At 71.0% G+C, this 115343-nt stretch carries 101 protein-coding genes (2 of these 101 only partly in view); 47 read left to right on the top strand and 54 right to left on the bottom strand.

What is annotated here, in order from left to right; translation table 11 throughout:
- Together BR70_RS0111290 and BR70_RS0111295 are read left to right on the top strand one after the other, a co-directional pair.
- Positions 1–800, top strand: the 3' portion of a protein-coding gene (locus tag BR70_RS0111290) for an ABC transporter substrate-binding protein (RefSeq protein ID WP_181242986.1). Its footprint begins 535 nt before the window's first position; only the last 800 of its 1335 coding nucleotides appear in the window; its start codon lies beyond the left edge, outside the window; the stop codon is at positions 798–800.
- Between the two features lie 155 nt (positions 801–955).
- Positions 956–2785: a glycoside hydrolase family 35 protein gene (locus tag BR70_RS0111295; protein ID WP_027466153.1), complete on the top strand. Its 1830-nt coding sequence runs from the start codon at positions 956–958 to the stop codon at positions 2783–2785.
- An 80-nt stretch (positions 2786–2865) separates the two neighbouring features.
- Here the strand turns inward: BR70_RS0111295 and BR70_RS23945 are convergent, their stop codons facing one another.
- Positions 2866–3615, bottom strand: coding sequence for a hypothetical protein (locus BR70_RS23945; protein WP_442854636.1), 750 nt, complete (start codon positions 3613–3615; stop codon positions 2866–2868).
- Between the two features lie 44 nt (positions 3616–3659).
- On the opposite strand from BR70_RS23945, the gene BR70_RS0111310 reads away from it, so the two are divergent.
- Positions 3660–4733 carry a spore photoproduct lyase family protein gene (locus BR70_RS0111310; protein WP_027466155.1) on the top strand — a complete coding sequence of 358 codons (1074 nt, stop codon included), beginning with the start codon at positions 3660–3662 and terminating at the stop codon, positions 4731–4733.
- A gap of 16 nt (positions 4734–4749) precedes the next feature.
- On the opposite strand, the gene BR70_RS0111315 is transcribed toward BR70_RS0111310, so the two are convergent.
- Complete coding sequence (locus BR70_RS0111315; protein ID WP_027466156.1) at positions 4750–5850, bottom strand: SDR family oxidoreductase; 1101 nt, start codon at positions 5848–5850, stop codon at positions 4750–4752.
- A gap of 122 nt (positions 5851–5972) precedes the next feature.
- Here BR70_RS0111315 and BR70_RS22390 point away from each other — a divergent pair, with 122 nt between their 5' ends.
- Together BR70_RS22390 and BR70_RS20655 are read left to right on the top strand one after the other, a co-directional pair.
- Complete coding sequence (locus BR70_RS22390) at positions 5973–6566, top strand: nucleotidyltransferase domain-containing protein (protein WP_027466157.1); 594 nt, start codon at positions 5973–5975, stop codon at positions 6564–6566.
- Between the two features lie 11 nt (positions 6567–6577).
- Positions 6578–6964, top strand: coding sequence for a hypothetical protein (locus BR70_RS20655; protein WP_155896870.1), 387 nt, complete (start codon positions 6578–6580; stop codon positions 6962–6964).
- A gap of 22 nt (positions 6965–6986) precedes the next feature.
- Here BR70_RS20655 and BR70_RS0111330 read toward each other — a convergent pair whose 3' ends face one another.
- Positions 6987–7385 (bottom strand): DUF3253 domain-containing protein, encoded by a 399-nt coding sequence (locus BR70_RS0111330; RefSeq protein WP_027466158.1) that lies wholly within the window; start codon positions 7383–7385, stop codon positions 6987–6989.
- Between the two features lie 81 nt (positions 7386–7466).
- Between BR70_RS0111330 and BR70_RS0111335 the strand changes: the two genes are divergently transcribed.
- Positions 7467–8807, top strand: a complete 1341-nt coding sequence (locus BR70_RS0111335; RefSeq protein ID WP_231495695.1) for an alpha-amylase family protein — start codon at positions 7467–7469, stop codon at positions 8805–8807.
- 59 nt (positions 8808–8866) lie between these two features.
- On the opposite strand, the gene mmsB is transcribed toward BR70_RS0111335, so the two are convergent.
- The 3 genes from mmsB to chvE all read right to left on the bottom strand — a co-directional run bounded on the left by mmsB (position 8867) and on the right by chvE (position 12818).
- A complete protein-coding gene (mmsB, locus tag BR70_RS0111340) occupies positions 8867–10048 on the bottom strand; it encodes a multiple monosaccharide ABC transporter permease (protein ID WP_027466160.1) in 1182 nt (393 codons plus the stop codon).
- Positions 10035–11588, bottom strand: a complete 1554-nt coding sequence (gene mmsA / locus BR70_RS0111345; protein WP_027466161.1) for a multiple monosaccharide ABC transporter ATP-binding protein — start codon at positions 11586–11588, stop codon at positions 10035–10037. Before mmsA ends, mmsB begins: the two co-directional genes overlap by 14 nt.
- Positions 11589–11690: 102 nt before the next feature.
- On the bottom strand, positions 11691–12818 hold the full coding sequence (gene chvE, locus BR70_RS0111350) for a multiple monosaccharide ABC transporter substrate-binding protein (RefSeq protein WP_027466162.1): 1128 nt from the start codon (positions 12816–12818) through the stop codon (positions 11691–11693).
- Between the two features lie 180 nt (positions 12819–12998).
- Between chvE and BR70_RS0111355 the strand changes: the two genes are divergently transcribed.
- Positions 12999–14048, top strand: a complete 1050-nt coding sequence (locus tag BR70_RS0111355) for a LacI family DNA-binding transcriptional regulator (protein ID WP_081827356.1) — start codon at positions 12999–13001, stop codon at positions 14046–14048.
- A gap of 198 nt (positions 14049–14246) precedes the next feature.
- Here BR70_RS0111355 and BR70_RS0111360 read toward each other — a convergent pair whose 3' ends face one another.
- The 4 genes from BR70_RS0111360 to BR70_RS0111375 all read right to left on the bottom strand — a co-directional run bounded on the left by BR70_RS0111360 (position 14247) and on the right by BR70_RS0111375 (position 19589).
- The gene (locus tag BR70_RS0111360) at positions 14247–15200 is read right to left on the bottom strand and encodes a carbohydrate ABC transporter permease (RefSeq protein WP_027466164.1); all 954 of its coding nucleotides are present in this window, start codon (positions 15198–15200) and stop codon (positions 14247–14249) included.
- Positions 15201–15204: 4 nt separating this feature from the next.
- Entirely contained in the window at positions 15205–16173 is a 969-nt protein-coding gene (locus BR70_RS0111365; protein ID WP_027466165.1) for a carbohydrate ABC transporter permease, read from the bottom strand.
- Positions 16174–16260: 87 nt separating this feature from the next.
- The gene (locus BR70_RS0111370) at positions 16261–17568 is read right to left on the bottom strand and encodes an ABC transporter substrate-binding protein (protein WP_231495696.1); all 1308 of its coding nucleotides are present in this window, start codon (positions 17566–17568) and stop codon (positions 16261–16263) included.
- 5 nt (positions 17569–17573) lie between these two features.
- Positions 17574–19589 carry a glycoside hydrolase family 127 protein gene (locus BR70_RS0111375; protein WP_027466167.1) on the bottom strand — a complete coding sequence of 672 codons (2016 nt, stop codon included), beginning with the start codon at positions 19587–19589 and terminating at the stop codon, positions 17574–17576.
- Between the two features lie 164 nt (positions 19590–19753).
- On the opposite strand from BR70_RS0111375, the gene BR70_RS0111380 reads away from it, so the two are divergent.
- From BR70_RS0111380 to BR70_RS0111425, 10 genes are all read left to right on the top strand, one after another.
- Positions 19754–20752 (top strand): LacI family DNA-binding transcriptional regulator, encoded by a 999-nt coding sequence (locus tag BR70_RS0111380; RefSeq protein WP_027466168.1) that lies wholly within the window; start codon positions 19754–19756, stop codon positions 20750–20752.
- 712 nt (positions 20753–21464) lie between these two features.
- Positions 21465–23183, top strand: a complete 1719-nt coding sequence (locus BR70_RS20660; protein ID WP_051596856.1) for a xylulokinase — start codon at positions 21465–21467, stop codon at positions 23181–23183.
- A complete protein-coding gene (locus BR70_RS0111390) occupies positions 23180–23890 on the top strand; it encodes an L-ribulose-5-phosphate 4-epimerase (protein ID WP_027466169.1) in 711 nt (236 codons plus the stop codon). The genes BR70_RS20660 and BR70_RS0111390 overlap by 4 nt, the downstream gene beginning before the upstream one ends.
- Positions 23887–25422, top strand: coding sequence for an L-arabinose isomerase (gene araA / locus BR70_RS0111395; protein WP_027466170.1), 1536 nt, complete (start codon positions 23887–23889; stop codon positions 25420–25422). The genes BR70_RS0111390 and araA overlap by 4 nt, the downstream gene beginning before the upstream one ends.
- Before the next feature lie 17 nt (positions 25423–25439).
- A complete protein-coding gene (locus BR70_RS0111400) occupies positions 25440–26714 on the top strand; it encodes a D-arabinono-1,4-lactone oxidase (protein WP_027466171.1) in 1275 nt (424 codons plus the stop codon).
- A 94-nt stretch (positions 26715–26808) separates the two neighbouring features.
- A complete protein-coding gene (locus BR70_RS0111405) occupies positions 26809–27726 on the top strand; it encodes a hypothetical protein (protein WP_027466172.1) in 918 nt (305 codons plus the stop codon).
- A 203-nt stretch (positions 27727–27929) separates the two neighbouring features.
- Complete coding sequence (locus BR70_RS0111410) at positions 27930–29597, top strand: ABC transporter substrate-binding protein (protein WP_027466173.1); 1668 nt, start codon at positions 27930–27932, stop codon at positions 29595–29597.
- Positions 29594–31348 (top strand): dipeptide ABC transporter ATP-binding protein, encoded by a 1755-nt coding sequence (locus BR70_RS20665; RefSeq protein WP_035808795.1) that lies wholly within the window; start codon positions 29594–29596, stop codon positions 31346–31348. The genes BR70_RS0111410 and BR70_RS20665 overlap by 4 nt, the downstream gene beginning before the upstream one ends.
- A complete protein-coding gene (locus tag BR70_RS0111420; RefSeq protein WP_027466174.1) occupies positions 31345–32280 on the top strand; it encodes an ABC transporter permease in 936 nt (311 codons plus the stop codon). The genes BR70_RS20665 and BR70_RS0111420 overlap by 4 nt, the downstream gene beginning before the upstream one ends.
- Positions 32277–33281 carry an ABC transporter permease gene (locus BR70_RS0111425; RefSeq protein WP_027466175.1) on the top strand — a complete coding sequence of 335 codons (1005 nt, stop codon included), beginning with the start codon at positions 32277–32279 and terminating at the stop codon, positions 33279–33281. Before BR70_RS0111420 ends, BR70_RS0111425 begins: the two co-directional genes overlap by 4 nt.
- 154 nt (positions 33282–33435) lie before the next feature.
- On the opposite strand, the gene BR70_RS0111430 is transcribed toward BR70_RS0111425, so the two are convergent.
- The 6 genes from BR70_RS0111430 to BR70_RS0111460 all read right to left on the bottom strand — a co-directional run bounded on the left by BR70_RS0111430 (position 33436) and on the right by BR70_RS0111460 (position 39339).
- Positions 33436–34425 carry a squalene cyclase gene (locus BR70_RS0111430; RefSeq protein ID WP_035808801.1) on the bottom strand — a complete coding sequence of 330 codons (990 nt, stop codon included), beginning with the start codon at positions 34423–34425 and terminating at the stop codon, positions 33436–33438.
- A gap of 177 nt (positions 34426–34602) precedes the next feature.
- Positions 34603–35922: a GNAT family N-acetyltransferase gene (locus BR70_RS20670; RefSeq protein ID WP_051596857.1), complete on the bottom strand. Its 1320-nt coding sequence runs from the start codon at positions 35920–35922 to the stop codon at positions 34603–34605.
- 533 nt (positions 35923–36455) lie between these two features.
- The gene (locus BR70_RS0111445; RefSeq protein WP_231495697.1) at positions 36456–37271 is read right to left on the bottom strand and encodes a signal peptidase I; all 816 of its coding nucleotides are present in this window, start codon (positions 37269–37271) and stop codon (positions 36456–36458) included.
- Entirely contained in the window at positions 37268–38164 is an 897-nt protein-coding gene (locus BR70_RS0111450; RefSeq protein WP_027466178.1) for a hypothetical protein, read from the bottom strand. The genes BR70_RS0111445 and BR70_RS0111450 overlap by 4 nt, the downstream gene beginning before the upstream one ends.
- Positions 38161–38739 (bottom strand): TasA family protein, encoded by a 579-nt coding sequence (locus BR70_RS0111455; protein ID WP_027466179.1) that lies wholly within the window; start codon positions 38737–38739, stop codon positions 38161–38163. Before BR70_RS0111455 ends, BR70_RS0111450 begins: the two co-directional genes overlap by 4 nt.
- Positions 38740–38784: 45 nt before the next feature.
- Positions 38785–39339, bottom strand: coding sequence for an alternate-type signal peptide domain-containing protein (locus BR70_RS0111460; RefSeq protein ID WP_027466180.1), 555 nt, complete (start codon positions 39337–39339; stop codon positions 38785–38787).
- Between the two features lie 393 nt (positions 39340–39732).
- Between BR70_RS0111460 and pnuC the strand changes: the two genes are divergently transcribed.
- Both pnuC and BR70_RS0111470 read left to right on the top strand, forming a co-directional pair.
- Entirely contained in the window at positions 39733–40398 is a 666-nt protein-coding gene (pnuC, locus tag BR70_RS20675) for a nicotinamide riboside transporter PnuC (RefSeq protein WP_035808802.1), read from the top strand.
- Between the two features lie 90 nt (positions 40399–40488).
- The gene (locus tag BR70_RS0111470) at positions 40489–41121 is read left to right on the top strand and encodes a hypothetical protein (protein ID WP_027466181.1); all 633 of its coding nucleotides are present in this window, start codon (positions 40489–40491) and stop codon (positions 41119–41121) included.
- 25 nt (positions 41122–41146) lie between these two features.
- Here the strand turns inward: BR70_RS0111470 and BR70_RS0111475 are convergent, their stop codons facing one another.
- The 6 genes from BR70_RS0111475 to BR70_RS0111500 form a co-directional block, all read right to left on the bottom strand.
- On the bottom strand, positions 41147–42367 hold the full coding sequence (locus BR70_RS0111475) for an ABC transporter permease (RefSeq protein WP_027466182.1): 1221 nt from the start codon (positions 42365–42367) through the stop codon (positions 41147–41149).
- Positions 42364–43299, bottom strand: coding sequence for an ABC transporter ATP-binding protein (locus tag BR70_RS0111480; protein WP_027466183.1), 936 nt, complete (start codon positions 43297–43299; stop codon positions 42364–42366). The genes BR70_RS0111475 and BR70_RS0111480 overlap by 4 nt, the downstream gene beginning before the upstream one ends.
- A gap of 145 nt (positions 43300–43444) precedes the next feature.
- A complete protein-coding gene (locus tag BR70_RS0111485; protein ID WP_027466184.1) occupies positions 43445–45103 on the bottom strand; it encodes a glycoside hydrolase family 13 protein in 1659 nt (552 codons plus the stop codon).
- A 116-nt stretch (positions 45104–45219) separates the two neighbouring features.
- Entirely contained in the window at positions 45220–46134 is a 915-nt protein-coding gene (locus tag BR70_RS0111490; RefSeq protein ID WP_027466185.1) for a carbohydrate ABC transporter permease, read from the bottom strand.
- Positions 46134–47090 carry a carbohydrate ABC transporter permease gene (locus BR70_RS0111495; protein WP_027466186.1) on the bottom strand — a complete coding sequence of 319 codons (957 nt, stop codon included), beginning with the start codon at positions 47088–47090 and terminating at the stop codon, positions 46134–46136. Before BR70_RS0111495 ends, BR70_RS0111490 begins: the two co-directional genes overlap by 1 nt.
- Positions 47091–47102: 12 nt before the next feature.
- On the bottom strand, positions 47103–48401 hold the full coding sequence (locus BR70_RS0111500) for an ABC transporter substrate-binding protein (protein ID WP_027466187.1): 1299 nt from the start codon (positions 48399–48401) through the stop codon (positions 47103–47105).
- A 132-nt stretch (positions 48402–48533) separates the two neighbouring features.
- Here BR70_RS0111500 and BR70_RS20680 point away from each other — a divergent pair, with 132 nt between their 5' ends.
- A complete protein-coding gene (locus BR70_RS20680; protein WP_051596858.1) occupies positions 48534–49763 on the top strand; it encodes an ROK family protein in 1230 nt (409 codons plus the stop codon).
- Here the strand turns inward: BR70_RS20680 and BR70_RS22855 are convergent.
- A complete protein-coding gene (locus BR70_RS22855; protein ID WP_081827358.1) occupies positions 49675–50367 on the bottom strand; it encodes an NUDIX hydrolase in 693 nt (230 codons plus the stop codon). The genes BR70_RS20680 and BR70_RS22855 overlap by 89 nt on opposite strands.
- 183 nt (positions 50368–50550) lie before the next feature.
- On the opposite strand from BR70_RS22855, the gene BR70_RS23300 reads away from it, so the two are divergent.
- The 3 genes from BR70_RS23300 to BR70_RS0111525 are packed head-to-tail and all read left to right on the top strand — an operon-like array spanning position 50551 to position 54958.
- A complete protein-coding gene (locus tag BR70_RS23300; RefSeq protein ID WP_051596859.1) occupies positions 50551–51882 on the top strand; it encodes an alpha/beta hydrolase in 1332 nt (443 codons plus the stop codon).
- Positions 51879–54386, top strand: coding sequence for a bifunctional lysylphosphatidylglycerol flippase/synthetase MprF (locus BR70_RS20685; RefSeq protein ID WP_155896871.1), 2508 nt, complete (start codon positions 51879–51881; stop codon positions 54384–54386). The genes BR70_RS23300 and BR70_RS20685 overlap by 4 nt, the downstream gene beginning before the upstream one ends.
- 38 nt (positions 54387–54424) lie before the next feature.
- Positions 54425–54958 carry a hypothetical protein gene (locus BR70_RS0111525; RefSeq protein WP_027466189.1) on the top strand — a complete coding sequence of 178 codons (534 nt, stop codon included), beginning with the start codon at positions 54425–54427 and terminating at the stop codon, positions 54956–54958.
- A gap of 459 nt (positions 54959–55417) precedes the next feature.
- Here the strand turns inward: BR70_RS0111525 and BR70_RS0111530 are convergent, their stop codons facing one another.
- Positions 55418–56401: an aldo/keto reductase gene (locus BR70_RS0111530; protein WP_027466190.1), complete on the bottom strand. Its 984-nt coding sequence runs from the start codon at positions 56399–56401 to the stop codon at positions 55418–55420.
- Between the two features lie 89 nt (positions 56402–56490).
- Between BR70_RS0111530 and BR70_RS0111535 the strand changes: the two genes are divergently transcribed.
- Together BR70_RS0111535 and BR70_RS0111540 are read left to right on the top strand one after the other, a co-directional pair.
- Complete coding sequence (locus BR70_RS0111535; RefSeq protein WP_051596861.1) at positions 56491–56898, top strand: MerR family transcriptional regulator; 408 nt, start codon at positions 56491–56493, stop codon at positions 56896–56898.
- Between the two features lie 166 nt (positions 56899–57064).
- The gene (locus tag BR70_RS0111540; RefSeq protein ID WP_027466192.1) at positions 57065–57526 is read left to right on the top strand and encodes a hypothetical protein; all 462 of its coding nucleotides are present in this window, start codon (positions 57065–57067) and stop codon (positions 57524–57526) included.
- Here the strand turns inward: BR70_RS0111540 and BR70_RS0111545 are convergent.
- The 3 genes from BR70_RS0111545 to BR70_RS0111555 form a co-directional block, all read right to left on the bottom strand.
- Positions 57498–58775 carry an MFS transporter gene (locus tag BR70_RS0111545; protein WP_051596862.1) on the bottom strand — a complete coding sequence of 426 codons (1278 nt, stop codon included), beginning with the start codon at positions 58773–58775 and terminating at the stop codon, positions 57498–57500. The two genes, BR70_RS0111540 and BR70_RS0111545, sit on opposite strands and share 29 nt — an antisense overlap.
- Positions 58760–59332, bottom strand: a complete 573-nt coding sequence (locus BR70_RS0111550; RefSeq protein ID WP_027466194.1) for an ArsR/SmtB family transcription factor — start codon at positions 59330–59332, stop codon at positions 58760–58762. The genes BR70_RS0111545 and BR70_RS0111550 overlap by 16 nt, the downstream gene beginning before the upstream one ends.
- A 72-nt stretch (positions 59333–59404) precedes the next feature.
- A complete protein-coding gene (locus BR70_RS0111555) occupies positions 59405–60532 on the bottom strand; it encodes an FAD-dependent monooxygenase (RefSeq protein ID WP_027466195.1) in 1128 nt (375 codons plus the stop codon).
- 104 nt (positions 60533–60636) lie between these two features.
- Between BR70_RS0111555 and BR70_RS20690 the strand changes: the two genes are divergently transcribed.
- The 4 genes from BR70_RS20690 (at position 60637) to BR70_RS22400 (ending at position 64071) form a co-directional block, all read left to right on the top strand.
- Positions 60637–61269: a TetR/AcrR family transcriptional regulator gene (locus tag BR70_RS20690; RefSeq protein WP_051596863.1), complete on the top strand. Its 633-nt coding sequence runs from the start codon at positions 60637–60639 to the stop codon at positions 61267–61269.
- A 143-nt stretch (positions 61270–61412) separates the two neighbouring features.
- Positions 61413–62519, top strand: a complete 1107-nt coding sequence (locus BR70_RS22395) for an SGNH/GDSL hydrolase family protein (protein WP_051596864.1) — start codon at positions 61413–61415, stop codon at positions 62517–62519.
- Between the two features lie 240 nt (positions 62520–62759).
- Positions 62760–63185, top strand: a complete 426-nt coding sequence (locus tag BR70_RS20700; RefSeq protein ID WP_051596865.1) for a hypothetical protein — start codon at positions 62760–62762, stop codon at positions 63183–63185.
- A gap of 76 nt (positions 63186–63261) precedes the next feature.
- Complete coding sequence (locus tag BR70_RS22400) at positions 63262–64071, top strand: hypothetical protein (protein WP_027466196.1); 810 nt, start codon at positions 63262–63264, stop codon at positions 64069–64071.
- 96 nt (positions 64072–64167) lie between these two features.
- On the opposite strand, the gene BR70_RS23305 is transcribed toward BR70_RS22400, so the two are convergent.
- From BR70_RS23305 to BR70_RS0111590, 3 genes are read right to left on the bottom strand one after another with little or no spacing between them, the layout of a single operon-like run.
- Positions 64168–64524 (bottom strand): hypothetical protein, encoded by a 357-nt coding sequence (locus BR70_RS23305; RefSeq protein WP_139179237.1) that lies wholly within the window; start codon positions 64522–64524, stop codon positions 64168–64170.
- Positions 64525–64527: 3 nt separating this feature from the next.
- A complete protein-coding gene (locus BR70_RS0111585) occupies positions 64528–66084 on the bottom strand; it encodes an FAD-dependent monooxygenase (protein WP_027466198.1) in 1557 nt (518 codons plus the stop codon).
- Positions 66085–66122: 38 nt separating this feature from the next.
- The gene (locus BR70_RS0111590; RefSeq protein ID WP_027466199.1) at positions 66123–66728 is read right to left on the bottom strand and encodes a TetR/AcrR family transcriptional regulator; all 606 of its coding nucleotides are present in this window, start codon (positions 66726–66728) and stop codon (positions 66123–66125) included.
- Between the two features lie 168 nt (positions 66729–66896).
- Between BR70_RS0111590 and BR70_RS0111595 the strand changes: the two genes are divergently transcribed.
- Both BR70_RS0111595 and BR70_RS0111600 read left to right on the top strand, forming a co-directional pair.
- Entirely contained in the window at positions 66897–67415 is a 519-nt protein-coding gene (locus BR70_RS0111595; RefSeq protein WP_027466200.1) for a hypothetical protein, read from the top strand.
- Positions 67416–67721: 306 nt separating this feature from the next.
- The gene (locus BR70_RS0111600) at positions 67722–68213 is read left to right on the top strand and encodes a hypothetical protein (protein ID WP_197019646.1); all 492 of its coding nucleotides are present in this window, start codon (positions 67722–67724) and stop codon (positions 68211–68213) included.
- A 65-nt stretch (positions 68214–68278) separates the two neighbouring features.
- On the opposite strand, the gene BR70_RS0111605 is transcribed toward BR70_RS0111600, so the two are convergent.
- Positions 68279–69259, bottom strand: a complete 981-nt coding sequence (locus BR70_RS0111605) for an alpha/beta hydrolase (RefSeq protein WP_027466202.1) — start codon at positions 69257–69259, stop codon at positions 68279–68281.
- Positions 69252–70793 (bottom strand): MFS transporter, encoded by a 1542-nt coding sequence (locus BR70_RS0111610; RefSeq protein WP_331279976.1) that lies wholly within the window; start codon positions 70791–70793, stop codon positions 69252–69254. Before BR70_RS0111610 ends, BR70_RS0111605 begins: the two co-directional genes overlap by 8 nt.
- 193 nt (positions 70794–70986) lie before the next feature.
- On the opposite strand from BR70_RS0111610, the gene BR70_RS0111615 reads away from it, so the two are divergent.
- Both BR70_RS0111615 and BR70_RS0111620 read left to right on the top strand, forming a co-directional pair.
- Positions 70987–71349, top strand: a complete 363-nt coding sequence (locus BR70_RS0111615; protein ID WP_027466204.1) for a hypothetical protein — start codon at positions 70987–70989, stop codon at positions 71347–71349.
- A 114-nt stretch (positions 71350–71463) separates the two neighbouring features.
- Complete coding sequence (locus BR70_RS0111620) at positions 71464–72270, top strand: isocitrate lyase/PEP mutase family protein (RefSeq protein ID WP_027466205.1); 807 nt, start codon at positions 71464–71466, stop codon at positions 72268–72270.
- 102 nt (positions 72271–72372) lie between these two features.
- On the opposite strand, the gene BR70_RS23745 is transcribed toward BR70_RS0111620, so the two are convergent.
- The 11 genes from BR70_RS23745 to BR70_RS0111675 form a co-directional block, all read right to left on the bottom strand.
- Positions 72373–73311: a glycoside hydrolase family 16 protein gene (locus tag BR70_RS23745; protein ID WP_231495699.1), complete on the bottom strand. Its 939-nt coding sequence runs from the start codon at positions 73309–73311 to the stop codon at positions 72373–72375.
- A 292-nt stretch (positions 73312–73603) separates the two neighbouring features.
- Entirely contained in the window at positions 73604–74929 is a 1326-nt protein-coding gene (locus BR70_RS0111630) for an alpha-hydroxy acid oxidase (RefSeq protein WP_197019647.1), read from the bottom strand.
- Positions 74926–76413 (bottom strand): rhamnulokinase, encoded by a 1488-nt coding sequence (locus tag BR70_RS20710; protein ID WP_051596866.1) that lies wholly within the window; start codon positions 76411–76413, stop codon positions 74926–74928. Before BR70_RS20710 ends, BR70_RS0111630 begins: the two co-directional genes overlap by 4 nt.
- A 33-nt stretch (positions 76414–76446) precedes the next feature.
- Positions 76447–78495, bottom strand: coding sequence for a bifunctional rhamnulose-1-phosphate aldolase/short-chain dehydrogenase (locus BR70_RS0111640; protein WP_035808806.1), 2049 nt, complete (start codon positions 78493–78495; stop codon positions 76447–76449).
- Positions 78496–78535: 40 nt separating this feature from the next.
- The gene (gene rhaI, locus BR70_RS0111645) at positions 78536–79708 is read right to left on the bottom strand and encodes an L-rhamnose isomerase (RefSeq protein ID WP_051596867.1); all 1173 of its coding nucleotides are present in this window, start codon (positions 79706–79708) and stop codon (positions 78536–78538) included.
- A 198-nt stretch (positions 79709–79906) separates the two neighbouring features.
- Positions 79907–82225 carry a family 78 glycoside hydrolase catalytic domain gene (locus BR70_RS0111650; protein WP_035808808.1) on the bottom strand — a complete coding sequence of 773 codons (2319 nt, stop codon included), beginning with the start codon at positions 82223–82225 and terminating at the stop codon, positions 79907–79909.
- A 119-nt stretch (positions 82226–82344) separates the two neighbouring features.
- Entirely contained in the window at positions 82345–83151 is an 807-nt protein-coding gene (locus BR70_RS0111655) for a carbohydrate ABC transporter permease (protein ID WP_027466211.1), read from the bottom strand.
- 86 nt (positions 83152–83237) lie between these two features.
- Positions 83238–84170 (bottom strand): carbohydrate ABC transporter permease, encoded by a 933-nt coding sequence (locus BR70_RS0111660; RefSeq protein ID WP_035809020.1) that lies wholly within the window; start codon positions 84168–84170, stop codon positions 83238–83240.
- Positions 84171–84175: 5 nt separating this feature from the next.
- Positions 84176–85495: an ABC transporter substrate-binding protein gene (locus BR70_RS0111665; RefSeq protein WP_027466213.1), complete on the bottom strand. Its 1320-nt coding sequence runs from the start codon at positions 85493–85495 to the stop codon at positions 84176–84178.
- Positions 85496–86119: 624 nt separating this feature from the next.
- Positions 86120–87226: a LacI family DNA-binding transcriptional regulator gene (locus BR70_RS20715; RefSeq protein ID WP_051596868.1), complete on the bottom strand. Its 1107-nt coding sequence runs from the start codon at positions 87224–87226 to the stop codon at positions 86120–86122.
- Positions 87227–87269: 43 nt separating this feature from the next.
- Positions 87270–88280: a LacI family DNA-binding transcriptional regulator gene (locus tag BR70_RS0111675; protein ID WP_027466214.1), complete on the bottom strand. Its 1011-nt coding sequence runs from the start codon at positions 88278–88280 to the stop codon at positions 87270–87272.
- Between the two features lie 409 nt (positions 88281–88689).
- Between BR70_RS0111675 and BR70_RS20720 the strand changes: the two genes are divergently transcribed.
- The 4 genes from BR70_RS20720 (at position 88690) to BR70_RS20725 (ending at position 92673) form a co-directional block, all read left to right on the top strand.
- The gene (locus tag BR70_RS20720; RefSeq protein WP_081827361.1) at positions 88690–90045 is read left to right on the top strand and encodes an MFS transporter; all 1356 of its coding nucleotides are present in this window, start codon (positions 88690–88692) and stop codon (positions 90043–90045) included.
- Positions 90042–90383, top strand: a complete 342-nt coding sequence (locus tag BR70_RS0111685) for an L-rhamnose mutarotase (protein WP_027466215.1) — start codon at positions 90042–90044, stop codon at positions 90381–90383. The genes BR70_RS20720 and BR70_RS0111685 overlap by 4 nt, the downstream gene beginning before the upstream one ends.
- A 118-nt stretch (positions 90384–90501) precedes the next feature.
- Positions 90502–91434 (top strand): metallophosphoesterase, encoded by a 933-nt coding sequence (locus tag BR70_RS0111690; protein WP_027466216.1) that lies wholly within the window; start codon positions 90502–90504, stop codon positions 91432–91434.
- Positions 91435–91611: 177 nt separating this feature from the next.
- Positions 91612–92673, top strand: coding sequence for an NADP-dependent oxidoreductase (locus BR70_RS20725; RefSeq protein ID WP_051596869.1), 1062 nt, complete (start codon positions 91612–91614; stop codon positions 92671–92673).
- A gap of 52 nt (positions 92674–92725) precedes the next feature.
- On the opposite strand, the gene BR70_RS0111700 is transcribed toward BR70_RS20725, so the two are convergent.
- The 3 genes from BR70_RS0111700 to BR70_RS0111710 are packed head-to-tail and all read right to left on the bottom strand — an operon-like array spanning position 92726 to position 95665.
- A complete protein-coding gene (locus BR70_RS0111700; RefSeq protein ID WP_027466217.1) occupies positions 92726–93586 on the bottom strand; it encodes an ABC transporter permease in 861 nt (286 codons plus the stop codon).
- Positions 93573–94550, bottom strand: a complete 978-nt coding sequence (locus tag BR70_RS0111705) for an ABC transporter ATP-binding protein (protein ID WP_027466218.1) — start codon at positions 94548–94550, stop codon at positions 93573–93575. The genes BR70_RS0111700 and BR70_RS0111705 overlap by 14 nt, the downstream gene beginning before the upstream one ends.
- 38 nt (positions 94551–94588) lie before the next feature.
- Entirely contained in the window at positions 94589–95665 is a 1077-nt protein-coding gene (locus tag BR70_RS0111710; protein ID WP_027466219.1) for a LolA family protein, read from the bottom strand.
- A gap of 125 nt (positions 95666–95790) precedes the next feature.
- Here BR70_RS0111710 and BR70_RS0111715 point away from each other — a divergent pair, with 125 nt between their 5' ends.
- Entirely contained in the window at positions 95791–97272 is a 1482-nt protein-coding gene (locus BR70_RS0111715; protein WP_027466220.1) for an FGGY-family carbohydrate kinase, read from the top strand.
- A 101-nt stretch (positions 97273–97373) separates the two neighbouring features.
- Here BR70_RS0111715 and BR70_RS0111720 read toward each other — a convergent pair whose 3' ends face one another.
- The 4 genes from BR70_RS0111720 to BR70_RS0111735 all read right to left on the bottom strand — a co-directional run bounded on the left by BR70_RS0111720 (position 97374) and on the right by BR70_RS0111735 (position 102180).
- Positions 97374–97856, bottom strand: coding sequence for a ribose-5-phosphate isomerase (locus BR70_RS0111720; protein WP_027466221.1), 483 nt, complete (start codon positions 97854–97856; stop codon positions 97374–97376).
- On the bottom strand, positions 97853–99592 hold the full coding sequence (locus BR70_RS0111725) for a dihydroxyacetone kinase family protein (RefSeq protein ID WP_027466222.1): 1740 nt from the start codon (positions 99590–99592) through the stop codon (positions 97853–97855). The genes BR70_RS0111720 and BR70_RS0111725 overlap by 4 nt, the downstream gene beginning before the upstream one ends.
- A 72-nt stretch (positions 99593–99664) precedes the next feature.
- Positions 99665–100981, bottom strand: a complete 1317-nt coding sequence (locus BR70_RS0111730) for an MFS transporter (RefSeq protein WP_035808809.1) — start codon at positions 100979–100981, stop codon at positions 99665–99667.
- A gap of 29 nt (positions 100982–101010) precedes the next feature.
- Positions 101011–102180, bottom strand: coding sequence for a zinc-binding dehydrogenase (locus tag BR70_RS0111735; RefSeq protein ID WP_027466224.1), 1170 nt, complete (start codon positions 102178–102180; stop codon positions 101011–101013).
- Positions 102181–102287: 107 nt separating this feature from the next.
- On the opposite strand from BR70_RS0111735, the gene BR70_RS0111740 reads away from it, so the two are divergent.
- Together BR70_RS0111740 and BR70_RS0111745 are read left to right on the top strand one after the other, a co-directional pair.
- The gene (locus BR70_RS0111740) at positions 102288–103145 is read left to right on the top strand and encodes a GolD/DthD family dehydrogenase (RefSeq protein WP_051596870.1); all 858 of its coding nucleotides are present in this window, start codon (positions 102288–102290) and stop codon (positions 103143–103145) included.
- A gap of 53 nt (positions 103146–103198) precedes the next feature.
- A complete protein-coding gene (locus BR70_RS0111745; protein ID WP_027466226.1) occupies positions 103199–104170 on the top strand; it encodes a sugar-binding transcriptional regulator in 972 nt (323 codons plus the stop codon).
- 248 nt (positions 104171–104418) lie between these two features.
- On the opposite strand, the gene BR70_RS0111750 is transcribed toward BR70_RS0111745, so the two are convergent.
- The gene (locus BR70_RS0111750; protein WP_027466227.1) at positions 104419–104943 is read right to left on the bottom strand and encodes a DinB family protein; all 525 of its coding nucleotides are present in this window, start codon (positions 104941–104943) and stop codon (positions 104419–104421) included.
- Positions 104944–105134: 191 nt separating this feature from the next.
- Here BR70_RS0111750 and BR70_RS0111755 point away from each other — a divergent pair, with 191 nt between their 5' ends.
- Positions 105135–106658 (top strand): MFS transporter, encoded by a 1524-nt coding sequence (locus BR70_RS0111755; protein WP_027466228.1) that lies wholly within the window; start codon positions 105135–105137, stop codon positions 106656–106658.
- A gap of 207 nt (positions 106659–106865) precedes the next feature.
- Here the strand turns inward: BR70_RS0111755 and BR70_RS20730 are convergent, their stop codons facing one another.
- A complete protein-coding gene (locus BR70_RS20730; RefSeq protein ID WP_051596871.1) occupies positions 106866–107894 on the bottom strand; it encodes a CobW C-terminal domain-containing protein in 1029 nt (342 codons plus the stop codon).
- Positions 107895–107939: 45 nt separating this feature from the next.
- On the opposite strand from BR70_RS20730, the gene ykgO reads away from it, so the two are divergent.
- A complete protein-coding gene (ykgO, locus tag BR70_RS0111765; RefSeq protein ID WP_017888460.1) occupies positions 107940–108062 on the top strand; it encodes a type B 50S ribosomal protein L36 in 123 nt (40 codons plus the stop codon).
- 28 nt (positions 108063–108090) lie between these two features.
- Positions 108091–108747, top strand: a complete 657-nt coding sequence (locus tag BR70_RS0111770) for a histidine phosphatase family protein (protein ID WP_027466229.1) — start codon at positions 108091–108093, stop codon at positions 108745–108747.
- Between the two features lie 112 nt (positions 108748–108859).
- Here the strand turns inward: BR70_RS0111770 and BR70_RS0111775 are convergent, their stop codons facing one another.
- Entirely contained in the window at positions 108860–110608 is a 1749-nt protein-coding gene (locus BR70_RS0111775) for a glycerol-3-phosphate dehydrogenase/oxidase (protein WP_027466230.1), read from the bottom strand.
- A gap of 213 nt (positions 110609–110821) precedes the next feature.
- Between BR70_RS0111775 and BR70_RS0111780 the strand changes: the two genes are divergently transcribed.
- The 3 genes from BR70_RS0111780 (at position 110822) to ald (ending at position 114013) form a co-directional block, all read left to right on the top strand.
- Positions 110822–111763, top strand: a complete 942-nt coding sequence (locus BR70_RS0111780; protein ID WP_110862278.1) for a sugar-binding transcriptional regulator — start codon at positions 110822–110824, stop codon at positions 111761–111763.
- Positions 111764–111811: 48 nt separating this feature from the next.
- The gene (locus BR70_RS22405; RefSeq protein ID WP_081827363.1) at positions 111812–112771 is read left to right on the top strand and encodes an AraC family transcriptional regulator; all 960 of its coding nucleotides are present in this window, start codon (positions 111812–111814) and stop codon (positions 112769–112771) included.
- Between the two features lie 141 nt (positions 112772–112912).
- Positions 112913–114013, top strand: a complete 1101-nt coding sequence (ald, locus tag BR70_RS0111790; RefSeq protein ID WP_027466233.1) for an alanine dehydrogenase — start codon at positions 112913–112915, stop codon at positions 114011–114013.
- Between the two features lie 93 nt (positions 114014–114106).
- On the opposite strand, the gene BR70_RS0111795 is transcribed toward ald, so the two are convergent.
- The gene (locus BR70_RS0111795) at positions 114107–114916 is read right to left on the bottom strand and encodes a tryptophan-rich sensory protein (protein WP_027466234.1); all 810 of its coding nucleotides are present in this window, start codon (positions 114914–114916) and stop codon (positions 114107–114109) included.
- A 153-nt stretch (positions 114917–115069) separates the two neighbouring features.
- On the opposite strand from BR70_RS0111795, the gene BR70_RS0111800 reads away from it, so the two are divergent.
- A protein-coding gene (locus tag BR70_RS0111800) for a magnesium and cobalt transport protein CorA (protein ID WP_027466235.1) crosses the window boundary here: on the top strand, positions 115070–115343 show its start. Its footprint extends 710 nt past the window's final position; only the first 274 of its 984 coding nucleotides appear in the window; the start codon lies at positions 115070–115072; the stop codon falls past the right edge of the window.

The raw sequence follows: 115343 nt of genomic DNA on the forward strand, positions 1-115343 counted from the left end.
ACGAGTACGTCACCGCGGCCAAGAAGCTGCACGAGGCGGACCCGAAGGCCTACATCGCGGCGGACTCCGGCGACGCCGGCTTCACCACGAGCATGATCGCCCAGGCCGGTGGCACCCCCTTCACCACCGACGGTGACAAGGTGACCATCAACCTGCAGGACGAGGGCACCAAGAAGTGGACGAGCACCTGGAACGAGCTCGTCGAGCAGGGCCTGCTGTCGAAGACGGTCGGCTGGACCGACGACTGGTACAAGCAGCTCGGCAACGGCGAGATCGCCACGATGATCACCGGTGCCTGGATGCCCGGCAACCTGGAGTCCGGCGTCGCCCAGGCCTCGGGTGACTGGCGCGTCGCCCCGATGCCGACCTACGACGGTGGCACCGCCCAGACCGCGAACAACGGCGGCAGCGCCCAGGTCGTCATGAAGCAGTCGAAGAACCCGGCCCTCGCCGCGGGCTTCCTCAAGTGGCTGAACTCCTCGAAGGAGTCCACGAAGGTCTTCATGGAGTCCGGCGGCTTCCCGTCGACCACCGCTGACCTCGACTCGTCGGCGTTCCTCGACGAGAAGCCGGAGTACTTCGGCGGCCAGCAGATCAACAAGGTGCTCGTCGACGCGTCGAAGTCCTCGGACAACGACTTCACCTACCTGCCCTACCAGGTGTACGCGAACAGCGTCTACGCCGACACCGTCGGTCAGGCGTACGAGAACGGCACCTCGCTCGACGCCGGCCTCGAGGCCTGGCAGAAGGCCCTCGCCAAGTACGGCAAGGACCAGGGCTTCACGGTCTCGTCGAAGTAGTTCGACAGCATCCCCGCGGGGCCGTGCGGACACGTCCGCACGGCCCCGCTCCACGCCCGGCTCGGCTCCACGCCCGGCTCGGCTCCACGCCCGGCTCGGCTCCACGCCCGGCTCGGCTCCACGCCCGGCCCGGCCGGCAACGAAAGAACCACACCATGCGCTTCGCCATCGGCGACACCGACTTCCTGCTCGACGGCGAGCCGCACCGGGTCCTCTCCGGCGCGATCCACTACTTCCGCGTGCACCCCGACCTGTGGGCCGACCGGATCCGCAAGGCGAAGCTGATGGGCCTCAACACCATCGAGACCTACGTCGCCTGGAACGCGCACGCGCCGTCGCCCGGGGTGTTCGACCTGTCGGGTGGCCTGGACCTCGGCCGCTTCCTCGACCTCGTCGCCGCCGAGGGCATGCACGCCATCGTCCGCCCCGGCCCCTACATCTGCGCCGAGTGGACGAACGGCGGGCTGCCGTACTGGTTGTTCGCGGACGGTTCCGTGGGCGTCCGGCGCAACGAGCCCGGGTTCCTCGCAGCGGTTCGGACGTACCTGCAGCACCTGGCCCCGGTGCTGGTCCCGCGGCAGATCGACCAGGGCGGGCCCATCGTCCTGGTGCAGGTCGAGAACGAGTACGGTGCCTACGGCTCCGACCCCGAGTACCTGCGCGCACTCGAGCAGATGCACCGCGACATCGGGTTGACCGTCCCCTTCACGAGCGTCGACCAGCCGATGGGCACGATGCTCGAGGACGGCTCCCTGCCCTCGCTGCACAAGACCGGTTCGTTCGGCTCACGCTCCGCCGCCCGGCTCGAGCGCCTGCGGCAGGCCCAGCCCACCGGACCCCTGATGTGCTCGGAGTTCTGGGACGGCTGGTTCGACAGCTGGGGCGAGCACCACCACACCACGCCGGCGTCCGCCAGCGCCGAGGACCTGGACGTCCTGCTCGCGGCCGGCGGCTCGGTGAACATCTACATGTTCCACGGCGGCACCAACTTCGGCTTCACCAACGGCGCGAACGACAAGGGCGTCTACCGTCCGATCGCGACGTCGTACGACTACGACGCCCCGCTCGACGAGGCCGGTCGGCCGACATCGAAGTTCCACGCCTTCCGCTCGGTGATCGCGCGCTACGCGCCCGTCCCGCCGCTGCCCGCGACGATGGAGCCGGGTGGATCGGGTCGCCTCGGTCCCGTGGCCGCGTCCGGCGACGGACTGGAGGCCCGGATCACCCCCGCCACGGACCTCGCCGTCCGTCTGGACCGCGTCGCGTCGCTCCGTTCCCTGCTGCCCACGCTCACGACGTGGTCCGCGCACGACGAGCCGCCGACCTTCGACGCTCTCGGGGCCGCGAGCGGCTTCGTCGCCTACCGCGCCGAGGTCGACCTGCCCACCGGAGGGGTGCTGACCGTCGGCACCGAGGTGCGCGACCGAGCGATCGTGTCGGCCGACGGTGTCGTCGTCGGGGTCCTGGAGCGTGAGCACCACGACCGCGCCATCGCCCTGCCGCCGGTGACCGGCACGCTCGAACTCCTCGTCGAGGACCAGGGCCGCGTCGACTACGGCATCCGCATCGGTGAGCCGAAGGGCCTGATCGGCGGCGTCTCGATCGGCGGCGTCCCGGTTGCCCGGTGGACGGCATCGTCGCTCGCCCTCGACCCCATCGCGCCTGCCGCCGTGACCGCGCTGTCCGAGGTCGCTCCGACCGGTGGCGAGGTGCTCGCCGGACCGACGTTCGCAGCTGGCTCGTTCGACCTCGACACCGTGGACGACCGGTACCTGTCGCTCGACGGGTTCCGGAAGGGTGTCGCCTGGGTCAACGGTTTCTGCCTCGGTCGGTACTGGTCGCGAGGCCCGCAGCAGACCCTGGCGATCCCGGGGCCGGTGCTCCGCCACGGTCGCAACGAGCTCGTCGTGCTCGAACTGCACGCCGCCGCTTCCCGTACCGCGTGCCTGCTCGTCGAGCCCGACCTGGGGCACACCGAGGCCTAGCCGCGCCGCCTGGTCGAATCGGGCGTACCTGGTCGGAAGTTTCGACCAGGTACGCCCGATTCTGCTTTCCATCGCGGGCGTCATGGGACGTTTCGGACCTCGCGAGCCGCCGCCCACGCTCGAACTTCGAGGAGTGCCTCGCGTCGCCACCGCCAGAGCGGAGCGAACTTCGTGCCGTCGTCCTCCCATGCTCGGGTCAGCATCCAGATCTGCCGTCGGTGTTCGGCCCCGTGATCGTCGCGCCACTCGACGAACGCGTCGTCGAGCACCGTCGTGATCTGGGCACGTGGTGCCGTCCACGACACGAAGAAGCCCGAGTACCGGAGGGTGTCGTCGGACAGGTGCACGGCGACGTACCGGGTCCTGGACGTCGCCCAGATCCCACCGGCGATGAAGGCGGCACCGAGGATGAAGACGAACACCCTTACCGATGCTCCGGGCAGGAAGGCCACGCTCACGAGTGTGACTCCGGTCCCGATGATCACCGGGCCGAAGACGACGGCGGTCAGGGCGCGGTCCAGTCGAGGTGGACGGATCGTGGTCACGGCAGGGCGTCCAGGTCGGCGAGGGCGCGCTCGGCGTCGGCGATTCGGTCGGCCTCGGGGCGGGACCACCACTCGGGGCAGTCCGTGCTTGGCCAGGCCGTTCCGGTGTCGCGCCGCCGCCAGGGCCTCGTCGTCGCCCGCGCGCTTCGCGGTCTTCACGGCGTTGCGCCCGCGCCCCAGGTGGGAGCGGAGTGCGGCGGCGAGCTCCTCGGGCAGGGCGGGGTCGGTGCGGCGCCAGCGTCGGCCGTCCACGACGAAGAAGTGGTCGTCGGGTTCGGCGGTCATGGTCCGAGTCTGCACCGTCGGTGGTGCCGGGTAGACAGGATCCGATGAGCCACGAACGCGTCCGCCCGATGCTCGACGTCCGACGCATCTACGCCGAGTCGGCCGCGCTCGAACTGCAGCGCGGGCAGGAGATCGTCGGGCGCTGGCCGGACGCCGAGATCGTCCCGGTCGAGTCGCACTGGAACATCCCCGAGGTGCACGGCGACGAACGGAACGTCCAGCGCTGGGTGCGGATCAAGACCGAGGCGCTCGTGCTCGGCGTGAAGAAGTCACTGGTGACCCGGCCGAACGGTCGCTCCGCCGACTTCATCGCACCGTCCACCGCGAACGGCTGCGCGATGGCGTGCGCCTACTGCTACGTGCCGCGGCGCAAGGGCTACAGCAACCCCGTGACGGTGTTCGCGAACATCGACCAGATCACCAAGCACGTGGCTCGGAACATCGCCAAGCAGGGGCCGAAGACCGAACCGAACCAGTGCGACCCGGAAGCCTGGGTCTACGACATCGGCGAGAACAGCGACTGCTCGGTCGACGCGATGATCAGCGACAACGTCCGCGACCTCTGCGACCTGTTCCGGATGACCCCGACGGCCAAGGCCTCGTTCGCCACGAAGTACGTCAACCGCGACCTGCTCGACTGGGACCCGATGGGCCGGACCCGGATCCGCTTCTCACTGATGCCGCACGAGACCGCGAAGGTCACCGACATCCGCACGAGTCCGATCGCCGAGCGGATCGCCGCGGTGAACGACTTCGTCGACGCCGGGTACGAGGTCCACCTGAACTTCTCGCCGGTCATCCTCACGCCGACGTGGGAGTCGGCCTGGGCCGAGCTGCTCCGGCAGGTCGACGACGTGCTGTCCCTGGCCGCCAAGGCGCAGCTCGCTGCCGAGGTGATCTTCCTGACCCACAACCAGCCCTTGCACGAGGTCAACCTCGGGTGGCATCCCAAGGCCGAGGACCTGCTGTGGCGTCCGGACCTGCAGGAGCAGAAGGTGTCCCAGAACGGTGCCGTGAACGTGCGCTACCGGTCCGGCATGAAGGGGCAGCTCGTCGAGCGCTTCCGCGAGCTCGTGGCCGAGCACCTGCCGTCGTGCCGGATCCGGTACGCCTTCTGATCGGCGACCTCCCCGATCAGGGGATGAGCCGGTCCGCCCGGTACCGGGCGAACAGGTCAGCGAAGGCCTGCTCGGTCCGGCGGAACGCCGTGAACCCGGCGTCGCGGCTCTTCCCCATGTCGGTGACGACCTCCATCGCTCGACCGAGGTCGGCGTCGGTGTGCCACCACGAGGCGAGTCGGGTGATGTCAGCCTCGGCGAGACCGTGGCGCTCGGCGATGCCGGCCCACTCGGACTCGTACGGCGCCATCTGCTCCTCGAGCGGTCGCGGAGCGTCCTCGTAGCCCACCACGCGCGCGGGGTCGACACCGAGGTGCGCGGCCAGGCGCGGCCACATCCAGCGCCACCGGAAGACGTCACCGTTGACGATGTTGAACGGCTCGTCCGCACCCTCGGGTGACGTCGAGGCCCACACCATGTGCTCGGCGAGGATGCCGGCGTCGGTCATGTCGGTCAGGCCGTTCCACTGCGCTTCACTTCCCGGGAACACGAAGTCCAGGTCGAGTTCCTTCGCCAGCGTGGCCTGCACGGCGAGTGTGAGGCCCATGTTCATGGCGTTCCCGACGGCGTGTCCGATCACGGTGTGGGAGCGGTGCACCGACCAGGTGAACCCCTGGCGCTCGGCGGCTGCGAAGAGCTCGTCCTCTTGCGCGTAGTAGAAGTTCGGGGTGTCGAGGCGCGGCTCCTCCTCGTGGAAGGGGGTGTCGGGCATCTCGCCGGCGGCGTACGCCTCGAACGGGCCCAGGTAGTGCTTCAGGCCGGTGACGAGGGCGACGTGCTCGAGCGGAGCGTGCGACAGTGCCGCGAGCAGGTCGCGGACCATGCCGCCGTTCACGCGGATGTTCTCCGCCTCGGTGTCCTGCCGCTGCCAGGCGGTGAAGAAGACGTGGGTCGGGTGCTCGTCGGCGAGTGCGGCCGTCAGGCGCTCCGGGTCGCGCAGGTCGGCCGCGACGGTCCGGACGCCCTGTTCGGCGAGCGGTCGGCGGGAGAGTGCCGTCACGTCCCAGCCGAGGTCGAGCAGGTGGCGCACCAGGGCGGAACCGGTGATGCCACTGGCTCCGACGACCAGGGCTTCGCGGCGGGCAGGGGTCGGTTCGGTCGATCCGGTTGCAGTCATCCCTCGATGCAACCCACGTTGGGCGACACGTGTTCCCTCACCGCGTTCCGGCGCCCGTCCTGTGTACACAGGAACGCACCACTTGTACCGTTGAGCGGTACACTCCCTGCGGAGGAATCGACATGCAACTCGCACAACCACTCGCGACGCTGCTGGGAGCCACACAGGCCGACGCGCTCCGCGTCCTCGCCCGGACCGATTCGGGCATGACCGGACGACAGGTTGCGCGGGTCGCGGGCGCTCCGCAGCACACCGGCATCAAACGAGCGCTCGACAAGCTCGAGGAGGCAGGGCTCGTGCAGGTCGAGCGCGGTCTGCAGCACTCTGCCTACCGGGTCAACCGGGAACACCTGCTCTGGCCGGCGGTGGAACTCGGACTCGAAGCCGGCGACGAACTCGAACGTCGGATCGGGGCGTACGTCGCGTCGGCGCAGGCCGGGGTCCTCTCGGTCTCGATCTTCGGTTCAGTTGCCCGAGGCACCGCGACGCCGACGTCCGACCTGGACCTCCTCGTCGTCTTCGAGGAGACCGTCGACACGGACGTCGTCGTCCGCCTCGGTGACCTCGTCCGGCGGTGGACCGGCAACGAGTGCCAAGTCTTCGACGTGACCCGCGCTGATCTCCGTCGGTTCGTGGCCGAGGGAGACCCGCTCGTCGGATCGTGGCGAGAAGAAGCCCGAACAGTCTTCGGCGAGGAGATCAGGACGTACATCTGATGGGTTCCCGCGTGCGCGCCGTCGACAGGGCCGCAGTCGCGATGCGCCGAGACGAAGCGGAGTCCTACGTCGAGGTCGCGCTCCTCTACGTCGAATCGACGAGTCACGCGGACTGGAAGGCCGCCGGTGCGAACGCTGTGCTCGGCGGGATCGCGGCGTCGGACGCGATCTGCGGTGCGATCCTCGGCCACCACCATCTCGGCGACGACCACGCCGCCGCTCGACGGCTGCTCGACACGGCCTGCGCACCGGACACCCGACCCGGCCTGCACTTCAAGCGCCTGACCGATGAGAAGACGAACTTCCAGTACTCGACGTCGCGTGTGACCCAGGAGAAGACACGGGCGCTGGTGACCGCGCTCGAACGGCTCATCCGTACGGTCCACGAGCGCACCTGAGGTGGGCGCACGGCGCCCGGGATCACCGCGGACGGCGGATGCGGATCGGACCCTTGGCGGTCGACGGGTCGACGACGGACCCGCCCTGGGTGATCTCGACCTCGCCGCGCGCGACCATGCGGCGGGCGGCTCGACGCGCGGGCTCCATCAGCGGTCGCCAGTCGTCCGGGTCCAGCGAGCGTGCCACCTCGGACGGGCAGATGCTCGAGGTCCGCGCCCGTGCCGCGAGCAGTTCGTCGATGCGCTGCTCCAGAGCCCGGTCGGTGTCGTCGAGACCGTGTCGGCGGCAGGCTCCGGAACACCACTTCGCCTCGGGCGCCGCCGACGACGGCATCCGTCGCCCGCACGAGGCGCAGGTGCGCTCGGCGTGTGCCGATTCCGACGCCGACGCATCGGCTTCCGTCCTGATCGACCGTCCCATGGCTCCATCCTCGTCCTGCTCGGCAGGGCGGTGCACAGCGACCACGCACGCGGTCCAGGTGCGCCTGGCAGCATCGGAGCGGTGAACCCCGACACCGTCCCCGCCCGTCCGTCCGAGCCTGCCTGGGTGCAGCACGTGATGTGGTGGCACGTCTACCCGCTCGGCTTCGTCGGCGCCGAGGTCCGCCCCGCGGCACCGGTGGGGGAGCGTCCGCTCGAACACCGCCTCGACCGCCTGACCGCATGGCTCGACCACGTCGTCGACCTCGGCCTGAACGGCCTGTTGCTCGGCCCGGTGTTCGCGAGCTCGACCCACGGCTACGACACGGTCGACCACTTCCGCATCGACCCGCGCCTGGGCGACGACGCCGACTTCGACGCCCTGGTCGCCGCGGCGCACGAGCGGGGCGTGCAGGTGCTGCTGGACGGGGTGTTCAACCACGTCGGCCGTGAGCACCCGGCCTTCCGCGCGTTGTCCGACCACGGCCCGGAGGCGCCGACCGCCGACCTGTTCGCCATCGACTGGTCCGGGTGGCAGCCGGGGGAGCCCGTGCCCGTCGGGCTGTTCGAGGGCCACGACATCCTCGTCGCGCTCGACCACGACAGCCGCGCCACCGAGGACCTCGTGGTGCAGGTCATGACCCACTGGCTGGACCGCGGGGTGGACGGCTGGCGGCTCGATGCGGCGTACGCGGTGCCACCGGCGTTCTGGGCGCGGGTGCTGCCGCGGGTGCGGGAGCGGTTCCCGGACGCCTGGTTCAGCGGCGAGGTGATCCACGGCGACGCGGCGGCGATCGCGCGCGACTCGACGATGGACTCGCTGACCCAGTACGAGCTGTGGCAGGGGATCTGGCACGGCATCGCGGACCGCAACGGCCACGAGCTCGCGCACGCGATCGAGCGGCACGACGCGCTGCTGGCCACCTTCGCCCCGACGACGTTCGTCGGCAACCACGACGTCACCCGGATCGCGAGCGCGGTGGGGGAGCGGTTCGCCGGGCACGCCGCCGCGGTGCTGTTCACGGTGGCGGGGACCCCGGTGGTCTACGCGGGCGACGAGTACGGCTGGACCGGGGTGAAGGAGGAACGCGAGGGCGGTGACGACGCGGTCCGCCCGGAGTTCCCGGCCGAGGTGCCGGAGCCGACGGACCTGACCCACGCGTACGAGGCGCTCATCGCCCTGCGTCGCCGGAACCCGTGGCTGCACCGCGCGCACACCGACCTCGTGCACCTGACCAACACCGCCGTGGTGCTACGGACCGCGACGGCGGACGCCGCCGTGGTGACCGCCCTGAACCTGTCGGACGATCCCGTCGAGGTGCCCGTGGCCGACGCGACGCAGGTCGAGGCGGGCGGGGCCGATCTCGGGGACGGGACCCTGCGCCTCCCGGCCGGGGGTTGGGCCGTCCTGTCGCGATCGTGAGCAGAAACGGTCGGGTCCCCATCGAGGACCCGACCGTTTCTGCTCACCAAGCGAAACCGCTACTTGCGCGCGGACGCCGCCCGGCGCTTGTTGAACACGTCGAACGCGACGGCGGCGAGCAGCACCAGACCCTTGATCAGGGACTGGAACTCGGTGCCGACACCGAGGATCGACATGCCGTTGTTCAGCAGGCCGATGATCAGACCACCGACGATGGCACCCGGCACGGTGCCGATGCCGCCGGTGACGGCCGCACCACCGATGAAGACGGCGGCGATGGCGTCGAGCTCGAAGCCGTTGCCGGCGCCCGGTGCCGCCAGGTTGAGCTGGCCGGTGAAGACCACGCCCGCCAGGGCCGAGATGACACCCATGTTGACGAAGAGCAGGAACGTGACGCGCTTCGTCTTCACACCCGACAGCTGCGCGGCCAGGGCGTTGCCACCGATCGCGTAGATGTGGCGGCCGAACACCGCGCTCCGCATGACGACCGAGTAGATCACCACGAGGGCACCGAGCACGACGAGCACGATCGGGGTGCCGTTGTAGCTGGCGAGCAGGAGTGCCACGTAGATCACGAGCACGGCGCCGAACGCCGTCTTCACGATGAACCAGGCGAACGGCTCGCTCTCGAGCTGGTACTTGCGACGCGTGATGCGACCGCGGAACGCGGCGATCACCATGACGGCCGCGGCGGCGAAGCCGAGGATCATCGTGAGCGGCTCGTACCCGGTGGTGCCGAAGGACGGCAGGAAGCCGGAGCCGAGCGAGCGGAAGCCGGCGGGGAACGGCGAGATCTGCTGGTTCTGCAGGACGATCTGCGCCGCGCCGCGGAACGCGAGCATGCCCGCCAGCGTCACGATGAACGCCGGGATCCCGAAGTACGCGATCCAGAAGCCCTGCCAGGCGCCGACGAGCGCACCGACCACCAGGCAGAGCACGACCGCGATCGGCCACGGGATGTTCCACTGCGTGATCATCACGCCGGCCATGGCACCGGTGAAGGCGACCACCGACCCGACCGACAGGTCGATGTGCCCGGCGATGATGACCATGACCATGCCGATGGCCAGGATGAGGATGTAGCTGTTCTGGACGATCAGGTTCGAGACGTTGATCGGGGCCAGCGTGATGCCGTTCGTGGTCACCTGGAAGAAGATGACGATGACGATCAGCGCGATGAACAGGCCGATCTGTCGGAGCTGCCCGGTGAGGTAGCCGACGGCGGACTTAAGCGCGTTCATTGACAGGGGTCTCCCGTTCCTGGGTCATGTACTGCATGAGGACCTCGGGCGTCGCCTCGGCGCGCGGGACGTCGGCCGTGATGGTGCCCTCGGAGAGGGTGTAGATGCGGTCGCAGATGCCGAGCAGTTCGGGGAGCTCGGAGGAGATCACGATGACCGCCTTCCCCTGGTCGGCGAGCTGGTTGATGATCGTGTAGATCTCGTACTTCGCGCCGACGTCGATGCCGCGGGTCGGCTCGTCGAGGATGAGCACGTCGGGGTCGGCGTACATCCACTTCGACAGGACGACCTTCTGCTGGTTCCCGCCGGAGAGCTTCCCCGTCACGACGTCGACGTTCGGCGCCTTGATGTTGAGGCTCTTGAGGAACTGGGTCGCGACCGTGGTCTCCTCCGAGGAGTTGACGAAGCCCCAGTTGGCGAGCTTGCCGAGTGCCGACCCGGAGATGTTCCGCTTGATGTCGTCGATCAGGTTGAGGCCGTACCGCTTGCGGTCCTCGGTGACGTAGGCGATGCCGTTGTCGATCGCCTGCGAGACGGTGTGCGTCTTGATCGGGGTGCCGCGCTTGTAGACGGTGCCGCTGATGCCGGTGCCGTAGGACTGGCCGAAGACGCTCATCGCGAGTTCCGTGCGGCCGGCGCCCATGAGCCCGGCGATGCCGACGACCTCGCCGGCGCGGACGTTGAGGTTGGCCTGGTGGATGATCTCGCGCGACGAGTCGAGCTGGTGGTGGACGGTCCAGTCCTCGATCCGCAGCAGTTCCTCGCCGATGACGGGGTTCTCGCGCTCGGGGTAGCGGTTCGACAGGTCACGGCCGACCATCCCGCGGATGATCCGGTCCTCGGACACGTCGTCGGCCCGCATGTCGAGCGTCTCGATGGTCTTGCCGTCGCGGATGATCGTGACCTTGTCCGCGATCGCCTTGATCTCGTTGAGCTTGTGGCTGATGATGATCGCCGTCATGCCCTCGGCCTGCAGCGAGCGGATGAGCTCGAGCAGGTGCGCGGAGTCGTCGTCGTTCAACGCGGCGGTGGGCTCGTCGAGGATGAGGAGCTTCACCTCCTTCGAGAGCGCCTTCGCGATCTCGACGAGCTGCTGCTTGCCGACACCGAGGTCGACGACCTTGGTGACGGGGTTGTCCTTCAGCCCGACGCGCTTGAGCAGCTCGGCGGCCGTCAGGTTCGTCTTGTTCCAGTCGATGAAGCCGCCCTTGGACTGCTCGTTGCCGAGGAAGATGTTCTCGGCGATCGACAGGAAGGGGCTGAGCGCCAGCTCCTGGTGGATGATGACGACGCCCGCAGCCTCGGAGTCGTTGATGTTCGCGAACCGCACGGGTTCGCCGTCGAGCAGGATCTCGCCGTCGAAGGAGCCGGCCGGGTAGACACCCGACAGCACCTTCATGAGCGTGGACTTGCCCGCGCCGTTCTCGCCGCAGATCGCGTGGACCTGGCCGCGCTCGACCTCGATCGAGACGCCCTGCAGGGCCTTGACGCCGGGGAACGTCTTGGTGATGTCCCGCATCTCGAGGATGGTGTCCGCCATGTGGACGCCTTTCCGTCGTGCGCGCGTGGGCGCGCTGGTGGAGACGGACTGGAGGCGCGGTGCGGTCTGGCACCGCGCCTCCGGTCCGTGAGATGGGCCTGACTACTTCAGGTCGGCTTCGGTGTAGTACCCCGAGTCCACGAGGACTTCCTTGTAGTTGTCCTTCGTGACGACCGTCGGCTGGAACAGGAAGGTCGGGACGACCTTGACCTTGTTGTCGTAGCTCTTCGTGTCGTTGACCTCGGGCTTCTTGCCGGTGAGCAGGTCCTCGGCCATGGTGACCGACTGCTTGGCGAGCTTGCGCGTGTCCTTGTAGATCGTCGAGTACTGCTGGCCGGCGATGATCGACTTGACCGAGGCGGCCTCGGCGTCCTGGCCCGTGACGGTCGGGAGCGGACGGTCGCTCGTGCCGTACCCGGCGCCCTGGAGCGCCGAGATGATGCCGATCGAGATGCCGTCGTACGGCGAGAGCACGCCGTCGAGCGTGGTGCCGCCCGAGTAGGACTTGGCGATCAGGTTCTGCATGCGGGCCTTGGCCGTGGCCGGGTCCCACTGCTGCGTCGCGGCCTGGGACAGCTGGTCCTGGCCGGACTGGATCTTCAGCGTGCCGTCCTCGAGGTACGGCTTGAGCGTCTTCATGGCGCCGTTGAAGAAGAACCCGGCGTTGTTGTCGTCGAGCGAGCCGGCGAAGACCTCGATGTTGAAGGGGCCCTTCTCGCCGGTCTTCTTGCCGTCCGCGTCGAGCACACCCAGGCCGGTGAGCAGGCTGTTCGCCTGGTCGACGCCGACCTTCTCGTTGTCGAAGGACACGTAGTAGTCGACGTTCTTGTTGCCCGTGAGCAGGCGGTCGTACGAGATCACCTTGATGCCGGCCTTGGCGGCGGCGTCGAGCTGGTCGGAGAGCGCGCCACCGTCGATCGACGCGATGATCAGGACCTTCGCGCCCTTGGTGATCATGTTGCTGACCTGCTGGGCCTGCTGCTGGACCTTGTTGTCGCCGTACTCGAGGTCGACCTTGTAGCCGGCCTTCTCGAGGTCGCTCTTGACGGCGTTGCCGTCCTTGATCCACCGCTCGGAGACCTTGGTGGGCATGGCGACGCCGACGAGGGCGCCCTTGTTGTCGCCGCTGCCGCCACCATCGGTGGACGCACGGCCGCCGGCCGAGCAAGCGGCCAGCGAGATCGCGATGCCGACGGCTGCGACGCCCGCGATGATCCTGCGCTTCATCATCGAAGTACCTCTGTTCCTTCGCGTCGTCCTCGACGCGGTCGGGTGCCGGGGCTGCTGTGCCCCGTGGGATGCGCTCGTGTGAGCGCTCACATCATGTGGGTTCCGTGACGGGGTGTCAACTCAACACCGCCGTTTCGTGATCTTGCCGCGGCGGCCGGACCGAGCGGTACGGTTGGCCACGTGAGCACCACGACCGCCCCCGAGGGCAGGGGCGGCAAGCGCCGGAAGGCCCCGACGATCTTCGACGTCGCCGAACGCGCCGGCGTGTCCCACCAGACCGTCTCCCGCGTGATCAACGGCGACCCGACCGTCCGCGAGCAGTACCGGACGCAGGTCACCGACGCCGTCACCGAGCTCGGGTACCGGCCCCGCGCCGCCGCCCGGGCGCTCGCCGGTGGGCGGAGCAAGGCGCTCGGCATCATCACCGCCGGCGACGCGCTGTACGGTCCGTCGAGCACCTCGATCGGCTTCGAACGGGCCGCGCGGTCCGCCGGGTACCACGTGCTGCTGTCGACCCTGCCGGAAGAGCCGCGGCCGTCCGACCTGTCCGGGGCGCTCACCACGCTGCTCGCGCAGGACGTCGCCGCGATCGTGCTGGTCGCCGCCGACAACCGGGTGCTCGACGCCCTCGCGTCGCTCACCGTGCCGGTCACGGTGCCCGTCGTGGTGTCGAACGCCGTGCAGCGCGACGCCGTCCGCACCCCGGTCGCACCGAGCGTCGCCGCCGTCGCCATCGACCAGGCGGCCGGCACCTCGCTCGTCATGCAGCACCTGTTCGACCGCGGACACCGCCGGATCGTGCACATCGCCGGACCGCACGTTTCGCAGGAGTCCGAGGTGCGCCGTGCCACCTACGTGCGGATCATGCAGGACGCCGGGCTCGAACCGGTCGTGCTCGAGGGCGACTGGACCCCGGCGAGCGGCTTCGCGGCCGCCCGGCACATCGACGTGGGGACCGTCGACGCCGTCTTCGCGGGCAACGACCAGATGGCCCTCGGGGTGCTGCACGCCTTCGCCGACGAGGGGCTGCGGGTGCCGGACGACATCGCGGTCGTGGGGTTCGACGACGTCCCCGAGGCCGCGCACTTCACGCCGCCGCTGACCACCGTGCGGCAGGACTTCCGGGCGATGGGGGAGCGGGTGCTCGACACCGTGCGGGCCCTGGTCGAGGGGGAGCCCCGCGACGAGACACTGCTCGCGCCCGAGCTGGTGGTGCGGCGCAGCACGTAGCGCCCCTCGCACCGTGCGAGGTCCGGTGCCGCGCGCTCCCTCGCACCGTGCGAGGTCTGGCACCGCGCGCTTGGCGTGGTGCGAGGTTCCGTACTCGGTGCGAGCCCCTGCGCCCCGCACGGAGCACGCAACCTCGCACCACACCGGCGGCGCCCCTCGCACGGTGCGAGGGGCGCCGCCGGCGAGCTGACCCGACCGTCAGCCCTTCAACGCCCCGGACGACAGCCCGGCGACGTAGAACCGTTGCAACCCGACGTACAGCGCGATGCACGGGATCATCGCCACCACCGACCCGGCGACGAGGTTGCCGTACGACACCTGCCCGTACGCCCCGGTCTGCAGGTTGAGCAGCGCGACCGGCAGCGTGTACAGCGAGTCCTTCGTCAGGAACGTCAGGGCTCCGAGGAACTCCGTCCACGACGCCAGGAACGCGTAGAGCGCCGCGGTCGCCGCCCCCGGCAGGAGCAGCGGGCGGAGCACCGACACGACGACCCGGAAGCGCGAGGCGCCGTCGACGAAGGCCGAGTCCTCGAGCTCGGTGGGGATCGACTCGAACGCGTTGCGCATCACGAACACCCCGAACGGCAGGTTCACGGTCGTGTAGAACAGCACGAGCCCGAGCAGCGAGTTCGTCAGCCCCATGGCGTTCATCTCGAGGTACAGCGGCGTGAGGATGGCCTGGAACGGCACCATCATCGTCAGCAGCACCAGGCCGAACACGAGCCCGGCGCCCCGGAACCGGAAGCGGGCGAACCCGTAGCCGGCCATCGTCGCGATCACCGCGGTCAGCACCGCCGTGGCGATCGACACGATGAGCGAGTTCACGACGCCGGTGAGCAGGTGCGACGACGAGGCGAACACGGCGGCGAAGTTCTGCCACCCGAGCTGGAAGAACGTCGCCGGGTCCGGGGCCTGGGTGATGACGGCCTCGGACTGGAACGCCCGCAGGATCGACCAGATGAGCGGGACGCCGAACACGAGCGCGGAACCGATGCCGGCGATCGCGTACAGGGTGCGCTTGACGGTGGTGTCGCGGGGGTGCTGGACGCTGCCCTGCTGGTGGCGCCGACGTCGGCCGTCACCCGTGGTGGTCAGGGTCCTGGTGGACAGGTCCGGCGCCGCGAGGGCCGCACGGGAGGTCGTGGTGCTCATGGCGTCAGTCCTTCTCTCGCAGTGCCCAGAACTGGAACACCGTCACGGCGGCGATCACCACGACGAGGGCGATCGACTGGGCGGTCGCGGCCCCGAGCTGCAGGTTCACGAACCCGCGGTTGTAGATCGCGTTCACGATCGTGGTGGTCTCGGTGCCCGGCCCGCCCTGGGTCAGGATGTAGAACTGGTTGAAGGCGAGCAGCGACCCGATCACCGAGATGATGACGCTCAGCGCGACGGTCGAGCGGATCATCGGGAACGTGATGAGGCGTTCGGTCTGCCACCAGGAGGCCCCCTCGAGCTGCGCCGACTCGTAGACCTCGTCGGGGACGCCCTGCATCGCCGACATGAGCAGCACCATGGTCAGCCCGGACACCGCCCACACCACGAGCACGCAGATGAGCAGCGTCGCCAGCGGACCGTTCACGAGCCACGCGGTGCTGCCGTCGGTGATCCCGAGCCAGCGGAGCACCATGTTGACGGCCCCGGAGTTCGGCTGCGCCTCGAGCACGAGCATGAACGAGAGCGTCGTCAGCCCGACCACGTACGGCAGGAAGAACACCGTCCGCAGGATCGTGCTGCCACGGCGCCGTGCGCGGACGAGCACGGCGAGGAAGTACCCGAGCGCCAGGATCGGCAGGGTCACGATCGCCGTGTACAGCAGCGTGTAGCCGATGGCGTGCACGAACGTCGGGTCCTGGAACAGCGTCAGGTAGTTCTGCAGCCCGATGAACCGGTACGGGCCGATCAGGGGCCAGTTCGTGAACGAGATGTAGAGCGCGAACACGAGCGGGACGAGCACGAAGACGGCGACGAACAGGATCGCCGGGGCGACGAGGACGGCGCCGGTGCGCGGCGGATGGGTGAGCGAGTTGCGGGTCCGGACGGAGCCGCCACGCCCCGGGCGGCGGCCCACGGTGGGACGGCCCGGGCCGGTCCGGCCGGCGGGGCGCCGGGTGGAGATGGTCGACATGCGTGCACCTCTCTGTGCATCAACAAGAGCGAGACGAGCGAGACGAGCGGGACGAGCGGGACGAGCGGAGAGGACAGGCAGGCAGGCTCAGGCCTGCACCTGGTCGAGGATCCGCTGGTAGTCGGACTGCGCCGTCCGCATGGCGGCAGCGCTCCCCGACCCGAACACGGCCTCGCGGAACATCGCGAAGTACGGCGACGACGGCTGGTTGTTGAGCAGGTTGTACGCCAGCGTCTGCGGCGCGTAGCCCTTCTCGATGGCGTCGAGCGGCCCGTACGCCAGCGGGAACCGCTTGCGGTACTCCGGGGTGGCGGCGTCGGACCGCGTCGGGAAGTACCCGCCGTCCGGCAGTGCCTGCTGCTGCTGGAGGCCGTTCGCGTACTGCATGAACGCCCACCCACCGGACGGGTTCGCCGCCCCGTTCGGGATGCACATGTTGTCGCCGCCGTCGAAGAACGACCGCTGGCCGTCCCACGACGGGATGAGCACCGTCTGCATCTTCGCCCGCATCGCCTTGGTGGCCGCGGGCACGGTCGCCCCGTACGAGGTCGGGAAGATCCCCACCTTGCCGGCCCGGAAGTCGGCACCCCACGTGGTGCCGGCGTCGGAGTACGTCGCCTTCGACAGCACGCCGTCCTTCCACAGCTGCCGGTAGAACTCGAGCATGCGTTCGAGGGCCTCGTTGCCGGTGATGTTCGCCCGCTGGGATCCCACCTCGCCGGTCATCATGTCGACCCCGGTCGCCCAGACGTGCGGCTGCGTGACGAAGCCGATGATGCCCGCGGCGTTGCCGGAGATCGACCAGCCGTACACGTCGTCGTCGAGCTTCCGGATGGCCTTCGCCGCGTCGAGCAGCGTGGACAGGTCCTTCGTCGACTCCTCGACGTCGAGGCCCGCACGCTCGAACAGCTCGGTGTTCACGAACAGCTGCGAGTTGTCGGCCAGGTAGGGCAGTCCGTAGTACCGGTCGCGGTACTCGAGCAGGCGCAGGTGCCCCGGTGAGATCGCGTCGAAGTAGTCCAGGCTCTTGACCACGTCGGTCAGGTCGGCGAACGCCTCGCGGAAGATGAACAGCTGCGAGTTGATGTCGTCGATGTCCACGACGTCCGGTGGCTCACCCCCGCGGATCGCGGTCGCGAGCTTGGTCACGTACTGCGCGTCCGGCACGGGCGTCAGCTGGACCTGCAGCGCCGGGTTCGCCTTGTTGAACCCGGCGACGGCCGACGTCAGGCCGGCCTGGGTCGCCGACCGGCACCACACCTGCACGGTGCCGGTCGCGTTCTTCCCGAAGCTCGCGGGCTTCGCGACCACCTTCGGCAGGGTGCCGGAGCACCCGGCCAGGGCGAGTGCGGCCCCGCCGGCGACGCCGCCGACGAGGAACGCTCGGCGGTCCACGCCGGTCACCGTGCCAGCGGGAGCCAGACGCGCATCGGCGCGGCTCCCCGGTTGGCCCACGCGTAGTACGGGACGGCGGTCGCGGTGACGTCGCGGCCGTCGTGACCAGCCTGGAGGCCCGTGGTGGCGCCCTGCGGACCGGCCACGTCGTCGACGTCGGTCACGTCTCCGGCGTGATCCGATCCTCCAGACCGGGTTGCGTCCAGACGCTGGTACGGCCAGGCCGGCTGCACGTGCTCGGCCGGGGCGTGCCCCGGGATCCGCAGCGTGACGACGCCGTCGAGCAGGTCGTCGCGGCGCTCCTCGGTGATCGGCGCGTCCGCGTCGACCGTCAGGTCGTCGACCGTGAAGCCCTGCTGGTCCGCCTGCTCGACCGCGTACACGAGCGGGCCGCGCTCGATCGCGACCTGCCCTCGGGCGGCGTCGATGCGGGTGTCGGCGACGTAGCGGTGCGGCGTCGTGTCGAAGACGAGCTCGACCGTGTCGCCCGCCGACCACTCGCGGTCGACGACGTGCAGCGTGCCCGCTGTCGGACTCACGGACCCGTCCGGACCCGTGACGGTCGTGGTGTCCGACCAGGCCGGGATCCGCAGGCCCAGGGCGAGCGGGCCGTCCTCGGTGACCGTGACACGGACACGGCTGTCGTGCGGGTAGTCGGTCTCGACCCGCAGCGGCCCGAGGTCGGCGGTGGCGTACTGGTGGACCTGCAGCCCGCCGTCGGTCGCCGTGGCCAGGTAGCCGTCGAGGCTCGCGAAGGTGCGCATGATGTTCGGCGGGCAGCAGGCGCAGTCGAACCATCCGCGTCGCCCGTGGGCGGGGGAGCGGTTCTCGTCCTGGTGCGCGTGGTCGCGCTGCTGCAGCGGGTTCACGTAGAAGTACTCGGTGCCGGCCAGGCTCACCCCGGCGAGGAACGCGTTGTACAGCAGGCGCTCGATCGCGTCGGCGTACACCGGCTTGCCGGTGGCGAGCAGCAGCCGCCAGGCCCACTGCACCCCGCCGATCGCCGCGCAGGTCTCGGCGTAGCCGCGGTCGGTCGGCAGCTCGTACGGGTCGCCGAACGCCTCCCAGTCCCAGCGCGCCCCGAGGCCGCCGGTGATGAAGGCCTTCGTCGCCATCATGTCCGCGAACTGGCGCTCGCTCGCGGCGAGGAGCTCGGTGTCCCCGGTCTCGATCGCGACGTCCACGGCACCCGCAGCCAGGTACACGGCGCGGACGGCGTGCCCCTCGACGGTCGTGGCTTGCCGGCTCGGCACCCGGTCGGAGAAGTACGTCGGCTCGCCGCCGGCGCGCTCGATGATGCCGTGCCCGCGGGCGTCGACGAACCAGTGCGCCAGGTCGAGGTAGTCGCGGTTGCGGGTCTCGCGGTACAGCTCGACCAGGCCCATCTCGACGACGGGGTGGCCGTCGACGTCGCGGGTCTTCGGCGTGCCGTCCGGTGCGGTGCCGTCGCCGAACGTGCGGACCAGGTGGTCGGCGTTCTTGATCGCGACGTCGAGCAGACCGGTGTCGCCCGTCGCACGGTGCTGCGCCACGGCCGCCTGGTACAGGTGCCCGGCGCAGTACATCTCGTGGCTCCACTTGAGGTCCGTGTACCGCTCACCCTTCCCGCGCACCTGCTGCACGGAGTCCAGGTACCCGTCGTCGGCCTGTGCCCGGGCGTACAGGGCGGTGACCTCGCGCTGCAGGTCGAGCAGGTCCTCGGCGGGGGCGCGCCCGTACTCCCACGCCACGGCCTCGAGCCACTTCGTCACGTCGGAGTCCATGAAGATCGGGCCGACGGCCTCGCCCTCCTCGAGCCCGGCGGCGATGCGGAGGTTGCGGAAGTTGCCGGCCGTCTCCAGCTGCTGGTAGCCGCTGCGGACGGCGTCGCGGCCGTTGCGCTCCTGGCGGAGCGCCCAGAAGCCGCCGGTGATCCGGGCGTCGCCGGTCGGCAGCGGCCGGAGCGTGAGGTGCGCGTCGGCGGTCGGGAGGACCGGGGTCGCGGTGTGCGCGCCGCGATCGGTCGCGAGCGTGGTGGTCATGTCGCCTCCTTGCGATGTGACTGGAGCCGTTCGGGTGGTTCGAGCCAGCCGGAAAACGGTTTCTGCGGTGGACGTTACGACACGGGGTGCACGCCGCGCAAGGGCGTCCCGGCGGTTTTGTGTAAGGTCATCGGCACGTCCTCGTCCTCGGAAAGGTGGTTGCCGTGACGCTCGAACGCACCGGTCAGCCGATCCGGATCACCGACGTGGCGGCGCTCGCCGGGGTGTCGATCGGCACCGCGTCGAAGGCGCTGAACGGCACCGGGCAGCTGCGGGACGCCACCCGGTTGCGGGTGAAGGAAGCCGCCGAGAAGCTCGGGTTCGTCGGCGATGCCCGGGCCCGTGCGCTGTCGTCGGGACGGACCTACACCGTCGGCATGATCACCACCGACTCGTTCGGCCGGTTCTCGATCCCGGTGCTGCTCGGCGCCGAGGACGCGCTGTCCGCCGGGCGGATGGCCGTCCTGCTGTGCGACACCCGCGACGACCACGTGCGCGAGGCCCACTACCTGCGCTCCCTGGCGGCCCGCGGCGTCGACGGCATCATCGTGACCGGCCGTTCCGCCGACGCCCGGCCCCCGATCGACGTGTCCATCCCCGTCGTCTACGCCTTCACACCCTCGACCGATGACTCCGACGTGTCGATCACCCTCGACGACGCCGCCGGGTCGGCACTCGTCGCCTCGCACGTGCGCTCGCTCGGGCGGCAGCGGGTCGCGATCGTGACGGGGCCGGCACGACACCGGTCCGCGGCACGACGGGTTGCCGGTGCCTCGTCGGTCCTCGGGTCGCACCTGGTCACCGACCCGCTGTACGGCGAGTGGTCGGAGCGCTGGGGGCGGCAGGCGGTGGACGTGCTCGCGCGGGAGTCGCCCGACGTCGACGCGATCGTCTGCGGCAGCGACCAGATCGCCCGGGGCGTGTGCGACCGGCTGCGGGAGCTCGGGCGCTCGGTGCCCGGAGACGTCGCGGTCACCGGGTTCGACGACTGGGACGTGATGGCGCTCGCCTCGAGGCCGCCGCTGACCACGGTGGACCTGCGGCTCGAGGAGCTCGGACGCGTCGCGGGGCAGGCGCTCCTCGCCCTGATCGACGGCGGGACGGCGTCGTCGGCGGCCGTGACCCCGTCGCTCGTCATCCGCGAGAGCACCGTCGGCGCCTAGGGCGGTCGCGGCACCCCGGCGGCCGTGGCCGAGCGGTCGCGACACCCCGTCCGCCGTGGTCGGGCGGTCACGACTCGTCGCTCGGAGCACCTCCAGTCGACAGTTCGTGACCGCGCGGTCACGACACCCCGTCCGCCGTGGCCGAACGGTCACGACTCGTTGCTCGGCGCACCTCCAGCCGACAGTTCGTGACCGCGCGGTGGGGAGGCAGCGGGGTGTCGTGACCGTCCCCGGCGCCGCCGTTCGGGGTGTCGTGGGGTCGGCGGGCCGGTGGTCGGGGACTCGCGCGGGTGGAGGGTGGCCGGTGGTCGGGGACTCGCGCGGGTGCGGGGTGGCCGGTGGTCGGGACTTGCGCGGGTGTGGGGCTGCCGTGGTCGCACGTCGTCGTCGCCCCTCGTTCGTCGCACGGTCACGACCCGTCGTGCGTGTGACGTCGAGTGGTCAGGAACGGTCGGTTGCCGATGCGCCGGACGACGTTTCGTGACCGGTGGGGGGAACTGAGCGGGGTGTTGCGACCGGTGGGGCAGGCGGGCGGGCGGGAGGGCGGGACGAGCGGGACGAGCGGGACGAGCGGGACGACCGGACGAGCGGGACGACCGGATGAGCGGGACGGGAGGGGCGGGCGGGCGGCGCGCCGCGGCGTTGCGTGAGTGAGCGCTCACGTGCCAGGATGTGAGCGCTCACTGGGGACGACGAGGTTCTGGAGGAACGCATGGGTGACGACCGCCGACAGCGGATCGTGGACGGCCGCACCACACTGGGGATCGAGCTCGGCTCCACCCGCATCAAGGCCTGCCTGGTGGACGAGGACCTCGTGCCCATCGCCGCCGGTTCCCACGAGTGGGAGAACGAGTACGTCGACGGCCGCTGGACCTACTCGCTCGAGGCCGTCGAGACCGGACTCCGGGCCGCGTACGCCGCCCTGGTGGCCGACGTCGAGACGCAGTACGGCGTCAGCCCCACCACGTACCGCGCCGTGGGCGTGAGCGCGATGATGCACGGCTACCTGGCGTTCGACGCCGCGGGCGAGCTGCTCGTGCCGTTCCGCACCTGGCGCAACACCTCGACCGGCCCCGCGGCTGAACGGCTCAGCGAGGCCCTCGGGTTCAACATCCCGCTGCGGTGGTCGATCGCCCACCTGTACCAGGCGGTCCTCGACGACGAGCCGCACGTGGCCGAGATCGCCGGTGTCACGACCCTGGCGGGCTACGTGCACCGACGCCTGACCGGGCGGAACGTCCTGGGCGTCGGTGACGCGAGCGGCATGTTCCCGATCGAGGGCGGCCCCGTGGACAGCGGCCCCGGCGACCCGGGCGCGAAGGACTTCGACCACGCCATGCTCGCCACCGCGCAGGACCTGATCGGCGTGCCGGACCTGCGGTCCCTGCTGCCCGAGGTCCTCGTCGCCGGCGCGGAAGCCGGTGAGCTGACCCCCGAGGGTGCGGCCTGGCTCGACCCGACCGGCACGCTCGAACCCGGCGCACCGCTCTGCCCGCCCGAGGGCGACGCCGGAACCGGCATGGTCGCGACGAACGCCGTCGCCCCGCGCACCGGCAACGTCAGCGTCGGCACGAGCATCTTCGCGATGGTCGTGCTCGAGCAGCCGCTGACCACCGCGCACGAGGAACTCGACGTCGTCACCACCCCGGCCGGCGATGCCGTGGCGATGGTGCACTGCAACAACGGCGCGAGCGAGATCGCGAGCTGGGCCCGGGTGTTCGGACGCTTCGCCGAGGCCTCGAGCGAGCGGACCGGCGCGACGCCGATCGGCGCGACGCCGATCGGCATCGACGACGTCTACGCCACCCTGCTCGCCGAGGCCGTCGCGGACGACACCGACCCGGATGCCGGCGGCCTGCTCTCCTTCAACTACCTGGCCGGCGAACCCGTCACCCACGTCGAGGACGGCCGGCCCCTGCTGCTCCGCACCCCCGGCGCACGCTTCACGCTCGGCAACCTGGTGCGCTCCGAGGTGCACGGCGCCTTCGCGACCCTGGCCATCGGCATGGACGTCCTGCACGGCGAACAGGTGCAGGTCGACCGGATGACCGCGCACGGCGGGCTGTTCCGCACGCCCGGCAGCCCGCAGCGGCTCCTCGCGGCGGCGTTGCGCGTGCCGATCGCGCTCGAGGAGACCGCGGGCGAAGGCGGCGCGTGGGGGATCGCCGTCCTGGCCGCCTACCTCGAGCACACCGACCAGCAGCTCGCCGACTACCTGTCCGACACCGTGTTCGGCGGGGACGCCGTGCACGTGGCCGAACCCGAGCCGGCGGACGTCGCCGGGTTCCAGACGTACCTGGAGCGCTACCGGGCCGCACTGCCCGTGCAGGACGTCGCCGCGGCGGCGACCCGCCCCAGCGCGACCACAGGACCGACCGAGCAGACCGACGGCGCCGACCCGCGCCTCCAGACAGAGGAAGTGACCCGATGACGGACGCGATCGACGAGACCACACGCCAGGCGGTGGCGACGACGCGGGAGCGCGTCGCGCGCCTGCACGGCGAACTCGTCCGCTACGGCCTCGTGATCTGGACCGGCGGCAACGTCTCCGAGCGCGTGCCCGGCACGGACCTGTTCGTCATCAAGCCGAGCGGGGTGTCGAGCGACGACCTGAGGCCCGAGAACCAGGTCGTCTGCACCCTCGACGGCGTGCCGGCCGAGGGCTGGGGCAACGAGCACGGCCCGTCCAGCGACACCGCCGCGCACGCCTACGTGTACCGGAACATGCCCGAGGTCGGCGGTGTCGTGCACACCCACTCGACGTACGCGACCGCCTGGGCCGCCCGCGCCGAGGCGATCCCGTGCGTGATCACGGCGATGGCGGACGAGTTCGGCGGACCCATCCCGGTCGGCCCGTTCGCGATCATCGGCGACGACTCGATCGGTCACGGGATCGTCGACACCCTGAGCGGCCACCGCAGCCGCGCGGTCCTGATGCAGAACCACGGCGTCTTCACGATCGGCAAGGACGCGAAGGACGCCGTCAAGGCGGCCGTGATGTGCGAGGACGTGGCACGGACCGTCCACATCTCGCGGCAGCTCGGCGACGCCGTGCCGATCCCCGAAGCCGACATCGATCGACTCTTCGATCGCTACCAGAACGTCTACGGACAGAACCCCGAAGGAGCCATGCGATGACGCAGGACACCACCGTCGACCCCCAGGCCACGCTCGACAGCTACGAGGTCTGGTTCCTCACCGGCTCCCAGGGGCTCTACGGCGAGGAGACCCTGCGCCAGGTCGAGGAGCAGAGCAGGGCCGTCCACGCGGAACTCGCCGGGCACCTGCCGGTGAAGCTGGTGTGGAAGCCCGTGCTCAAGGACGCCGACGGCATCCGCCGGGCGCTCATCGAGGCGAGCGCCGACGACAAGGTCATCGGGGTCACCACGTGGATGCACACGTTCAGCCCGGCCAAGATGTGGATCGGTGGCCTGCAGGCGCTGACCAAGCCGCTGCTGCACCTGCACACGCAGGCGAACGTCACGCTGCCCTGGGCGGACATCGACTTCGACTTCATGAACCTCAACCAGGCCGCGCACGGCGACCGTGAGTTCGGCTACGCCCTGGCCCGCCTCGGCGTCCGGCACGCCACGGCCGTCGGCCACGTCTCGGACCCCCGCGTCCAGCAGCGCGTCGCGAACTGGACCCGTGCCGCCGCCGGCGCCGCGGCCGTCCGCGAGCTGAAGCTGACCCGCTTCGGCGACAACATGCGCTACGTCGCCGTCACCGAGGGCGACAAGACCGAGGCCGAGATCGAGCTCGGCGTGCAGGTCAACACCTGGGCCGTCAACGAGCTCGCGGCAGCGGTGGACGCCGCAGCAGCGGACACGGCAGCGGTCGACGCGCTCGTGGCGACGTACGAGCGCGACTACGACGTGGACCCGTCACTCCGCAGCGCCGGCGGCGAACGGCACGCCGCGCTCCGCGACGGTGCCGCCATCGAGATCGGCCTCCGCACCCTGCTCGCGCAGAACGGCAGCGCCGCGTTCGCCACGAACTTCGAGGACCTCGGCTCGCTCAAGCAGCTGCCGGGCCTGGCCGTGCAGCGCCTGATGGCCGACGGCTACGGCTTCGGTGCCGAGGGCGACTGGAAGACGGCGGTCCTGGTCCGCGCGATGAACGTCGCCGGTGCCGGCCTGCCCGGTGGTGCCTCCCTGATGGAGGACTACACCTACGACCTCACCCCGGGCGCCGAGAAGATCCTCGGGGCGCACATGCTCGAGGTCTCGCCGACGCTCACCACCACGAAGCCGACGCTCGAGATCCACCCCCTCGGCATCGGCGGCAAGGACGACCCGGTCCGCCTGGTCTTCACCGCCGACTCCGGCGAGGCCGTCGTCGTCGCGCTGTCCGACACCCGCGACGGCTTCCGCCTCACCGCCAACGTCGTCGACGTCGTGCCCCCGACCGAGGCCCTGCCGAAGCTGCCCGTGGGCCGCGCGGTCTGGGAGCCCCGGCCGTCGTTCCCCGTCGCCGCCGAGGCCTGGCTCACCGCCGGCGCTGCCCACCACACCGTGATGACGACGGCGGTCGGCCTGCAGGTCGTCGAGGACTTCGCGACCATGGTCGGCACCGAGTTCCTGGTCATCGACGAGCACACCACCGCACGCGGGTTCCGCGACGAGCTGCGTCTCCAGCAGACGTGGCACCGTCTCGACCGCGGCTTCTAGAGGAGTCAGGACCCACGATGGACGACGTGATCGCGGCCGAGCGCACCCGCACCAACTGGGCGGGCAACGTCACCTACCGCGCCTCGGCGCTGGCCCGGCCGACGTCGGTGACCGAGCTCCAGCAGCTCGTCGCCTCGACGCCGCGCCTGACGGCGCTCGGCTCGCGACACTCGTTCAACACCATCGCCGACACCGATGCCGTCCAGGTCGCGTTGTCGGACCTGCCGCCCGTGCTCGACATCGACACGTCGCGTCGCGTCGTGCGGGTCGCGGCCGGCATGACGCACAGCCAGGTCGCGGCCGGTCTGGAGGCCCGTGGCTGGGCACTCGGGAACCTCGCGTCCCTGCCGCACATCTCCACGGCCGGGGCCGTCGCCACGGGCACGCACGGCTCCGGTGTGCGGAACCCGTCGCTCGCGCAGGCGGTGGTCGGCCTCGACGTCGTCCGCGCCTCCGGTGAACTCGCGCACGTCGACGCCTCGTCGCCCGACGGGCTGCTCGACGCCCACCGGGTGGGGATCGGCGCGCTCGGTGTCGTCACCGCGGTGGAGCTCGCGATCGAGCCGACGTTCCAGGTCGCCACGACGGTCCACCTCGACCTGCCGTGGGACGCCGTCGCCGCGCAGTTCGACCAGGTGATGTCCGACGCGTACTCGGTGTCGATGTTCACGTCGTTCGACGACCGCGGTGCCCGGCAGGTCTGGGTCAAGCACCGCGTCGACGAGGTCGCACCGACCGTCGACCTCGTCGCCCTGGGCGCCCGAGCGGCTTCGGGCCCGGTGCACCCGGGCGAGAACGACCCCGCCGGGGTCACCGAGCAGGGCGGTGTGCCGGGGCCCTGGTCGGAGCGGCTGCCGCACTTCCGGTCTTCGTTCACTCCGTCGACCGGGGCCGAGATCCAGGCGGAGTACCTGATCCCCGCAGCCTCCGCGGTGGAGGCGCTCGAGGCGCTCCGACCGCTGGCGTCGCTGTTCGCCCCGATCCTCATCGCCGCCGAGGTCCGCACCATCGCGGCCGACACCGCCTGGCTCGCGCCGTCGTCCGGTCGGCAGTCGGTGGGCCTGCACTTCACGTTCCGTCGTGACGCCGCCGCCGTGGCCGCGGCGGTGGCCCGGATCGAGGACGTCCTGGCACCGTTCGACCCTCGGCCGCACTGGGGCAAGGTCTCCGCGGCCAGTGCCGAGCGGCTGCACGAGGCGTACCCGCGGCTGTCCGACTTCGCCGCACTCGCCCGGGACCTCGACCCCACGGGGCGGTTCCGGAACGCGTTCCTCGCGCGCATCCTGTCCTGAGCCGCGCCGGTTCCCAGGGGATCGGGATGCGTTGCGCGGGTGTCGCACCGGAGCAGCGCCGGGCCTTCACATGTGAGGACGGAAAGGTCGGGGCATGGCGAACCTCAACCGCATCCTCGGCATGGCCTCCAAGGCCATCGACAAGCAGCTCCAGAAGCGTGGGCAGGCGGGAACCGCGCCCGGCGCCGGATCGCAGCAGGGCGGGACCGACTGGCGCGGCATCGTGCGCAGCGCCGCGGACAAGCTGACCGGCGACGACCGGAACCAGCAGCAGCCGCCGCAGCAGTACGGCCAGCAGCCGCAGCAGTACGGCCAGCCGCAGCCGGCGCAGTACGGCCAGCCGCAGCAGCACGCCGGCACGCCGCAGCACGGGGCCGACGCCGACAAGGTCGCCCTGGCGAAGTACGACTACCTGCTCCGCACCTCGTCGCCGGAGCAGCTCGAACAGGTCCACCACGACGCCTTCGCGCGGCTCACCCCCGCGCAGCGCCAGCAGGTGCGCGACCGCCTGAACTCCGAGCTCCCGCCCCACGAGCACCTGCGCGACGACTCGGCGGGTGGCATGGCCCGTGCGATGACCCGCGGCGAGATGTCGCGTCCGGGTCTGGTCCGACGGGTCCTCGGTGGTTCCGGCCGTAACGGCAACGGCAACGGCAACGGCCGCGGCCGCGCCGGGGCCTTCGCCGGTGGTGCAGCGGTCGGCGCCGGCGCGATGGCGTTCGGTGGCCTCGCCGCCGCGGTGGCGGGGGGAGCGGTGCTGAGTGCCGCCGCAGGGCCGGTCCTGGCAGGGGCCGCCGACCTCGGCGTGGACTTCGAGGGCATCGCCTCGGGCATGGGCGACCTCGGGCTCGGCGACCTCGGCGGTGGCGTCGAGGGGCTCTTCGGTCAGGGCGAGCAGCTCCTCGGCGGGTTCGGCGAGCAGGCCGCGGGCCTCGGGGAGCAGGCGTCCGGTCTCGGCGAGCAGGCGTCGAACCTCGGCAACGACTTCCTCGGTGGGCTCTTCGACCGCTGACGCACCGCTGTGCGAACGCATCGGGAATAGCGGGACGGCGTCCGGCGCTTGCAATGTTTCGTCGTGCGTCGTCCGACGCACGCGAGATTCGGACGGGCCACCGTCGCGGTGTCAGGATGGACGCCGCCCGGCGGGTGAACCGTTCCGCCGCGCAGCGACCGCCACCGCGATCGCGACCCCCTTCCCCGAGGAGCAGCACCGTCATGAGACGCCCCAACCGCCTGACGATCACCGCGGCCGTCGCCGCAGCAGCAGCCCTGGTCCTGACCGGCTGCTCGGGTGGGGGTTCGTCCGACGACGGCGCCGAGGGCACGGCGAAGGGCGGCACGCTCAACATCCTGACGCCGCAGACCTCGTTCCACCTCGACCCCGCGACCAGCCAGAGCCTCGGCATCACGTCGATGGGCCTCGTCGCCCGACGGCTCACCACGTGGGACGTCGAGCCGGGCAAGACGGCGAAGGTCGTCCCCGACCTGGCGACCAACACCGGGGTCTCGAGCGACGACGGCAAGACCTGGACCTACACGCTGAAGGACGGCGTCGAGTTCCAGGACGGCACGCCGATCACCACGAAGGACATCAAGTGGGGCATCGAGCGCTCGTTCGCGCCGACGCTGAGCGGTGGCCTGAGCTACCACAAGTCGCTCCTGGTGGGCGGTGCCGACTACAAGGGCCCCTTCGACGGCAAGTCGCTCGACAGCATCGAGACCCCGAACGACAAGACCATCGTCTTCAAGCTGAACGACGCGTACGGCGACTGGCCGTGGCTCGCGTCGATGCCGGCCTTCACGCCGGTGCCCGAGGGCGACGGCAAGGACACCGGCGCCTACGACCTGAAGCCGGTCGCGTCCGGCCCGTACCAGGTGCAGTCGAACACGCAGGGCTCGCAGGTCACGCTCGTCCGCAACAAGAACTGGAGCGCGAAGACCGACGAGGTCCGCACCGCCGGCCCGTCGAAGATCGTCTTCAAGGAGAGCCAGGACCAGTCCACGGCGACGCAGACGCTGATCGCGGACAACGGCGACGCCAAGAACTCGTTCGGCGCCATCTACCTGGGTGCCGCCGAGCTCAACCAGGTGCGCAGCAACCCGGCCGCCCAGGACCGCCTGGCCACGTCGAAGGCCGGCCCGATCAGCTACATGGCGATCAACACCCAGCGCGGTGAGCTCAAGGACCTCAAGGTCCGCCAGGCGCTGCAGTACGCGGTCGACCGCAAGTCCTTCCGGATCGCCGCCGGCGGCGCGATCGCCGGTTCGTACGCCTCGACGCTCATCACCCCGGGCATCGCCGGGCGCCAGGACTACGACCTGTACGAGACGAAGGCCACCGGCGACGTCGACAAGGCGAAGCAGCTGCTCAAGGAGGCCGGCGTCAGCAACCTGAAGCTGACCCTCGTGACGCAGAACGACCCGACCTACCTCGCCCAGGCCCAGGCGCTGCAGTCCGGCCTGAAGCGTGCCGGCATCGCCGTGACGCTCAAGCCGCTCGACTACGACTCCTTCACGCAGGCGACCACCAACGGCACCGACTTCGACCTGTCGCTGTCGAGCTGGCAGCCGGACTTCCCGAGCGCGAACGCCAACCTGCAGCCCCTCTACGACTCGTCGCAGATCGGTGGCGGTGGCTACAACGTCTCGAAGTACAGCAACCCCGAGGTGGACGCCCTCATCGCGAAGGCGAGCTCCACGGTCGACCAGGACGACGCGCAGAAGCTCTGGGCCCAGGCGGACAAGAAGATCATGGCTGACGCTCCGGTCGTGCCGCTGATCTACGCGAAGCAGTCCTTCCTCGCCGGTTCGAACGTGCAGAACTTCCAGATCGCGGACTTCCCGGCGTACCCGAACTACCTCAAGGTCTCGCTCAAGCAGTGACCGAACCGATCCTGCAGGTCGAGGGGCTCCGCGTCGCGTTCGGCGACGCGGAGCCCGTCGTCCGTGACGTCTCCTTCGACCTGACGCCCGGCCGGGTCCTCGCCCTGGTGGGGGAGTCCGGCTCGGGCAAGTCCGTCAGCGCCATGAGCGTGCTCGGGCTCCTGCCGCCGCAGGCCTCGGTGTCGGGCAGCGCCCGGTTCCGTGGCGAGGAACTCATCGGTGCCCCCGTCGAGACGGTCCGCGCCGTCCGGGGGGCTGGCATCGGCGTGGTGTTCCAGGAGCCGATGAACTCGTTCACGCCGGTCCTCTCGATCGGCACGCAGATCGCCGAGGCCGTCCGAGCCCACCCGACCGGGCTCGACCGCGCCGGGGTCCGGACACGCGTCGACGAACTGCTCCGTGACGCCGGGCTCACCGACCCGGAGCGCATCCGGAAGGCCTACCCGCACGAACTGTCCGGCGGCCAGCTCCAGCGCGCGATGATCGCGATGGCCCTGGCCGGCGACCCGGTCGCACTCTTCGCCGACGAGCCCACGACCGCGCTCGACGTCACCGTGCAGGCCGGCATCCTCGACCTGCTGCGGCGGCTCGGCCGCGAGCGTTCCCTCGCCGTGCTGCTCATCACCCACGACATGGGCGTGGTCGCGGACGTCGCGGACGACCTGCTGGTGCTGCGCCGCGGCGACCCGGTCGAGCACGGCACCGTCGCCGAGGTCTTCGCCCACCCGACCGCCGACTACACGCGCGAACTCCTCGCGGCCGTCCCCAGCCTGGAGGCCGCGTCCGCAACGCCGGCTGCGGACCCGGACGCCCGGGTCGGCGAGCCCGGCTCACGCGCCCACCGACAGCTCACGGCTCCGGGCGCGCGTGAGGTGTCGCCCAGCGCGAAGACCGCTGCGGTGAGCGACGAGGCGGACGCGAGTCGCGCCTCCCGGCCGCCCGTGGCGCGCCTGCGCGACGTCGCCGTGCGGTACTCGCGCCGAGGCGGACCGACCGTGTCCGGCATCGACCTCGACCTGCACGCCGGCGAGACCGTCGGCATGGTGGGCGAATCCGGTTCCGGCAAGTCCACGATCGGGCGCGCGCTCGCGGGCCTGGTGCCCGTCGTCGCCGGCTCGGTCGAGGTGGACGGCAGCGACCTGCGCACCGCTCGCGGACGACGACTGCGTGAGCTGCGCAGCCGGGTCGGCATCGTGTTCCAGGACCCGGCGTCGTCGCTCAACCCGCGACAGACCATCGGCTGGAGCATCGCGGAACCGCTGCTCGTGCACGGCACAGACTCCGCCGGCGAGCGAGCCGAACGGGTCCGTGAACTCCTGACCGCCGTGCAGCTCGACCCGACGTGGGCCGAGCGGTTCCCGCACCAGCTGTCCGGCGGCCAGCGGCAGCGCGTCGCCGTCGCGCGTGCGCTCGCACTGCGGCCGGCACTGGTCATCGCCGACGAACCGACCTCGGCACTCGACGTGACGGTGCAGGCCGCCGTGCTCGACCTGCTCGCCGGGCTGCAGCGGGAGTTCGGCTTCGGCATGCTGCTCATCAGCCACGACCTCGCCGTCGTCCGCCAGCTCGCCGACCAGGTGATCGTGCTGCGCGACGGCCGGGTCGTCGAGCGGGGGAGCACCGACGCCGTGCTCGACGACCCGCACCAGGACTACACGCGCATGCTCCTCGCCGCAGCGCCCGTCGCCGACCCCGTGCGACAAGCCGCTCGCCGCGAGGCGTGGCGTGCGTGGGAAGGAGTGGCCTCGTGACGGCCAACGTCGTCGACCGACCGGTCGCACCGTCCGGCCGCACGACCGGCTTCCGGGCCGTGGTGCGACGTGTCCGGCAGGACCGCTGGGCGGTGGCCTCGGCCGTCGTCATCGCGGTGTTCCTGGTGGTCGCGGTGGCGGCCCCGCTCATCGCGAAGCTGTCCGGGCAGGACCCGTACTCGTACGACATCGATGCCCTCAACTCGTTCGGTGCGCCCCGGGGTGCCGGCGGCGGCATCAGCGGCGACCACTGGTTCGGTGTCGAGCCCCTGACCGGGCGTGACCTGTTCTCGATCGTCACGTACGGTGCGCGGACCTCGCTCGGCATCGGACTCGCCGCGACCCTGGTGTCGATCGTCATCGGCGTGCTCGTCGGCGTCACGACCGGGTTCTTCGGCGGCTGGTACGACCGGGTGCTCTCGCGGGTCGTCGACGTGATCTTCGGGTTCCCGTCGCTCGTGTTCATGATCGCCCTCACCGCGATCGTGCCGTCGACGTTCCCGAAGCCCGTGCTCGTCGTGCTCGTCATCGGGTTCTTCGGCTGGCCGGCCGTGGCCCGTGTCGTGCGGGGGCAGACGCTGTCGCTCGTCAGCCGCAACTACGTCGTCGCCTCCACCGCGATGGGCGCCGGGCGCTGGCACGTCATCCGCACGCAGCTGCTGCCGAACCTCGCCGCGACGATCACCGTCTACGCCACCATCTCGATCCCGTCGATGATCGGTGCCGAGGCCGCGCTCTCGTTCCTGGCCGTCGGCGTCAACCCGCCGACGCCGTCGTGGGGTCGCAGCATCGGCGACGCCATCGGCTGGGTGCAGACCGATCCCATGTACCTCGTGTTCCCCGGAGCCGCACTGTTCCTCATCACCCTCGCCTTCAACGTGCTCGGTGACGCCCTGCGCGACGCCCTCGACCCACGAGGGGGCACCGCGTGAACGCCGCCACCCTGCGGTTCCTCGCGATCCGCGTGCTCGGGGCCGCCGTCGTGCTGCTCGTCGTCGCGGCCATCACGTACGCGCTCTTCATGCTCCTGCCGACCAACCCGGCCCGGGCGATCTGCGACAAGCCCTGCACGCCCGACCGGCTGCGAGAGGTCCAGGCGTTCCTCGGTACCGACAAGCCCTGGCTCGCACAGTTCGGGGCCTACCTGGCCGGCATCTTCACCGGCCGGACCTTCGGCAGCGGCAACAGCGTCATCGAGTGCGCGGCGCCGTGCTTCGGGTACTCGTTCCAGCTGCACGAGAGCGTCACCGAGCTGATCCTGGCGCGCCTGCCCGTCACGGCCTCGATCGCCGTGGGCGCTGCCGTGCTGTGGCTCGTCGCCGGGGTGTTCGGCGGCACCGTCTCGGCACTGCGCCGTGGCACCTTCGTCGACCGGGCCGTGATGACGGTCGCGGTCGCCGGTGTCTCGTCCCCGGCGTACCTGGTCGGGCTGCTCGGCATCCTGCTGTTCGGGTTCGTGCTCGGGATCCTGCCGACGAGCGGGTACGTGGCCTTCGGCGACGACCCGGTCGGCTGGTTCACCCACCTGATCCTGCCGTGGTGCGTGCTGGCCTTCATCAGCGCTGCGATCTACGCCCGGTTGACCCGTGGTGAGATGCTCGAGTCGATGTCGCAGGACTTCGTCCGGACCGCCCGTGCCAAGGGGCTGCGGGAGCGCCAGGTCGTCGTGCGGCACGGGCTCCGGACGGCGATCCTGCCCGTGGTGACGCTGTTCGGGCTCGACCTCGGGTCGCTGCTCGGTGGTGCCGTCATCACCGAGAAGGTGTTCTCGATGCAGGGCCTCGGCGCGCTGCTCATCGACGCGGTGCACACGCTCGACCTGCAGGTGGTCGTCGGCTTCACGCTGTTCTCGGCGCTGCTGATCGTCACGGCGAACGTGATCGTCGACGTGGTCTACGCGTTCGTCGACCCGCGGGTGCGGCGCCGGGCGTAGGGGCGCCCCCGCCCGTGCCGAGCCTCGCACCGTGCGAGTTCCGGTGCCCCCGCCGCTGTTGTGGTGCGAGATTCCGGACTCCGTGCGAGCGCGTCCGCCTGCCACGGAATCGGGAACCTCGCACCAGAGCGCTCGCCCCTCGCACCGTGCGAGGTCAGCCGGCCGTTGCCGCGCCGTCCCACCACCGCAGGACCCGCGTCCCCATCAGGGTGAGCCACTTCGAGCGTTCGCCCGCCGGGACGTCGACCTCGAACCACTGCCGCCCTGGTGCACGTTCACCTTGGGTCCAGGTGCCGTCGGCGTTGCGAGCCGCCCGGACGAGCTCGATCGCCTCGGCAGCTCGTGGGTCCGGCGGGGTCCCGTCCTGCAACCCGGCCGCCCGCAGGTGATCGGTCGCCCGGAGCGCGGTGTAGATCCAGCGCGACGGGTACGCGAAACGGTGCACCCAGGAGCCGACGAGCTCGCCGTCGGACTTCCGGTACAGCAGCCGCCGTTCGAGCAGGTACTCGGCTCCGCGGTGTCGGGCGGCGCGGAGCTCCGTGGCGCGCGGGTGCGATCCCTCGGACAGCTGCTCGTGCTGCAGCAGCCCGTCGAGCACGTTGAGGGTCGAGTGGAACGACGACACGGTGGACCCTTCGACCCACTCGCAGTTCCAGCCACCGTCGGCGAGCTGGTGCTCGAGCACCCACTCGGCGATGTCATCCACGTCAGCACCGAGCCAGGTGCCGTTGGCGAGCGTGAAGGCGTTGATGCAGCAGTCCACTTCGCCGCCCCAGTACGGCAGGTCGTCGTACTCCCACCGACTGTTCTCGGCGAGGCGCACGGCGGTGTCCCCGAGCACAGCGGCGTCGAGCCCCCAGTCGCGCAGCGTGTTGAGAGACCAGGTCGTCGCCGTGTAGGGCTGTCCGGCGGCCTGGGCCTCCGGACCGTCGGGGTCGAAGTCGGCGGGGAAGTACGAGCCGCCAGCCCACTGTCCGTCCGGGTCCTGGTGAGCGAGGAGCGCTGCGCCGAACCCCTCGGTCGCGACCCGGGCACGGGTGGCCTGCCACGTCGTGGCGGGGGCGTCGACGAGGTCCCGCTCGACCTGCCAGCGCAGTGCCGGGTCGGAGGCGACGAGCCAGTCGACCACCGTGTCGTCCGTCATGGCGGGGAGACTACTCGCTGCTGCGCGCCCGGGGCGGCGATCGCGCGAGGGGAGGCGCCCGGTGCGAGGTTGTTCACCCCGTGCGGCGGAACAACCTCGCACCGTGTGACCGACCTCGTACCGACCGACCTCGCACCGACCGACAGTCCGCGCGCCCCACCACGCGGCCGACGTCCATCAGAAGTACGTGATGCCGTGCGGCGTCCGCGGCGGCAGCAGCATCGCGCGGAGCAGCTCCACCGACGCCGGGTCCGCGGCGCGGACGAGCCCCGCGGCGGCCAACGTGACGGGGGAGACCGAGCCGATCAGCAGCGCACCGAGCTCCGCGACGTCGAGCTGGACGTCAGACCCGGCCACGTCGACGTCGTCGGCGATGCGCGTGACGGTGCCACGGGCCTCCTGGACGTCGAGGCGGTACGTGCCGGTGGTGAAGCCGAGCGCGTCGGTGACCCCGAGTGTCAGCGACCCGTCGACGGCGAACGGCCGCGAGGCCAGCACCGCGGGCACGTCGAGCACGCGCAGCCAGACGTGGTCCTCTTCGTGGTCGACGTCGTACGCACGGTTGTCGCCGAGCGCCGCGACGATGGGGTCGTCGAGGCGGGAGCGGTTGTACTTCACGACGTCGTTGAGGTCGACCGAGAGCAGGAACTCCCACAGGGCGGTGTAGGCCTGGTCGTCCGCGTACACCAGGTCGACGATCTCGAGTGCGGTGTCGGAACCGCGGTCCTCCTTGACGCGCCAGGTGACGTACCCGTCGATCTCGTCGGAGCCGTCGGGACGGTGCACCGCCGCGCGGACGTCCTTCGCCTTCTGCCCGTCGTGGCCGAGCAGGCCGAACGCGATCGGCCAGGTGCCGGTGTTGCGGACCATCGAACCGGGGGTGCGGACGTGGAACCGGTCGAAGACCGCCTTGCCCGGGCCGTCGGCGAGCCACTGCGGCGTCACGACCGACACCGTGCCGGAGGTCGGGGCGAGCAGGGGGAGCGCGCGCTCGCGGCGGACGTGCACGGCACGCTCGCGGATGGCGCAGCCGAAGCCGAAGCGGCGGTAGATGGTGCCCTCGGACGCGGTCAGCGACGCGACGGCGTAGCCCTCGGCGACCCCGCGCTCGAGCGCGTGCGTCATCATCCGGCGCAGGATGCCGCGGCGACGCTCGGTCGGGCGGACGGTGACCGCGGAGATCGCCTGGGTGTCGACGGAGGACCCGTCGCCCCAGCTCAGCGCCTTGCGGAACCACGTGAAGGTGCCGGCCGGCCACGTCTCGTCGACGGACCCCGGGAACGGCTCGCGCACGTAGACCCCGAGGAACGTCTCTTCGTCGGCGATGAAGTGCGACGCCATGCGGGCTGCGCCCTCGGCGTCGGGGTCGGCTTCGTGGAAGCCCATCCCGACGGCCTGCATCCACGCTGCCGTCTCGGCGTTCGGTGCCCCCTTGTCGTCCGTCCCGGGCGCGAACTCGCGCAGCTCGTAGCGGTCGTCGAATGCCTCGTTGCTCACGTTCCGACACTATCGGGACCGGGTGACGTCGCGACAGGCGCGTGGTCGGTCCGGTCAGCCTGGAGGCCCGGATCGCGTCCGGCGGACGGGCTGCGGTGTGGGGTCGGCCGGTTCAGGGCCCGTGCCCGGTGCCGCGTCAGTCGGTCGCGCCCCGCGGGGGATCGACGAGCAGCCCGACGCGGTCGTCCAGGTAGTCGGCGAGGGGGACTGCGGCGCCGGCGGTCGGGGACCACCGGACCGACGGCACGTCGTCGATGACGACGAGCACGCCCTCGGCGCCGACCAGGGAGTCGTCGACGGGGATCGGGACGGCGCCGTGGTTCACCGTGTCACCAGCGCCGAAGTGCCCCTTCGCGGCGGCGGCTCGGTAGGCGCGACGGACCTCGGCGGAGACCGACTGGTACTGCGACCGACCGGGTTCGGTGACGCGGGTGATCGACCCGGTGGCCCAGACACGGCCTGCGGTCTCGGGGGACGACCCGATCAGGAGCGCTCCGACCCGCCACACCCGGCCGAGGGGCCGCATCGTCGGGTCACGACGGATCCCGAGGACGGCCTTCGGCTGCACGTACTCGCCGAGTGCTTCGTCCGGGACGTCCGCGGCGCGGAGCCGTCGGGCCGCCGCGTCGAGGAGCTCCCGCGCCCGCTGCACTCCGTCCGTCACGTCCACCGAGCCTAGACCGGGTGGTGGTCGTCGTCTCGGCCCTGTTCTCGGTGGTGGTCCGCTCGACGTGGTGCGCCGCGCTGCGTCGTCCGTGGCTGGTGCCGACGCGGCTCGTGCGGGCGCGGCTGGTGCGGGCGCGGCGACGACGTGCGGCGCTCACGAAGCCCGCGGCCATCATGACCGCACCGTACGTCAGGAGCACGCCGGCGACCGCGGGGATGAGCCAGCTCCGCGACCCGTTGACGACCTGGTTGACGATGCCGATCTCCGGCACGGAGTACCAGACCACGCCGCGGATCTGCACGGCGGTGACCGGTGCCGGGTCGGCCTCGGCGTTGTTGTCGCCCTTGAGCACGAAGGTCCGCTCGCCGTCCGACGACGACGACACCGAGACCACGCGGTGGCTGACGACCGCGGGCTGGCCGGACACGATCTGGTAGGTGACGACGTCGCCGACCCGGATGTCGTCGATCGGGGTCGGACGGACCACGAGCAGCGTCCCCGGCGGCAGGGTCGGCTCCATCGACTGCGTCAGGACGGTGAGCGGCATCGAGCCAGTGGCCTTCGGCACGACGATCAGCACGACCGCCAGGGCGGCGACGAGCAGCAGGAGCCCGGTGCTGAGACCGAGCACGACGGCGTGGACGACGGCGCGCCAGCCGGTGCGCGGGGTGGGGGTGCTCATGCGCCGCATCGGATCGCCGCCCCGTTGTCCTGCGTGAAGAGCGTGACCTTGCCGGTACCCGCGACGGTCGACGTGGGGTTGCCGGCGCTGTCGAACACCTTGACGGTGACGGTCAGCGTGCCCGCGGTGCCGGCGCTCGCGGGGACGTCCGGCGGCGCGATCGTGATGAACGCGGAGTAGTCCTGCGCCTTCTGCCCGACCGGCGTCGAGCCGACGAAGGCCCCGTACCAGGTGTCCACCGGGCGGTTCGCCGCATCCCACCGGATCTCGACGTACCAACCGCCGTGGTCGGTGCAGACCAGCGAGGGGGTGGTGTCGACGACCGCTGCCGGGGTGGTCAGGGTGAAGCCGCCCGCCACGACGCCCGAGGTCCAGGTGCCGCTCGTGACGGTGAGGTCGACGTTCACCTTGGCGGTCGAGCCGGCCGGGGCCGACGACTGCAGGGTGCTGCGGGTGCACCAGACGGCGGAGGTGCCGGCGGCGAGCTTCGCGCTCATGCTCGGCAGGGAGGCCCAGGTGCCGGTGACGGACCCGGTGCCCACGGCCGTGCTCGTGGTGCAGGCCGCGGACGAGGCGACCGGCCAGGCGACGACGGTGACGGCCTTGGCGAGCGCGGTCGAGCTGCCGGACACGACGGAGACCGTGGTGGTGGCGGTGCCGGCGAGGGTGCCCGAGTCGGTCAGGGTGATCGGCTTCGTCGTCGAGGTGACGCTCGACGAGAACGCCGTGGTGAGGGCGCTCGTGCCGCTGATCGATGCCGCGACCGTGCCGACCGTGGTGCTCGCCGCGGTGGTGCCCGCCGCGCTCCACAGTGCCCACGCGGCGCTCGAGGTACCGCCGACGAACAGGGCGGTGAGGAGCACGGCGACGAGGAGCCGGAGGCGGCGGTTCATGCGGAGACCTGCGTTCCGGTGACGGTGAGGGTGAAGTCGGTGGTGGCGCCGGCGACGGTCTGCGGGGCGTCGGCGTCGAGGGCCATCTCGAGGCACGCGGTGCCGCTGACCCCGGCCGGCAGGGAGAATGCCCCGGTACCGGTGTCGAAGGTGGCGAGCCGTCCGCTCGTGCCGGTGAGCCCGGGCACGCACTTCGCGGTCGAGGACACCATCACGAGGTGGAGCGTCAGCTCACCGGTCGCCGCCGCGACGGACGACTTCGAGGCCGTCGTCGTGACGCGCATCGACAGCGGGACCGATCCGGTGTTCCGCACCGTGAAGGTGCCGGTGGTGCTCGTGCCCGGCCCGAGGACCGCGGTGTTCATCGCCGTGGTGCTGCTGACGCTGACGGTCGCCGTGGCGGAGCGCACCGTGGTGGCCGCCGTGCTGGCGGTCCCGTTCCAGAGCGCGTACGTGCCGCCGGTGCCGAGGAGTGCTGTTCCGACCGCGACGACCAGGGCGAGCGCGACCGGCCACACCCAGCGGTGCCGTCGGGCCGCGCGGTGGCGTCCCGTCGTCCGCGGTGTGGCGGTCATGTGCCTGCTCCTGGTCGTCGTGGTCGGTGGGGTGCGATCGGTGGATCAGGAACCGATCGCGGTCTGGGTGAGCGTGAAGGCCAGCGCGCTGAGGTTGATCGAGCCGCCCTGACCGGTGGTCGCCGACGAGGGGAGCGTCACCGTGAAGACGACCTTGACGGTCGACGTGGACGAGGACGGCGAGACGACGAAGGTGTTCGTGTTCGACGAGGACTGCACCACCGAGGCGCTCGTCGAGGTGACGGCCAGCGTCTTCGTGGTGGCGGCGAGCAGCGCGGCGTCACCGGTGATGCTCTGGTTGGCGTAGGTCAGGTTCGCCTTGAGGTCCTGGCCGGTCGCGCCGATGTTCAGCGTCTGGGTGAACTGGAACGTGTTGCCCGGGACCATCAGGGCCTTCGTCGGGTCGATCGCGGTGGAACGACCGTTCGTGATGTCGCTCCAGGCACCGTCGTTGTTGGCGCTCAGCGTCAGGGTGCCGGCGCTCACGGCGGACGCGGCGCTCGAGGCGCTGGCGTTCCAGAGCGCGAACGTGCCCGCGCCGCCGAGGAGGAGTGCGACGCCTGCTGCGCCGGCGATGGCACCGGTGACGATCTTGTGCATGGGGTGGATCCGTTCCTGCGTGCTCGGGGCACGCTGAAGCCCACCGGGGACATTCGGGCGTCGTGTCCGGTGGGGAGGTTGTCATCGACCCAGTGGTTGGAGGGGGTCGCGGCTGACCGGTGCCGAGAGCGGTCGCCGGGCCTCGGAGCGCATGTGCTGCTGCTCGGGCGGGCTGGACTCGCTCTGGTGTCGACGTTACCTGTCCCCCAAAGTGCCGACAAGCGAGAACGAGCGTTCGCCCGGACCCCAGAACAGGGGTCATTTTTGTCCCCGCTAGGGAGGACATGATTTGTACCCCGGTTTCTGGGTGTGCGCTTCGCGTGGGCAGAGCGATCACAGAAGGAATGCCGGTACGCACGGCGTCGTTGCACCGTCCGGAAACGAGGTGGGCCCATGGACATCGTGCGCTGGTTGTTCGACGCGCAGATCGTCATCGGCGACCAGACGGTGCTCTGGCGCGAGGTGATCGGCAATGTCTTCGGGCTGCTCAGCGCCCTCGGGGGCATGCGCCGGAAGGTCTGGGCCTGGCCGGTCGGACTGGTCGGCAACGCCCTGCTCTTCACCGTCTTCATGGGCGCGCTCTTCGACACCCCGAACCCCGTCAACCTGCTCGGGCAGGCTGGCCGTCAGGTCATGTTCATCATCGTGAGCATCTACGGCTGGTACCGGTGGACGCACCGCCCCGAGGACGCGACGACCGTGATCGACCCGCGCTGGGCCTCCTGGCGGACCCGCCTGCTGCTCGTCGTCGGCATGATCGGCGGCACCGCCCTGCTGACCCCCGTCTTCCGTGCGCTCGGGTCCTACGAGCCGGTGTGGAGCGACGCGTGGATCTTCGTCGGATCGCTGCTCGCCACCTACGGCATGGCGAAGGGGTGGGTCGAGTTCTGGCTCATCTGGGTGGCGGTCGACCTGGTCGGCGTGCCGCTGCTGTTCTCCGCCGGCTACTACGCCTCCGGGTTGATGTACGTCTTCTACGGCGTCTTCACCCTGACCGGGTTCTTCGTGTGGATGCGCCAGCGGGTGCGGCCCCCGGCGGCGCCCGTCACAGTCGGCTGACCGCCGTGGTCGCGGCGCGCTGACACGGCCGGGAGCACGGCCCCCGCTCTGGGACGAGACAAACGGCCCGGAATGCGCTGCAATGGTCGGATGGAACCCCTGCACGGCGAACGCGTCGAGGACGACGAGTCCCTCGCAGAGCGCACGGTGCGCGCGGCCATCCGCGCCTACCGGCTGCACCCGTTCGACACCGTGGACGCGGCGGTCGTCGCCGAGGTGGCCGGCATCCCGCTCGAGATCGTCGAGCGGCTGTTCCCGACCTGGCACGCCCTGCTCCTGGTCACCTACGACCGGTGGGCGCAGCTGCGGGGGACCCGCCGGAAGAACCCGCCCACGTGCACGATCGAGCACGTCCGTCTGACCCTGGCCGAGGACGTCGCCGACCCCGGGCTCGTCCGGGTGCTCGCGGGGCTGATCACCGTGGCCAGCTCGGAGTCGGGGTTCGCCGAACTGTTCCGCAAGCGGTTCGAGGAGTACGCCGAGCAGCTGACCGTCGGGCTGCAGCGCGACTTCGACAAGGGCTCGGAAGAGGCCGGCATCCCCGCGTACCAGGCTGCGACCCAGCTGCTCTCGGTCTACGAGGGGCTGCAGATCCAGATGCTGGTCCGCCCGCACATCGACGTCCTGGTCGAGTTCGACCGCGCGGCGAACACCCTGCGCCAGGGATGGAAGCGGCACGCCGTCCCGTCGTGGGACCTCGACGAGGCGCCCGTCCGCGTCTGACGCCGTGCGGCGCCGACCGACGAGGTCAGTCCCGCCGCCCCCGCCGCCACGACAGCATCTGTCGCACCGTCACCTTCGACCCGTACTGCGCGACCGAGTGCCGGAACAGGTACTCCGCGAACCACAGCAGCAGCCCGGCGACGACGAACACCTCGACGATGCAGACCACCGACTCCGTCACGGTCAGGGCCCCGACGGCGTTCCGCACCATCGCGGTGATCGGCGTGAAGGTCGGGAAGTACGTGAAGAACTGCGCGACGGGCGACGTCGGCGTCGTCATCACGAAGAACGCCGCGTACAGGGGGATGATCAGCGCGAAGATCGCCGCCGACTGCAGGGCCGAGGCGTCCTTGATCGACGGCACGGCGGCCCCGACGGCGACGAACAGCCCGGACGCCAGCAGCACCCCGCCGACGAGCAGCAGCGCCCCGGTCACCATCCGCCACGGGTCGACCGTCAGTCCGCCGAGCTGCGACGACACCAAGGGCAGGGCGACGAGCAGCCCGACCAGGCCGGGCACGACGAACACGCTGACCTGCACGAAGCCGACGAGCAGCATCGCGATGACCTTGCCGCGGATCAGATCGCCCGCGGTCACCGTGGTCAGGATCATCTCGGAGATCCGGTTCTCCTTCTCCTCGACCACGACGGTGACCATCCGGGCGGCGAGCAGGATGACGAGCCCGAAGAACGCGGCGACGAACAGGAACGGCGGCACGACCGACAACCAGCCCGGTGCGACCCGCCCGTCGGCGTAGGTGGTGACGTCGGTGGCGGGTGGGCTGCGGAGCAGCTGCACGGTCTCGGGGTCGTCGACCGAGGCGGCGACGCTCTGCTCGAGGACCCGCTCGGCCAGCGACGAGTACACGCCGTTGGCGAAGAGCCCCCGGTCGGCGGCGTCGACCCGGATGGCCGTCGTGGACGGCGACGACGGGAACGCGATGAAGGCGTCGAGGTCACCGGAGCGGACGGCGGCACGGTCGGCGGCGGCATCGGTGGACGGCGTCCCACCCCACTTCGCCGCCACGGACTCCGACACCAGGCCGGACTCGTCGACGTAGTGGAACGGGGTCTTCGTGGCGGACGAGCCGGACACCACGGAGTTCGTGCCGGCGGCCTGCCCGATGCCGACGAGCAGCGACACGACCACGATGACGACCGGCAGCGCGAGCGTGCCGATCCAGAACGCGGGCTTCTTCACCGCCCGGACGAACTCGAAGCGGACGACCGTGCCGAGGTTGCTCATGCCGCTGCCCCGTCCGACGACGCAGCGGCGAGGGCGTCGTGCCCGTAGACCTGCACGAAGATCTCGTCGAGCGGGATCCGGCGCATCTCGAACGCGGTGACGTGCACCCCCGCCGCGACCAGTTCCGCCAGGACGTCCGCACCGTCCGGAGCGGCGGCCTGGGTCGGGACCAGGTAGGCGACGTGCCCCTCGTGGCGGGCGAGCCGGTACAGCGACGACTTCGGTACGGGGCCGTCGAGCCCCACGCGGGCGACGGCGCCACCGAAGGCGTCCTGCACGTCGGGCACGAATCCGTACGCGGCGGCCCGCCCGTCCTTGAGCAGCAGGATGCGGTCGCAGAGCCGCTCGACCTCGTCCATGTGGTGCGTCACGAGGACCACGGTCGCGCCGTCGGCCTTCCGTTCGTCGACCAGGTCGAGCAGGAGCCGCCGGTTCACCGGGTCGAGTCCCTTGGTCGGCTCGTCGAGGATGAGCAGCCGCGGCCGGTCCATGATCGTGATGCCGAGCTGCACCTTCTGCTGCTGCCCGCCGGACAGTTTGTCGACGCGCAGCTTCGCGCGGTCGGCGAGCCCCACCCGGGCCAGGTAGTCCATGCTCCACGCGGTCGCCTCGGCACCACGGAGCCCGCGCAGGCGCCCGAAGTAGGTCATCACGTCGATGACGGACTCCTTGCGGTACAGCCCGCGCTCCTCGGGCAGGTAGCCGATGCCGCCGGTGGCCGGCCGGTAGGGGCGGCCGTCGATCGTCAGCGTGCCCGCCGTCGGGGTGGTGATGCCGAGCAGGGCCCGGATCGTCGTGGTCTTGCCGGAGCCGTTGCTGCCGAGCAGCCCGAACGTCTCACCGGGGGCGACGTCGAACGACAGCCCGTCGACCACGTTGCGGTCGCCGAACCGCATCACGAAGTCCTGCACGCTGATGCTCGCCCCGCTCATGCGGCGACCCTACCGGGGCCGGCTGACGGCGCGGACGCCGGTCGCGGCCCGGGACGGTGACGACACGACGGACTGGAGGCGCGGTGCCAGCTGGCACCGCGCCTCCAGTCCGTCATCCGGTCGCGCCCAGGGCGCGAGCGTCGCGTCAGGAACGCAACCAGGCCGTCCCCACGCCCGACAGGGCACCGTCGACCACGGGGGCCGAGGCGAGCAGCAGCTCGCCGGCCGGCAGCGCGAAGGGCTCGTCGCCGAAGACCGTCACGCTGGTCCAGCCGTTCGGCCGACGGAACGCGAGCACGTCGTCGCGGCCGGTCTCGATCCACTCGAGCTGTTCCTCGGACTGCAGCTGGCCACGCAGGCCGAGCGCCTTCCGGTACAGGTTCAGGGTGGAGTCGGGGTCTGCGTCCTCGGCCTCGACGCTGGAGTCGGCGAACCACGCCGGCTGCGGCAGGTGCGAACCGTCCGGACCGAAGCCGAACGACGAGCCGGTGCGCGTCCACGGGATCGGTACGCGGCAGCCGTCACGACCGACGTCGACGCCCGGGTTGCGGAAGAACGCCGGGTCCTGGCGGTCGGCGTCCGGGATGTCACCGACCTCGTGCAGGCCGAGCTCCTCGCCCTGGTACAGGTAGGCCGAGCCGGGCAGGGCGAGCTCGAGCAGCGTGGCGGCCTGTGCGCGGCGCAGGCCGAGCGACCGGTCGAGCGCGTCCTGCGAGCCGCCGGCGAGCAGCCACGCGCTGCCCTGCTTGTCGGTGCCACCGGCGCGGGGCGGCAGGGCGTAGCGGGTGGCGTGCCGGACGACGTCGTGGTTCGAGAACACCCACGTGGTCGACGAGCCGGACTGCTCGGCGAGCCCGAGGTTGAACTCGATGATCGTGCGGAACTGTCCGGCGTCGAAGTCGGCCTCGAGCAGGTCGAAGTTGAACGCCTGACCGAGTCCCTCGGCGCTGGCGTAGCGGGCACGGCGGTGGGCGGGGACCCAGGCCTCGGCGACCGCGGTGCGGGCCGGCGTGTACTCGTTGAAGACCGTCCGCCACTCGGCGTAGATCTCGTGCACGTCGTCGCGGTCCCAGAGCGGGTGCGTGCCGTCCTTCGGCATCTCGGCGAGCTCGGACCAAGTGGGCAGGGTCTCGCCCAGGTCCTTCGCCAGGCCGTGGGCCACGTCGATGCGGAACCCGTCGACGCCGCGGTCGGACCAGAAGCGCAGGGTGTGCAGGAAGTCGTCGCGGACCTCGCGGTTCGCCCAGTTCAGGTCGGGCTGCTCCTTCGCGAAGCTGTGCAGGTACCACTGGCCGTCGCCGACGGCGGTCCAGGCCGGCCCGCCGAAGATCGAGATCCAGTCGGCGGGGGCGTCCTCGCCGGACGGCCCGCTGCCGTCACGGAACACGTAGCGGTCGCGGGCGGGGGAGCCCTTGGGCGCTGCGAGGGCCTCGCGGAACCACTCGTGTCGGTCGCTCGTGTGGTTCGGGACGACGTCGACGATCACCCGGATGCCGGCGGCGTGCAGTGCCTCGACCATCCGGTCGAAGTCGTCGAGGGTGCCGAGGCGCGGGTCGACGTCGCGGTAGTCGTCGACGTCGTAGCCGCCGTCGGCCAGGGCGGACGGGTAGAAGGGACTGAGCCAGACGGCCTCGATGCCGAGCGAGGCCAGGTACGGCACCCGCTCGGTGATGCCGGGCAGGTCGCCGATGCCGTCGCCGTTCGCGTCGGCGAACGAGCGGGGGTAGATCTGGTAGACGCTGGCCTGGCGCCACCAGGTCTCGTCGTGCGAGGTGGTGGCGGGCTGGGCGAGGGTGTCGGTCACGTCGGGCCTTTCGTGGGTCGAGGGGGTCGAGGGGTGTGTGTCGGTCGGGTCCGCACCGGCGATCGCGGTCGGGCCTGCACCGGCGGTGTCGGTCGGGCCCGCACCGGCGGTGGCGGTCACTTGATGGCGCCTTGGGTCACGCCGGCCATCACCCACCGCTGCGTGACGAGGTAGACGATGATCGCGGGGGCCATCGCCATCAGGTACGAGGCGAACGACACGTTGTAGTTGTTGCTGAACTGCGTCTGGAACATCTGCTGCAGCACCGGCAGGGTCTGCAGCGCCGGGTCGGAGGTGATCAGCGACGGCATCACGAAGTCGTTCCAGGACGCGAGGAACGCGAAGATGCCGACGGTGGCGCTCATCGGTGCCAGCAGCGGGAACACGAGTCGCCAGAACACCTGCCCTGTGCTCGCACCGTCGATGCGTGCACTCTCCTCCAGCTCCGCCGGGATCGACCGCAGGAAGGCCGTGAAGAGCAGCACGCTGAAGGAGAGCTGGAACATGACGTGCAGGATCGCGACGCCGAGCGGGTTGTCCAGGTGCGCGAGCCCGGTGAGCTTCACCTGCGAAAGAGCGAGCACCGGGAACGGCAGGAACATCGCCGCGAGCAGGTAGAAGAACGACCAGCGGAACAGTCGTCGGTCCCAGTTCCGGGCGATCGCGTAGGCCGTGAACGAGGCGAGCAGGATCGTGCCGACGACGGTGATCGCGGCGACGAACACCGAGACCGCGAAGGCCCGCGGGAAGTCGGTCAGCTGCCACGCCTGCACGAAGCCGTCGACGCTGAACGGTGCCGGCAGCGAGAACGCGTTGCCGTCGACGGCCTGCCCGGTGGTCTTGAACGCCATCGTCAGGGTGACGTACAGCGGCACGAGCACCGACAGCGCGCAGAGCACGAGGACGACGGTGACGGGCCAGTTCGAACGACCGCGGCCGGCCTTGCCCGAGCCGGAGGACCGGTCGGCGTCGACGGAACGGATGCTGCCGGTCGCGGTGGTCCCCGGTCGCAGGGGTGCTTGCAGGGACATCAGAGCGCTGCCTTCCCGCGGGTCGCCCGCAGCTGGATCACGGCGATGACGACCGCGATGACGAAGAAGATCGTGGCGTTCGCCATCTGGTAGGCGTAGTCGCCGCCGTTGAAGCCCTTGAAGATCGACATCGCGACACTGGTGGTCGAGGTGCCGGGGCCGCCGTCGGTCAGGCCGACGATGATGTCGTACGAGTTCAGGAAGTTCTTGAACCCGATGACCAGGTTGATCAGGATGTAGCCCGCGGTCAGCGGTGCGGTGATCGAGACGAGCTGCCGCCAGGCGCTGGCACCGTCGAGGGCGGATGCCTCGTACACCTCGCCGGGGATCGAGAGGACGCCGGCGATGTAGATGAGGAGCGTCGACGGGATCGCCTGCCAGGCGGTGACGACCACGATCGCCAGCCAGGCCAGGTCGGGGTTCGCCAGGATGCTCTGCTCGAGCGGCCCGAAGCCGATCGCGGTGGCGAAGGCCGGCAGGCTGTTCGCGAACAGGAACGAGAACACGTAGGCGATGACGATCCCCGAGATCACCATCGGCAGCACGAACACCGCACGCAGCGCGATCTTGCCGCGGATCTTCGACGTCAGCGCGATGGCCAGCAGGAACGCGATCGCGTTCACGACGATCACGGTGACGAGCGAGAACCCGAGCGTGAACAGGTACGCCTGCAGGATCGCGGGGTCGGAGAACACCGCGATGTAGTTGGTGAGCCCGGTGAAGCGGAACTCGCCGAAGCCGACGGAGTTCGTGAAGCTCAGCACGATGCCCATCACCGCCGGCAGCGTGATGGCGAGCGTGAAGAGCACCAGGGTGGGCAGCAGGAACGCCAGGAAGAGCGGGTCGACGCGGGGCTTGCGCCGTCCGTCCCGTCGTCCGGCCTGGAGGCCCGTGGCGGCTCCGCCACGGCGGCGGCGGTCCGCCGTCGTGATGGATTCGGTGGTCGTGGTTGCCATTCGGACGTCTCCTTACGCGGCCGTGCGGAGCGCGAGACGCGCCCAGTCGGCGTCGAGGGTGCGGAGCTGGCGCTGCGGGTCGCCGCCGAAGGCGATCGACTGCGCGTAGTTCGCGACCGGGATCTCGGCGGGGATGAGCTGCGAGGCGCCGAGGTAGAAGGCTGCGTCGTCGTAGTACGACTGCATGCCGCGGAGGGCGGGGTTCGACGCCGGGGGAGCGTCCTTGCGCACCCCGAAGCCGTTGTTGTCCGCGTTGTACTCGTCGTTGACCCGCTTGGACATCAGGAACGACAGGAACTCGCGGGCGGCCTCCTGCTTGCGGGACGCCTCCGGGATCCAGAGCGCCAGGTCGACGTTCACGCGGACCTTGCGGTCGGCCGGGTCGTCGGTGACGGGCAGCGGGAACGTGCCGAGGTCCATGTCCTTCGTGGTCTTGGCGATCTCGCCGAGGGCCCACGGTCCCTGCAGGTACATGCCCGCCTTGCCCTGGGCGAAGGCGAGGTTGCCGTCGCCGTACCCGCGGCTCGCGGCGCCGTCCTGGTGCCAGGCGCGGAGCTGCACCATGCGCTCCATCGGCTTCCGCAGGTCGCGCTCGAACGAGACGGCGGATCCCTTGCCGACGTTCGTGCCCTCGCGGCGGAGCGCCTCGAAGGTCGCCCGGGTGTCGATCATGCCGCCGATCGAGTAGTCGAACATGCCCTGGGCGATCGTCCAGTTGTCCTTGAACGTGCCGTAGATCGGCGCGATGCCGGCCTTGGTCAGGCGTTCGCACACGTCGGCGAACTCGCTCCACGTCGTCGGGACGTCGAGCCCCTGCTGCGCGAAGAGGGCCTTGTTGTAGATCACCGACGCCGCCGTCACCGAGTACGGCAGGGCGCTCTTCCGGCCGGGGTAGTCGGCGGTCTGCTCCATGAGCGGCCACAGGTCGGGGTTGATGGTGTCGGCCTGCGGCAGGTCGGACAGGTCGGTCAGCGCGCCGTGCTCGACGAACGGCACGACCGAGAAGTTGTAGTTCCAGCAGCCGAGGTCCGGCGGCCGGTTCCGCACGAAGTTCGCGGACATGCTCGAGGTCGAGTCGCGCACGACCCGGACCTTCGACTGGCTCTGGTGGAACTGCGCGATGACGTCGTCGAAGTAGCCGATGACCTCGGGCTTCGACACGTAGAACGTGATGGTCTCCGGCTTGGCGCTCGAGGACCCGATCGGGGCGCATCCGGCGAGCGCGAGGCCCGCTCCGATGCCGCCCGCTCCCAGCAGGAACCCGCGTCGGCTGACCGATGCGGCGCTCCTGGCGGTGGCGTGTGCTTGCACGTCGTCTCCGTCCGTCCGGACCCGGCGTCCCTGCCGTTCCGTCCCGCGAGCGGCTCCGATGCTGCCCGCGGAACTAAATGTAGCGAGAAAATCTAATTCCGCAAGGAACTCGTCGCGCGATAGGGTCACGACATGCCGCCACCCCGTGGAACGAGCGCAGAGACGCTGCTCGCGTACGCCTTCGACTCGTCGGCGTTCACCGCGACCGAGGCGATCGACGCCACCGGCCTGACCCGGTCGACCGTGCTCGGGGCGGCCGAGGAGCTCGTGCGGCTCGGCTGGCTCCGCGAGCTCGACGACGCCCGCGCCGCGGGGGAGTACCGGATGGGGCGCCCCGCCCGCCGCTACGAGCTCGACACGGTCGCCGGGGTCGTCGTCGGTGTGGACGCCGGCCAGCACCGGGTCACGGCCTTCGTCGCCGACCTGCGCGGCACGGTGCTCGGTCGTGCCGAGGGGTCGCTGGGTGCATCGGGCCTCGACGTGCCCGTGCGACTCGGGGTCCTCGCCGACACCGTGGCCGCCGCCCTCGCCTCGGCCGACGTCGACCGCACCCGCGTCCTGGTCACCGTCGTGGGCATCCCGGCGCCGGTCGACGCCGCCGGGGCCTCGCCCGACGACGGCGGCTTCTGGGTCCGGATGAACCCGGGGTTCGCCGACGCCGTGCCGGACGGTCGGGTGCTCGTCGAGAACGACGCGAACCTCGCCGCGCTCGCCGAGCGGCCGTCCTCGGGTGACGCCTCGTTCGCGGCGCTGCTGTCCGGCGAACGCTTCGGCGCGGGCCTCGTCGTCGACGGGGTCCTGCTGCGCGGTGCCCACGGCGGTGCCGGGGAGATGCGGGTGCTCGAACTCGTCGAGGGTGTCGGCTCGTCCGACGGCATCGGCGCGGTCGCCCGCACCTTCGTGGCGGACGCCGTCGCCGACGGGCGCATCCCCGCGGACGCCGCGCTCGCCGCCGACGCCGCCCTGGTGTTCACGGCCGCGCGGAGCGGTGATCCGGTCGCGCGCACCATCGTCGACCGCCTGGGTGACCGCTTGGCCCGGGTCTGCATCCTGCTCGCGAGCCTGCTCGACATCGACCGCGTCGTGGTCGCCGGCGCGATCGCCCAGCCGGCGGTCGCGGTCATCGACCGCGCGCGCGACCTGCTCGCGAAGGGGCACTTCGACCCGGTGCCGGAACTCGTCGCGTCGTCGCTCGGGGCCGACGTCGTCGTCATCGGGGCCGTGGCCCACGCGGTCGACGCGGTGCGTGCCGACCCGCTGTCGTTCCCGGTGCTCAGTCGGGCAGCGGCACCTCGAGGCTCCGGTCCCACGGTTCCGTCCAGCCGAGTCGGTCGAACAGCGCATCCAGCAGCATCGCGGTGAAGCCCCACACCAGGTGCTCGTCCCCGTCGGCCTCGATCGTGAACGCCGGTCCGCGCCACTCCTGACCACTGCGGCGGATCACGGTCACGCCGCGGTTCTCCGGGTCGAGCAGGTCGGCCACGGGGACCCGGAACACCGCCGCCGACTCGTGCTCGTCGACGACGCGGATCGGTGAGGGGTCGCGCCACCAGCCGATGACGGGCCGGACCAGGTGGTTCGAGAACGCCAGGGGTACGGGCGGCAGGGTGCCGAGCACCTCGACGCCGGCGGGGTCGAGCCCCGTCTCCTCCTGTGCCTCGCGGAGTGCGGCGGCGACGGCGTCCGCGTCACCCGGGTCGATGCGTCCGCCGGGGAACGCGACCTCGCCGGCGTGCGCGCGCAGGGTCGTGGCCCGGGCGAGGAGCAGGACGTCGAGGTCGCGCGGGACCCCGGGTGCTGCTGCCGGTCGGTCGCTCGGCGTGTGGTCGAGCGCGCCGAAGAGCATCAGGACCGCGGCCCGACGTGGCGAGGTCGTGCTGCCGGGTTCGACGAGCGGCCCGCCGTCGCCCCAGCCGTCCGCTGCGACCGCCGCGAGTGCAGCCCGTACCGATCCGTCGTGCGTCACCCGTTCACCCTAGGTGTGCGCCACCGAGAGGTCCGGCGGGCCCGTCGCTCCGGACGGTTCGCTGGGGGTTGTTTGAGCACTGCCTGGGAGCCGCACAGGTGGGAACTGTGCGAACCGGAAGCGCGTCGGTGCCCCGTTCGCAGCGGGCCGACGCCACGATTGCACCGTCCGCCGGGAGGCCCCATGTTCCACGATCTGCTCCGACCCCTGTTCCACGTCGCCGTCGTCGCACCGTCCGTGCTCGTCCCGGTGGACGTCGCCGCGGGGCTCCTCGCCGTCGCCGCGCTGCTGCCGGCGTTCGGTCGTCGCTCCCGGCATCCGGTCCGGGGGCTGGTCTGGCGGCTCGGCGGCGTGGCCGTCGGCGCCGTGATCGGTCTGGTCGCGGTGTGGTGGTTCGGGGACGTCCAGGACCTGTACGGGGTGTCGTTCACCCCGATCACCCGGATGTGGGTGGCCCTGGCCTTCGGCGCCGTCGGCCTGCTCGTCGTGACGGTCGTGCAGGGCGGCTGGGTCCGCCGCGTGCTCGGCGTGCTCGCGGCGGTGGCGGTGGCCCTGGCCGCCGTCCTCGGCGTCAACGTCGACTTCGGGGCGTACCGCACGATCGAGCAGGCCGTCACGACCGATCCGTACCCGTCCGGTCCGCTGGGACACGAGACGGGGGTGGGGCGCGCCTCCAGTCCGGTGGTCGACCCGGCCACCTGGCGGGCGCCCGCCGACATGCCGCGACGAGGGAAGGTGCTCTCCGTCGCCATCCCGTCGACCGTCTCCCACTTCCACGGGCGGCCGGCGGACGTGTACCTGCCGCCCGCTGCCCTGACCGAGCGACCGCCGACCCTGCCGGTCCTGATCAGCCTGGCCGGACAACCCGGCCAGCCGAGCGACATGTTCCAGGCCGGTCGGCTCGGGGCGGTGATGGACGCGTTCGCCGAGGCCCACCACGGACTGGCCCCGATCGTCGTCGCGCCGGACCAACTCGGGGCACCGGGCCGGAACCCGATGTGCGTCGACTCGCCCCTCGGCCGTTCCGCGACGTACATCATGACCGACACCGCGAACTGGATCCGACAGCACCTGCGCGTCGGGGCAGCGCCCTCCGCCTGGGGCATCGTCGGGTTCTCGCAGGGCGCGACGTGCGCCATGCAGTTCTCCGCCGCGCACCCCGACGTGTTCGGCACGACCTTCGCGATCTCGAGCGAGCTCGCACCCCTGAGCGGCTCCGTCCAGCACAGCATCCAGGTCGGGTTCGGCGGCTCCGCCACCCGGTACGCCGCAGCGGCACCGCGGGCGATCATGCGGGCGCACGGGCCGTACCCGGGGCACCTGACCGTCTTCGCCTACGGCAGCGAGGACGAGCCCTACGTCGCCTCGACCACGGCGCTCCGCGCAGCTGCGGACGCCGCGGGGATGCAGACCCGACTGTTGGTGTCCGAGGGTTCCGCGCACGACTGGAACACCGTGCGCTACGCCCTGCGCGTCGGGATGCCCGGCGTGATCGCGCACATGGGCCTCCGGTGAGCGCGGTGACGGCGGCCCTCGCGTGGGCGAACCCGAAGCATCTCGTGCCGGTGGCCCGTCGGTACCCGCTGACGAGTGTCGTCTCGGGCCTGACGATCGTCGTCGGCATCGCCGCCGTGGTGCTCCGCTGCGTCGGCGCACTCCACGGTCGGACGCTCGACACCCTGGGCGGGGCGATGGGCCCGCTCGGCGTGATCGCGGTGACGTCCAGTGTCGTCGGGTTCCTCGTCACCTTCGTCGCCGTCGTGGTGTGCACCGGCGCGTCCGAACGGCTGCTCGGCTGGCGGCGCACCCTGCTCGCGATGGTCGTCACGACCGTCGTGGGGACCGGCCTCGGTGCCCTGCTCCAGCTGTTCGACGGAGCCCCGGCCAACCCCGGCTTCCTCGTGCACCTGGGACACGTCGGCCCCTGGACCTGGATCGTCGGGACCATCGTCACCGCGAGCGCGTTCGCCGGCGCCCTGTGGCGACGCCGGATCCGGGTCGTGTCGATCGCCGTCGTCGCCGCGCTGCTGCTCTACGCCGGACACGCGTCCGACCTGCACGCGGCGCTCGCCCTGGTCGTCGGCCTGGTGCTCGGCCGCGTGCTGCGACGGTCACCGGTACGGAGCGGCTGGACCCGGAGCTCCTCACGCGAGACCCGCGTGCTGCTGGTGGCCGCGGTCACCGTGTCGGCGGTCGGCCCCGTCCTCGCGCTCGTCACCGGTGCTCAACTCGGGCTGCTCGCCCCGCTCGCCGTGGTGCTCGACACCGGGCCGACCGGACGGATGCCGCACTGCTCGGTGACCGGGGTGACCGCCAGCTGCGTCCGAGCGCTCGCCGCGGTGCACCCGCACGGCCTGTTCCAGTCGCTGCTGGCCGTGATGCCGCTCGTGGTCCTGGCGGTCGGTGCGGTGGGCCTCCGGCGTGGCAGTCGGTTCGCGCTGTGGCTCGTCGTGACCGTCGACCTGGTCACCGGCCTCGCGACCGCCGTCTCGTACGGGGTGCTGCCCGAGCGGCACCACGCCGTTGTGCAGCGTCTGGCGTCTGACCACCTCGAGGTCTCGCTCTCGCTCGTCGCGTCGGTGCTGGTACCGATCGCCACCGCCGTGGTGCTCGTCCTGCGCCGCGCGGACTTCCCGGTCCGGACCGACCGGCGACGACTGCTGACCTTCGCCGTCACGGTCGCGGGCGCGGCCCTGGTGCTCGCGGTCGTCGTCGTCGGCGTCGCCGTGGCTTCGGGCGACAGCGTGCGGGAGCCCCTCCACCTGGCGCTCGCCGTGCTCGGTCCGATCGCCCCCGTGACCCTGCCCACGCACCTCGGACAAGCCGAGCCGGCGCTGCGGTTCGTCGTCGGCATCTCGGGGCCGCTCCTGTGGCTCGCGGTGGCGATCGCCGCGGTCCGGCCGACCGGTGCCGGACGCTCGGACAGTGACCTCGACGGGCAGGACGCCGCGCGGGCGGCTGCTCGGGCGCTCCTGGTCGCCGGCGGCGGCGACACCTTCGGGTGGATGACGACCTGGCCCGGCAACGAGTACTGGTTCACCGAGGACGGCCGAGCCGGGGTCGCCTACCACCGCACCGGGAGCGTGGCCGTGACGACCGGCGGCCCCTTCGGACACGAGGACGCGCGGCTCGCGGCACTCGAGGGCTTCGCACGGGCCGCGGACGACCACGGCTGGACGCCCGTCTTCTACGGCATCGACGCCACCCTCGGTGCTGCACTCGCACGACTCGGTTGGACGACGCTCCCCGTGGCCGAGGACGCCGACCTCGACCCGCGCACCTGGACCACGACGGGCAAGCGCAAGCAGGACGTCCGCACGGCCGTGAACAAGGCCGCACGGTCCGGCACCACCGCGCTCTGGTCGGACTGGGCCTCGCTGCCCGGATCGGTCACCCGCCAGATCGAGGCGATCTCGGAGGAGTGGGTCGCCGAGCGCGAACTGCCGGAGATGGGGTTCACCCTCGGCGGCATCGACGAGATGCGCGACCCCGCCGTCCGGACGCTCGTCGCCCTGAGCGAGGACGGCACCGTCCTCGCCGTCACCAGCTGGCTCCCCGCGTACCGTGCCGGCCAGGTGGTCGGGTGGACGCTCGACGTGATGCGCCGTGCGCCGGACGCCCCGAACGGTGTGATGGAGTTCCTGGTCGCGAGTGCGGTCGACCGGATGCGCGCCGACGGTGCCGAGCGGCTCAGCCTGTCCGCCGCACCGCTCGCGTCCTCGGCGGAACCGCAGGGCTCCGGCCGGAGCGGCGTCGAATCGGTCCTCGACGTCGTCGGCGGTGCGCTCGAGCCCGTCTACGGGTTCCGTTCCCTGCTGCGCTTCAAGGCGAAGTTCGGGCCTGACCTGCACCCCCTGGTGATGGCGTACCCGGACCCGGTGGCGCTGCCCACCATCGGCGTCGCGATCGTCCGTACCTACCTGCCGGGGTTGTCGCTGCGCCAGGCGGTGGCGATCGTGCGGGAGCGGCGTCCGGCACGCGGAGTCCGGGCCGAGCCGCCGGCGGAACGAGTGGGCTGACCCGGACGGGTCCCGAGCGCCGTCGGTACGTTCGGAGCATGGGAACCGAACGGGCCGACGGACCGGCCGTGGACGAGCACGATCCGTACGAACGCCGCCCCGGGTACGTCACGAGTGGCGACGGCCGGACCGACCGGATGACCACGGACATGTTCGTGGGCATCGCGGTCGGGTTCGTCCTGGTGATCGTCTTCGGCTCCTTCCACATCGTCGAATGGCTCGCGATCGGAGCGGCCGTCGTCATCGGCGCCGCGGTCTGGTTGGTCCTGCGCAGCCGGCGACGGCGTGCAGACCGCCGCGCGGGTCGGTCGCCCGACGCCGTCCCTCGTGCTCGGGACCGTGCGATCGCCGAAGCGAACGGTGGGCGCCGGTTCTTCGTCGCCCAGAACCCGGTCGTCGTCATCGTGATGGGCGCGATCTTCATCGGTGTCGCAGTCGCCCCGCTGCTGGTCGGTGGGGTCTCCATCGGCCGGATCGTGACCGGGGTCATCGTCGTCGCGAGCGGTGTCGTCTGCATCGTGCAGGGGATCGGCACGCTGCGGGTGCGTCGTCGGGAGCGCAGCGAGGCCTGAACCTCGGTCGTCAAGCATCTGGGGGCCGGTCGAGGTCTGCGGCTCGACGAAGGGCGGCCCCGAGACCTGCCAGAAGTACCGGCCCTGGGAAGGCTGACGCGTCGTCGACGCGACCACAGGGCGGACGGGAGGCCCGGTGTCAGTTGGCACCGTGCCTCCCGGCTTGGCCGTCACCCCGCTGGCGCGGTGTGCCGGTACCGGCTGAAGGACCGCCCGAGGACGCTGAACGGCAGCCGCCCTCACCGTCTTCCCCGCGGACATCCCCTTGCTGCCGCGGAGCTGGATCCCGGACAAGTACCCCGCTCCATCCACTACGCGGTCGCGGACCGGGGCGGCCACTTCGCCGCACTCAAACAACCCGATCCGCCGGTCGACGATTCGGACCTCGAGGGCGCCGAGTACTCGTCCCGGTGGGCGATCGGTTGGTACCTGCTGGTGTTGGGGGGCGTTCCGTTCGGCTCAGCCGCGGTCGCGAGCCATTCCCGCTTCGGTGTTGCGGGTACCAACGGCGACGCCGTGCGGGGATGCAGCTTCGATCCGGGCGAGATCGTTCGTGGTGAGGACGACGTCGGCAGCGGCGACGTTCTCCTCGACACGGGAGGCCTTCGTGGTGCCGGGGATCGGGACGGTGCCGGCCTGCATCAGCCACGCGAGCGCGAGTTGCGCGGTCGTGACGCCCTTCTCGGCGGCGATGACCTTCAGCGCCTCGACGACGTGCAAGTTCGCGTCGATCGCCTCGTCGGAGAACCGGGGGAGATTCCGTCGTGCGTCGCCCTCGGGGAGGTCGTCCTTGCGGGTGACGGTGCCGGAGAGGAACCCGCGGCCGAGCGGCGAGAACGGCACGAACCCGATGCCGAGCTCCGACGCGGTGTCGAGGACGCCGTTGTGTTCGGCGTCGCGCTCGAAGAGGCTGTACTCGGACTGGATCGCCGTGATGGGGAACGTCGCGTGCGCACGTCGCAGGGTCTCGGCCGAGGTCTCGGAGACCCCGATGTAGCGGGCCTTGCCGGCCGTGACGGCTTCAGCCATCGCGCCGATCGTGTCTTCGATCGGCACGTTCGGGTCTGCCCGGTGGAGGTACCAGAGGTCGATGTGGTCGGTGCCGAGGTGGCTCAGGGACCGGTCGATCGCGCGGCGTGCATGCTCCGGGGACCCGTCGAGTCCGATGGGCTGGCCGTCGTCGGTGAAGTCAGTGGCGAACTTCGAAGCGATGATCACGCGGTCCCGATCCGAGCCGAGCACATGGCCGAGGAGCTTCTCGTTCTCGAACGGTCCGTACGCCTCCGCGGTGTCGAACAGGGTGATCCCGAGGTCGAGGGCGCGACGGATGGTCGTGACGGAACCGGCTTCGGTTGCACCGCCGTAGAAGGCGCTCATGCCCATGCATCCGAGTCCGAGTGCGGACGTGACGAGCCCCTGGGAGCCGAGAGGGATCTGCTGCATGCGTGTTCTCCGTTCGTCGCCGGGATCACCCGGACGATGACGACCCTCCACCCTGGTGTGCACACCATGTCAAGTGGGAGACTCGGCTCATGCTGCTTCCCGAGGTCCACGTCGACGGACCGGTCACGATCAGCGCTGCGGCGGAGCTGCTCGGCATCACGGTCGACACGATCCGCTACTACGAGAAGGAGGGGATCGCACCGTCTCCTGATCGCGGTCAGGATGGATGGCGGCGGTACGACACGGCGGCGCTGAGCTGGCTCGCCGGGACGGTGATGCTCCGCGGGACCGGGATGAACGTGCGGGAGATGCGTGACTACGCGGCCGCGTACAGAGATGGTGCCGACGATGTCGCACGACTCGCGCTCCTCGAGCAGCACCATGCGACCGTCCTCGCTCGGCAGGCGGAGGTGCAGCGGCACCTCGCGGCACTGGAACGGAAGATCGAGGCGTACCGGGAGACCATCGCCGAGACCGGCGCCCCATCGGCGGCATGATCTTTCTGGCCGGTCGGCAATCAGCTACAGGACGCGACAACGGCGCGGCGCGAGAACCACGACACCGATCGAAGCTGCTCACGGGCCTTGTGACCATGTCAGGATCGGCCGTCACACGACATCTCTCAGTGAGCGACCCCCGCTCTGACCGAGGAAGAGACCGCCGATGAACACCCGAACCCGCATCAGCGTCACCGCGGTTGCTGCCTGCGTCATGGTCGCCGCCCTCACCGGTTGCGCAGCGAGCGCACCGACTCCATCGCCGTCCGCCACCTCGGCGACGACCGGGGACGAGACCCCGGCCCCGTCCCCGTCCCCGTCTGCGACCGCGACGGACGCCGTGACTCCGTCGACCCCGTCGTCCTCCCCGTCGCAGGGGCCCGCGACGTCCGCGCTCGCGCAGCACGTCTACGACGAGTGCAGCAAGGGCGCCGCGGCCGCCGGGGTCACCCTGACGTTCATGGACGACCCGTCGGGGTACACGGGCAGCGACGGGACCTACCAGCTCGTCTACCCCTTCACCTTCGACGACGGGCACACCGACCCGTACGCCATGTACAACTGCACGCTCACCGACGACACGGTGGGGTCCTCGTACGTCAGCAGCGGGATGACCGACAGCCACTGAGCACGGTTGGTGCCGGTTCCGAGCGGCGTTCCATGAGCCGCCACGATCCGCCGAGCAGCGGCGTGAGCGTCACGACCGTGTACACGACCGCGACGACGGCGAAGGTGGCCTCGACCCCCACGCCGTCGGCAGCGAGCCCGGCGACCAGGCCGCCGACGGGGATGCCCGCCCACGCGCCGGCACCGAGCAGGCCGAACACCCGCGCGCGCATGTGCTCCGGGATCCGCTCGAGCTCGACGGCTCCGAGGATCGGGTTGATCGAACCGGCCGCGAGCCCGGAGAGCGCGGCGGACGCGAGCATCCACGGCAGGCCGAGCCCGAGCGCCGGGACGATCAGTGACGGCCCACCGGCGAGGACGAAGCACAGGGTGAAGACCAACCGTCGTGGCACGCGGTGCGCCACGTATCCGAAAGCGACGGAGCCGAGGAACGCCGCACCCCCGAAGACGCCGGTGACGAGCCCGAGCGCCTGCGCGCCGCCGAGCTGCTGGTCGGCGTAGAGCGGCAGGAGCGTGGTCGAGCGTGCGGCGTCGAGCAGGTTCGTCACGAGCACCAGCGCGACCACGAGCCGGAACAGGGGATCGCGGACGCAGAACCGGAACCCGTCGGCGATGTCGCGCCAGTACCCCTGCGACTCCACGGGTTCGGTCGACTCGACCGGTGCCACCGCGCCGCGGACCGTGAGCGCCATGAGCAGCGCGGCTGCCCCGAAGGTGATCGCCACGCAGGCGAGGCCCGGCATCGGACCGAGGACGGCGACCAGGGTCCCACCGAGGGGCGCACCGATCAGCACCGAAAGCCGTGACGACGCCTCGAAGTGGCCGACGGCGCGTTCGAGCGGCACGCCTGCCGCGGTCGCGAGCCCCGGCAGGAGCACCCGTCGGGCGGACTCACCCGGGGTGTCGAACAGCCCGCTGACGAACACGAGCGCGAGGAGCGCCCAGAACGGCAGACCGACGGTCCAGGCGAGCACCGGCATCGCGAGCAGGGTGAGCCCGCTGACGACGTCGGACGCGACACTCGAGCGGACGAACCCGACCCGCTCCACGAGGGCCCCACCGAACGGACCGCCGAGCACGATCGGCACCGTCGCCATGAACGCGGCGATGCCCACGTCGGTGGCGGAGCCGCCACGCGCGAGGACGGCGAACGGCACGGTGATGGTGGTGACGACGTTCCCGATGCGCGACACCACCTGCACCGCGAGCAGTGCGCGCAGTTGCGCCCGGGGGTTCAGGCGCGCGGCCATCGGTACGCCTGGTTCAGCACGAAGACCTGCTCGGAGCCGTCACCGGCGTGGTGCTCGGCAGCGACACCGGCCCAGCGGTCCACGACGCCGCGGAGTTCCTCGCCCATGTCCTGGAGCTCGGCTGCCGTCAGGCGGAGCACGCGGTCCGAGCTCGAGGACGCCGACACCCACTCGCGTCCGAGCATCGGCGCGAGGTCGACGAACGCCTCGTAGTTCGCGGCGTACACGCGGGCGACCGCGTGGTCGAGGGCGTTCGTGGCGAGCAACCGCTCCGGGTCGTCGAGCGCGTCGGCGAGCTCCCACACGGAGGCGTCGTGTGCGGCTCGCCACCAGCGCTCACGGCGGTCCGTGCCCGCGTCGGGAGCGGGTTCGATGAAGCCCGCGGCGGCCAGTCGGGTGCAGTGGTAGCTGATCGTGCCGGGCGCCTCGTCGATCACCCCGCCGATCGTCGCAGCGGTCTGCGGGCCGCTCGCACGCAACAGGCCGAGGATGCGCAGGCGCGTCGGGTGAGCGAGGGCGCGCATCTGGGCGGGGTCGTCGATCCGTCCTTGGTTCATGCTGCGACCCTACATGCACAAGAAGTCTTGTGGAATTGCTCCGAAACGCGCGCCACCGCGATGCGTCGGTGGTCAGCGGTCGAGCAGCATCCTGTTGCGCGCATCGATCTGGTCTGCGGTCGCGGGGAAGTAGCTGCTGACACCGATGTGCTCGGCGTCGTGCTGTACCGCGTCGACGACCGGCCGGACCACGCGCTCGTAGTCAGCGAATGCCTGCTCGACGTCGCCGTCCGCGTCCCGGAGGGCGTCGTGGAGTGCGGTGGCGCCGATGATGGCGAGCGAGCCGCCCATCCCGGCGGCCGGGGAGGGGCAGTAGCCCGCGTCGCCGACGAGTGCGACGCGGCCGGACGTCCACGCCGGCATCTTGATCTGGCTGAGCTTGTCGAAGTAGAAGGTCTCGACGCCGATCGCCTTGTCGACGTGGTCTGAGAACGGCGAGCCGGCCCGGAGCATGTGGTCGCGGAGGATGCGCTTCTGTGCCGCTTCGTCGCGGTGGTCGAAGGGGATCTCCTGCTCGGAGCGGAATCCGAGGACGAGGTCGGTGGTGGTGTCGTACGAGTTGACCAGCATCGTGACGCCGGGTGCGTTGGTGATCCGGGTCGTCTGCGGTTCGATGACGAGGTCGTCGAGGATGGCGACGGAGAAGTACGTCCGCAGGAAGTGGCTGTACAGCGCCTCCTGCCCGAAGTGCAGTCGACGCACTGTGGAGTGGTTGCCGTCGCAGCCGAACACCATGGAGAAGTCCCGTTCGGTTCCGTCGCGGAAGGTGACGTGCACGCGCTCCTCGTCGGTCTCGTGCAGGGACGTGACCGAGTTGTTCCACAGCATCTCCACTTCGCCCTCGGTCGCGGCGGCGAGGATGTCGAGCAGGTCGTCGCGGTGGATCTCGTAGCCGTCGCCCGTCGATCCGGCCGAGGGTGGCACGGGATCCATCCGCGCGATGCTGTCTCCCTCCGGCGTTGTGAACTCCGTCACCCGCGGCGCGAGCGCTTTCGCCGAGATCTGCTCGAGCAGGCCCATCCGGTCGACGATCGCGATGGTGTCGTCGCGGATGTCGACCGGGGTGCCGCCTCGCTTCAACCCGGGAGCGACCTCGACGATCGAGACGTCGTACCCGAGCCGACGCATCCACAGCGCGGTCGCGAGCCCGGCGAAACTCGCTCCTGCGATGAGTACCTGTCCCTGTGTCTGCGTGGTCATCGATCGTCCTCGTTCCTCGGCATCCGCCGAACTTGTAGTGACTCTAAGTTCGGCAAACGTACCAGAACTTTGGGTCACTCAACGTTTCGTGCCAGACTCGGGGGATGGTGGAGTCGAGTACGGTCGTTCCGTCGGGGCTGCGAGAGCGCAAGAAACGGGAGACCCGCGAGCGCCTGGGGGACGTTGCTGCACGACTGTTCGCTGAGCACGGGTACGACGAGGTGTCGATCTCAGACGTGGCCCGAGCCGCAGGCGTCTCGGATCAGACCGTCTACAACTACTTCCCGACCAAACCCGATCTGGTGTTCGACCGAGCTGACGAGGTGCTCGAGAAGATCCGAGCTGCGGTTGCTGACCGAGGTGCGCACCAGTCGCCAGCGGAAGCGATGCGCACCATCGTCCTCGAGGACGTCGATCGGTACGTCGCAGAGGATCCGGCTTTGGCGCGGGGGGAGTTCCCTGCGCAGTGCCGGCTCAGCGCGGTGCTCCGTCGACGGGCGCTGGAGTTCTACGACGAGGTCACGTCCGCGGTGGCAGAGGAACTGGCGGACACGGGTTTCGACTCGATGACCCGGCGTGCTCAGGCTGCCGCCCTCGTGGCCGTCGTGCAGCAGGTCACCGAGGCCATCGGCGACGCGGTCCTCGCGGATGCCGACCGGGAATCGACCCGAAAGCGCTTGGTGAACACGGCCGGAGCGGCGCTGGACCACCTGTCCACCTGGTGCGCGCCGACCTGATCCACGTCGAGGGACAGGGCGGGTGCGCGGAATGCATCCCATGCACCTTGTGGCCCTCTCATGGCGCGGGGCGTCCCGCCGACCTACCGTCTACTTGTCAGACGATCGCCTGTCGAATAGGCCCTCTGGAAGGAACCTGCTCCATGCGTCACGCTCCTCGCCTCCGCCGGACCAACGCGCTGCTGATCACCAGTGGCGTCCTGACGGCGGCAGCGCTCGCTGTCGGGGCAGCGGGGCCCGTCTCCGCGGCCAACGCCGACGGCGCGGCGCCCGCCCAGTCCCTGGCCGCCGTGTCCTCGCCGTCCCGCGGTGACAGCTACGTGGCCCTCGGCGACTCGTACGCGGGCGGCTTCGGCGTCGCCCCCTACGGCTCGGGTCCGGCGGCCGGCTGCTTCCAGTCCACCACCGACTACCCGCACCAGGTCGCGGCATCGCTGGGGCTCCGGCTCGACGACCGTGCCTGCGCCGGTGCCACCACCGGCAACATCACCCGGGTCCCGCAGGCGACCGGTGTCGGCAGTGCCACCGCGCCCGTCCAGGCCGACGCGCTGTCCAAGGACACGGACGTCGTCACGGTGTCGATCGGCGGGAACGACCTGGGGTTCACCGACGTCATCTCGAACTGCGTCGCGCTGGACAAGGACGGTCCGGTGTTCTCGGAGATCCACGGCAAGACCTACGACCACTGCAAGGACTACTACGCACCAGTCGTGCACGGCGTCGAGCGGGACCGTCTCGCAGCGCGCATCCACAACACGGTCGCGCCACGGCTCGCGCAGACGTTCCGTGTGATCGCGCAGCGTGCGCCGCGGGCGAAGGTGTTCGTCGTCGGCTACCCGATGATCGCGCCGGGCTCGGCGCAGTCCCCGAAGGGGTGCTTCTCGAGCCTCCTCGGTGACTCCGGACTCGAGCCGCCGTTCCCGCAGAACGCGTTCCCCTTCACCGCGACCGACACCGCCTACTTCCACCGCACCCAGAACGCGCTCGACGCAGCGGTGAAGGCTGCGGCGCAGGCTCGTGGCTTCACCTACGTCTCGACGCTCCAGGGGTCTGCCGCGCACACGCCCTGTGCTGCGTCGGGCTCGGCATGGATGTCAGGACTCACCCTGACCGATCGCGGCACCGCCGCGAACAGCACGCCGCTGGCCGGGACGAAGTACAGCATCCTGTTCGGCGCACTCCACCCGAACGCCGCCGGCGTCGCGTACCTGCGTGACCAGACCAAGGCCGCGATCGTCCGATCGCGCTGACGCACCAGTGCCTGCTGGTCGCGTCGTCGACGCGACCAGCAGGCGGACGGGAGGCCCGGTGCCAGCTGGCACCGTCCCTCCAGGCTCGGCCGTCACCCCGCTGGCGCGGTGCGCCGGTACCGGCTGGTGGGGCCCACCTCCCGTCCGTCTCGTGTGGACCACCGGGCGTCAGGTCGCCAGCGCTCGACATGTTGTCGGACCGTGACCCGGCAGGGCGTCTCGTTCAGCCATGCTCGTCCTGTGCAGAAGCCTCTCGTCCTCGCCGCCGCCGGACTCGCGCTGGTCGCGCTGCCGCTCCTGTCGGCGTGCAGCGAACAGCCAGCTGACCCCATCGCATCCGCCCGCACACTCGCCGATGCGCCCGAGTGGGTCAGCAACCCGAGCGGTACCGACTGCGGTGACGTGGAGCTCGAGGCCGACGGTGCGCTCCCCGCCGAGAGCCTGAGGTGCCTGCAGGACGCGACCGAAGCGGGCGAGGTGGCCTCGCTCCAGTGGGTCCGGTGGACGACCGAGGGTGATCCGACCCCGTCCTTCGTCCGGACGGGTGGTGCAGGGGCCACGGTGGCGTCGACTGCGGCGTACGACACCTACGGCCAGGGTGGGTGGAGCGAGTACCGGTGCACGGACATCGCTGCGTTGCCTGGCTGCTCGGACGTGGGGGAGTAGGGGCGGTTCCGGTTGCGGATGGTCTTCGGAGACTGCTCCTCCTGAGTGAAGGCGTTCGCCGCGGGATGCTGATGCGGTGCTCCTGCTGACCGAAGCCCTGCGAGGTGACTGGCTCGTGCAGCGAGCCGGTCGATGGGCGACCGTCGGCGGTGTCGCTGGCACGGGCTTCGATGCGTACGCGCGGCTGCTGCACCCGGTGGATGCGCACCGTACTGACCCGAACACGGTCGACGAGTGGGGCAATCCCGTCGATGTTGAGCACACGCGTTGGCGGTGGGCTGAGGTTGCGCGCCGCAACGGCCGGGTGATGCATCCCCTGGTGCAGTGGTTCCGCATCAGCGATGACGAGCACATGAGGGACTGGTCGGATGGGTGGAGTGTCGGTCAGTCGGACGATGGGTGGTTCGACCCGGAGGACCTCGCGGTCCTGACCACGCACCTGCGGGCCGCGACACGGACCCCGGACAATCTGGTCATCGGAGCATGGGAAGGCACCGGCAACCCGCCATGGGCCGAGGGGGGCCGGAACACACGCGCGCGGGCTCGCATGCAGATGCCGTGGCCCGGTCGGGACATGTGGTTGTTCAGCTCGAGCCTGCGCGAGCTTGCTGACCCATCGTGGGCGCAGCGCTCCGTCCCCGGATGGGGATGCAGTCGCCCCCAGCAGGAAGGGCCCTACACGTCGCTGATCTGGCCCGGGGATCACACCTGGGTCGTCGCTTCAGAGGAAGACTGGGACTCGACGATCGTCGCCGGCTCACGCGCACTCGTCGACAGCATCCTCGCGGACGATCACTTCGAGGCCTTCGAGGTGCACGAAGACGACGACCTGAGCTGGGACGGCGATCTCCTCAACCCCCGCCAACAGCCGACGTCAGAGCTCTGAGGCGACCAGAACCCGGTGAGGAATCGGCTACGGGACGGTCACGGGCTCGCTCGCTCGCTCGCTCTTTACTTTCGCGCGCTTGTGACTGTTCAGCGGTTAGATGAGCAGCCCGATGGTGAGCACGACGATCCCGCCCGCCGTGAGCAGGGCCGGCCCCGCGACCCGGCCGGGCGCGGGCCGTTCCGTCGTACGTGCGAAGAAGGCGGCGACGAGCATCGACGTCGCGCCTCCGTAGATGAGCACGAAGGCTTCGGGAAAGAAGCCGATGATGTGGACCACGAGCCCGGCGAAGACCGTCAATGCCGACGTGAACAGGTGGGCTCTGGAAGCTGCTGGGAGCACAGGCATTGCTCGTGTTCTGAGGAAAAGGCCGATCAGACACCAGATCGAAGCTGTCGCGAAGAGCGCGCCGCTGATCGAGACGATCGCGGCTCCGATCACGTCGAGGTTCACGCGTTACACCGTTCCGGTAGAGCCGTGTTCGGGTGTTCCGAACCAGGCGGCGAGTGCCTCTGTGAGGGAGGCGGGGTCGCTGTGGGACCAGGCGACGAATCCGTCGGGCCGAATCAGCATCGAGGTCTGTTCGTACGTTGCGGCAAGCGGCACGTAGTCGACGCGGTCGTTCCATGGAGCGATGGTGTCGCGGTACGTGCCGGTCGCGTCGACCAAGATGGGGTGGGCGGTGCGGAGCAGTTCCGGGATTCTGCTGATGGTCCCGTCGGCGAGTTCGACCCGTTGTGACGGTGCAAACCATCCGGTGGGGCCGTCTGGGTTCGCGGGACTCGTGTCGTAGCGGACGTCCGAGCCGGCGAGGAGATCTGCGATGCGCTGCACGGTGGTCGTGTCTGCGAGCATCTCGGCGAAGAGGTTCCGGAGGGCGGTGACATCCGAGCCGGGCGCCATGAGCGCGGTCTGCGCTTGGGTCTGCATGAAGACGCGTTGTCCGAGCGGGCGCCGCTCTGTCTCGTAGGTGTCGAGCAAGCTCGCGGGGGCCCAGCCGTGGAGGCTGGCGGCGAGTTTCCAGGCGAGGTTCGCCGCGTCCTGGAGCGCGAGGTTCAGGCCGGGTCCGCCTGCGGCAGAGTGCACGTGTGCGGCATCGCCGAGGAGGAAGATCCGCCGGTCGCGATAGCGGTCAGCGACGCGTGTGTTCCGACCGGTCAGACGGCGCAGCAACGTCGGCTCACCGTCGGCCGGCGCGTTGAGGTCGAGACGGACGCCGAGGACGCGCTCGAGGCTGTCCTCCATCTCGTGCAATGTCATGGCTGCTCCCTCACCGGGGAAGCTGCGGTCAGGCTGGTCCTCCCATTCCGCGGTGTAGACCAGCGGGTGCTCCGGGTCACGGAGGGCGATGGTGACGACGCCGGTTTCAGTGCGGTGGAAGCTCTCCGCGATCTCTCCCAGACCCGCGACGTGCACTTTCCCGGGGCCGGCGGGCGTCAGCTGCTCAGTTGGCGAGATCAGGGCTGTGCGGTCCACGATGTGGTGGTCGGTGTTGCCAGGGAAGCCGATACCGGAGAGCTTCCGAACAGTGCTTCGCGCCCCGTCACTACCCACGAGGTACTGCGCCGACACGGTGCTCTCTGCTCCGCTCGCGACGTCGACAACGTCGACGGTGACGGAGTCGCCCTGTTGGGTGAAGGAGCGCATCTCGACGCCGCGACGGATCTCGACACCGAGTTCTGCTGCGCGGTCGTTGAGCACGCGCTCGAGGTCGCGCTGGTTGATGTGGAGCAGGTACATCGGGTTGCGGTCGCCGAGCGTGTGGAGCGGCAATGGCAGCGCTCCGAAGAAGAAGCCCGGAGCCGGCTCCGGGGCGGCCCTCCCAGCACACCGCTCGAACAAGCCGCGGTGGTCCAGCAGTCGGACGACCTGCCCGGTCAAGCCGTGCGCCTTGTCCCATTGGTTGATCTCGGGGAGGCGTTCGAGGACGAGGGGGTTCACACCCGCGAGCTTCAGCTCGCAGGCGACGAAGATGCCCACGGGGCCGCCTCCGACGATGACGACGTCGTACATGATGGTCTTCCTTCTGACGAAGAGTGTGGGATCAGTGGTCAGCGGAGGTGATCGAAACCGTCGCCGAGGACTTGGAACGCAGCTCGGAGGAACGGCTGGAGGGGTTGTGGCTCCGCGCGCGCCGCCCAGGACTCCAGCGTTGTCAACAAGGTCGAAAGCGCAGCGGCGGACACCAGACCAGGAATTGGATCCTCCGGTGCTGCGTCTGAGCGCGCCGCGACGGCGGCCGCGAACACTGCGTTCGCTGCGCGAGCACCTCGATCGACGGCTGACTGCATGCCCGGCGTCGACAGCACTGCAAGCAGTCCGCTCTGCTCCTCCCGGGACGGGGTCGCCGTCTCTTCTGCCTCGTACGGCGCGAGCAGCGCCTCCGTGATGGCAGCCCACAACGGCTCCTCGAGTGGCCGCTGGAGCAGATCGTCGGCTGCCCTGCGCACGCGTTGCACGTGGCGGTCCGCGATCGCGTCTTCCTTGCTCGAGAAGTAGTTCCCGAACGTCCGCCTCGACACTCCGACCCGACCGACGATGTCCTCGACACGGATGTTGTCGAGCCCCCGCTCCCGAGCGAGCAGCACAGTCGTCACGCTCAACGCGTCACGGATCGCTGCCTTCTTCTGGTCACGGAACGAGAACTCGTCTGTCATGACACCAAACTAGAACATATTTGCCCATTGGGCAAATTTACTCAATGGGCAACCTGGACCTCGGGGCATCGCTTCACAGACCGTCGATCACGAGACACTCATCGACCCGGGCGTGAGCGGCGTGCCCGAGTGGAACGACCGTTGCGCTCGCCCGGTAGCCTCCTGCGCGTGGGCATCTCCGACTTCGACGTTGCACCCAGCGCCGGTTCGCGGTTCGGGGTGGTCGTGCTCGGAGTCGCGAGCGCGGTCGCCGGAGTTCTCGCCGTCATCGGATGGCCACTGCCCGTCATCTCGTCGACGCACGGCCGAGGTCAGCACGCGTGGGCGCGCACCGTCCGTGAAGTCCAAGACTGGTTCGCGCACGACGGCTGGCGGATGTCCGGCGCATCGTGGATCTACGGTGCTCTGGCGGTCGTCGCCGTGGCCGCCGCTGTCATCCTGCTGCATCCCGCCTGGAGCGGCCGCCGCGCGTTGCTGATCATCGTCGTTCCGGCCGGGGTGCTCCTCGTGTTGGGCCCCGCGCTCCAGCGGGGTCTCGGGCTGCCATGGTCGAACTACGGAAGCGGATCGGCCGGCGGGACGGCCATCGGCATCGTCGTCACGGTCGTGTGCGGCGCCGTGCTCACGGGGGTCCGTCAGGTCCTGCGGCGAAGAGCACGCCGCGACGAAGAGGCGCCCGCCCGCTGAGGAGGCCGAGGTCGGAGCAAACGGGGGCTGTGCCGGCGCGAACTCCGAATCGGCGTTGCTGGTTACCGCAATATCGCTGAGGAACCATCGTGCACGCCGACGGTCCGGCAGTACGGTCCGGGAACAGCCTGACCCGAGGCTGCGAGAAGCCGACCCGAAGGCGACCCGATGGACAACTGCGACGAGCGACGGCCTCGCGCCCTCGCGTTCAAGAAGCATCTGGGCGCGCAGTTCGGCGGTGATCTCCGGCGGACACGAGCAGCTCCGGTCACGCCACGACTCCACGGCGCGGTGAAGGCGACTGCCGTGCGAGCGCACACCGCCGGCGGCTCGAACGGCGGAATCCGTCAGGTCGTTGCTGAGCCAGTCCCGTTGCGGTTCGAGATGGCGAGCACGGGGCTGTCCCTCGCCGGCCTGGGTGTCGCGATCGGATGCGGAGTCGCGCGCACGATCGGCCAGCAGATCCTGCCAATCGCGAGGATCGTGGATCCCGAGGCGGGCGACGCGGAGCTCGACGAACGCGGCGTGTTCGAGGCACAGCTCGCCGAGGTGCTCACGGAGTCTCGGCCTCTCACCGTGGAACTCGCTGCAGAGGAGCTGGCGGCGGACACCATCATCATGCCCGTCGTCGGTGATCGCGTGCACTACAGCAGGGGTTCCGGGCACCTCATCGGGCTGCAGGGAGTCGTCGTTGAGTCCGAAGACGGACAAGCCCTGCCGCGCGGGCTGCGGTACGTGCAGCTCGACGGTGAGTCGTGGCCGATCGTCGTCACGGTGGTGTCCCTGGACCGGATCTAGCTGTTGCTGCGAACAGGAGCCGGTCCCGGCACGAGCGCCGCGATGTGCTCGTGCCGGGGCCGCCGTCAAGCGGCCGGGTTGAGGAGGCGACCGGTGAACTCGCGCAGGGCCCGCACGGCCCGCTGCGACAGCGTCGCGTCGGGCATCATGCTCGTCGATCCGTGGAACGCTCCCGGCCACACGTGCAGTTCCGCCTGGACTCCTGCCGCCCACAGCGAGCTGGCGTAGGCGACGGTCTCGTCGCGGAACACCTCGGTGCTGCCGCAGTCGATGTACGCGGGCGGGAGCCCGGTGAGGTCGGTCGCGCGGCCGGGTGCAGCGTAGACGGAGACGTCCTCGCCACCCCGCCGGTCACCGAGGTAGGCGTCCCAGCCGAACCGTGTCATCTCCCGGTCGGCGACCCCGACACCGTCGAACTGCCGAGCCGACAGCGTCGCGTCGCGGTCGTCGAGCATGGGACTCACGAGCACCTGGCCGATGACGGAGGGCCCCTGTCGGTCGCGGGCCAGGAGGGCCGTGCCTGCGGCGAGACCGGCACCGGCGCTCTGCCCGACGACGACGATGCGCTCCGGGTCGATGCCGAGTTCGTCGGCGTGCTCGGCTGCCCAGACGAGACCGGCGTAGCAGTCCTCGACCGGGTACGGGTCCGGGTGTTCCGGCGCCAGGCGGTAGTCGGGGCTGACCAGGACGACGTCGTGCACCAGCAGCCACTCGTCGTAGGAGTCGAGGTTGCCGAGGTGGTGGCCGAACATCATGCCGCCGCCGTGGATCGCGTAGGCCAGGGCAGCCGTGCCGGTTCGGCCGGCGCGTTGGATCACGGCGAGGTCGATCGGGTCGCCGCGGTGCCCCGGGATCGTGACGCTGCTCCGCTCGAGGCCGCGAGCACGCAGTCCTTCGTCGAGCTGCGCCTCCGTCATGTCCAGTTGTCGCATCTGCGGCAGCATCTGGGTCGTGAGGTGGAAGCGGCCTCGCGCGTCCATGGCCGTGAGGAAGGGCACGAACTCGGGATCGAACGGCGGGCGGGGGAGGGCGATGGTGTCAGGCACGGGAGGTCTCCTCGGTGATGGTGATCGGGTCGGTGTGTGCAGGGGTGGTGTCGGCAGGTCGGGACGGGGCCTCGTCCTCTGGTTCGACGGTGGGCCGGGCTCGGAGCATGCCGACCACGACGAGCAGCGCTGCGACCGCGGCGAGGCCGAGGCCGGCGACGGTGAGGGCGTCCTGGAAGCCCTCGAGCCGGGCGGCGGTCCAGGTGGTCGTGGTGATGCTCCCGGCGACGAAGGCGGCGACGATGGTCCCCGCCGCGGCGACGGCGGCACCACCCGCGAGCTCGCTCGAGGTGTCGACGAGTGCCGCTCCGACGGAGGTGCGGTCCGCGGGCAGTCCCGTGAGGACCGACGCGCCGGCGACGACGCCGACGACCCGCATGCCGGCTGCGACGAGCACGAGCGCGACGAGCACCCACGGGTACCCGTGCCGGCTCAGGGCGCCGAAGACCGCGAGACCGGTGACGACCGAGACGGCGCTCATCCAGGCGGCGCGGCCCAGGCCGACCCGCTGCACGAACGGCCCGACGAAGCGGCCGCCGACGAGCAGCACGACCACCTGTGGCAGCGTCCCGACCGCGGCCAGGGCCGGCGGCCAGCCCCAGGCGAACTGCAGCTGCAGGGTCACGAGGTACGACAGTCCGGCGACGGCCAGCCCCGACGCCGCCTTGAACGCGAGGCCGCTCGAGACGAGTGGTCGGGCGAGCAGGTGCAGGTCGATCAGCGGGTGCCGCGCGGTCCGCTCACGGGCGACGAACCCCACCGCGCAGGTGGCGGCGAGGGCGAGGACGGCCCACCCCCACCAGCCAGTGGCTCCGGACTCGACCAGGATCGTCGGCGCCACGAGCGCTCCGGCCGTGGTCACGGTGCCGAGCAGCGCTCCGACCACGTCGACCGGATCGCGACGGAGCCCCGCCTCCTCGTCGCGGGCGACACCCAACCGGATGCCGACGAGTGCAAGGACCGCGATGGGCACGTCGGCCAGCAGCAGCACCTGCCACGGCGCGACGGCGAGCACGAACCCGCCGACGGTCGGACCGATGGCCAGCCCCACGAGCCCGGCCGTCGAGATGACGGTGAGCGCCCGCACCCGGAGACCTTCGTCGTCGAAGAGGCGGAACGCCAGCGCCATCGACCCGGGCGTCGTCATCGCCGCGGCGACGCCCATCGCGACGCGCACGGCGATCAGTTGCTCGGTCGATGTGACCACCGCCGTGGCGAGGCTCGCCAGGGCCAGCAGGACGAGCCCGGCGAACATGACCCGGCGGCGTCCGATGCGGTCGGCGACGGCGCCGAAGAGCAGCATCAGCCCTCCGAAGGCGACCGAGTAGGCACCCGAGACCCACTGCAGGCCCGTCGTCGACGAGCCCAGGTCGCGGCCGATCGTCGGCAGGGCGACGTTGAGCACGGAGTTGTCGAGCATCTCGAACAGGAACACCGCGGACAGCCCGGCGAGGGCGATCCAGGCGTCGCGCAGACGAGGAGAAGAACCACCGCCGAGCACGTGCCCGGTGGTGAGAGCGGGACTGGGGGACACGATGGCGCACTCCTTCGAGGGAAGAAGTGGCGACTCGTTCGATGCCGCGTGCTGGTGCGTCGCAGATCGCGGCGCCTTTTACCTCAGTGATCGAGACCATACACGGACTGCCCGCTCGAGGAAAGTCCGCGGTCGGGGCCCTCGACCGTTGACGCAGTTCGAGGTGGGAAGTGGCAGGACCTACCCTGGACGGATGCTCTCCCGCCGCGAAGCCGCCGTCCGGCTCGACATCCCCCTCGAGATGGCGACCCGCCACGGCATCCCGTCGCGCCTGAGCGAAGCGGAGCTCGACGCGATCGAGCAGGACCCGCCCGCCTGGCTCGTGCAGTCCCGCGCCAACCGCACCGGCACCAAGAAGGTCTGGACGCGCCTGGAGTGCGTGGTCTGTGGCTTCGACGAAGAGGCGCGCCCGAAGAAGTGGTGGCCCGAGTGGGACTACCTGATGTGCGACTACCACGCCCCGTACCAGGCGCCCGAGCCCACCGCCGGCCTGACGCGGCGCGAGATCGAGGGCATCGGCAGCCGCTTCATCGCGCTCGTCGACGAGAAGCTCTGAGCAGCAGCACGATGCGCCTGCGGGGCAGGTCTCCTCTCCCCGAGGGGTGAGCGGCCCCACCGCGTCGTCCGGAACCCGCCAGCTCGTCCGCGCTCGGACCGATGGGATCGAGGGGTGAACACGACTTCGACCAGAGCCGCGACCTTCCACGGACTCCACGACCACCCATCCCGGCCACTCGTCCTCGTCAACGTCTGGGACGCCGCGAGCGCCCGAGTCGTCGAGGACGCCGGCGCGACCGCGATCGCCACGACCAGTGCGGGCGTCGCCTGGTCCCTCGGGCGACCGGACGGGAACACCCTGACCCGCGCGGAAGCGATGGACGCGGTCGCGCGGATCGCGGCTTCGGTGTCGGTGCCGGTCACCGTCGACGTCGAGTCCGGGTACGCCGACGACGCGGACGGCGTGGCGCGCACGGTGGACGCGGTGCTCGAAGCGGGCGCCGTCGGGATCAACATCGAGGACGGCAGGTTGCATCCGGATGCGCTCGCCGACCGGATCGGGGCGGCCCGGCGCGCCGCGGAACGAGCCGGGGTGCGCCTGTTCGTCAACGCACGGACCGACGTCCACCTCGCCGGTCTCGTCGATCCCGAACGACGCCTGGCCGAGACGCTCGAGCGTGCTCGTCGCTACCGCGGAGCCGGCGCGGACGGCGTGTTCGTCCCCGGAGTCCGAGACGTCGGGACCATCCGTGCGCTGGTGGAGTCGATCGACGGCCCCGTGAACGTGATGGCCGGTCCGGGGTCGCCGACCGTGTCGGAACTCGCCGGGATCGGTGTGGCCCGCATCAGCCTCGGTTCCGCCGTCGCGCAGGCCGCGTACGCCGTCGCTCGGCAGGCCGCGGCCGAACTCCTGACCACGGGCACCTACGACTCGCTGGTTTCCGGGGTGGACTACGCGGACCTGAACGCGCTCTTCTGAGCGGCGCGCGTGACGCCCGGAACATGACCACGCAGACGGACGGGAGGCCCGGTGCCAGCTGGCACCGGGCCTCCCGTCCGTCGTGTCGTGGACCTGCGGACGCTACTCGGTCGTCGAGACCCAGTCGATGAGCAGGTTGCCCTTCTCGCCCCAGTTGCCGACCTGGAACATGAAGCGGTGCGGGGTCGTCGGCACGTCGTGCGTGATCGTGCCGAGGACCTTGCCGTCGACGCTGTAGGTGACGGACTCACCGGGGACCCAGTCGACCTTGTAGGTGTGCCAGTCGCGCCACGAGACGCCGGTGCCGAGCTGGACGCGCTCGGCTTCCTTGCCCGGGGTCATCGAGTGGTGGAACACCGAGGGGCTGTCCTCGAAGTTGCCCTCGGGAAAGTCGATCTCGCCGTCGGCCCACACGTTCGACGTCGGCCACAGCATGAAGGCCGCGCCGTTGCCGTCGCCGCCGGTCGCCTTCGCGCGGACCGAGAACGAGCCGCCGACGTGGTCCCAGGCGCCGTCGGAGGAGCCGAACGTGCCGGCCGCTCCGGCACCGGTGCCGAGGGCGACGTCCATCACGCCGTCGTGCACCGACACGGTCTTGCTCGGCGCGTAGATGCCCGAGGTGCCGTCGGGGTAGGCCTGCCACGACTGCGGGTACAGCGACGAGACCAGGCCCGTGACGGCGTCCTTGCTGAAGTCCTCGACGAACGAGGCGTCCGGTGCGATCGCGGACAGGTCCGCGGGGGATCCCTCCGCTTCGGGCGCTGCTTCCGGCGCGGCCTCGGGTGCGGGCTCGGCGACGGGGGCGGAGTCCTCGATCGGCGCGGAGTCCTGCTCGGGCTCCGCATCCGGGGCCCACTCGTCGGTGGGGGCCGGGGTCTCCGTCTCGTCCGGGGCCGGCGTCGGGGTGGGGTTCACCGGGGCGTCGTGCCAGCGGCGTTCGCCGTCCCAGCCCCACCAGGTGCGGGCGGAGGCGGCGGTGGGGACACCGAGGACCAGGGCGCCGGCGGTCGCGACCGCCAGGATCGCGCGGTGGCGGATCATCGGGTGCCCCCTCGGGTGGTCGGGGGTGTGGACGTGGTCCGTGTTGTCGTGCCGCGCGAGGGCGTGCACGTGCTTCGGGTCGAGATGTCGGGCTCCTCGTGGATGCTCGGGCGCAGGATGCGGGGAGGGACGGACGCATCAGCCGGCCGGATGCCGAGGGTTTCGTTGACACGTCCACGGACATCTTGCATCATTTGTGACCCGTTCGGGGGGGCGTCACGGAAATCGACCGACGAACGCCCGGTGTCCGACCGTCGAACGTGCACGGTGCAACGCGCGACGAGCCGACGGGTCAGACCCGGGGGATCGGCGGCAACCGCTGCAGCTGCGTCACGTGCCCCGGCTCGAGCTCGTCGAGCGAGGCCACCCCGAGCAGCCGCATGGTCCGCTCGATCTGCTCGGACAGGATCTGGATCATCCGGTCCACCCCGGCCTCGCCACCGGCCATCAGCCCGTACAGGTAGGCGCGACCGACCATCGTGAACGTCGCGCCGAGGGCCACGGCAGCCACGATGTCGGCGCCGGACATGATGCCCGTGTCGAGGTGCACCTCGGTGTCCTTCCCGACCTCCTTGACCACGGCGGGCAGCAGGTGGAAGGGGACGGGTGCCCGGTCGAGCTGTCGCCCGCCGTGGTTCGACAGCGTGATGCCGTCGACGCCCAGGTCCGCCAGGCGCCTGGCGTCGGCCAGCGATTGCACGCCCTTGACGACGACCTTGCCCTGCCACTGGTCACGGATCCAGGCGAGGTCCTCGTAGGTGACGGTCGGGTCGAACATGTGGTCGAGCAGCTCGCCGACGGTGCCGGACCAGCGGTCGAGCGACGCGAACGCCAGCGGCTCGGTGGTCAGGAAGTCGAACCACCACCAGGGCCGCGGGATCGCGTTCACCACGGTCCGGGCACTCAGCTGCGGCGGGATCGAGAACCCGTTCCGCTTGTCCCGCAGCCGTGCACCCGCGACGGGGACGTCCACCGTGACGAGCAGGGTGTCGAAGCCGGCCTGCTGGGCGCGGGAGACCAGCGCCATCGACTTCTCGCGGTCCTTCCACATGTACAGCTGGAACCAGTTGCGCCCGTGCGGGTTGGCGTCGCGGACGTCCTCGATCGCGGTGGTGCCCATCGTGGAGAGCGAGAACGGGATACCGGCACGTCCGGCGGCCCGGGCACCGGCCCGCTCGCCCTCGGTCTGCATCATCCGCGTGAAGCCCGTCGGCGCGATGCCGAACGGGTACGACACCGGCGCCCCGAGCACCTGGCGCGAGGTGTCCACCCTCGACACGTCCCGCAGGATCGCCGGGGTGAACTCGATGTCCTCGAACGCCTGCCGCGCGCGGGCCAGGGAGATCTCCGCCTCGGCCGCACCCTCGGTGTAGTCGAACGCGGCCTTCGGGGTGCGGCGGGCGGCGATGTCCCGCAGGTCCCAGATCGTCAAGGCCTGTTCGAGGCGCTGACGCCGACCCGGCAGCGACGGCTTCTTGAACTGCATGAGCGGCGCGAGGTCCCGCACCGTCGGCAGCTGCCGCTTGACCCGGGTGCGAGCCGCGGACGTGGACCCGGTCGCGGGCGCCGGTGCGCCGGTTGCGGGGTCGATCCGGTGCTGGTCGTCGGTCGTGGTCATGCGTGGCTCCTGACGGGGGATCGATCGGGATCGGCGCGCGACGACGCCGAGGGGGTGTACCGCACGGGCTCGACGCTCCGTGCGACGATGCTGCGGAGTGCCTCCAGTGAAGCCCCTCCGAGGCCCGCGAGGCCGACGGCGCGCGCCTGCACCAGCACGTTGCCGAGTGCGGTGGCCTCGACCGGGCCGGCCACGACCGGCAGGCCGGTGCGGTCCGCGGTCAGCTGGCAGAGCAGGCGGTTCTGCGAGCCGCCGCCGACGACGTGGACGACCCGGATGGTCTTGCCGGTCACGTCGGCGATGGTGCGCAGGGTCTCGGCGTACGCCGTCGCGAGCGACTCGAGGATGCTCCGGACGAACTCCGCGCGCGACGCGGGGGCGCTCAGCCCGTGCGCCGCGCACCACGCGGCGATCCGCGCCGGCATGTCGCCTGGTGCCGTGAACGAATCGTTCGCGGGGTCGAAGACGGGGACCGGGGCGGTGACGGCCGCGGCGGAGGCGAGCAGGGCCTCCAGGTCGACGTGGTCGCCACCGCGCTCCCAGGTGCGGACGCTCTCCGACAGCAACCACAGTCCGGACACGTTCTTCAGGAACCGGACGCGGCCGTCGACACCGCCCTCGTTCGTGCAGTTCGCGCGGCGTGCCGCGTCCGACAGGACGGGCGCGTCGAGCTCGACGCCGACGAGCGACCACGTGCCCGACGAGATGTAGGCGAAGTCCGGCTCCGTCGCGGGGACCGCGACGACGGCGCTCGCCGTGTCGTGCGAACCGACCAGCGTCACGTCGGTCTGCCCGCCGACGAGCGCGGCGACGGACGGCAGCAGGGGGCCGAGTCGCTCGCCCGGGTCGCGCAGCGTGGGCAGCAGCCCGGCCGGGAGGCCCGCAGCAGCCCGCACCGCCGGGTCCCACCCACGGGTGGTCGCGTTCAGGGCCCCGGTCGTCGAGGCGTTCGTGCGCTCGGCCGCCTCGACCCCCGTCAGCCAGTACCCGAGCAGGTCGGGGACGAGCAGCGCACGCTGCGCGAGCTGCAGCGACGGGTCGGCAGCCCACTGGAACAGGGTGTTGAACGGCAGGTGCTGCAGGCCGTTCCGGGCGTACAGCTCGGTGGCGGACATCCGGTCGTGCACGGGGACGACACCGCCCTGGTGCCGGTCGTCGCGGTAGTGCGAGGGCAGCCCGAGCAGTCGGCCGTCGCGGAGCAGGCCGTAGTCGACCGCCCACGAGTCGATGCCGATGCCGGCGATCGCGGGGTGCTCGGCGAACGCACGCCGCAGCCCCTCGGTCACCTGTCGGTACAGCTCGACGACGTCCCAGTGCAGGGCGTCGCGGCCGGTGTCGGCGTCGCCCTCGTGCAGGGTGACGGGGCCGTTCGGGAACCGTGCGACGTGGTCCATCCGGACCCCGTCGGAGTCGACGTGGCCGACGATCACCCGGCCGCTGGTGGCCCCGAGGTCGACCGCGGCGACGCTGCCGCTGGTGTGCATGCTCTGCTCCTGCTCGGTGTTCGTCGGTCGTCGCTACCGCAGGAAGGCCGCGGCGACACCGGCGTCGACGGGCACGTGCAGGCCGGTGGTGTGCGAGAAGTCGTCGGTGCAGATGGCGTAGACGGCGTTCGCGACGTTCTCGGGCACGACCTCGCGCTTCAGGATCGTGCGCTGCGCGTAGAACTTGCCGAGGTCCTGCTCCTCGATGCCGTACGTCTTGGCGCGGTTGGCGCCCCAGCCGCTCGCGAAGATGCCGGAGCCGCGCACGACGCCGTCGGGGTTGATGCCGTTGACGCGGACGCCGTGCTCACCGAGCTCGGCGGCGAGCAACCGCACCTGGTGGGCCTGGTCGGCCTTCGTGGCGGAGTACGCGATGTTGTTCGGCCCGGCGAACACCGAGTTCTTCGACGAGATGTAGACGATGTCGCCGCCCAGGCCCTGCTCGATGAGCACCTTCGCGGCGGCCTTCGACACCAGGAACGAGCCCTTCGCCATCACGTCGTGCTGCAGGTCCCAGTCCTGCTCGGTGGTCTCGAGCAGGCTCTTGGACAGCGACAGCCCCGCGTTGTTCACGACGAGGTCGAGGCCGCCGAAGTGCAGCAGCGTCTGTTGGATCGCCTGGTTGATCGCGGCGGCGTCCGTCACGTTCGCGGCGACGCCGATGGCCTGGTCGGGGCCGCCGATCTCGGCCGCCGCAGCTGTGGCCTTCTCGAGGTCGAGGTCGGCGATGACGACGGCGGCACCCTCGGCCGCCAGGCGCTTCGCGATCGCCTTGCCGATGCCGGACGCTGCCCCGGTGACCAGGGCGATGCGCGTCGCGAGCTTCCTGGGCGCGGGCATCCGCTGCAGCTTCGCCTCTTCGAGGGCCCAGTACTCGATCCGGAACTTCTCGGCCTCGTCGATGGGGGCGTAGGTGCTGACCGACTCGGCACCGCGCATCACGTTGATCGCGTTCACGTAGAACTCCCCGGCGACCCGGGCGGTCTGGGCGTCCTTGCCGTACGAGAACATCCCGACGCCGGGGACCAGCACGATGAGCGGGTCGGCGCCGCGGATCGCGGGGGAGTCCGGCGTCCGGTGCCGGTCGTAGTACGCCTGGTAGTCCGCGCGGTACTGCTCGTGCAGTTCGTGCAGGCGGGCGGTCTGCTCGTCGACGCTCGCCGAGGTCGGCAGGTCGAGGATGAGCGGCTTCACCTTGGTGCGCAGGAAGTGGTCCGGGCAGCTGGTGCCGAGGGCCGCGAGTGCTTCGGCGCGCTCGCTCGCCAGGAACTCGAGCACGACGTCGCTGTCGGTGAAGTGCCCGACGACCGGCTTGTCGTGCCCGGCGATGCCGCGGACCGTCGGGGCGAGGGCGGCGGCGCGTGCGTGACGTTCGTCGGTCGGCAGTGCTTCGAACCCCGCTCGGACGCCGCCGAACGGGTCCGCCGTGCCGTGCTCCGCGAGGTACCGCTCGGCGGTGTCGATGATCCAGCGGGAGTTGTCTTGCGCCTCGTCGCTCGTGTCCCCCCACGCGGTGATGCCGTGGCCGCCCAGGATCGTGCCGATCGCCTGCGGGTGGTCACGCTTGACGCCTGCGATGTCGAGCCCGAGCTGGAACCCGGGTCGGCGCCACGGCACCCAGACGACCCGGTCGCCGAAGATCCGCTCGGTCAGGGCCGGACCGTCCGCCGCGGTGGCGATCGCGATGCCGGCGTCGGGGTGCAGGTGGTCGACGTGGGCGGCGTCGACGAGGGCGTGCATCGCGGTGTCGATCGACGGCGCGGCTCCGCCCCTGCCGTGCAGCGTGTAGTCGAACGCGGCGACCATCTCGTCCTCGCGCTCCACGCCGAGGTAGACGTCCTGGAGGGCACGGACGCGATCGACGCGCAGGACCGCGAGGCCCGCCGGGGTGAGGGTGCCGAGGTCGCCCCCGGAGCCCTTCACCCAGAGCAGCTCGACCGGTTCGCCCGTGACCGGGTCGGTGTCGGTGCCCTTGGCGGAGGTGTTCCCGCCCGCGTAGTTCGTGATCCGCGGATCCGAGCCGAGCGCGTTCGAGCGCGCGACCAGCGCCCGGATCGTGGTGTCTGCGTCGGTGCCGTGCATTGCGGGGTCCACCCGTGCCTCCACTGTGTTCGTCATGTTCCTACGCGCCCCAGCCGGCCTGGACGCCGCCGACGCGGTCCGCCGCGATCGACTGCTGGTACCCGGACTCCAGGTAGGCGCGCATCGGGTTCGCCGGCAGTCCGCGGGACTCGCGCCACTCGGCCAGGTCCTTCCGGACGTCGGTCTGGTACGCGTCCATGAAGACCTCGTTCGCGCCGAGGACGTCGTGCGCCTCTTGTGCGGCGGTCAGTGCGACGCGATCGAGGAGCAGCGCGCGGGCCGTCATCTCCTGCACGTTGAGCACCGAGCGGATCTGGCCGGGGATCTTGTCCTCGACGTTGTGGCACTGGTCGAGCATGAACGCCACGTCGGGGTTGTCGTAGCCGCCGCCGCGGATGACCTCGACCAGGATCCGGAACAGCTGGAACGGGTCCGCGGCGCCCACGATCAGGTCGTCGTCGGCGTAGAAGCGCGAGTTGAAGTCGAAGGAACCGAGCTTGCCGAGGCGCAGGAGCTGCATCACGATGAACTCGATGTTCGTGCCGGGGGCGTGGTGGCCGGTGTCGAGGCAGACCATCGCCTTCGGCCCGAGTGCCGCCGTCTGCACGTAGCTGGTGCCCCAGTCGGGGACGTCCGTGTGGTAGAACGACGGCTCGAAGAACTTGTACTCGAGCACGAGCCGCTGGTCGGTACCGAGGCGGTCGTAGATCGTCGAGAGCGACTCGTGCAGGCGGTCCTGGCGGGAGCGCATGTCCTCTTGACCGGGGTAGTTCGAGCCCTCGGCGAGCCAGATCTTCAGGTCACGGCTGCCGGTGGCGTCCATCACGTCGATGCAGCGCAGGTGGTGGTCGATCGCCTTCTGTCGGATCGTCTCGTCGACGTGGGTCAGGGCGCCGAACTTGAAGTCGTCGTCCTGGAACGTGTTCGAGTTGACGGTGCCGAGCGACACCCCGTGCTCCTCGGCGTGGCGCTTGAGGTCGGCGAAGTCGTCGACCAGGTCCCAGGGGATGTGCAACGCGACGCTGGGGGCCAGGCCGGTGTACTCGTGCACCTGGGCGGCGTCGGCGATCTTCTCGTACGGGTCGCGCGGGGTGCCCGGCGTGCTGAACACCTTGAAGCGGGTGCCGGAGTTGCCGAAGGCCCAGCTGGGCAGCTCGATCTGCTGTCGTGCCAGCTGGTCGGCGATGCCGGCGAAGCTCGGGGTCGATGTCATCGTGTCACTTCCTCGTGTGCGATTGAATCGTTTCATACAGTACGGCGCGCGGCGGTCTGCCGCAACCGTGGTGGTGTCGTGGGCGTCGCTGCCCCGGTGCCGTTCCCCGCCGCACAACCAAAGTGCATTCGAGCCGCGCGATCGTGTGGTTCGAAGGCACTTTGGTTGTGCGACGGACGGGCACCGCGAGCCAGGGGCCTACGCGGCGGGGACCGCGGCGGGGGCGCGGAGGTCGTGCGTTCCGCCGCCGACCCGCTGCTCGGGCGCACCCGGCAGGCGCACCACGGCCGAGACGCCCTCGGGCACGGTCGCCCGGACGCGCAACTCCCCGTCGACGAGTTCCCACCGCACGGCGACGTGCCCGTGCACGGTGTCGAGCGAGGTCTCCGCCCACGTCAGCCCACCGCCCGGCTGCGGCGCGATGAGGACGGCCGAGTACCCCGGCGCCAGCGGCGACAGGCCACCCACCACCCGGTGCATCCAGTCCGCCACGGCACCGAGTGCGTAGTGGTTGAACGAGGTCATCTCACCCGGGTTGATCGTTCCGTCCGGCAGCATCGAGTCCCACCGCTCCCACACCGTCGTCGCGCCCATCGTCACCGGGTACAGCCACGACGGGCACTCCGTCTGCAGCAGCAGCCGGTAGGCGTCCTCCAGGTGGCCGGTCTGCGTCAGCGCGTCGGTGATGAACGGGGTCCCGGCGAAGCCCGTCGAGATCCGGTACCCGGACGCCTCGACCAGCTCGGCGAGACGCTCGCCGGCCACGGCCTGCTCCTGCTCGGACAGGATCCCGAACACGATCGCCAGCGTGTACACCGTGGTCGCGTCCGACAGGATCCGCCCGTCGTCCTGCAGGTAGTGGGTGCGGAACCCGGCCTGGAGGCGCGTGGCGAGTTCCCGGAACTCCGCTGCTTCCGCCTCGTGACCACCCAACAGCTCCGCCGCGTCCGCCACGATCGTCGCGGACCGGTAGGCGCAGATCGTCGCGACGACGCCCTTGTCGGCCTTCGCGTCGGCCGGGGCCTCGGGCGGGGCGTCCGGGTCGAGCCAGTCGCCGAACTGGAACACGGTGTCCCACAGGTCCTCCGGGGACAGGTGGTCACGGACCCGGCGCAGGTGTGCGGCCATCGAGTCGAACTGCTCCTCGAGCACCGCGCTGTCGCCGTACGCCTGGTACAGCGTCCACGGCACCCAGACGCCGGCGTCCGACCAGACGGCGGTCGCGTCGGGCGTGCCGAAGTCCTCGGCGGGGGAGTACTTCAGCACGTCCGGCACCACGAACGGGATGACCCCGTCGGCGTGCTGCTGCTCGAGCCAGACGTCGCGCAGCCAGTCGGCCAGGAACGTCCGCGTGTCGAACAGGTACGAGGCCGTCGGGGCGAACGCGGCGATGTCTCCCGTCCAGCCGAGTCGCTCGTCGCGCTGCGGGCAGTCCGTCGGCACGCTCAGGAAGTTGCCCTGCATGCCCCGGACGACGTTGTCGTGGAAGGTGTTCAGCAGCTCGTGGCTCGACGCGAACGTGCCGGTGCGGGTGAGGTCCGACCCGACCTGCACGGCGGTGACCGCGGCGCGGAGTTCGTCGTGGGTGCCCGGCCAGCCGTCGACCTGCGCGTACCGGAACCCGTGGAAGGTGAACCGGGGCTCGAACGTCTCGGGCTCGTCGTCACCGCGCAGGGTGAAGTGGTCCGTCGCCTTCGCGGTGCGTAGGGGGCGGGTGCCGAGCTCGTCGTGCTCGAGCACCTCGGCGTGCTGCAGGGTGAGCACGGTGCCGGCCGGGCCGGTCGCGGTGACCCGGAGCCAGCCGACCAGGTTCACGCCGAAGTCGAGCAGGGTCGCTCCCGACGGGCTCGTCCAGATCGCCACCGGGGCGATCTCGGCGAGCGGGCGCACCGGCGGCACCGTGTCGGCGACGAGTTCGCGCTCGCCGATGTCGACCGTGTGCACCGTGCTCGTCCGTCCCCGGTGCCCGTCGACGCTCGGCACGGTGACCTCGCCGGGCGTCAGGAACGAGCCGTCGCGGAGTCGGGCGTCGATGTCCTGCCCGTCGTAGAGCTGGTCCGCGGTGATCGCGCTCGACAGGGCCTGCCAGTCGGTGTCGGTCGCGACGTGCTGCTCGTGCCCGTCGGCGAAGGTGATCCGGAGCTCGGCGAACCCTGCGCGCTCGTCGGTGTACCAGCCGCCACCGCCGCCCCAGGCCAGTCGTCCGGCGGCCCAGCCGTTGCCGACGACGAGCGCGAGCACGACCGGCTGGCCGGGGAGCGTGTCGGACAGGTGCTCGGTGACGTCGTGCGAGACGACGCGGATGCGCCACTCGTAGCTCGTCCACCCCGGTTCGAGCAGGTGGTCGGAGACGCGCTGCCCGCCGAGCCAGGCCTCGACGACGCCGAGGGCGCTGACGTCGAGGGTGGCGGCGGTGACGGCGCCGTGGCCGTCGTCGAGGGGGAACTCCCGACGCAGGATCGGGGCGCTGCCGAGGTCGGTGTCGGCCGCGATGAACGGTGCGGTCCAGGTGGTCATGTGGTGGTCCTTTCACGCGACCGGTCGTCGTCGACCGGTGCGGGGGTCGTGGGCCCGGCCGTCCGCCCGGGTGGGCGGTGTGGCGGAGGCGGGGCGCGCCTCCCGGCCGGGGTGGGCGGTCAGCCCTTGACGGCGCCGCTGGTCATGCCGGCGACGATCTGACGGTTGAAGAAGACGTAGAGGATCAGCGGCGGGATCGTGATGAGCAGCACGTCGGTGAACAGCAGGTTGAGCTGGCTGACCGACTGGCTCTGGAACGCGTAGAGCGTCTGCTGCACCGTCGCGTTCTCGGACCCCGGCAGGAAGTACAGCGGGTTCGTGAAGTCGTTGAACACCGTGACCGACTGCACGAGCACGACCGTGATGATCACCGGCTTGAGCAGTGGCAGCACCACCCCGAAGAACAGGCGGATCGGGCCGGCGCCGTCGAGCACGGCGGCCTCGTCGAGCTCCTTCGGGATCGTCGCGACGAACGCCCGGAACAGCAGGATGCAGAACGACAGGCCGAAGGTCGCCTCGATGAGGATCATCCCGCCCATGGTCTTGAACAGGTTGAGCCCCTGCAGCACCCAGATGGTCGGCACGATCGCCGGCGGCACGATGAGCCCCGCCAGCACGAAGAAATTGATCAGGCCGTTCCACTTGCTCGGTCGCCGCTGCAGGACGTACCCGACCATCGCGGAGAACACGACCATGACGGTGACGCTGCCGACGGTGAGCAGGGCGCTGTTCCAGAACGCGCGGAGGATCCCGCCGTCGCCGCTCTGGAACACCGCCTGCAGGTTCTGCCACAGCTGCCAGTCCGTCGGCAGGCTGAAGCCGAGCTGGTTCGCCTCGGCGGGGTTCTTCGCGGCCTGGAGCAGGACGAACACGAACGGCACCAGGAAGACGACGAAGCTGACGACGATGGCGATCGAGCCGATGATCCACCGGCGGGCACGCCCGGGGTGGCGGTTCCGGGTCGCCGGGGCAGGTGCACGGCCAGCCGTCCGACGGGTGCTGCCGATTGCGGTCACAGCTCTGCCTCCTTGCGGTTGAGGAGCCACGAGACGGGGACCATGATCGCCGTGACGACGACGAACAGGACCACGTTGCCGGCGGTGGACAGGCCGTAGAACCCGGCCTGGTACTGCTTGTAGATCACGCTCGCGATGACGTCACTGGTGAACCCCGGCCCGCCGCCGGTCATCGCCCAGATCAGGTCGAACGACCGCAGGCCGCCGATGAGCGACAGGATGATGACCGTGCCCATCGCGGGGCGGGACAGCGGCAACGTGATGTTCCGGAAGATCGACCACGCGCTCGCGCCGTCCACCCGTGCCGCCTCGAAGTACTCCTGCGGGATCGCCACGATGCCGGCGATGAAGATGAGCGTCGCGATGCCGACGCCCTTCCAGACGTCCACCGCTGCGACGCTCCACAGGGCGAGCGCCGGGTCGGTCAGCCAACCGGGGGTGGGTAGGCCGACCGAACCCAGCACGCCGTTGATGATCCCGTGGAACGGGTCCATCAGCGCCTTGAACGTGATGCCGATGCCGATGGTCGACACGAGCACCGGGAAGAACACGACCGCCCGCAGGTAGCCGCGCCCCAGCACGGGCGACGTGAGGAGCAGGGCGAGGGCGAGTCCGAGGACCACCTTCGCCGCGCTCGTCACGAAGCCGTACTGGAAGGTGTGCACGAACCCGGAGACGAGCTGTGGGTCCTGGAAGAACCGGACGAAGTTGTCGAAGCCGATGAAGGTCTGGTCGAACAGCGTCCAGCGGGTGAGCGAGAAGTAGAACCCGGCGAAGGTCGGGACCGCGAAGAACACGACGTACAGCGCGATCGCGGGGATGAAGAACCACGCGGGGTAGAACGAGCGCATCCGCTTGCGCGCTGGTCCGGGGCGGCCGGCCTTGCGTGTCTGCGGCGGGGCCACCGCCGTCGTGAGGGTCGCGGTCACACCGATCACCAGCCCTTGATGCCGAGCTGCTGTGCCTGCTGGACGACGTCGTCGTCGTACTGGTCGGCGCCCTTGCTCGCGGTGGTGATGCCCGAGCCGACCTGCACGCAGATCTTCTCGAGGTTCGGGCCCTTGATCGGGGACAGGAACTCGAGCGCGGGGCTCGCCTTGCCGTCGTCCAGGTACTTCTGCAGGTCGTCGATCATCGGGGGCACGTCGTCCGGCAGCGAGCAGGTCGAGATGACGTACGGGCCGGCGGGGGTGCCGGTGTCGTTCTGCACCTGGCAGCCCTCGGTGGAGTTCGCGAAGGCGACGAACTTCTTCGCCGCCGCCAGCTTGTCACCGGTGGTCGTCTTCGGGATGTACAGGCCGTTCGGCTCCCAGATCGTCAGGCTCGTGTCCGCGGCGTCCTCGGCCGGCAGGGCGAACGCGCCGATGTCGTCGACGGCGTCGGGGGAGTCCTGCTGGATCGCGGAGATCGCGTTCGTGAGCATCGGGTACTGCGCGCCGGTGCCGTCGGCCAGCATCTTCAGGCCGTTCGCCTGCGTGGCCGAGGCGTAGTCCTCGTTGTAGAGGTCCTTGTCCTTGCCCTCGGCGAGGTGCTGGAACCCGGCGAGTGCGGGTTCGTCGGCGTAGGACTCCTTGTTGGCGGTGTAGTCGTCCGCCCACTTCTCGTCCTGTGCGGTGATGTTCGCGAAGTCGCCGAGGACGAACAGCTGGCTCGTCCAGGTGTCGCCGTAGGTCTGGATGATCGGGGCGACGTCGCCGGCGTCCTTGATCTTCTCGCTGTTGCTGATGAACTCGTCCCAGGTGGTCGGGACCTTGAGGCCGAGGTCGTCGTAGACCTTCGTGTTGTAGAGCACCGCACCGCCGAAGCTCGTGCCGAACGGGGCGCCGTACATGCCCTTGTCGGTGCTGACGACCTTGGTGAACTGCGGGTCGACGTCGCCCGCCCACTTCTCGTCGGACAGGTCCACCAGGGTGTTGTCCGGGTTGAGGGCCTGCATGAGCGAGCCGGAGTTGTAGTTGAAGACGTCGGCGGCCTCGCCGGTCGACAGGCGGGTCTTGATCAGGTTGTCGCCGTCGGTGCCCTGGGGTCGGGTGTCGAACTTGACGGTGATGTCGGGGTTGGCCTTCTCGAAGGCCTCGATGAGCGGCTTCGCGGTGGCCGCGGTGGCCGGGGCGTTGTCGGCCTGGTAGGTGATCTCGACCTTGCCGCCGCCTTCGTCGGCGGAGCCGCCGGACGAGCACGCTGCGAGCCCGCCGATCAGGACCGTTGCGCCGCCGATGGCGATCGCGCGCTTGGTCACGGAACGAACTGACATTCCTTACCTCCTCGTAAGGCCCGGGGCTGGGGTACCCCGGGTGAAACGGACCCGGATCCCGCGCCGTCGCGGGGTCCGGTTACTGCGTTTTAGAACGTTTCAATCAGGATTGAACCACGCGGATTGAAGCGTGTCAATCGCTGTGCCGATTTCGTTACGCGATCCCGCAGCTCGCTCGCTCGTCCATTCGTTCGCTCGCTCGCCCATTCGTCCGGTGCGAGGTTTCACACTCCGTGACGGGCTCGCGGGCTCGCACGGAGTGCGGAACCTCGCACCGAACCGACGCGCGGTGCTGCACCGTGCGGTGGTCGCGCCGCCCGCCGGCCGGGAGGCCCGTGCCGGCCCCGCCCCGCGCCTCCCGTCCGGTGCCCGGTCGCGTTCGCGGGCCCGCGTCGCCTCGTGCGCGCCGGCGCGCCGGCCCGTGGCCCGCTCCCGCTGCCCGCACCGCCCGTGCGCGCCGACGTGCCGGCCCGCCGCCCGTGGCCCGTGGCCCGTGGCCCGTGGCCCGTGGCCCGCGAAGGCGACAGCGCGCCGCCGAACGTTCGCGCCGATCTGTCGCTCTGGCGGACCGGACGGCGTGGCCACCTGCGGATGTGTCGCTCTCGCGGGTCGGTCCGCCGCCGGTCAGGCCTCGGTGCGCCTCGGGTCGCTCGACGTGATCGTGCCCGCGACGGCGGCCGCGGCGGCTGCTGCGGCCGCGCCCTCGCGACCGAGCGTGCTCTCGCGCGGCACCAGCTCGCTGCCGAGCACGACGGTCCGGTGCACGTGCATCGGGTCGGTGAGTTCCTCGAGCAGCAGTTCCACCGCGGCCGCACCCATCTCCGAGCCGTGCATCGTCACCGAGGTCAGCGGCACCGCACCACCCCACGCCACGGAGTTGTGGTCGCAGCCCGACACGGGGATGTCCTCGGGGACGCGGATCCCGGCGGCTCGGAGCTCGGAGACGACGGCCATCGCGAGCAGGTCGGTCACACCCAGCACCCCGTCGGGGCGTTCGTCCTCGGGCATCCGGGCGATGCGGAGCCCGGCGTCGGTGCCACCCGGCGGGTCGATGTCCCCGGCGTCGACGTCGACGAGCTCGACCCCGGGATGCGCCGCGACGGCCCGCAGCACGCCGGCCCGTCGTCGGTCGACGGGCTGCAGGTCCGGACGGGCGCTCACGAACCCGATGCGTCGGCAGCCTCGGTCGATCAGGTGCTCGGTCGCCAGGAACCCGGCCTGCTCGTTGTCCACGACCACCGCGCACGCGTCGAGTTCGGTCGGTTCGTAGTTGACGTACACGACGGGCCGACCGTGGCGCCGCGCGACCTCGACCTGGTCGCGGGACTCCGTCATCGAGGCGAGCAGGATCCCCGACACCCGGGCGCTCTCGAGGTAGGCGAGGTGTTCGCCCTGCGCCTGCAGGTCGTCCTCGCTGCTGGCGATCAGCAGGGTGAAGCCGCGTTCCCGTGCGGCCAGCTGCGCGCCGTTGACCATGTCGCTGAACAGGGAGTTCCGCAGCGACATCACCACCAGACCGATCGCGCGCGTGCTGCCGGACACCAGCGCCCGGGCGTTGCGGTTCGGCGTGTACCCGAGCGCGTCGATCGCGTCCCGCACGCGTGCGGCGGTCGCGTCGGCGACCCGCTCGGGGTGGTTCAGGACGTTCGAGACGGTCGCGAGCGAGACCCCGGCCCGGGCTGCGACGTGGTGCACGCTCGGCGGACCGTCGCGCCGGGGGACATGCACCATGCTCCGATCGTAGGCGGCGGGGGAGCCCTGTCCGGACCGCGCCCTAGGCGTCGGCGACGGAGGACTGCCGCACCACGAGCTCCGGTGTGAACTCGACGTGCTCGAGGTCGATGTCCTGCCCCTGCTCGACCTGCTTCGTCAGGAGTTCGATCGCGCGACGACCGAGGTCCTGCGCGGGCTGCCGCACGGAGGTCAGTGGGACCACGGCGGACTCGGCGAACGCGATGTCGTCGAAGCCGACGATGGCGATCTGCTCGGGCACCGCGATGGTGCCGCGCATGATGAAGGCCTGTTCGAGCCCGACGGCGAGCAGGTCGTTGGCGGCGAAGACGGCGTCCGGGCGTTCGGCGGCCGGCCGTGCCTGGATCGCTTCGCCGATGCGGCGCCCTTCGAGCACGGACAGCGAGGTGGTCGGCAGGGCTTCGAGCCGGATGCCCGCGGCCTGTGCGGCGGCGAGTGCCCCGGCGTGCCGGTCGGCGACCTGGCGGATGCCGAACGGCCCGCCGACGAAGGCGATGTGGGTGCGGCCGATCGCCGCGAGGTGCTCGACCGCGATGCGACCACCGGCGATGTCGTCGACCGAGACCGAGGCGAAGTGCTCGTCGTCGGCGCGACGGTCCACCAGCACCACGGCGGTGCCCTGGTCACGCAGCCGCGCGAGGCGGGACAGGTCGTCCCCGGCGGGGGAGATCAGGAGTCCGGCGACACGGCGTTCCTCGAACAGGTCGACGTAGGTGCGTTCGCGGTCGGTCGACTCGTCGGAGTTGCCGATCAACACCGCGAGGCCGTTGTCCATCGCGGCGTCCTCGGCGCCCCGGGCGACGTCGGTGAAGAACGGGTTGCCCCCGTCGAGCACGATGAGCCCGACGGTGGAGCTGCGCCCGGCCCGGAGCTGCCGTGCGGAGTCGTTGCGGACGAACCCGAGCGTCGCGATCGCCGACTGCACGCGTTCCACCGTGCCGGGAGCGACCTTGTCGGGGCGGTTCAGCACGTTCGACACCGTGCCGAGGGACACGCCCGCGAGCGCTGCCACCTCTCGCACACTGACCGCCATGTGGCCATCCTGGCATCGGCGCGGTCCGCGCGGTCCGCCCGCGCCGTGATCTGTGGAAAACGCGGACGGGAGGCGCGGGGCGGGCCGGTGCCGGGCCTCCCTTCCAAGGGGTGGTCGCGTCGACTGCCCCGCGCACGGTGCAAGCCGCGCGGCTGGTGCGAGCCGCGCGGCTGGTGCGAGGTTCCGCACTCGGTGCGGGGTGGAAAGGCTCGCACGGAGTGCGGAACCTCGCACGGGGCGAACGCCCCCTCGCACGGTGCGGGCGCAACCTCGCGCGGGGCAAGCGCCCCCTCGCACGGTGCGAGGAGCAGCCCGGCGAACCCGCTCTTGCCAGCGCGCACACCGGAGCGCTATCGTCCTCGTCGTCCCGTTGAAACGATTCACCGACGAACACGCGAACGGAGGACCAATGGCGGTCCGCATCGGAGCCCGGAACACCACGGGCTGGAAGGCCACCGTCTCGGTGGCCATGTCGAACTACATCGAGTCGGGGTCGATCATCGCGATCGCCACGAGCCTCAGCCTGTGGCAGGCGGAGTTCCGGATCGGCGACCTCGAGGTCGGCCTGCTCGCGAGCCTGTCCGCGAACGCCTTCGGTGCCGCCGTCGGCGCGATCGTCGGCGGACCGCTGTGCGACCGGTACGGCCGGAAGTTCATCTACACGTACGACCTGCTCCTCTACATGCTCGGCATCCTGCTCGCGGTGTTCGCAGGCAGCTACGGCATGCTCCTGGTCGGCTTCATCCTGACCGGCATCGCCGTCGGTGCGGGCGTCCCGGCGAGCTGGACCTACATCGCCGAGCAGGCCCCCGCGGACAAGCGCGCGGCCCACGTCGGCACGGCACAGCTCGCGTGGTCGATCGGGCCGATGGTCGGGTTCGCCCTGGCGATCGCCGCCGCCCCGCTCGGCCTGCTCGGCAGCCGCCTCATCTTCGCCCACCTGTTCGTCGTCGCCGCGATCGTGTGGTGGCTCCGCCGCGGGCTGCCCGAGTCGGCGATCTGGAAGGACGAGCGCGCGGCCACCGGCACGGCGAACTTCTTCCACGGGATCACGCAGCTGTTCAGCCGCCGGAAGAACCTGACCGCGATGCTGTTCCTGTTCGGCGTCTACGCGCTCTGGAACACCGTCGCCGGGCAGGCCGGCATCTTCCAGCCCCGGGTGTACGCGGCGACCGGGGTCACGAGCGTCACCGAGCAGTACGGACTGCAGATCCTGGTCTGGGGCTGCACCGTTGCCGCGACGTACTTCGGCTTCATGCGGTACGCCGACCGGGTCAGCCGCCGCGCGCTCTACGCCGCCGGTGCCGTGCTGGCGATCATCGCGTGGGCCGTGCTCATCTACGCGCCCGCAAACCTCGGCACCCTGCTGTTCTTCGCCGTGGCGTGGGGCATCTCGTCGGGCATCGGCGCGCAGGCGTTCTACGGCCTGTGGACGAGCGAGCTCTTCGCCACCCGGTACCGCGCCAGCGCCCAGGGCGTGCTGTTCCTGGCCGCCCGCGTGATGGTCGGACTGTTGAGCATCTGGTTCCCGCTGCTGCTGTCGGACATCGGGCTGCGGGCCCTCGGCGGCCTGATCCTCGGGCTCCTCGCGCTGTCGTTCCTGGTCGGCACGATCTGGGCACCGCGCACCCAGGGCAAGACCCTCGAGGCGATCGAAGCCGAGCGCTACGGCACCGTCACCACGGTCACCGGGACGGTCCGCGCCGCCGACGAGCGCACCGTCCACGACGCCGAGCAGCGTCGCCGCGAACAGGCCGGCCGGTGACCCGCGTCTGCTTCCGGCTGCAGGTGCAGGTCGAGATGCTCGACGCCTACCGCGAGCGGCACGCCGCCGTGTGGCCGGCGATGCTCCGGACGATCGCGGCGGCGGGGCGGCGGAACTACTCGCTGTTCCTCGACGACGACGGACTGCTCATCGGGTACTACGAGACGGACTCGGTGGCCGATGCGGACGCCGCGCTCGCCGCGTCCGAGGTGGCCGCGGCGTGGGAGGCGCACATGCAGGACCTCTTCGCCGGGGCCACCGGGCGCGCCGACCAGACGGCGCGGGTGCTGCCCGAGGTGTTCAACCTCGAGGACCAGTTGGCCGCAGCACCGGACTGACGGTCGGACGCAGACTTCGTGAGCAGGAATGGTCGGGTCCGCTGGCACGACCCGACCCTTCCTGCTCACCAAGCGCCCGCAGCACCGGACTGACGGGGGCCGTGGCTACCGTGGACGCATGCAGCCGCCAGCATCCGGGACCCTCCGCATCCTCCACCTCTCCGACACCCACCTGACCGGCGACGGCGCCCTGCACCAGGGCGCGGTCGACACCACGGCCGCGCTCGAACGGCTGCTCGCCCACGTCGACCAGGTGCCCGGCATCGGGCTGGTGGTCGTGTCCGGCGACGTCTCCGAGGACGGCAGCCCCGAGTCCTACGCGACCGTGCGGGACCGCGTCGGCGGCTGGGCGGAGCGGCGCGGCGCGGCCTTCGTCGCGGTCCCCGGCAACCACGACCTGCGCGAGGGCTTCCGGCAGGTCCTGGCGAACGGGCACGTCCTGGGCCAGGGCGGCACGGCGCTGATGCACACGATGGAGTACCTGCCGCCGACGGTCCCGGTCTCCGGGCAGTCGGTCGTCGCCGGGCGCCGGATCGTGACCGTCGACACGAGCGTCCCGGGTGCCGGGTACGGCGAGCTCAGCGGCACGGCGCTCGAGCACCTGCGCACAGTCCTGGCCGAAGGCGCCCGCAGCGGCCCGGACGACGCCCCGCACGGCACCGTCGTCGTCCTGCACCACCCTCCGTTGCCCGCCCCGACCGAGCTGCACGAGGCCCTCCGCCTGCAGAACCCCGAGGCGCTCGCCGACGTCATCCGCGGTTCCGACGCGCGGGTCGTCCTCGCCGGCCACTACCACCACCACTTCGCCGGGTCGCTCGCCGGCGTCCCGGTCCTCGTCGCCCCCGGCGTCGCGAACGACACCGACGTCGTCGGCCCGTACGACGAGGAATCGGCCGTCGTCGACAGCGGCGCACTCGTCGTCGACGTCGCCGCAGACGGCTCCGTCTGGTCGACACCGCTCCGCGTGCCCCGGGGCGACGCCGACCCGCGGGCGTTCCGCCTCGACCCCGAGACGGTCCGCGCCGTCATCGCGGCCGCCGGCAAGCACTGAGCCCGGTCCCCACGCGCCGTGGACGCGCGTGACGACGGCCTGGAGGCCCGTGGCGGCGCCGCCACGGGCCTCCAGTCCGTCGTCTGGTCACGTCCACAGCCGCGGTACCCCACGTCTTCGGGTTGCGTGCGGGAACACCGAGTAGCACGGACGCACACCTGGAGCGAAGGAGCACCCATGCGAGTCGGCAGTGCAGTGCAGTACGACCGGTACGGCGACTTCGACGTCGTCGAGCTCGTCCCCCAGCAGAAGCCCGAGGCCGGACCGGGCGAGATCGTCGTCGAGATCGTGGCCGCGGGCCTGAACCACATCGAGCGGTTCCTGCGCGAGGGGAAGCTCCGCGACCACGTCGACCTCGAGTTCCCCGCACACCAGGGCGTCGACTTCGCCGGCATCGTGCGCGCGCGGGGCGACGGCGTGAAGGACCTCCGCATCGGCGACGAGGTGATGGGGCACGCGCCGACCGGCGGCGCCCACGCCACCTGGATCGCGGTGCCGCGCGGCGCCGTCATCAAGAAGCCGGAGCACGTCGGGTGGGAGGTCGCCGGCGGCCTGTACCTGGCGGGCTGCACCGCGGTGTCGGTCGTCCGGTCGCTCCGGCTCGGACCGCAGGACACCGTCGTCATCTCGGCCGCAGCCGGTGGCGTCGGACACATCGAGTGCCAGCTGGCGCACGACGCCGGCGCGACCGTGATCGCCCTCGGCAGCCCCCGCAACCACGACTACCTGCGACAGATCGGCACACTGCCCGTCGCCTACGGCGAGGGCGAGGAAGACCGCATCCGCGACATCGCCGACGGTCGGCCGATCACCGCGTTCATCGACAACCACGGGGAGAGCAACGCCGAGCTGCTGGCCGAACGTCTCGGCGTCGGCCAGGAGCGGTTCGTGTCGTCGGAGGAGCGCCGGGACATCGAGGTCCGGTTCCTCCGTGCGCCCGCCGAGGACGAGGAGACCCGCGAGCTGCTCACCCTGCTGGCGAAGGCCGTGCAGGATCGCCGGGTGCAGGTCCTGATCTCGGGCTTCTACCCGTTCGAGTACATCGTCGAGGCGTACGAGGACCTGGCGGAGATGAAGTCCCGCGGCAAGGTCGTGATCGGGATGCAGACGGTGGAGACCGGGGCGCGGCTCGACTGGTACCGCTCCGAGAAGGCCCGTGACCTGCGCGACCGGTACGCCGATGCGCGGGGGACCGACACGGAGACGATGGCCGGCGGATCGGCGTCGCCCGCGAGCTGAGCAAGCTCAGCGTCGCAGGGGCCCGACACCTTCGTGCCGGGCCCCTGCCGCGTCAGCTCAGGATGTCCTTGGAGGCGAACCGGCTGTACGCCAGCGCCCCGAACACCACGACGTACCCGAGCTGCAGCACCGCGTTCGACCCGAACGAGTCGAACGAGATCGGGTCGCGCAGCAGGTCGCCGAACCCGAGCCACTGGTGCGAGAACAGGAACGGGTGCAGCCAGTCGAGCTGGGGGAGCTGGTCGAGCACCTGCGACGCCCCGGCGAGCACGACCGTCGCGGCCATCGCACCGACCGGAACGTTCGTCAGCGTCGACGTGAACATGCCGATCGCCACGAGCCCGAGCATCGACATCGCGACGTACAGCGCGAGCAACAGGGCGCGGCCGGCGTACGACCAGCCGCCCACCTGAGTGCCGGACAGCAGCGTGACGGGGCCGATCGGGAACAGCACGGCGCCGATCGCAGCACCGACCAGCACCACCAGCAGGGTGGCGGCCAGGCAGAACGCGACGGCACCGGCGAACTTCACCAGGATGAACCGCACGCGGCCCGTCGGCGCGACGAGCAGGTAGCGGATCGTGCCGTGGCTGGCCTCGCCCGCGACGGTGTCACCGGCGACCACGCCGACGGTCAGCGGCAGGAACAGTGGGATCGACACGGTCAGCGCGGTGAACGCGACGAACAGGCCGTTGTTGGTGATGTCGCCGAGGAACGCCGGCCCGCCGTCGTCGCCGTCGGTGGTGAGCTTCACGGCGACCGCGATCAGGATCGGCACGAGCGCGAGTGCCCCGAGCATCGCCCAGGTGCGGCGACGCCGGAACACCAGCGCGAGTTCGGAACCGAGCAGTGCGAACGGGCGCTGCCGGCGGCGGACGGGCAGGTCGCGCACGGCCGCGTCAGGCTGCGACATCGAATCCCTCTCCGGTGAGTGCGACGAACAGGTCCTCGAGGGTGCCGCCGCCCACCGTCAGGCCGCGCACCCGGACGTCGGCGCGCACGAGCTCCGCGGTGATCGTCTCGGGCAGCAGCTCGTCCGGCAGGTCGGCCACCAGCACGTCGGCCCCGCCGTCGTGCCGCGGCGTGAGCCCGAGTCGGGTGAGGACGGAACCGGCCTGCCCGACGTCGGGCGTCCGCACGGTCACGGTCCGGGCCCCGGCTGCGCGCAGCTCGTCGAGGGGGCCCTGCGCGACGATCTTGCCCGTCCGCATGACGGCTGCGTGCGTGCAGACCTGTTCGATCTCGGCCAGCAGGTGGCTCGACACGAACACCGTGGTGCCGTCGTCGGCCAGGGAGCGGATGAGGTTGCGGACCTCGCGCGTGCCCTGCGGGTCGAGGCCGTTGGTCGGCTCGTCGAGCACCAGCAGGTCGCGCGGGGACAGCAGGGCGTTCGCGAGACCGAGCCGCTGCTTCATGCCGAGGGAGTACGCGTGCGCCTTCTTGTCCGCCGCGTGGATCAGCCCGACGCGGTCGAGCGCATCGGCGACGCGGGCCTTGCGGGTACGTGGGTCCGACGTGGGGTCGGCGGCGTCGAAGCGCTGCAGGTTGGCCCGGCCGGACAGGTACGGGTAGAAGGCCGGCCCCTCGACGAGCGCGCCGACGCGGGGCAGGACGTCGTGCAGCGCCTTCGGCATCGGTTCGCCGAGCAGCTCGATGGTGCCGCCGCTCGCGCTCGAGAGCCCGAGCAGCATCCGGATCGTGGTGGTCTTGCCGGAACCGTTCGGCCCGAGGAACCCGAACACCGCGCCGCGCGGCACCGCCAGGTCGATCCCGTCGACCGCGCGCTGCTTACGGAACACCTTCTGGAGGCCCGTGGTGCGGATCGCCAGGTCGGGCGCCGGTGCCGCCGTGCTCGCCCCGCGATCGGCCGTGCTCACCTCGTGGTCGGCGGTGCGCACCTCGTGGTCGTCCGCGCTCACTTCGCGGCGTCGACCAGGGATGCGACCGGCACGGCACCTGCGAGCACGCGGCCGTCGTCGGTCAGGTAGACCGAGACGAGCGACGTCTGCACGGCACGGCCGCCGTCGACGGGCTTGGTCAGCTGGTCGAGCAGGCCGGAGGCCTCGCCCTCGAGCCCGGACCGGTCCACCGTGCCGGCGGGGAGCTCGGCGATGGTGCTCCAGCCCGTGCCGGTGAAGGTCGGCTCGTCACCGCTCGGGGTGCCACGGCGGTCGCCGTGCTCGCCCTTCGCGTGGGATCCGGCGTCGGACAGGTCCTTCTCGGTGACCTTGGCGTTCGACGGCGGGGTGAAGTCGAAGAGCCGGGCCGCCGGGGCGCCGTAGTCGAGGCTCGTGAACCCGACCTGCACCGCGGGGTCGTCCGCGCCTGCGGCCTGGACGCTCGCGCGGAGCGGGAGTCCGGTCTGCTGGTCGACGGCCAACCGGACGGCTCCGACGAGGGTGTCGGACGACTTCGGCGTCAGGGTGATCTGCCAGGCGTCGTGTCCGGCGACGCTGACCTCGGTCGGCTTCGACACCGTAGTGGTCGGGGTGATCGCGTCGATGGCCTGCTTCGCGATGTCGGCCGGGGTGGTCGTCCCGCCCTGCGGGTCCTTCGCGGTGTCGCTCGGCAGGGTCACGTGCGTGGCCGTGCGCTCCTTCGAGTCCCAGGTCCAGACGTCCGAGCCGTTGCGGACGACGTCCTGCTCGGCGAGCTGCTGCGTCAGCTGGACGCGCTGCTTGTCGGGGCCGTCGACGTAGACCCGGGCGGTGTGCGACGCAGTGAGCAGCCCGAGCACGTCGGAGGCGTCGCCCTCGAGCGAGGAGCCGCCCGAACCCGTCGGCAGTTCGGGGAGGCCGAGCGCGCTCGTCTGCGAGAGCTTCCCCGAGTACTGGGCGTCCGACGACTTCGCGATGCTGGCGATGACGGCCGCCGCGCTGGGGTTCGTCCCCGCGATCGGGTCGTTCGCGGCGTTCGCGATCATCGGGGCGGCAATTGCGCCGGCGACGACGACCGGTGCGATGACGGCTGGCAGCCAGGCTGACTTCTTCATCGGGTTCCCCTCGTGGAGCATTGGAGTCGTCGGTACGGTACGTCCGGCCCCCGACAGGCAGCTGGGCGTCGCTCGTAGACTCGTGGCGCGACCGGCGGCGGTCGTGTGGCGGCGAAGGAGGCGGCATGCGAGCGGTGCTCGGTCTGGACATCGGGACGTCGAGCACGAAGGCGTTGCTGGCCCGGTTCGACGGCACCGTGCTCGCCGAGGTGAGCCGCCGACACGACGTCGACCGTCCCGAGCAGGGCCTGGTCGAGATGGACTCCGCAGTCTGGTGGGAAGAGTTCACCGCCCTCACCCGCTCGCTGCTCGACCGCGTGCCCGACGTCGAGGTGCAGGCGGTCGGCGTGAGCGGCATCGGACCGTGCGCGCTGCTGACCGACGTCGACGGTGCGCCGCTCGGCCCGGCGATCCTGTACGGCATCGACACCCGCACGGCGACGCTGCTCGACGACGTCACGGCGGAGCTCGGCGGCGAGGGCGCGATCCGTGCCCGCTGCGGCTCCGCCCTGAGTACGCAGGCCGCCGGCGTCAAGCTCGCCTGGCTTGCCCGGCACGAACCCGACGTCTGGGCGCGGGCTGCCCGGTTCACGATGCCGTCGTCCCGCGTGGTCGAGCGGCTGACGGGTGAGTACGTCCTCGACCACCACTCGGCCAGCCAGACGACACCCCTCTACGACGTGCACGTGAACCGGTGGATCCCGGAGTGGTGCGACCGACTGGCGCCCGGTCTCGCCATGCCGCGCCTGCTGTGGTCGGGCGACCAGGCGGGCGTCGTGACGCCCGAGGCAGCCGCGGCCACGGGCCTCCCGGCCGGCATCCCCGTGACGGCCGGGACCATCGACGCCTGGGCCGAGGGTGTGAGCGTCGGTGAGTCCGTGCCGGGCCGGATGTTCCTGCAGTACGGAACCACGATGTTCATGATCGTTCCGACGGCCGAACCCACGGCGGTGCCGGGGATGTGGACGACCGTCGGCACGCACCCGGGCCAGCCGAGCGTGTCCGGGGGGATGGCGACCTCCGGGGCGATCACGGACTGGTTGCGACGGCTGGTCGACGGCGAGTGGTCGACCATGCTCGAGGAAGCGCGGTGCTCCGGCATCGGGGCGAACGGGCTGCTGATGCTGCCGTACTTCGCGGGGGAGCGGACGCCGATCGCCGACCCCGACGCCCGCGGAGTGCTCGCGGGACTGACGGTCCGGCACACGCGCGGGGACATCTACCGGGCGACGCTCGAGGCGACGGCGTACGCGGTACGGCACCACCTCGAGGCGCTGCGCGACGCCGGGGTCGAGGTCCGCGAACTCGTCGGGGCCGGCGGCGGGCTGCTCGGACGGCTGTGGCCCACGATCGTGTCGGACGTCACCGGGCTGCGGCAGACGGTGCCGAGCGTGACGATCGGTGCGTGCTTCGGCTCGGCGTACCTGGCTGCCGAGCTGGTCGCGGGGCCGGGCGACACCGTGGACATCGGTGCGTGGAACCCACCGGCGACGGTGATCGAGCCTGACCCTGCGGCGACCGCGGCGTACGAGGCCGGCTACCGGGACTACCGCGAGCTGTACGAGGCGACGAAGGCCGTCGTGCACCGCCTGGCCGCCCGCGGCTGAGCGGCGCGGAACGGCCCGCGGGACACCGGTGTCCGCGTGCCGAACACCCGAGCGGGCGTGTTCAGTGCGCGAACACCGGTGTCGTGCGCAACCCGAGCGACCTACGCCTGGGCGTCGACGCCGGCGGGCGCGCTGCCGTCGTACTCGCAGATGGCGTTGACCTTCTCGGCGCTGGCACTGGCACGGTCGAACTCGTAGCCGAGCCACTCCTTCGTCAGCCGGCGGGCGAGCTCGATGCCGACGACGCGCTGCCCCATGCAGAGCACCTGGGCGTCGTTCGACAGGATCGACCGCTCCACGCTGTAGGAGTCGTGCGCGGTCACGGCACGGATGCCCGGCACCTTGTTCGCGCTGATCGCCACACCGAGGCCGGTGCCGCAGATCAGGATCGCGCGGTCGGCCTCGCCGTTCGCCACCAGGCGCGCAGCGTCCACGGCGACGTGCGGGTAGGCGGTGTGGCCGTCCGAGTCGACGCCGACGTCGGTGACGTCCGACACACGGTCGTCGGCGAGCAGGTCGGCCTTGATGATCTCCTTGTAGTCGAACCCGGCGTCGTCGGACCCGATCACGAGACGGTACGTCATGCGTGTGTTCCTTCCTTGTCAGCACGGGCGGCGAGGACCTCGCCGATCCGCGTGAGGACCATCCCCATCGAGGTGGCACCCGCGTCGGGTGTCCCCAGGCTCTTCTCGGCCAGCGGCCTGGCCCGTCCGACCTTCGGCGTGAGGTCGGCGGTGGCCTCGGCCTGCTCGACCGCGACCCGCGCCGCGGTCTCCCACGCTGCCACGAGCGGTGCGCCGGTGTCGACGGCCCCGCGCAGTTCGTCCACGAACGGCAGCAGCGCGTCGAGCAGCGTCTTGTCCCCGCGGGACGCCCCGCCCAGGTGGACGATCGAGTCGGCGAAGTCCTGCGCCGCGTCGACGACGTCGGACGCCCGGTACGAGTCACGGTCGTCGCCGAGGGAACGGCCGAACGCCTCGAGTGCGGCGCCCCACAGGACACCGGAGGTACCGCCCGCGAACGCGGCCCATGCGTCACCGGCGCGTCCGAGGACGAAGGCGACCCCGGCCTCCGGGCCGAGCCCGTCGACCGCCTTGCGCGCCGCACCGATCCCCTTGACCATGCCGCGGCCGTGGTCGCCGTCCCCGGCGACCGCATCGATGCGGCCGAGCGTCTCCTCGTGCTCGCGCAGGAGCGCGTCCATCGCCTCGACGGCGGCTCGTGCCGTCTGCGCGGCCTGCCGGGAGGCATCGGTCGCCTCCGGGACGACCGTCGCCTCGTCCTCGGCGGCGTCCACCGCGTCGGCCGGCACGAGCGCTGCGACCGGCGCCGCCACCTTGCGGAACGCGGGCGTGTAGGCGTCGGCGCGCCAGAACCGCTCGAGTTCGTCGTCGAGCCACTGCAGCGTCAGCGAGCAGCCGCCCATGTCGAGGCTCGTGACGAGTTCGCCGACCTCGGGTTCGACGACCTGGAGCCCGGCGTCCTGCAGCAGGGGCAGCACCCGGCCCCAGAGCAGGAAGAGCTCCTCGTACTTGGTGTCACCGAGCCCGTTGAGGATCGGGGCGACCCGCGAGCCGGCGGCTGCGGGGCGGTCGGTGAGCAGCCGTTCGGTGAGCAGGGACGCCAGATCCGTCGCACGGAGCAGCGGGACGTCCTGGATGCCCGGTTCGCCGTGGATGCCGAGCCCCAGGCCGAGGTGGCCCTCGGGGACGGTGAACAGCGGTTCGGTCGCGCCGGGCATGGTGCAGCCGGAGAACGCGACGCCGATGGTGCGGGTCGCGGCGTTCGACGCGCGGCCGATCCGTTCGACCTCGTCGAGATCGGCTCCCTCGGCAGCGGCGGCACCCATCGCCTTGAAGACGGAGAAGTCGCCGGCGATGCCGCGCCGCTTCGTCTCGTCGTCGGCACTGGCGACGTCGTCGGTGACCACGACGATGCGGGTGTCGATGCCCTCGGCGCGCAGCCGCTCGGCCGCGAGCCCGAAGTTCATGGTGTCGCCGGCGTAGTTGCCGAACGACAGCACGACACCGCGGCCCTGGTCGGCGGCCTTGGCGACCGAGTAGACCTGCGCGGTCGACGGCGAGGTGAAGACGTTGCCGACGACGGCGCCGGTGGCGAAGCCAGGACCGACGACGCCGCAGAACGCGGGGTAGTGGCCGGAGCCGCCCCCGACGACGACGGCGACCTGCGGTGCGGCGCCCTCGGTGGGCAGGGTGACGACGCCGCCGTGGACGCCGCGGACCCGGTCGGCGTAGAGCGCGAGCCAGCCGCTCAGCTGGTCTTCGGCGAACTCGTCCGGGTCGTCGTGGATCGTGGTCATGGTGCGGGTCCTCCGGGGATGGTGGTGGGTGGTGCACCGGGCGACGACGGGACGGCCGTCGTCGCCCGGAACTCAGTGTCCTCGGTCGCCCTGCGGGACCTTGAGGAAGTGGATCATCACGAAGGCGCAGGCGTACAGGCCGACGAACGTCCACGTGGCGGCCTGGCCGCCGCCGCCCAGGGCGAAGACCGCGGCGACGACACCGGTGCCGAGGAACGCGGCGCCCCCGGCGGCCGTGGTGTACATCGCCATCGCGGCGCCCTTGTGCTCGGGGGCGAGCGCCGGCATGATCGCGCCCATCGGCACGAACCCGGCGAGCAGGCAGCCGAACACGCAGCCGGCGACGACGGAGAGCACGTAGCCCCAGTCCGACCCGGCGGGGACGAGCTGCGGCACGTACCACCAGGCGATGAGCCCGAGGGCGGAGCCGACGATGCCGAACCACTTGACGGTGCGCTGCCAGCCGATCTTGTCGCCCACCCAACCGAACAGGGCGTTGACCAGGATGTTCGTCGCGTAGACGCAGACGGTCATGAGCAGCCAGCGGCTCTGGCCCCAGCCGCGCTCGTTCGCGATGACCGCGGGGAGCACGACGAACATGCCGAACTCCGGCGCGGTGTTGATCAGGCGGACGAGGAAGCCCATCAGGATCTTCGGTCGCGTGACCGTCAGGCGGATGCCGCTCGTCAGCACCTGCCAGGCGCTCTCGCCGGCGGGGGCGATGCGCGTGAACCCGTTCGGCAGCCGGACGCCGAACAGCATGATGAGGAACCCGATCACGACCAGGCCGATCGAGGCGACCATCGCACCGGTCTCACCGACCGTGCCGCCGCCGAACACCGGGATGGCACCGATCGCGAACAGCGAGCCGAGGGTCGGCAGGCCACCCGTGAAGGCGACGTAGAACCAGCCGACCGCGGAGCCGTTCCGTTCGACCGGGGTGGTGATGTTCACCCAGACCAGGAACGCGAAGGCGAACAGCGGGTAGCCGAACCCACGCAACGCGTAGGTGACGGCGGCGAACGGGACACTGCCGGCGCCGAGTGCCAGCAGGAACAGGACCTCGAACGCGACCCAGACGGCGAAGCCGAGGATCATCACGCGGCGCGGCCCGACCAGGTCGGACAGGGCCCCCGAGACGTAGCTGCCGATCAGTGCGGCCAAGCTGTAGAAGGTGACGATCGTCGCCACGGTGGCCTCGGGGCTGCCGAGGACCGCCACCATGTGCGGCGTGATGAAGTTCGACTCGACGCCGTTCCCGGTCATGAAGACCAGGACGGCGACGAACCCGAGGGCGAGCGGACGGGGGATGCCCATCCGGTCCAGGCGGCCCTCGGTGCGGGGCGCGGTCGTGCGGGCGCCGGTGGCGCGGGCTGTCGTCGCTGACATGCTCGTTCTCTCCCTGCTGGCGGAGTCGGTCAGGCCCGTGCGGCCTGTGCGGCCTGTGCGGCCGTGGTGGGGGCGGTCAGGGACGGGATGATCGACACCTTGACGCTGGCACCGGCGGAGTCGCCGACCAGGTCGAGGGCCTCCTGGAACTGCTCGAGCGGGAACTGGTGCGTGCAGATCTCCGACATCGGCAGGGTCTCGGCCTCGAGCAGCTTGATCGCCGCCGGCCAGGTGTGCGGACCGAGGTGGGCGCCGCGGACGTCGAGCTCCTTGTCGTCCGAGATGATCGACCAGTCCACGGACACGTCGTCCTTGAACACCGAGTACTCGACGAAGGTCCCGAGCTTGCGGAGCAGGTTCAGTCCCTGCGGCACCGCCGACGGGTGCCCGGTGGCCTCGATGTAGACGTCGGCACCGTAGCCGTCGGTGAGCTCCTTGACCCGGGCGACCGCGTCCTCCTGGGCGATGTTGATCGTGAGGTCGGCGCCGACCTTGCGGGCCAGCTCGAGCTTCGCCTCGACCACATCGAGCGCGATGATCCGGAGCGGGTTCTTCTGCCGTGCACCGGCGATCGCGGAGAGGCCGATCGGGCCGGCACCGGCGATCACCACGGTGTCGCCGAACTTGATGTCCCCGCGCTCGACGGCGTGGAACGCGCAGGACAACGGCTCCGAGAACGCGGCGACCTGGCCGGGCAGCGCCTTCGACACCGGGTGGGTCAACGCCTTCGCCGGCACGAGCACGTACTCGGCCATCGCGCCGTCGTAGCCCTTGAAGCCGAACATGTCGTGCACGTTGCACATCCAGTACGCGCCCTCGAGGCAGTAGCGGCACTCCCAGCACGGCACGATCTGCTCGCAGGCGATCCGGTCACCGAGGGCGACGCCACGCTTGGTCAGGGCGGTGTCGTCACCGGCGACGATCGTGCCGACGAACTCGTGTCCGGGGATGCGGTCGCGCTCGGCCCAGGCCGCACGGTTCTCGTCGCCCCAGAACTTCGCGGCGCCGTGGTAGCACTTCAGGTCGCTCGCGCAGATGCCGACGGCGTCGGTGCGGAGCAGGAGTTCCCCGGGGCCGGGCGTCGGGACGGGACGCTCCTCGAGCCGGTAGTCACCGGGGTCGTGGACGACGACGGCGCGCATCGTCGTGGGGATCGTGGTGGGGGCGGTCGTGGCCGCGTTCTCGGTCGTCGTCGACATGAGCTGTTCCTCCGTTGGGTGGCTTCGGCGATGACTGTACACCCTGCAGAACGTTTGTCCAGAACACAATTTCTGGTAGGTTCGGCCGCGAACGCAAGGGAGCGAACATGACGACGGACTTCGCCGCGGCCCTCCGACCGGGCCCCGACACGATCGACCTGACCAACGACTTCAGCGGCCGCACGGCGGTGGTGACCGGTGGGGCGTCCGGCATCGGCAACGCCATCGCCCGGGCCCTGGCCGCGCGGGGTGCCCGCGTCGCCGTCGTCGACGTCCGTGCGGACGGTGCCACGTCGGGGGCGGCCGACCTGCCCACGTCCGCCGGGCCCGTGACGACCGGGCCGGACGCCGCGGCCGACGGGGCGGACGCGGCCACGGGCCTCCATGCCGGCTTCGCCTGCGACGTGACCGACGCCGACTCCGTGACCCGCACCGTCGCGGACGTCGTCCGGCACTTCGGCGGCGTCGACGTGCTGGTGAACTGCGCTGGCATCGCCGCGCTCGCCCCGGCAGAGGACCTGGCTGCCGAGACCTGGGCAGCGACCATCGACGTCAACCTGACCGGCACGTTCCGCGTGGCGCAGGCCGTCGGCCGGCACATGCTCGACGCCGGGTACGGGCGGATCGTCAACATCGCATCGCAGGCGGCCCACGTCGGCATCGACGGTCACGCCGCCTACTGCGCCTCGAAGGCCGGCGTCATCGGTCTGACGACCGTGCTCGCACTCGAGTGGGGTGGCCGCGGTGTCACCGTGAACACCGTGTCGCCGACCGTCGTCCTCACCGACCTCGGCCGTGCTGCCTGGGCGAACGAGAACGGCATCCGGCACCAGGACGAGATCCCCACCGGCCGCTTCGCGACCCCCGACGAGATCGCCGCGGCCGTGCTGTTCCTGGCGGGGGAGTCGAGCGCCATGGTGAACGGTGCAGACCTCCGCGTGGACGGCGGGTTCACGATCCGCTGAGGCCTGCTCGGACTACGATCGCGGTGTCCGATCGAGTCGAAGGGTCCTGCTCCATGTCGTCCGAGAGCACCGCTGGCCCCGGCCCCGACGCGTCGCGCACCCGGTTCCCGCTGGACACCGTCTACCAGGCGGCGCGGATGTACTACCTCGAGGACGCCACGCAGGTCGAGATCGCCTCGCGCCTTGGCGTCTCGCGCCCGACCGTCTCACGGCTCGTCGCCGAGGCCCGCAAGGCCGGACTCGTCCGCATCGAGGTCGTCGACCCGTTCCAGGACGAGACCGTGGCGCTCGCCGAACGGCTGCAGGTCGTGCTCGGACTCCGAGCCGTCCACCTCGCCGCGGTCACCCACGCCGCCACGCTCGGCGCCGACCTGGCCGCACCGCTGGCCGCCGCGGTCGAGGGCATGGGACTCGTCCCCGGCGACGCCGTCCTGATGTCGTCGGGGCGCACCGTGTACGACGTCGCACGGTCCGGCATGCCGACCATGCCCGGCGTGCAGCTGGTGCCGACCGTGGGCGGGCAGGCCGACCCGATGCCGTGGTTCCAGACGAACGAGATCACCCGGACGGCCGCGGAACACTCCGGCGCGATCCCGGCGTTCCTGTTCGCCCAGGCGCTGCCGTCCCCGGCGATGCGGTCCACCCTCGACGAGGACCCGGCGTTCCAACACGTCGTCGGGCTGTGGAGCCGAGCGAAGGGCGCGATCCTCGGCATCGGGGCGCCGACGCACACGCGTGACGCCCTGGCCCGGGGCATCCCGGTCGAGGACGCGGCGTTCGACCGGGCCGCCGGCGACGTCTGCCTGAACTTCTACGCCGCGGACGGCTCGCCGATCGAGTTCCCCGGCAGCGACCGGATGGTGCGGACCTCGCGCGAGATCCTGTCGACCGTGCCGCACGCGGTCGGGGTCGCCGTGGGCAGTGCCAAGGTCACGAGCATCGTGGCCGCGGTGCGGGGCGGGCTGGTCAACGAGCTGGTGACCGACGCCGCGACGGCGCGCGCCGTGCTCGACGCACTCGCCTGAGCGCTCCGGCTCGGTGCCCGATCCTTCCCATCACGCGTGCGATGGAGGGTGCTTTCGGGCATACCTGGTCGATTCTTCGTGGCAGCTACGCCCGGTTTCGGTAGGTACGCCCGGTTTCGGCAGGTACGCCCGGTTTCGGGAGGTACGCCCGATTCCGGTAGGTGGGGGCGGGTGCGGGGGCGACCGCCTGACGGCCTGGAGGCGCGGGGCGGGTCCGCACCGCGCCTCCAGGCCGGTGGTCCCCACGTCTAGAGCGTGCGCCGCACGTCCCACAGGTGGTGCACCGGGTCGTGCGCGTAGTAGGTGGCGAGCGTCGCGACGGTGAAGGCGCTGCCGTCGGACCGGAGCCCGGTGCGCTCGAGCACCTCGTCGGGCACCGCCGCGAAGGCCCGGGCCGCGCGGTCGGCCGACTCCCGCAGCTCTTCGGCGACGATCGCGGGGTCCTGCTCGCCGTAGCGGTCCTCGACGGCGGTGGCGTCCTGGTCCCAGTTCGGGAACGTCGGGGCGTCCTCGGTGAGCATCAGCTCGAGGCGCTCCGCCATCTTCCGGTGCACGTCCCGCACGTGCGCGCCGTACTCGAGCGGTGACCAGGTCTGGTCGTCGGGGCGGTCGCGCACGTCATCGCGTCCGAGGACCGCGGGCCATCCTGCGGTGTTCTCGTCGATGATGCCCGGCACGTCGCGGACGGTCACCGCGCTGCCGTCGTAGCCGCACTCGGGACACGCGGACTCGATGACCCACGTCCAGTTCTTCGTCTCCGGTTCGATCGCCATGGGCCGATGTTACGGCCTCGTTACTCAGCTTCCGGGTTCGCCGGACTGGTGCGGATCGGCGGCGACCCCCGTTCGGGTGACACGCCGTTCCCTGAGAATCACCGGCCAATGACATTTCGGTTGCTCGGTAACGTCGCTCGCTGTTCTGGGCCGGTTCCCGACGGCCCACCGATCTTCTCGAGGAGCGATGCATGGGTTCCGACCCCAGCAGTACCCACCCCCGACCGCACCGACGGCTGCGCGAGAGCGACGTCACCGTGGTCGACAAGAGCATGATGCGACGAGCCGTCAGCGGCATGGTCGTCGGCAACACCATGGAGTGGTACGACGTCGGTGTGTACGGCTACCTGGCCGTCACGATGGGGAAGGTCTTCCTGCCGACGGCCGAACCCGCGGTGCAGATCCTGTTCAGCCTCGGGGTGTTCGCGGCGACGTACATCGCGCGGCCGCTCGGTGGCATCGTGTTCGGACGCCTCGGAGACCGGATCGGTCGGCAGAAGGTGCTCGCGACGACGCTGATCATGATGGCGGCGTCGACGTTCCTGATCGGGGCGCTCCCCGCGTACGCGACGATCGGCGTGTTCGGCCCGATCCTGCTCGTGGTGCTGAAGCTCGCGCAGGGCTTCTCGACCGGTGGTGAGTACGCCGGGGCGACGACCTTCGTCACCGAGTACGCCCCGGACCGCCGTCGCGGGTTCTTCGCGAGCATCCTGGACTTCGGCAGCTACCTCGGCTTCGCGCTCGGTGCCACGGTCGTGTCGGTGCTGCAGCTCACCCTCGGTGACGAGGCGATGACCGCCTACGGCTGGCGGTTCCCGTTCCTGGCGGCCGGTGTGATCGGCGTCGTGGCCATCTACTTCCGCCTGCGGATCGAGGAGTCGCCGGTGTTCCAGGCGACCCAGGCCGCGCAGGAGGCCGCGACCGAGTCCCGCGCGTCCTTCGAGGGGGAGCGCCCGGCCAACGTCGTCGCGATGGTCCGCCAGCACTGGCGTCCGATCGTCATCGCGATCATGCTCGTCGCCGCGTCGAACACCGTGGGCTACGCCCTGACCTCGTACATGCCGACGTACCTGACCGACTCGCTCGGGTACTCCGCCATCGACGGCACGCTGCTGACGATCCCGGTGCTCCTGCTGCTCGCGGTGATGCTGCCGCTGACCGGCAAGCTCTCCGACCGCCTCGGCCGCCGCGTCGTGATGTGGATCGGTGCCGCCACCACCGTCGTGCTCGTGGTGCCGGCGTTCATGCTCATCGGGCACGGGGCACAGTGGTCGACGCTCGCCGGCCTCGGACTGCTCGCGCTGATGACGGCGCTGTGGGTGTCGAACCAGGCTGCGTCGCTGCCGGCGCTGTTCCCGACCTCGACGCGGTACGGCGGCATGGGTTTCGCCTACAACATCGCGATCGCGGTGTTCGGCGGGACCACGCCCCTGATCGTGCAGGCGCTGCTCACCGCGACGGGTGACGAGCTCGCGCCGGCGTACTTCCTGATGGCGATGAGCGTCGTCGGAGCGATCGGTGTCTTCTGCATGAAGGAGTCCTCGCAGCGCCCGCTGCCCGGGTCGATGCCGGCGGTGGAGACCGAGGACGAGGCGAAGGAGCTCGTGCTCACGCAGGACACGAACCCGCACCTGGACCTCGGTGACCTGCCGTTCGCGGCGCAGGACGCGGCGGCTGCTGCTGCACGCGAGGCTGAGGGGGTGCCAGCGCGCTGACGCGAGTGGGGGATCGGTCGGCGGGGTGCGTCCGGCCGACGTGGAACGACGGGGTCGTTGTCGTACGACAGCGACTCCGTCGTTCGTTGCGTGCGCGGGCTGTTGCACCGTTCGGGGAGCGACGATGTCGCCGTCGTACGACATCGACAGTGTCGTTCGGCGTCCGCACCAGCCGCCCCAGCCGCACCCGCCCCGCCCGCGCCCGCGTCACTCGTGCCGGTGCTCCGACGCCGGGTCGACCGCGGGCCACACCGGGAACGGGTCCGGCCAGCCGCGCCACACGTCCGGTCCGGCGAGCAGCTCCGACGGCGTGAGCAGCGCCCCGTCGAGCGCCCGCTCGATCGCCCGGACGTCGAGCTGCTCGCCGACGAACCACAGCGCCTGCCCGATCGGGGCGTCGGCGTCCCATGACGGGTTCGCGGTGGGGTCGAGCGCGAGCATCGACCCGAAGCTCGACCACGAGCCGACGTGGTCCGGCCGGGACGCCAGGCGGAAGAACCCCCGCGACCGCAGCACGCGGCCGTTCACCCCGGCGGACAGGTCGTCGGCGATGACGGACGACAGCCGTCCGGGGTGGAAGGGCAGCGGCTCCCGGTAGCGCATCGAGACCAGGGCGTCGCGGGCGTCGCGCCCGGTGTCCGCACCGCTCGACAGCGCCCGCATCCAGCCGGCACCGGTGGCGAGCACCCGCGCGGCTCCACCGTTCGACGCCGGCAGGTCGGCGGCGCTGCGGATCGCGGGCAGGGCGACGATCACGGCCTGGGGCGCCATCCGGTGCAGCAGTGACACGAGCGCCCGACGCCGACGGCCGGACAGCGGTTCGATGCGGTCGAGGGCGATCACCGTCGCGTACTCGAGGAGTGCGGCCATCCGGTCCGCGGCCACGAAGGCATCGTCGACGTCCGACCACAGCAGGTGCGCGACGTCGTCGGCCCGCAGCACCCCGACGACGTGCCGCAGCACCCGGTCGTCGCCGGTCTCGGACCGTGCCGCGTTGGCGAGCAGCATGCCGACCGCTCGGGCATCGGCCCCCGGGTGCAGGGTGACGACGAGCCCGTGGCCCGCGTCGGGTCCGCAGACCCGGTCGAGCTGGTCGGCACGGTCGGCCACGGCGCGGGCGGTGGCGAAGGCACTCCCGGCGACGTTCATCCGGTGTCCGTCCGAGATCCGGGCGGCGACGCGGTCGGCGTCGACCTGGTGCAGGGCGGTGACGAGGGTGATGGCAGCAGCACGCATGTCCGCTACTGTAACTGAAAACCGTTATCAACAAGGAGGCTCGTCGTGAAGGTCCGCAACTCCCTCAAGGCCCTGAAGAAGATCCCCGGCTCGCAGGTGGTCCGACGCCGCGGCCGCGTCTACGTCATCAACAAGAAGAACCCTCGCTGGAACACCCGGCAGGGCTGACGTCAGCGGCGGTCCGTAGGGTGGCGGCATGCGACTGCTGCTCATCCGCCACGGCCAGACCCCCGCGAACGTGCACGGCGTCCTCGATGCCGTGGTGCCCGGACCGGGGCTGACGGAACTCGGGCAGCAGCAGGCCGACGCCCTGCCCGCAGCGCTCGCCGACCGGGGGATCGAGCGACTGTTCGTGTCGTCGATGGTCCGCACGCAGATCACCGCGGCGCCCCTCGCGACCTCGCTCGGCCTCGAGCCCGTGGTGCTGCCGGGCCTGCGCGAGATCGAGGCGGGCGACACCCAGGGCAAGAGCGACAAGGTGTCCGTGCAGACCTACATCTCCACCGTGCACGGCTGGTCCGGCGGCGACCGGACGACCCGGATGCCCGGTGCCGAGAGCGGCACCGAGTTCTTCGAGCGCTACGACGACGCCGTCCGGCAGATCGAGGCCACCGGGGTCGCGGTCGCCGCCGCCGTCAGCCACGGTGCCGCGATCCGCACGTGGGCGAGCGCGGCTGCGCAGAACACCCCGGACCACTTCGGCACGAAGCGCCACCTGGAGAACACCGGCATCGTCGAGCTCGAGGGCTCGTTCGCCGACGGCTGGCGCCTGGTCGACTGGGAAGGCGAGCCGGTCGGCGGCGACCAGCTCATCGACCGCACGGCGCTCGACCCCACCGGCGAGCGTTTCTGACGCGACCAGCGGTCGCCGACGCGACCAACGGCTCGCAGACGCGACCACGAACGGACGGGAGGCCCGGTACCAGCTGGTACCGGGCCTCCCGTCCGTCTTGTCCTTGCGTCGACTACGCGAGCTGCGACGCCGACGCGGACGTCAGCGGCACGATCACGCCGTGCGACTCACGCAGCACGTCGAGCGTGCGCTGGACCTCGTCCGCGCGCTCCTCGGTCGTCCAGCCGAGCGCCTCGGCGAGCACGTCGGCCAGCTCGTCGAGCAGGTCGATCGTGACCCCGCCGACGAACGCCAGGTTCGTGCGGCGCAGGACGACGTCGACCAGGTGGACGGCCTGCTCGTGGCGGGCGAAGTACGCGACCTCGGCGCGGGTGAGCGACGGGTCGGACTCGAGCGGCTCGACCGGGCCGTCGGTCAGGACGTCCACGACCTCGGCGGCACGGGTGCCGTAGCGCTCGAGCAGCCCCTCGACCAGGGACTCGTCCAGGCCGTCGCGGTGCGACTTGATCCACAGGGCGCGCTGCGCGTCGGTGGTTGGGAACTCCTTGCCACCGCCGATCGGCATGCCGGTGGTGTCGACCTTGCGGCTCATGCCGAGCTTGGTGGTCGCCTCGGTGGACAGGTGTGCGGCGAGGGCACGGAAGGTCGTCCACTTGCCACCGACGAGCGACAGCACGGTCGACTTCGGCAGCCCGGCGATCTGGGTGTCCACGATCCGGTAGTCGCGGGACACGAAGCCGGGGGCGGTGTCCTCGTGGCGGGGGAGCGGGCGGATGCCGGAGTAGCTGTAGACGATGTGGTCGCGGGTGACGTCGATCTGCGGGAACACGTGCTTGACGAGCCCGAAGAAGTAGTCGATCTCCTCGTCGGTCGTCGTGACCGGCTTCGCGGGGTCGGCGTCGATGTCGGTCGTGCCGATGAGCACCCGGCCCTTGAGCGGGTAGATGAGGACGATGCGGCCGTCGTCGTTCTCGAAGAACAGCTCGCGTCCCTTGGTGGCCTCGAGCAGCTCGTCGTTGTGCACCACGATGTGCGAGCCCTTCGTGCCGCCCATGAACTTCGTCTCGCCGCCGAACGCCTCGTTCGTCAGGTCGGTCCAGGGGCCGGAGGCGTTGATCACGACGTCGGCGGTGAAGACGAACTCGTCGCCGGTCTCGCGGTCGCGCAGCAGGACGCCGCCGTCGCGGGTGCCGGCTGCCTCGACGTAGTTCGTGGCGCGGGCGGTCGCGGCTGAGCCGCTCCCGGCTCCCGCGGCCAGGCCGTCCTTCAGGACGTCGAGGGCAAGGCGCTCGGGCTCGTGCACACTCGCGTCGTAGTAGGTACCCGTGTACTTCAGGTCCTTGTTGAGGGCGGGCATGTCCTCGAGCGCGGCCTTCTTGGTGCGGAAGACGTGCTTCGGGACGGAGCCGCCGTCACGCGAGAAGGAGTCGTAGATCGTCATGCCGATCTTGATGAGCATCGCGCCGCGCTCCTTGGTGGAGCGCTGCTTGTGCGTCAGCATGCGCAGCGGGGCGTTCATGATGCCGGAGAACGTCGAGAAGATCGGCATGGTCGTCTGCAGCGGCTTGACGTAGTGCGGGGCGATGCGGATCAGGCCGTTGCGCTCCTGCACGCTCTCGCGCACCAGGCGGAACTCGCCGTTCTCCAGGTAGCGGATGCCGCCGTGGATCATGTGGCTCGAGGCCGCGGAGGCGCCGGAGGCGTAGTCGCCACGCTCGACCAGGGCGACGTCGACGCCCTGGAGCGCCAGGTCGCGGAACGTCGCGATGCCGTTGATGCCGCCGCCGACGACGAGGACCTGCGCGTTCGGGCGCTCGGTGAGGGCGGTCACCGTGTTCCGGGGCTGTGTCTTCTTCGACATGGTTCGTCGCTTCCTTCGTCTGTTCGTGGGGTCAGGATCGATCGTGCGCTCGTTCGACAGGGCGGGCAACTCGCGTGCACGAACGTGCAGCACACGTGTCGTCCAGGCCCGACACGGCGGTCAAGAGGCGCGGCAGGGGTTGCAGAGGCCCTGCACGTCCGTGCATGGTTGCGTTCGACAGATCGGAGCACCATGAGCGATGCGGCTCAGCCCATGCGCACGCAGCAGGCGCTGCGCGCCGCCCACCTGTACTACCTGCAGGACCTGACGATGGACGCGATCGCCGACGAACTCGGCACCTCGCGTTCGTCGGTGTCGCGGCTGCTGAAGTACGCCAGGGACACCGGGCTCGTCGACATCCAGATCCGTTCTCCCCTGGACCAGGCCGCCGCGCTGAGCCGGAGCATCCGCTCGCGCTTCGGGGTGCACGCGCACGTCGTCCCGGTGCCGGACCACACGAGCGACGTCGACCGGCTCGAGCGGGTGGCCCTGTCCGCCGCCCGGATCCTGACGCAGTACGTCGAGTCGAACATGGTGATCGGGATCTCGTGGGGCTCGACCGTGAGCGCGGTCAGCCGCTACCTGGTGCCGAAGACCACCCACGGCTCGACGATCGTCCAGATCAACGGCGCCGCGAACACCCGCACCACCGGCATCGTCTACGCGTCCGAGATCCTGCGCCGGTTCGGCGAGGCCTACGGGGCCTTCGTGCAGCAGTTCCCGGTGCCGGCGTTCTTCGACGACCCCGCGACGAAGGAGGCCCTGTTCCGGGAGCGCTCGATCCGCCGTGTGCTCGACCTGCACGAGCGGATGGACCTCGTCGTGTTCGGTGTCGGTGCCCCGCAGGCCCCGGTGCCCTCGCACGTGTACTCCGGCGGGTACCTCGACCCCGAGGACCGCGACGAGCTCACGCAGGCGGGGGTCGTCGGGGACGTCTCGACGGTGTTCTACCGGGCCGACGGCTCGTGGAAGGACATCGGGGTGAACGCACGGGCCGGCGCGCCGGACCTCGACACGATCAAGCGCGCGCCGCGGCGGGTCTGCGTCGTCGCCGGGCGGTCGAAGGCGGCGTCGCTGCGGGGCGCGCTGGCCGCCGGGCTCATCACGGACCTGATCCTGGACGAGAGCGTGGGGCAGGCGATCCTGCAGCCCTGAGTCAGGACCTGACGCAGATTGTCGGTGGTCCGTCGTAGGTTCTCGATCATGGTGCTTTCTCTCGAACAGCCCGGTCAGCGGTACTTCCGGCGGATGGTCGGCAGCGACGTCGACCAGGCGCTCGCGTTCTTCACGGGCGACTACGACTTCCGTGCACCACTGGTCCGTCGCACCCACGAGAACGCCCACTGGGACTTCGCCGGCGTCGGTGACGAGCGGATGTCCCTTCGCTCGTCACGGTTCATGGTCGACCTGCGGAGCGAGAGCCAGGTCGACGACGAGTTCCTCGTCGCCTGGATGCGGAGCGGCTCGAGCCGGATCACCACGGGCGGCGAGACGTTCGAGCTCGAGGCCGGGGTGCCGGTCGTGCTGCCCTTCGCCGAGCCGTACGCGCTGCACCACCGCGACATCGCCCTGAACCTGGTGCACCTGGACCGCGACTTCGTCCGTGCCGTGGCCGGCGACGACGACTTCGCCTTCGAGCCGATGCGCCGCCCGACGGCCGACGGCATCGCGCTGTGGCGGTCGGTCGTGCGGAAGTACTCGGCCACGTGGCTCGACGTCGATCGGTCGATGAGCCCGGTGGTGCAGCACGACATCGCCGAGGCCTTCGCGACCGCGGCGATCCGGGCGTTCCCGCAGCGCAACAAGTGGCGTGCGTCGGTGTCCGGCAGCGGCCCGGAGCACGACCGCCTGCGCCGGGCGCTCGAGTTCGTGCACGAGCACGCGCGCGAAGCGATCGGCACCCCGGAGATCGCGGCGGCGGCGGGGCTCAGCCCGCGCGGGCTGCAGCAGTCCCTCCGTCGGCACCTCGACCAGACGCCGGGGGAACTCCTGCGCGGCGTGCGACTCGACGGCGCCCGGACCGACCTGGTCGGCAGCGGCCTGGACGAGACGACGGTGGCCGAGATCGCGCGGACGTGGGGCTTCGGGCACCTCGGGCGCTTCTCGGCGACCTACCGCAGCCGTTTCGGGGAGCTGCCGAGCGAGTCGCTGCGCGGGCACTGACCGACTGCTGCTGCGGACCGTTCCGCCGAATCTCGTGACACGGATCGCGTTGCCGTCGTCCGGATGTTCGGCTCAGCGCTGCTGTGGGCGAATCCGGTGCTCAATGGACGGGACGAACGCACCGCCCACGAAGGAGTCAGCATGCGCATCGGCGTCCCCACCGAGATCAAGAACAACGAGTACCGCGTCGCCGCCACTCCGGCCGGCGTCGCCGAGCTCGGGTCGCACGGCCACCAGGTGCTGGTGCAGGCCGGCGCCGGGTCCGGTTCGGCCTTCACCGACGACGAGTACCGCACCGCCGGCGCCACGATCGTCGACACCGCGGCCGAGGTGTGGGAGCACGCCGAGCTGATCCTCAAGGTGAAGGAACCGGTCGCGTCGGAGTACCCGATGATCCGGCCGGGCCAGGTGCTCTTCACCTACCTGCACCTCGCCGCCGACCGACCGCTGACCGACGCGCTCATCGACTCGGGCGCGACGGCGATCGCCTACGAGACCGTGCAGCTGCCGGACCGCTCGCTGCCCCTGCTGTCGCCGATGTCCGAGGTCGCCGGGCGACTGTCCGCCCAGGTCGGCGCGTTCCACCTGATGCGCACGAACGGTGGGCGCGGGCTGCTGCTCGGCGGGGTCCCCGGCACGCCGAAGGGCCGCGTGGTCGTCATCGGCGGCGGCGTCGCGGGGGAGCACGCCGCGACGATGGCGCTCGGCATGGGTGCCGACGTCACGGTGTTCGACATCAGCCTGCCGCGGCTCCGGGCCCTGGACGCCCGGTTCGACGGCCGCGTCACGACCCTGCGCTCGTCGGCGCACGCCATCGCCGAGGCGCTGCGCGACGCCGACCTGGTGATCGGCTCCGTGCTCATCCCCGGGGCGTCCGCGCCGAAGCTCGTCACCGACGCGATGGTCGCCGACATGCGGCCGGGCTCGGTGCTGGTCGACATCGCGATCGACCAGGGCGGCTGCTTCGAGGGCTCCCACCCGACCACCCACGACGACCCCACGTTCGCCGTGCACGACACCGTGTACTACTGCGTGGCGAACATGCCCGGGGCCGTCCCGCGCACGAGCACGATCTCGCTGACGAACGCCACGCTGCCCTACGCCGTCGCGATCGCCGACCGTGGCTGGGAGGCCGCACTCGAGGCCGACCCCGCACTCGCCGCCGGCCTGAACGTGCACGCCGGCCGGGTCACGAACGCCGCGGTCGCCGCCGCGCACGGCCTGGTGGCGTCCGTGCGCTGAGGCCGCGCGAGTCTTCGCGCTGAGCGACACCTCACGGGCCAGCGGCCGCGTGAGGTGTCGCTCAGCGCGAAACGACGCGCAAGACCACGCGCATCAGGCCGCCACCGGTGCCGCCGCCCGACCGGCACGCCCGCCGACCCAGCCGGCGCGGGCACGCACCACCACGGTCACGACGACCACGGCCGCCGCAGCCACCACGGCCGCCACCGCCGTCGGCACGGAGACGAGCGGCCCCTCGAACCGGGCCACGGCGACCCACGCGAGACCCCACGCGACCGAGGCCATCGGCGCCAGGCGTCCCCGGCCCCACAGCGCGATGAGGACCCCGACGAGCCCGGCCACCGCGGCGACGACCACACCCCACGGGTCCTGCCCGAGTCCGAAGCCCCGGAAGCCCGCCGCCGTCAGCACCGCAGCGGTGTTGGCGGCCGTCGCGACGCAGACCCACCCGAGGTACAGCCCGAAGGTGCCGTCGGTCAGGATCGCCTCGACGACCCCGCGGGACGGGGTCCGGCGCAGGATCGTGAACGTCCAGATCAGCACGACGAGCAGTGCGACGATGATCGGCTCGCTCGCCCACAGGAACCCGAACTGCACGGACAGGATCCACGCGGCGTTGAGCAGCAGGGAGAGCACCGCCGGCACCACCAGCCGCTCGTGCCGCTCGTCGTTCGCGGTGCGGAAGAGCTGCAGCACCGCGTAGCCGATGAGCCCGGCGTAGACGACACTCCAGATCGAGAAGGCCGGGCCGTCCGGGGCGATCGCGGTGGAGGACGCCGACAATGCGCCACCGGCGGCGTCCTGGATGGGCGTCCCACCGGCGGCGCCCGACCCGACGTACGCGCCGATGACGGCGACGACCGCGCTCACGGCCACCGCGATGCGCTTCCAGATCCTCTTCATGACAGTCCCTTTCGTCAGCATGCTGATGACCTGCACCGTAGGCGGCCGGTGCCGCCGGTCGTGCAGCGCGCGTTCAGGCAGGACGCGGGGTGCACGGCGGGCGTGCCACGGGCCTCCAGGCCGGAGACCGGCCACCCTGCGTACGGTGGGCGCGTGAGCGTCGAACTGAACACCGTCTACATCGACCGGATCGCCCCGATCGCGAGTCCGTCCCTCGACGACACCTTCCGGATGCTCGACGACCAGGGCGCCAGCGCGTGCATCGTTCTGCACCAGCCCGACGCCGAGGAACTCGGCGACGTCGCGGTCGCCCTCGGCCTGCACGAACTCGCGGTCGAGGACTCCGCCGAGGGGCACCAGCGACCGAAGCTCGAGCGCTACGGCTCGACGCTGTTCGTGGTGCTCAAGCCGGCGCTGTACAACGACC

Source organism: Curtobacterium sp. UNCCL17, from assembly GCF_000686685.1.
GTDB lineage: Bacteria > Actinomycetota > Actinomycetes > Actinomycetales > Microbacteriaceae > Curtobacterium > Curtobacterium flaccumfaciens.

Bases quoted from the DNA above. Each gene is read 5' to 3' on its own strand.
- BR70_RS0111540 (WP_027466192.1), top strand. From the start codon at position 57,065: ATGAACACCCGAACCCGCATCAGCGTCACCGCGGTTGCTGCCTGCGTC.
- BR70_RS20690 (WP_051596863.1), top strand. From the start codon at position 60,637: ATGGTGGAGTCGAGTACGGTCGTTCCGTCGGGGCTGCGAGAGCGCAAG.
- BR70_RS0111410 (WP_027466173.1), top strand. From the start codon at position 27,930: ATGAGACGCCCCAACCGCCTGACGATCACCGCGGCCGTCGCCGCAGCA.
- BR70_RS0111555 (WP_027466195.1), bottom strand. From the start codon at position 60,532: ATGACCACGCAGACACAGGGACAGGTACTCATCGCAGGAGCGAGTTTC.
- BR70_RS20680 (WP_051596858.1), top strand. From the start codon at position 48,534: ATGCCGCCACCCCGTGGAACGAGCGCAGAGACGCTGCTCGCGTACGCC.
- BR70_RS20725 (WP_051596869.1), top strand. From the start codon at position 91,612: ATGCGAGTCGGCAGTGCAGTGCAGTACGACCGGTACGGCGACTTCGAC.
- BR70_RS0111795 (WP_027466234.1), bottom strand. From the start codon at position 114,916: ATGAAGAGGATCTGGAAGCGCATCGCGGTGGCCGTGAGCGCGGTCGTC.
- BR70_RS0111525 (WP_027466189.1), top strand. From the start codon at position 54,425: ATGGGAACCGAACGGGCCGACGGACCGGCCGTGGACGAGCACGATCCG.
- BR70_RS0111710 (WP_027466219.1), bottom strand. From the start codon at position 95,665: ATGAAGAAGTCAGCCTGGCTGCCAGCCGTCATCGCACCGGTCGTCGTC.
- BR70_RS20720 (WP_081827361.1), top strand. From the start codon at position 88,690: ATGGCGGTCCGCATCGGAGCCCGGAACACCACGGGCTGGAAGGCCACC.
- BR70_RS0111675 (WP_027466214.1), bottom strand. From the start codon at position 88,280: ATGGCGGTCAGTGTGCGAGAGGTGGCAGCGCTCGCGGGCGTGTCCCTC.
- BR70_RS0111530 (WP_027466190.1), bottom strand. From the start codon at position 56,401: ATGCAGCAGATCCCTCTCGGCTCCCAGGGGCTCGTCACGTCCGCACTC.
- pnuC (WP_035808802.1), top strand. From the start codon at position 39,733: ATGGACATCGTGCGCTGGTTGTTCGACGCGCAGATCGTCATCGGCGAC.
- mmsB (WP_027466160.1), bottom strand. From the start codon at position 10,048: ATGAACGCGCTTAAGTCCGCCGTCGGCTACCTCACCGGGCAGCTCCGA.
- BR70_RS0111730 (WP_035808809.1), bottom strand. From the start codon at position 100,981: ATGTCAGCGACGACAGCCCGCGCCACCGGCGCCCGCACGACCGCGCCC.
- BR70_RS20730 (WP_051596871.1), bottom strand. From the start codon at position 107,894: ATGCGTGCTGCTGCCATCACCCTCGTCACCGCCCTGCACCAGGTCGAC.
- BR70_RS23945 (WP_442854636.1), bottom strand. From the start codon at position 3,615: ATGACCGCCGAACCCGACGACCACTTCTTCGTCGTGGACGGCCGACGC.
- BR70_RS0111400 (WP_027466171.1), top strand. From the start codon at position 25,440: ATGGACGACGTGATCGCGGCCGAGCGCACCCGCACCAACTGGGCGGGC.
- ald (WP_027466233.1), top strand. From the start codon at position 112,913: ATGCGCATCGGCGTCCCCACCGAGATCAAGAACAACGAGTACCGCGTC.
- BR70_RS0111475 (WP_027466182.1), bottom strand. From the start codon at position 42,367: ATGAGCAACCTCGGCACGGTCGTCCGCTTCGAGTTCGTCCGGGCGGTG.
- BR70_RS20660 (WP_051596856.1), top strand. From the start codon at position 21,465: ATGGGTGACGACCGCCGACAGCGGATCGTGGACGGCCGCACCACACTG.
- BR70_RS0111665 (WP_027466213.1), bottom strand. From the start codon at position 85,495: ATGTCAGTTCGTTCCGTGACCAAGCGCGCGATCGCCATCGGCGGCGCA.
- BR70_RS0111295 (WP_027466153.1), top strand. From the start codon at position 956: ATGCGCTTCGCCATCGGCGACACCGACTTCCTGCTCGACGGCGAGCCG.
- araA (WP_027466170.1), top strand. From the start codon at position 23,887: ATGACGCAGGACACCACCGTCGACCCCCAGGCCACGCTCGACAGCTAC.
- BR70_RS0111490 (WP_027466185.1), bottom strand. From the start codon at position 46,134: ATGTCCCTGCAAGCACCCCTGCGACCGGGGACCACCGCGACCGGCAGC.
- BR70_RS0111775 (WP_027466230.1), bottom strand. From the start codon at position 110,608: ATGTCGAAGAAGACACAGCCCCGGAACACGGTGACCGCCCTCACCGAG.
- BR70_RS0111745 (WP_027466226.1), top strand. From the start codon at position 103,199: ATGTCGTCCGAGAGCACCGCTGGCCCCGGCCCCGACGCGTCGCGCACC.
- BR70_RS23300 (WP_051596859.1), top strand. From the start codon at position 50,551: ATGTTCCACGATCTGCTCCGACCCCTGTTCCACGTCGCCGTCGTCGCA.
- BR70_RS0111480 (WP_027466183.1), bottom strand. From the start codon at position 43,299: ATGAGCGGGGCGAGCATCAGCGTGCAGGACTTCGTGATGCGGTTCGGC.
- BR70_RS0111735 (WP_027466224.1), bottom strand. From the start codon at position 102,180: ATGTCGACGACGACCGAGAACGCGGCCACGACCGCCCCCACCACGATC.
- BR70_RS22390 (WP_027466157.1), top strand. From the start codon at position 5,973: ATGCAACTCGCACAACCACTCGCGACGCTGCTGGGAGCCACACAGGCC.
- BR70_RS0111375 (WP_027466167.1), bottom strand. From the start codon at position 19,589: ATGACCACCACGCTCGCGACCGATCGCGGCGCGCACACCGCGACCCCG.
- BR70_RS0111590 (WP_027466199.1), bottom strand. From the start codon at position 66,728: ATGACAGACGAGTTCTCGTTCCGTGACCAGAAGAAGGCAGCGATCCGT.
- BR70_RS0111750 (WP_027466227.1), bottom strand. From the start codon at position 104,943: ATGGCGATCGAACCGGAGACGAAGAACTGGACGTGGGTCATCGAGTCC.
- BR70_RS0111470 (WP_027466181.1), top strand. From the start codon at position 40,489: ATGGAACCCCTGCACGGCGAACGCGTCGAGGACGACGAGTCCCTCGCA.
- BR70_RS0111690 (WP_027466216.1), top strand. From the start codon at position 90,502: ATGCAGCCGCCAGCATCCGGGACCCTCCGCATCCTCCACCTCTCCGAC.
- BR70_RS0111755 (WP_027466228.1), top strand. From the start codon at position 105,135: ATGGGTTCCGACCCCAGCAGTACCCACCCCCGACCGCACCGACGGCTG.
- BR70_RS0111650 (WP_035808808.1), bottom strand. From the start codon at position 82,225: ATGACCACCTGGACCGCACCGTTCATCGCGGCCGACACCGACCTCGGC.
- BR70_RS22405 (WP_081827363.1), top strand. From the start codon at position 111,812: ATGGTGCTTTCTCTCGAACAGCCCGGTCAGCGGTACTTCCGGCGGATG.
- BR70_RS0111715 (WP_027466220.1), top strand. From the start codon at position 95,791: ATGCGAGCGGTGCTCGGTCTGGACATCGGGACGTCGAGCACGAAGGCG.
- BR70_RS0111430 (WP_035808801.1), bottom strand. From the start codon at position 34,425: ATGACGGACGACACGGTGGTCGACTGGCTCGTCGCCTCCGACCCGGCA.
- BR70_RS0111550 (WP_027466194.1), bottom strand. From the start codon at position 59,332: ATGAACCAAGGACGGATCGACGACCCCGCCCAGATGCGCGCCCTCGCT.
- BR70_RS0111310 (WP_027466155.1), top strand. From the start codon at position 3,660: ATGAGCCACGAACGCGTCCGCCCGATGCTCGACGTCCGACGCATCTAC.
- BR70_RS23745 (WP_231495699.1), bottom strand. From the start codon at position 73,311: ATGATCCGCCACCGCGCGATCCTGGCGGTCGCGACCGCCGGCGCCCTG.
- BR70_RS0111630 (WP_197019647.1), bottom strand. From the start codon at position 74,929: ATGACCACGACCGACGACCAGCACCGGATCGACCCCGCAACCGGCGCA.
- BR70_RS0111445 (WP_231495697.1), bottom strand. From the start codon at position 37,271: ATGAGCACCCCCACCCCGCGCACCGGCTGGCGCGCCGTCGTCCACGCC.
- BR70_RS0111615 (WP_027466204.1), top strand. From the start codon at position 70,987: ATGCTCTCCCGCCGCGAAGCCGCCGTCCGGCTCGACATCCCCCTCGAG.
- BR70_RS22395 (WP_051596864.1), top strand. From the start codon at position 61,413: ATGCGTCACGCTCCTCGCCTCCGCCGGACCAACGCGCTGCTGATCACC.
- BR70_RS0111360 (WP_027466164.1), bottom strand. From the start codon at position 15,200: ATGAGCACCACGACCTCCCGTGCGGCCCTCGCGGCGCCGGACCTGTCC.
- rhaI (WP_051596867.1), bottom strand. From the start codon at position 79,708: ATGACATCGACCCCGAGCTTCGCCGGCATCGCCGACCAGCTGGCACGA.
- BR70_RS0111725 (WP_027466222.1), bottom strand. From the start codon at position 99,592: ATGACCACGATCCACGACGACCCGGACGAGTTCGCCGAAGACCAGCTG.
- BR70_RS0111390 (WP_027466169.1), top strand. From the start codon at position 23,180: ATGACGGACGCGATCGACGAGACCACACGCCAGGCGGTGGCGACGACG.
- BR70_RS0111545 (WP_051596862.1), bottom strand. From the start codon at position 58,775: ATGGCCGCGCGCCTGAACCCCCGGGCGCAACTGCGCGCACTGCTCGCG.
- BR70_RS0111720 (WP_027466221.1), bottom strand. From the start codon at position 97,856: ATGACGTACCGTCTCGTGATCGGGTCCGACGACGCCGGGTTCGACTAC.
- BR70_RS0111405 (WP_027466172.1), top strand. From the start codon at position 26,809: ATGGCGAACCTCAACCGCATCCTCGGCATGGCCTCCAAGGCCATCGAC.
- BR70_RS0111450 (WP_027466178.1), bottom strand. From the start codon at position 38,164: ATGAACCGCCGCCTCCGGCTCCTCGTCGCCGTGCTCCTCACCGCCCTG.
- chvE (WP_027466162.1), bottom strand. From the start codon at position 12,818: ATGATGAAGCGCAGGATCATCGCGGGCGTCGCAGCCGTCGGCATCGCG.
- mmsA (WP_027466161.1), bottom strand. From the start codon at position 11,588: ATGGCGGACACCATCCTCGAGATGCGGGACATCACCAAGACGTTCCCC.
- BR70_RS0111740 (WP_051596870.1), top strand. From the start codon at position 102,288: ATGACGACGGACTTCGCCGCGGCCCTCCGACCGGGCCCCGACACGATC.
- BR70_RS0111495 (WP_027466186.1), bottom strand. From the start codon at position 47,090: ATGGCAACCACGACCACCGAATCCATCACGACGGCGGACCGCCGCCGC.
- BR70_RS0111460 (WP_027466180.1), bottom strand. From the start codon at position 39,339: ATGCACAAGATCGTCACCGGTGCCATCGCCGGCGCAGCAGGCGTCGCA.
- BR70_RS20710 (WP_051596866.1), bottom strand. From the start codon at position 76,413: ATGCACACCAGCGGCAGCGTCGCCGCGGTCGACCTCGGGGCCACCAGC.
- BR70_RS0111535 (WP_051596861.1), top strand. From the start codon at position 56,491: ATGCTGCTTCCCGAGGTCCACGTCGACGGACCGGTCACGATCAGCGCT.
- BR70_RS0111780 (WP_110862278.1), top strand. From the start codon at position 110,822: ATGCGCACGCAGCAGGCGCTGCGCGCCGCCCACCTGTACTACCTGCAG.
- BR70_RS0111455 (WP_027466179.1), bottom strand. From the start codon at position 38,739: ATGACCGCCACACCGCGGACGACGGGACGCCACCGCGCGGCCCGACGG.
- BR70_RS0111365 (WP_027466165.1), bottom strand. From the start codon at position 16,173: ATGTCGACCATCTCCACCCGGCGCCCCGCCGGCCGGACCGGCCCGGGC.
- BR70_RS0111700 (WP_027466217.1), bottom strand. From the start codon at position 93,586: ATGTCGCAGCCTGACGCGGCCGTGCGCGACCTGCCCGTCCGCCGCCGG.
- BR70_RS0111640 (WP_035808806.1), bottom strand. From the start codon at position 78,495: ATGCACGGCACCGACGCAGACACCACGATCCGGGCGCTGGTCGCGCGC.
- BR70_RS0111585 (WP_027466198.1), bottom strand. From the start codon at position 66,084: ATGTACGACGTCGTCATCGTCGGAGGCGGCCCCGTGGGCATCTTCGTC.
- BR70_RS0111315 (WP_027466156.1), bottom strand. From the start codon at position 5,850: ATGACTGCAACCGGATCGACCGAACCGACCCCTGCCCGCCGCGAAGCC.
- BR70_RS0111330 (WP_027466158.1), bottom strand. From the start codon at position 7,385: ATGGGACGGTCGATCAGGACGGAAGCCGATGCGTCGGCGTCGGAATCG.
- BR70_RS0111770 (WP_027466229.1), top strand. From the start codon at position 108,091: ATGCGACTGCTGCTCATCCGCCACGGCCAGACCCCCGCGAACGTGCAC.
- BR70_RS20715 (WP_051596868.1), bottom strand. From the start codon at position 87,226: ATGGTGCATGTCCCCCGGCGCGACGGTCCGCCGAGCGTGCACCACGTC.